This window comes from Bacteroidota bacterium (assembly GCA_016714535.1).
Taxonomy (GTDB): Bacteria; Bacteroidota; Bacteroidia; order AKYH767-A; family OLB10; genus JADKFV01.
In genome coordinates this window covers 1-115343 of sequence record JADKDR010000014.1, presented here as the reverse complement: position 1 = coordinate 115343, position 115343 = coordinate 1, and the positions used below count along the sequence as shown (strand labels likewise).

At 39.3% G+C, this 115343-nt stretch carries 84 protein-coding genes and 1 tRNA gene (1 of these 85 running past the window's edge); 40 read left to right on the top strand and 45 right to left on the bottom strand.

Annotation, left to right across the window (positions count from 1 at the left end):
- Positions 1-175 carry the beginning of an ABC transporter ATP-binding protein gene (locus IPO27_16765; GenBank protein ID MBK8848092.1) on the bottom strand. Its footprint begins 1622 nt before the window's first position, so only the first 175 of its 1797 coding nucleotides appear in the window; it begins with the start codon at positions 173-175; its stop codon lies off the left edge, out of view.
- Positions 176-367: 192 nt separating this feature from the next.
- On the opposite strand from IPO27_16765, the gene IPO27_16760 reads away from it, so the two are divergent.
- Both IPO27_16760 and IPO27_16755 read left to right on the top strand, forming a co-directional pair.
- Entirely contained in the window at positions 368-2869 is a 2502-nt protein-coding gene (locus tag IPO27_16760) for a T9SS type A sorting domain-containing protein (protein ID MBK8848091.1), read from the top strand.
- Between the two features lie 193 nt (positions 2870-3062).
- Positions 3063-4202, top strand: a complete 1140-nt coding sequence (locus tag IPO27_16755; protein MBK8848090.1) for a DegT/DnrJ/EryC1/StrS family aminotransferase — start codon at positions 3063-3065, stop codon at positions 4200-4202.
- Between the two features lie 4 nt (positions 4203-4206).
- Here IPO27_16755 and IPO27_16750 read toward each other — a convergent pair whose 3' ends face one another.
- The 5 genes from IPO27_16750 to IPO27_16730 all read right to left on the bottom strand — a co-directional run bounded on the left by IPO27_16750 (position 4207) and on the right by IPO27_16730 (position 13498).
- The gene (locus tag IPO27_16750; protein MBK8848089.1) at positions 4207-4866 is read right to left on the bottom strand and encodes a hypothetical protein; all 660 of its coding nucleotides are present in this window, start codon (positions 4864-4866) and stop codon (positions 4207-4209) included.
- A 186-nt stretch (positions 4867-5052) separates the two neighbouring features.
- Entirely contained in the window at positions 5053-6411 is a 1359-nt protein-coding gene (locus tag IPO27_16745; GenBank protein ID MBK8848088.1) for a cysteine desulfurase, read from the bottom strand.
- A 506-nt stretch (positions 6412-6917) separates the two neighbouring features.
- The gene (locus tag IPO27_16740) at positions 6918-8174 is read right to left on the bottom strand and encodes a T9SS type A sorting domain-containing protein (protein MBK8848087.1); all 1257 of its coding nucleotides are present in this window, start codon (positions 8172-8174) and stop codon (positions 6918-6920) included.
- A gap of 11 nt (positions 8175-8185) precedes the next feature.
- A complete protein-coding gene (locus IPO27_16735) occupies positions 8186-8923 on the bottom strand; it encodes a hypothetical protein (protein MBK8848086.1) in 738 nt (245 codons plus the stop codon).
- 201 nt (positions 8924-9124) lie between these two features.
- Positions 9125-13498: a T9SS type A sorting domain-containing protein gene (locus IPO27_16730; protein MBK8848085.1), complete on the bottom strand. Its 4374-nt coding sequence runs from the start codon at positions 13496-13498 to the stop codon at positions 9125-9127.
- 223 nt (positions 13499-13721) lie between these two features.
- On the opposite strand from IPO27_16730, the gene IPO27_16725 reads away from it, so the two are divergent.
- The 7 genes from IPO27_16725 (at position 13722) to IPO27_16695 (ending at position 22209) form a co-directional block, all read left to right on the top strand.
- Positions 13722-14309, top strand: coding sequence for a transferase hexapeptide repeat family protein (locus IPO27_16725; GenBank protein ID MBK8848084.1), 588 nt, complete (start codon positions 13722-13724; stop codon positions 14307-14309).
- Positions 14310-14427: 118 nt separating this feature from the next.
- Positions 14428-14937 carry a DinB family protein gene (locus IPO27_16720; GenBank protein MBK8848083.1) on the top strand — a complete coding sequence of 170 codons (510 nt, stop codon included), beginning with the start codon at positions 14428-14430 and terminating at the stop codon, positions 14935-14937.
- A 549-nt stretch (positions 14938-15486) separates the two neighbouring features.
- Positions 15487-16800, top strand: coding sequence for a UDP-glucose/GDP-mannose dehydrogenase family protein (locus tag IPO27_16715; GenBank protein MBK8848082.1), 1314 nt, complete (start codon positions 15487-15489; stop codon positions 16798-16800).
- Positions 16801-16846: 46 nt separating this feature from the next.
- The gene (locus tag IPO27_16710) at positions 16847-17092 is read left to right on the top strand and encodes a hypothetical protein (protein MBK8848081.1); all 246 of its coding nucleotides are present in this window, start codon (positions 16847-16849) and stop codon (positions 17090-17092) included.
- A 6-nt stretch (positions 17093-17098) separates the two neighbouring features.
- On the top strand, positions 17099-18133 hold the full coding sequence (locus IPO27_16705) for a DUF4270 family protein (GenBank protein ID MBK8848080.1): 1035 nt from the start codon (positions 17099-17101) through the stop codon (positions 18131-18133).
- A gap of 64 nt (positions 18134-18197) precedes the next feature.
- The gene (locus IPO27_16700; GenBank protein MBK8848079.1) at positions 18198-20549 is read left to right on the top strand and encodes a hypothetical protein; all 2352 of its coding nucleotides are present in this window, start codon (positions 18198-18200) and stop codon (positions 20547-20549) included.
- Positions 20550-20781: 232 nt separating this feature from the next.
- Positions 20782-22209, top strand: coding sequence for a peptidylprolyl isomerase (locus tag IPO27_16695; GenBank protein ID MBK8848078.1), 1428 nt, complete (start codon positions 20782-20784; stop codon positions 22207-22209).
- Between the two features lie 59 nt (positions 22210-22268).
- Here IPO27_16695 and IPO27_16690 read toward each other — a convergent pair whose 3' ends face one another.
- From IPO27_16690 to IPO27_16650, 9 genes are all read right to left on the bottom strand, one after another.
- Positions 22269-24569 carry a bifunctional UDP-N-acetylmuramoyl-tripeptide:D-alanyl-D-alanine ligase/alanine racemase gene (locus IPO27_16690; GenBank protein MBK8848077.1) on the bottom strand — a complete coding sequence of 767 codons (2301 nt, stop codon included), beginning with the start codon at positions 24567-24569 and terminating at the stop codon, positions 22269-22271.
- A gap of 26 nt (positions 24570-24595) precedes the next feature.
- Positions 24596-24739, bottom strand: coding sequence for a hypothetical protein (locus IPO27_16685; protein ID MBK8848076.1), 144 nt, complete (start codon positions 24737-24739; stop codon positions 24596-24598).
- On the bottom strand, positions 24736-25095 hold the full coding sequence (locus tag IPO27_16680; protein ID MBK8848075.1) for an MmcQ/YjbR family DNA-binding protein: 360 nt from the start codon (positions 25093-25095) through the stop codon (positions 24736-24738). The genes IPO27_16685 and IPO27_16680 overlap by 4 nt, the downstream gene beginning before the upstream one ends.
- A complete protein-coding gene (locus IPO27_16675; protein MBK8848074.1) occupies positions 25082-26326 on the bottom strand; it encodes a M28 family peptidase in 1245 nt (414 codons plus the stop codon). The genes IPO27_16680 and IPO27_16675 overlap by 14 nt, the downstream gene beginning before the upstream one ends.
- Before the next feature lie 66 nt (positions 26327-26392).
- Positions 26393-28636, bottom strand: a complete 2244-nt coding sequence (locus tag IPO27_16670) for a T9SS type A sorting domain-containing protein (protein MBK8848073.1) — start codon at positions 28634-28636, stop codon at positions 26393-26395.
- Positions 28637-28769: 133 nt separating this feature from the next.
- Positions 28770-29051 carry a SprB repeat-containing protein gene (locus tag IPO27_16665; GenBank protein ID MBK8848072.1) on the bottom strand — a complete coding sequence of 94 codons (282 nt, stop codon included), beginning with the start codon at positions 29049-29051 and terminating at the stop codon, positions 28770-28772.
- A 252-nt stretch (positions 29052-29303) separates the two neighbouring features.
- Complete coding sequence (locus tag IPO27_16660) at positions 29304-40808, bottom strand: SprB repeat-containing protein (GenBank protein ID MBK8848071.1); 11505 nt, start codon at positions 40806-40808, stop codon at positions 29304-29306.
- Positions 40809-40893: 85 nt separating this feature from the next.
- Positions 40894-41097, bottom strand: a complete 204-nt coding sequence (locus IPO27_16655) for a hypothetical protein (GenBank protein ID MBK8848070.1) — start codon at positions 41095-41097, stop codon at positions 40894-40896.
- An 89-nt stretch (positions 41098-41186) separates the two neighbouring features.
- Positions 41187-41813, bottom strand: coding sequence for a hypothetical protein (locus IPO27_16650; GenBank protein ID MBK8848069.1), 627 nt, complete (start codon positions 41811-41813; stop codon positions 41187-41189).
- A 35-nt stretch (positions 41814-41848) separates the two neighbouring features.
- On the opposite strand from IPO27_16650, the gene IPO27_16645 reads away from it, so the two are divergent.
- The 4 genes from IPO27_16645 to IPO27_16630 all read left to right on the top strand — a co-directional run bounded on the left by IPO27_16645 (position 41849) and on the right by IPO27_16630 (position 42649).
- Positions 41849-41989, top strand: coding sequence for a hypothetical protein (locus IPO27_16645; GenBank protein ID MBK8848068.1), 141 nt, complete (start codon positions 41849-41851; stop codon positions 41987-41989).
- 90 nt (positions 41990-42079) lie between these two features.
- Positions 42080-42268: a hypothetical protein gene (locus IPO27_16640; protein MBK8848067.1), complete on the top strand. Its 189-nt coding sequence runs from the start codon at positions 42080-42082 to the stop codon at positions 42266-42268.
- Between the two features lie 6 nt (positions 42269-42274).
- Positions 42275-42487 carry a hypothetical protein gene (locus tag IPO27_16635; GenBank protein MBK8848066.1) on the top strand — a complete coding sequence of 71 codons (213 nt, stop codon included), beginning with the start codon at positions 42275-42277 and terminating at the stop codon, positions 42485-42487.
- A gap of 21 nt (positions 42488-42508) precedes the next feature.
- Positions 42509-42649: a hypothetical protein gene (locus tag IPO27_16630; GenBank protein ID MBK8848065.1), complete on the top strand. Its 141-nt coding sequence runs from the start codon at positions 42509-42511 to the stop codon at positions 42647-42649.
- A gap of 152 nt (positions 42650-42801) precedes the next feature.
- Here the strand turns inward: IPO27_16630 and IPO27_16625 are convergent, their stop codons facing one another.
- Together IPO27_16625 and IPO27_16620 are read right to left on the bottom strand one after the other, a co-directional pair.
- Positions 42802-46347, bottom strand: a complete 3546-nt coding sequence (locus IPO27_16625; protein ID MBK8848064.1) for a hypothetical protein — start codon at positions 46345-46347, stop codon at positions 42802-42804.
- A gap of 50 nt (positions 46348-46397) precedes the next feature.
- Positions 46398-46742: a hypothetical protein gene (locus tag IPO27_16620; GenBank protein MBK8848063.1), complete on the bottom strand. Its 345-nt coding sequence runs from the start codon at positions 46740-46742 to the stop codon at positions 46398-46400.
- 445 nt (positions 46743-47187) lie between these two features.
- Here IPO27_16620 and rplM point away from each other — a divergent pair, with 445 nt between their 5' ends.
- From rplM to IPO27_16580, 8 genes are all read left to right on the top strand, one after another.
- On the top strand, positions 47188-47631 hold the full coding sequence (rplM, locus tag IPO27_16615; protein ID MBK8848062.1) for a 50S ribosomal protein L13: 444 nt from the start codon (positions 47188-47190) through the stop codon (positions 47629-47631).
- A gap of 6 nt (positions 47632-47637) precedes the next feature.
- Positions 47638-48024 (top strand): 30S ribosomal protein S9, encoded by a 387-nt coding sequence (rpsI, locus tag IPO27_16610; protein ID MBK8848061.1) that lies wholly within the window; start codon positions 47638-47640, stop codon positions 48022-48024.
- Between the two features lie 42 nt (positions 48025-48066).
- A complete protein-coding gene (gene rpsB / locus IPO27_16605; GenBank protein MBK8848060.1) occupies positions 48067-48885 on the top strand; it encodes a 30S ribosomal protein S2 in 819 nt (272 codons plus the stop codon).
- A 128-nt stretch (positions 48886-49013) separates the two neighbouring features.
- Positions 49014-49853, top strand: a complete 840-nt coding sequence (locus IPO27_16600) for an elongation factor Ts (protein MBK8848059.1) — start codon at positions 49014-49016, stop codon at positions 49851-49853.
- Positions 49854-50323: 470 nt separating this feature from the next.
- Positions 50324-50578 carry a hypothetical protein gene (locus IPO27_16595; protein MBK8848058.1) on the top strand — a complete coding sequence of 85 codons (255 nt, stop codon included), beginning with the start codon at positions 50324-50326 and terminating at the stop codon, positions 50576-50578.
- Positions 50579-50850: 272 nt separating this feature from the next.
- The gene (locus tag IPO27_16590) at positions 50851-52635 is read left to right on the top strand and encodes a tetratricopeptide repeat protein (protein MBK8848057.1); all 1785 of its coding nucleotides are present in this window, start codon (positions 50851-50853) and stop codon (positions 52633-52635) included.
- Positions 52636-52751: 116 nt separating this feature from the next.
- Positions 52752-53393, top strand: coding sequence for a response regulator transcription factor (locus IPO27_16585; protein ID MBK8848056.1), 642 nt, complete (start codon positions 52752-52754; stop codon positions 53391-53393).
- Positions 53394-53600: 207 nt separating this feature from the next.
- Entirely contained in the window at positions 53601-55241 is a 1641-nt protein-coding gene (locus tag IPO27_16580; protein MBK8848055.1) for a tail fiber domain-containing protein, read from the top strand.
- A gap of 195 nt (positions 55242-55436) precedes the next feature.
- Here the strand turns inward: IPO27_16580 and IPO27_16575 are convergent, their stop codons facing one another.
- The 8 genes from IPO27_16575 to IPO27_16540 form a co-directional block, all read right to left on the bottom strand.
- A complete protein-coding gene (locus tag IPO27_16575) occupies positions 55437-57074 on the bottom strand; it encodes a T9SS type A sorting domain-containing protein (protein MBK8848054.1) in 1638 nt (545 codons plus the stop codon).
- Positions 57075-57084: 10 nt separating this feature from the next.
- Positions 57085-58197, bottom strand: a complete 1113-nt coding sequence (locus IPO27_16570; protein MBK8848053.1) for a T9SS type A sorting domain-containing protein — start codon at positions 58195-58197, stop codon at positions 57085-57087.
- A complete protein-coding gene (locus tag IPO27_16565; GenBank protein ID MBK8848052.1) occupies positions 58187-59359 on the bottom strand; it encodes a hypothetical protein in 1173 nt (390 codons plus the stop codon). The genes IPO27_16570 and IPO27_16565 overlap by 11 nt, the downstream gene beginning before the upstream one ends.
- A 16-nt stretch (positions 59360-59375) precedes the next feature.
- A complete protein-coding gene (locus tag IPO27_16560) occupies positions 59376-59894 on the bottom strand; it encodes a SprB repeat-containing protein (protein MBK8848051.1) in 519 nt (172 codons plus the stop codon).
- A 334-nt stretch (positions 59895-60228) separates the two neighbouring features.
- Positions 60229-61281 carry a rhodanese-related sulfurtransferase gene (locus IPO27_16555; GenBank protein ID MBK8848050.1) on the bottom strand — a complete coding sequence of 351 codons (1053 nt, stop codon included), beginning with the start codon at positions 61279-61281 and terminating at the stop codon, positions 60229-60231.
- Between the two features lie 227 nt (positions 61282-61508).
- The gene (locus tag IPO27_16550; GenBank protein MBK8848049.1) at positions 61509-62741 is read right to left on the bottom strand and encodes a hypothetical protein; all 1233 of its coding nucleotides are present in this window, start codon (positions 62739-62741) and stop codon (positions 61509-61511) included.
- Positions 62742-62766: 25 nt separating this feature from the next.
- Positions 62767-64836, bottom strand: a complete 2070-nt coding sequence (locus tag IPO27_16545) for a hypothetical protein (protein ID MBK8848048.1) — start codon at positions 64834-64836, stop codon at positions 62767-62769.
- A gap of 116 nt (positions 64837-64952) precedes the next feature.
- Positions 64953-66626, bottom strand: coding sequence for a M28 family peptidase (locus IPO27_16540; GenBank protein ID MBK8848047.1), 1674 nt, complete (start codon positions 66624-66626; stop codon positions 64953-64955).
- A 644-nt stretch (positions 66627-67270) separates the two neighbouring features.
- On the opposite strand from IPO27_16540, the gene IPO27_16535 reads away from it, so the two are divergent.
- The 3 genes from IPO27_16535 to purD all read left to right on the top strand — a co-directional run bounded on the left by IPO27_16535 (position 67271) and on the right by purD (position 71651).
- Positions 67271-69163 carry a choice-of-anchor J domain-containing protein gene (locus IPO27_16535; GenBank protein ID MBK8848046.1) on the top strand — a complete coding sequence of 631 codons (1893 nt, stop codon included), beginning with the start codon at positions 67271-67273 and terminating at the stop codon, positions 69161-69163.
- Positions 69164-69410: 247 nt separating this feature from the next.
- On the top strand, positions 69411-70325 hold the full coding sequence (locus IPO27_16530) for an aldehyde dehydrogenase family protein (GenBank protein ID MBK8848045.1): 915 nt from the start codon (positions 69411-69413) through the stop codon (positions 70323-70325).
- A gap of 54 nt (positions 70326-70379) precedes the next feature.
- The gene (gene purD, locus IPO27_16525) at positions 70380-71651 is read left to right on the top strand and encodes a phosphoribosylamine--glycine ligase (protein ID MBK8848044.1); all 1272 of its coding nucleotides are present in this window, start codon (positions 70380-70382) and stop codon (positions 71649-71651) included.
- Between the two features lie 9 nt (positions 71652-71660).
- Here the strand turns inward: purD and IPO27_16520 are convergent, their stop codons facing one another.
- The 3 genes from IPO27_16520 to IPO27_16510 are packed head-to-tail and all read right to left on the bottom strand — an operon-like array spanning position 71661 to position 74498.
- Positions 71661-72287, bottom strand: coding sequence for an ABC transporter ATP-binding protein (locus tag IPO27_16520; GenBank protein MBK8848043.1), 627 nt, complete (start codon positions 72285-72287; stop codon positions 71661-71663).
- 12 nt (positions 72288-72299) lie between these two features.
- Positions 72300-73100, bottom strand: a complete 801-nt coding sequence (lpxA, locus tag IPO27_16515) for an acyl-ACP--UDP-N-acetylglucosamine O-acyltransferase (GenBank protein MBK8848042.1) — start codon at positions 73098-73100, stop codon at positions 72300-72302.
- 12 nt (positions 73101-73112) lie between these two features.
- A complete protein-coding gene (locus IPO27_16510) occupies positions 73113-74498 on the bottom strand; it encodes a bifunctional UDP-3-O-[3-hydroxymyristoyl] N-acetylglucosamine deacetylase/3-hydroxyacyl-ACP dehydratase (GenBank protein ID MBK8848041.1) in 1386 nt (461 codons plus the stop codon).
- A gap of 254 nt (positions 74499-74752) precedes the next feature.
- Between IPO27_16510 and IPO27_16505 the strand changes: the two genes are divergently transcribed.
- Complete coding sequence (locus IPO27_16505) at positions 74753-75757, top strand: hypothetical protein (GenBank protein MBK8848040.1); 1005 nt, start codon at positions 74753-74755, stop codon at positions 75755-75757.
- On the opposite strand, the gene IPO27_16500 is transcribed toward IPO27_16505, so the two are convergent.
- Positions 75755-75826: transfer RNA gene (locus IPO27_16500), tRNA-Arg, on the bottom strand. The genes IPO27_16505 and IPO27_16500 overlap by 3 nt on opposite strands.
- A 69-nt stretch (positions 75827-75895) precedes the next feature.
- On the bottom strand, positions 75896-76702 hold the full coding sequence (locus tag IPO27_16495; GenBank protein MBK8848039.1) for an alpha/beta hydrolase: 807 nt from the start codon (positions 76700-76702) through the stop codon (positions 75896-75898).
- A 137-nt stretch (positions 76703-76839) separates the two neighbouring features.
- Here IPO27_16495 and IPO27_16490 point away from each other — a divergent pair, with 137 nt between their 5' ends.
- Together IPO27_16490 and serA are read left to right on the top strand one after the other, a co-directional pair.
- Entirely contained in the window at positions 76840-77538 is a 699-nt protein-coding gene (locus IPO27_16490) for a superoxide dismutase (protein MBK8848038.1), read from the top strand.
- Between the two features lie 28 nt (positions 77539-77566).
- Positions 77567-78811 carry a phosphoglycerate dehydrogenase gene (gene serA, locus IPO27_16485; GenBank protein MBK8848037.1) on the top strand — a complete coding sequence of 415 codons (1245 nt, stop codon included), beginning with the start codon at positions 77567-77569 and terminating at the stop codon, positions 78809-78811.
- 148 nt (positions 78812-78959) lie between these two features.
- Here the strand turns inward: serA and IPO27_16480 are convergent, their stop codons facing one another.
- A complete protein-coding gene (locus IPO27_16480; GenBank protein ID MBK8848036.1) occupies positions 78960-79787 on the bottom strand; it encodes a glutathione peroxidase in 828 nt (275 codons plus the stop codon).
- A 96-nt stretch (positions 79788-79883) separates the two neighbouring features.
- Between IPO27_16480 and IPO27_16475 the strand changes: the two genes are divergently transcribed.
- Positions 79884-80468, top strand: a complete 585-nt coding sequence (locus IPO27_16475) for a Zn-dependent protease (GenBank protein MBK8848035.1) — start codon at positions 79884-79886, stop codon at positions 80466-80468.
- A 69-nt stretch (positions 80469-80537) separates the two neighbouring features.
- Complete coding sequence (locus tag IPO27_16470) at positions 80538-82079, top strand: T9SS type A sorting domain-containing protein (protein ID MBK8848034.1); 1542 nt, start codon at positions 80538-80540, stop codon at positions 82077-82079.
- Positions 82080-82158: 79 nt separating this feature from the next.
- Here IPO27_16470 and IPO27_16465 read toward each other — a convergent pair whose 3' ends face one another.
- The 4 genes from IPO27_16465 to IPO27_16450 all read right to left on the bottom strand — a co-directional run bounded on the left by IPO27_16465 (position 82159) and on the right by IPO27_16450 (position 84591).
- Entirely contained in the window at positions 82159-83091 is a 933-nt protein-coding gene (locus IPO27_16465; protein MBK8848033.1) for a hypothetical protein, read from the bottom strand.
- 76 nt (positions 83092-83167) lie between these two features.
- Positions 83168-83728 carry a YceI family protein gene (locus IPO27_16460; protein MBK8848032.1) on the bottom strand — a complete coding sequence of 187 codons (561 nt, stop codon included), beginning with the start codon at positions 83726-83728 and terminating at the stop codon, positions 83168-83170.
- A gap of 28 nt (positions 83729-83756) precedes the next feature.
- The gene (locus IPO27_16455) at positions 83757-84119 is read right to left on the bottom strand and encodes a cytochrome c (GenBank protein MBK8848031.1); all 363 of its coding nucleotides are present in this window, start codon (positions 84117-84119) and stop codon (positions 83757-83759) included.
- A 202-nt stretch (positions 84120-84321) separates the two neighbouring features.
- On the bottom strand, positions 84322-84591 hold the full coding sequence (locus tag IPO27_16450; protein ID MBK8848030.1) for a helix-turn-helix transcriptional regulator: 270 nt from the start codon (positions 84589-84591) through the stop codon (positions 84322-84324).
- Between the two features lie 159 nt (positions 84592-84750).
- Here IPO27_16450 and IPO27_16445 point away from each other — a divergent pair, with 159 nt between their 5' ends.
- Complete coding sequence (locus IPO27_16445) at positions 84751-85710, top strand: hypothetical protein (protein MBK8848029.1); 960 nt, start codon at positions 84751-84753, stop codon at positions 85708-85710.
- A gap of 22 nt (positions 85711-85732) precedes the next feature.
- Positions 85733-87148 (top strand): T9SS type A sorting domain-containing protein, encoded by a 1416-nt coding sequence (locus IPO27_16440; GenBank protein ID MBK8848028.1) that lies wholly within the window; start codon positions 85733-85735, stop codon positions 87146-87148.
- A 15-nt stretch (positions 87149-87163) separates the two neighbouring features.
- Here IPO27_16440 and IPO27_16435 read toward each other — a convergent pair whose 3' ends face one another.
- The gene (locus IPO27_16435) at positions 87164-87478 is read right to left on the bottom strand and encodes a YbaB/EbfC family nucleoid-associated protein (GenBank protein MBK8848027.1); all 315 of its coding nucleotides are present in this window, start codon (positions 87476-87478) and stop codon (positions 87164-87166) included.
- 197 nt (positions 87479-87675) lie between these two features.
- Here IPO27_16435 and IPO27_16430 point away from each other — a divergent pair, with 197 nt between their 5' ends.
- The 4 genes from IPO27_16430 to IPO27_16415 all read left to right on the top strand — a co-directional run bounded on the left by IPO27_16430 (position 87676) and on the right by IPO27_16415 (position 95072).
- Positions 87676-89871 carry a fibronectin type III domain-containing protein gene (locus IPO27_16430; GenBank protein MBK8848026.1) on the top strand — a complete coding sequence of 732 codons (2196 nt, stop codon included), beginning with the start codon at positions 87676-87678 and terminating at the stop codon, positions 89869-89871.
- A gap of 363 nt (positions 89872-90234) precedes the next feature.
- On the top strand, positions 90235-92163 hold the full coding sequence (locus tag IPO27_16425; protein MBK8848025.1) for a fibronectin type III domain-containing protein: 1929 nt from the start codon (positions 90235-90237) through the stop codon (positions 92161-92163).
- A gap of 249 nt (positions 92164-92412) precedes the next feature.
- A complete protein-coding gene (locus IPO27_16420; GenBank protein MBK8848024.1) occupies positions 92413-93513 on the top strand; it encodes an SBBP repeat-containing protein in 1101 nt (366 codons plus the stop codon).
- Entirely contained in the window at positions 93435-95072 is a 1638-nt protein-coding gene (locus IPO27_16415) for a T9SS type A sorting domain-containing protein (GenBank protein ID MBK8848023.1), read from the top strand. The genes IPO27_16420 and IPO27_16415 overlap by 79 nt, the downstream gene beginning before the upstream one ends.
- A 105-nt stretch (positions 95073-95177) precedes the next feature.
- Here the strand turns inward: IPO27_16415 and IPO27_16410 are convergent, their stop codons facing one another.
- The 4 genes from IPO27_16410 to IPO27_16395 form a co-directional block, all read right to left on the bottom strand.
- The gene (locus IPO27_16410) at positions 95178-95615 is read right to left on the bottom strand and encodes a transposase (protein MBK8848022.1); all 438 of its coding nucleotides are present in this window, start codon (positions 95613-95615) and stop codon (positions 95178-95180) included.
- Between the two features lie 8 nt (positions 95616-95623).
- On the bottom strand, positions 95624-96370 hold the full coding sequence (locus IPO27_16405; GenBank protein MBK8848021.1) for a transposase: 747 nt from the start codon (positions 96368-96370) through the stop codon (positions 95624-95626).
- A gap of 669 nt (positions 96371-97039) precedes the next feature.
- Positions 97040-97723, bottom strand: a complete 684-nt coding sequence (locus IPO27_16400) for a hypothetical protein (GenBank protein ID MBK8848020.1) — start codon at positions 97721-97723, stop codon at positions 97040-97042.
- Between the two features lie 37 nt (positions 97724-97760).
- A complete protein-coding gene (locus tag IPO27_16395; protein MBK8848019.1) occupies positions 97761-98348 on the bottom strand; it encodes a hypothetical protein in 588 nt (195 codons plus the stop codon).
- A gap of 304 nt (positions 98349-98652) precedes the next feature.
- Between IPO27_16395 and IPO27_16390 the strand changes: the two genes are divergently transcribed.
- The 5 genes from IPO27_16390 (at position 98653) to IPO27_16370 (ending at position 109338) form a co-directional block, all read left to right on the top strand.
- Complete coding sequence (locus IPO27_16390; GenBank protein MBK8848018.1) at positions 98653-101502, top strand: fibronectin type III domain-containing protein; 2850 nt, start codon at positions 98653-98655, stop codon at positions 101500-101502.
- Positions 101503-102012: 510 nt separating this feature from the next.
- The gene (locus IPO27_16385) at positions 102013-103566 is read left to right on the top strand and encodes a T9SS type A sorting domain-containing protein (protein ID MBK8848017.1); all 1554 of its coding nucleotides are present in this window, start codon (positions 102013-102015) and stop codon (positions 103564-103566) included.
- A 270-nt stretch (positions 103567-103836) separates the two neighbouring features.
- On the top strand, positions 103837-106389 hold the full coding sequence (locus tag IPO27_16380) for a S8 family serine peptidase (protein MBK8848016.1): 2553 nt from the start codon (positions 103837-103839) through the stop codon (positions 106387-106389).
- A gap of 80 nt (positions 106390-106469) precedes the next feature.
- Entirely contained in the window at positions 106470-107582 is a 1113-nt protein-coding gene (locus IPO27_16375; protein MBK8848015.1) for a tetratricopeptide repeat protein, read from the top strand.
- Positions 107569-109338 carry a CHAT domain-containing protein gene (locus tag IPO27_16370; GenBank protein ID MBK8848014.1) on the top strand — a complete coding sequence of 590 codons (1770 nt, stop codon included), beginning with the start codon at positions 107569-107571 and terminating at the stop codon, positions 109336-109338. Before IPO27_16375 ends, IPO27_16370 begins: the two co-directional genes overlap by 14 nt.
- 81 nt (positions 109339-109419) lie before the next feature.
- On the opposite strand, the gene IPO27_16365 is transcribed toward IPO27_16370, so the two are convergent.
- The 5 genes from IPO27_16365 to IPO27_16345 all read right to left on the bottom strand — a co-directional run.
- Positions 109420-109911 (bottom strand): transposase, encoded by a 492-nt coding sequence (locus IPO27_16365; GenBank protein ID MBK8848013.1) that lies wholly within the window; start codon positions 109909-109911, stop codon positions 109420-109422.
- 9 nt (positions 109912-109920) lie between these two features.
- Complete coding sequence (locus IPO27_16360; GenBank protein MBK8848012.1) at positions 109921-110490, bottom strand: transposase; 570 nt, start codon at positions 110488-110490, stop codon at positions 109921-109923.
- Positions 110418-110735 (bottom strand): hypothetical protein, encoded by a 318-nt coding sequence (locus IPO27_16355; GenBank protein MBK8848011.1) that lies wholly within the window; start codon positions 110733-110735, stop codon positions 110418-110420. The genes IPO27_16360 and IPO27_16355 overlap by 73 nt, the downstream gene beginning before the upstream one ends.
- A 336-nt stretch (positions 110736-111071) precedes the next feature.
- Positions 111072-113036, bottom strand: a complete 1965-nt coding sequence (locus tag IPO27_16350) for a tail fiber domain-containing protein (protein MBK8848010.1) — start codon at positions 113034-113036, stop codon at positions 111072-111074.
- Between the two features lie 575 nt (positions 113037-113611).
- Positions 113612-115343 (bottom strand): tail fiber domain-containing protein (locus tag IPO27_16345; protein MBK8848009.1); only part of this gene is annotated, 1732 nt, incomplete at its 5' end.

The window sequence follows — 115343 nt, the reverse complement described above, 5'->3', positions numbered from 1 at the left end:
TGCTAATGATAGGCAAAATTAATCCGAGACTGACTACATCGCAAAAAGCAGAAATAACAATGAGTACAGCAAGCAATGCCATCCTACGCTTGTGCCATGAACTTAAATGCTCACGAATACTTTGCACTGTATTGGCAAAAGTGCTTTTAATTTGTTGTTGTTCGGTATTACTCATATTAAGTGGACAAATATAGAATATACCCACCAATTGTTTTTAATTAATGCATAAAGAATGGGGTGTTTTACTGTCACTATTAAACAACCCATCACCGCTTGCATGTGGCTTGATTTTTACATTTAATAGCACCATATAACGCCTGGAAAATTATAATTCCTTATTATTGCATTTCAAAAATTCTTAATTAAAATGATTAAAAATACGATCTGCAAAGTTTGCTTTGCTTTGTTTACTTTTCTATGCAGTTACACGGTTGCAGTAGCTCAATCAAATCAATATCTCGATTTTGATGGAACTGATGATTTTGTTACATCACCCAATGCTTCGGCACTCATTGCCGGTAGTAATGCCTTTAGTATAACTGGCTGGTTTTGGGATAATCAACTGGCCTACGGTCAGGGACTGATGGGAATACGCAGTACCAATGCAGGGTTCTATTTAATACAATTAAACAACGGACAGCTCGAATGCAGAATGCAAAATTCAAGTGGCGTGCTGTATGATTATAAATCACCCAACTTTACCATTGTACCGCAAACATGGCAACATATAGCATGGGTATATGGCAGCAACCTGTTATCATTATATGTAAACGGAAACCTGGTAGGAACCAAGGCTGCAGCAGGCACTATTACAAACACCACTGTTCCCTTTGCAATTGGTAAAAGTATATTGAATGGCTTTAACTTTGTATACAGTGGCCGTATAGATGAAGTAACGATGTGGAATAAAGCTCTTTCCCAAACCGAAATTCAAGACATGATGGCTAATGAACTAACCGGCTCTGAGCCTGGATTGCAATTGTATTTTAAATGCAATCAGGGAGTACCGGGTGGCAATAATACCGGTATTGCCAGCCTTACAACCAGTTTAAACTCTCCTACTTACGATGGTGCATTTAATAATTTTGCGCTCACTGGTGCCACTTCAAACTTTAACGGAACGCTTAATAATTCGTTTCAGGCAATTTCGTTTCCACAAGTTCCACCTCAGTTAACTACGTTGCCTTCCTATTATTTAAATGCAACTGCAACATCCGGCTTGCCGTGCACGTACACGGTGTTAGCAGGGCCATGCTCTATAAGCAACGATACAGCTTACTTTAGCGGGCCGGGCACGGTTACTATTCAAGCTGATCAGTTTGGTAATGGAACATACGACACCGCTGTGGCGGTAGTAAATACATTTGATGTAGTTGACCCGTACGCCAACTTAGCAGTAATAGACCCACGAAATCCGGTTAACAATACTGATATATATATGCCAACTTTAGGAGCATTGCAACTGGCGGCTATTGCTAATATGCCCTATCCTACCTTATTTAACATTACCGATTTGGAATTTGTAATTAACGGCACGTCCTATCCCGCACATGATTATGGCAATGGACACTATACCGCCTGGTGGACACCCACGGCTTACGGCACCCAAACCATTGACATAAAAGCCACCAGTAATTATGGTGTGATAAGTACTAATACGGTAACCGTTAATGTGGTGCAGTCGGTATCCACATTGCCAAGTGTTCCGGCATTTTCGGGGCTTTGGCTTAATAGCACAACAGGCTCGCTTACTGCAGATGGAATATTGCCATCTTATGTAGGTGCGTTTGATACCATTCTTACTACGCTTTCTGTTACATGCCCTCCGAATGGCGGATGCGATCCTTGGGATCGCGTATCAAGTGTAGATGTGCTTGGCATGAATGGGCAATGGTACGAAGTGATACGATATATTACTCCTTATGGAGTGGCATGTAATCATACCATCAACCTTGGCGATTACATGAGCATGTTACAAGGAAAGGTTACTTTCCGTGTCAACCTGGGTACACTGACCAATGGATTTTTATACGCTATGAATTTGAATTATCATGCCGGCACCCCTCCGCATCGTTACAGTAAAGTTGATAAAGTTTGGAAAGCCATTTATCCTTTTGGCGATATGGCCAACTTACAACCCGTGCCTGCTGCCCCGCACACCTTTGAAGCAACAGCAGTTGCAGCAAAATTAAAACTTGTAAGTACCGGACATGGCTGGGGAAATCTTAATACCGCAAATGCGGCCGAATTTTATAATGCCACGCATCATGTTTGGGTAAATGGAAATCAAACCTTTACACAAAATAACTGGACGGTATGTAATCCGAATCCGGATGCATGTATGCCCCAAAATGGTACCTGGACCTATAACCGGGCCGGCTGGTGCCCTGGCAGTATAGCTAAACCTTTTGATTATGATATGTCGGCATATGTTGGCAATCCTTCTGTTAATCTTGAGTACAAGTTTCAGTCTAGTTACATTGATCAATGTCATCCTAATAATCCAAATTGTCAAACAGGAATTACCTGCAGCGACTGCAACGATGGATTTAATCCAACGCTAGATGTAAACTGCAATCTGGTTACCTGGTTTGATGATGCTACTGTTCTTTCAACTCCCGAAATTAATACAATGCGTGTTTTGGTTTATCCAAATCCATCAAACGGAATATTCACTTTGCACTCAATTAATGCCATCGAAACAGAACACGATGTACTAATAAATGATGTACTCGGAAGTTCAGTAAAGCAATTCACCTGGAATGGAGATAAAACCAATGTTGACCTTACATCGCTGGCAAAAGGGGTATATGTGATAAAGGTTGTTGGTAGTAAAGAATCGTATCAGCATAAAGTAGTTATAAAGTAACGTAGGCAAAAAAATTACAGGCGAGGCGCACCTAAGGTGCGCCTCGTTTTTTTTTTGGTAACAGGTATGCCTTTAAATTTTTATAAAACCAAGCTAACAAGCACAATCATTTTTAATTTGAAAATCAACACAATTATGCAAGCTAAATCGCGCATTATTTTGTCTACTTTCGCAATTCTAAAATACAAATTCGATGCAAAAACTTCACATGGTTGACCTTGCCGGTCAGTATCAGAAAATAAAACCTGAGATAGATGCAGCCATACAAAACGTTATAAACAATACGGCTTTTATAAATGGGCCCGATGTAAAATCATTTGCTGCAGAGTTGCAATCGTATTTAAATGTTGCCAAAGTAGTTCCCTGCGCAAATGGAACTGATGCTTTGCAAATAGCCATGATGGCACTGGGGTTGCAGCAGGGCGATGAGGTAATTTCTGCTTCGTTTACCTACATTGCCACCGTTGAGGTAATAGCCCTATTAAAGTTAACTCCTGTATTGGTAGAAGTAGACCCGAATACATTTTGCATTGATCCTGCTGCTATAGAAAAAGCCATTACCCCAAAAACAAAGGCTATTGTACCGGTACATTTATTTGGTCAGTGTGCCGATATGGAATCTATTTTGAACATTGCCCATAAGCACAAACTTTATGTGATAGAAGATGTGGCGCAGGCTATTGGCGCAACATATACCTTTAGTGATGGTACCAAACACAAGTCAGGAACAATGGGCGATATTGGCACAACCAGTTTTTTTCCTTCCAAAAATCTTGGCTGCTATGGCGATGGCGGAGCCATATTTACGAATAGCGCAGAATTGGGCAACCGCATACAAATGATTGCTAATCATGGCCAAAGTGTGCAATATGTTTTTGATGAGGTTGGGTGTAACTCGCGCCTCGATACGTTGCAGGCAGCCATTTTACGAACCAAACTCAAACATCTGGATGCATATGCCGCAGCACGCAACCATGCTGCATCGTATTACGACAAAGCCTTTGCGAAACATCCATTAATAAAAATTCCGGTTCGAAATCCCAAATCAACCCATGTATTTCACCAATACACTCTGTGCTTAAACGGTGTTAACCGTGACGCTATACGTTCGGCACTTGCCGAACGGAATATTCCGGCTATGATTTATTATCCCATTCCGGTGCATCAGCAAAAAGCATATCGAAGTAGTCGCTATCACAGTGGCGATTTTCCGATAAGCGAACAACTGTGCAAAGAAGTAATTTCATTACCCATGCATACCGAATTATCGGAAGATCAATTAAAATATATTACTGAAAATTTTCTGGAAGTGGTTTCGAGCCATCAGCAATAATGCCTTACACATTGAGGTAGCGCATCAGTGCATCGTAGCGATCTTGCATGTTGTTGCCACTATCAACCGAGTGATGGGTAGCAGTAACATGATACCCGATGCGATAAAAAGCCTGCTCGATACGCGAGATATCCTCATTAGAAAGTTTTAAGGTAACCGTAACTGGAGTATTGTCCCTTTTATCATTTACATCCATACTTTGTATATGTCCATTGTTGCTTGCAACAATATCAACGAGTTTCGATAGTAAGAAATCATGACTGCTAATTTCAAGTTCTATAATACTACCATCATTGTTCATGGAGCGAACTGAAGCATAAGCACCCATGAGATTGTCGCGGGTTATTAACCCTTCGTAATCGCCATCATTATTTATTACAGGCAAGATTTCGATACGGTGTTGTATTGCATACCCCAATGCATTATACAGGTGTTGATTGGAATAAATGAATTGACGATCGAATATAATTTGAGTAGCCGATAATGGCAATGTTTCGTTTTCCTTTTGTAGTTGTTCGTTATGGATGATGCCAATGTAACGCTTGCCTTTTAGCACCGGCAATGATTGTAATCCTGCTGCCTGCATCCATCGTTTTGCATGCGCCACACTGTCACTCGTTTTAAGTGGTGGGATTTTACTATCAGTTAATTGTACCAGATTCATGGCTTTTTAGTTTTGCGTTACATCTATATGATGCAATGATATACGTTTATGCATATCAAAAAGTTTGCACACCAAATTATTTTACACAATTATTATTATCAATAGTGTTTATTTCTGTGTGTAACAGAATTATTCGATGGTGAACCCAACATTATTAATTGTTGACGCTGACCGGCCGGTAATATATTACTTGCCTAATAACCGAATTGCCTTACTCACCCCTTCAATAAAAGTATCGCAATCTTCTTTGTTATTATAAAAATAGAATGAAGCTCGAATGGTTCCCGGAATATCAAAAAAATGCATAACAGGTTCAGTGCAATGCTGGCCTGTGCGCACTGCAATACCAAGTGTGTCAAGGTACATGCCTGCATCAAGAGCATTTACATTTTGTATGGTAAAAGAAATTACCGAAGCCTTGTTGGCAGCAGTACCATACAAGCGCACTTGCGGTATTTGACTTAGTGCTTTTGTACAATAGTCTACCAATTCCTGCTCATATGCTGCAACCGCCTTACGATTTAATTGATTCCAATATTCAATAGCAGCCCCAAAACCAATTACTCCTTCTACATTAGGCGTTCCTGCTTCAAATCTAAATGGGATATCGTTATAGGTAGTTTTTTCAAAACTTACATTGCGTATCATATCGCCACCACCCATATAAGGGGGCATCTGCTCAAGTATTTCTCTTTTTGCATATAAAAATCCGGTACCGGTTGGTCCAAGCATTTTATGGGCACTACAAACAAAAAAATCGCAATCCAGTTGTTGTACATCTATTTCGAAATGCGAAATAGCTTGCGCCCCATCCAACATTACCGGTATTTGTCTTGCATGGGCCATTTCAATTATTTCCCTTACAGGATTAATGGTTCCAAGCGAATTACTCATATACACGCAAGCTATTAACTTGGTCTTATCATTTATTAAAGAAGGAAGTTGCTCAACCAGGAGTTCACCCTTGTCATTCATGGGAATGATTTGTAGACGAGCTCCCTTTTCTTCACATAACATTTGCCAGGGAACAATATTGCTGTGATGTTCCATTGCGCTTAAAATTATTTCATCTCCGGCTTGTACATTTTTTCTTCCCCATGTAAAAGCTACCAGATTAATACTATGCGTAGTGCCGCTCGTAAATACTATTTCCTCCTCGCCACGTGCATTAATAAATTGAGATAGTGATTTACGTACATCATCATAGGCTTGCGAGGCTTGCTGACTAAGATAATGCACACCACGGTGCACATTTGCATTATACAATTGATAATATTTAGAAATGGCATCAATAACCGCTTGCGGTTTTTGGGAGGTGGCAGCATTGTCTAAGTAAACTAATTTACGCTTGTTGTATATGGTTTGATTTAGAATAGGAAAATCGTTGCGCAATTGAGCAATGTTGGCAGGTGCCGGTTTGGTAGATGTTGATGGTTCCAAAATATATTTTTTGCAAAGGTAAAAACTAAAGCAATATGTGTACTTGATGCGAGTAATAACGTGCTCAAAACTACGGCAACCCAATTTGCTCACATTGCAACGCATATCAACTCAAAACAAACAATGGAATAATGAATATGTTTTAGCTGCTTCATTAATTAAGGTATTATTAATTCATAAAGGCACTTGCCCTAATTTGATCTTGCGCTATTCAATTCTTTTACGGCACGATTGCTAATTTATTTTTTAGAGCAATTGAAATATGCTTGTGTCGTTAGTTAAGACAGCTGCACAAAATGAAAAAAATGGATTGCTGCCTTCTTCTGCAATTTATTGGAATTGATTTGTTATGACAACCATATATTGCTAAACAACAACCACCATATACATTGGTGCTAAGTTTTTGTTTACGAGACATGCACAAGTATTATGGTTTAAGTTAAACCGACTGAAGGAACAGTTGTAATGATGCTTCGTGCTGTCTAAATAATTTTTTTGTTACCAAGATAATATCCATTGCGTAACGCCAATCTTATGCTAAAAAAAATCACCAGCCTAACTTGGATAGGCTGGTGACAATTTGATTTTATTAGTTAATCTGAAACTCTCTTTTACTTTACAATCAGTGGGTAGGCATAACGCTTTTCGGTGGTATCAATAAGTATGCGATAGTAGCCGCTTGAGTATTTGCTTAAATCGAAATATAACTTGTTACCGGATTTCAATGCTGTTGCATTGTAAGATTTTACAACCGCACCGGCACTATTCAATATGCGTATTTCTGCATTTTTTAAATCAACTCCTTTGTTTTCTATCCAAACTATTTTGCTACTTGTTGGATTGGGATATATCGTAAAATCTTTTGAAGTATTTAATTCATTAATAGCTGCATAGGTAAATGTAGCAGATGAAGCGGTGCAGCCATTGGAATCGGTAATAACCACATTATATGCTCCAAAGGCAATAGGTATAAATGTTTGGTTGGTATCCCCTACCATCACGTTTCCATTAAGATACCATTGATAATGATTAGCAATACTAGAGGTAAAAGTACCGTTGCTTCCGTTTATCAACGGAATAGGTGGCAACGAAAATTCGGTAACCTGCACAGCATTGGAGTAGCCAACACAAGCACTGTCGAAACTTGTCACTATTACTGTATATGAACTTGTTGTGTCAACCACAATACTTGGTGTGGTTGCACCATTACTCCACAAATAAGATTGCGACACCGGTGCTGTAAGGGTTACCTGGCCTCCATCGCAAAACGAGGTAGCACCGGATATGGCAATGTCAGGTACAGTATCGCAATTGATAAAGCGTACCATCCACGAATCAAAGCTACCAAAATTGGTATCTGTCATGCTCTTAGGACCCTTGTCGCTGCTCGAAAAACCAACAGCAGCATAACTCCCATCGGTTAATTCAACCAAATCATTTAAGTGATCCCAACTGCCACCTCCCCAATTTACACTCCATTCAATATTTAGAAGCGAATCAGTTTTAAAAACCCAGTAGTCGCTAAGACCTCTATTGCCAGGTACATCAAAATCATCTGATTGTGAAGTTGCTCCAACCAAGTATCCATGATCGGGAGTTGGTATGGTGCGGAAACCTTCGTCATCCATGGTACCACCAAAAGATTTTTCCCAAATTAATTGCCCGGTATTAAAATCAAGCTTCATCAGCCATACATCACTCGATCCATGATTGTCATCCACACAACCGCTGTTGAGCGAATCTTTGCCGGTTACCAGCACGTGGCCATCCCAGTCGCGAGTAACATTATACGCGCGGTCTTTACCAAGTGAGCCACATAGGTAACTCCATAAGACGTTGCCATCCGAATCTATTTTGCAAGTCCACATATCTTCGCCACCTACAAGGGTAGCATTGGCAAGGTCATAATCATCAGAGTTTGAATTTCCTGTAAAACATAATCGCCATTAGGCCATTGATAAATACTGCGAACACGTTCAACATCGCTGCCTCCAAAACTTTTTTCCCAAACAATGTTGCCACTGTCAGGGTCTACTTCTACCAACCACACATCATAAGCACCATATTTGTTGCTTACTTGAAGATCGCTCGAATGTGTATACCCTGCACATATATAGTTTCCATTAAGGCAATGGATTGCGCTGCGTCCGCCCTCCTCTTTGGTACCACCATAACACTTTGCCCATATACGGTCACCATTTTTATCAAGCTTTAGCAGCCAATAGTCATTTTCGCCATGACTTCCGCTAACATCAATATCGTTAGATCTCACACTGCCAAAAGCAATAATTGTGCTGTCGGGATTTTCAGCTGCATAGCGTGCTTTATCGTATAGTGAGCCGCCATAAGATTTGCTCCACAGCTTGTTTCCATCCTTATCCAATTTTAATATCCACCAATCATAATCGCCATAGTTGGATGTAATATCAATATCGCTTGACAAGGCATGCCCTCCGCTAATTAAACCTCCCGACATAGTTTGCTCGGTGCCAAAGGGTTGATCAAACAAAGAGCCGCCATAATTTTTTTTCCATAAAATAACAGGCTTTTGTGCGTTTGCCACTATAAAGCCGGTTAAGACAAATAAAGTGACTAGTTTTAGATAAAGAGATTTCATTTATTTTGATTTTCTTTTGATTAAATTTTTTAGTTTAGTAAGTAACATTGGCTAATAAATCCTCATGTCCAAACGTGGCTTTTTCAATTATGCAAATTAAAGCATTTCTTGGTGTTGAAAAACCCAGCACGAAGATAATTAGTCTATCTGTTTAATGGAACTATTCGTCAATTTTTATAAACAAACCCAATGCGCTTTTGTTTATTTTAACACTGTAAACGTGCGCTGTAGAGCCCTTTGATCAGGAAGGACCAATATGGCTCTATAAACTCCGTTTGATAGTTGTTGAGTCGAAATGGGCAAACTTGAAACATTTTTCATAATGGTAGCATAAACAACTTTTCCGTAAGCATCCAAAATTCTAACCGTTATTTCTTCATCAATCAAACCATCAAGTGACAATATAATGTGGTCGCTTGCAGGATTTGGATAAACCGTAAACTCTGTAATCAAACTTATAGCATTTGTTTTATCGCATGCATTTTCAAAATCGATAATCGTTTGATAGTGATTACTAAGCAAGGTGCGAGCTTCAAACACTGCATTTCCAGCATCATCGGGGCATTGACTTGCCAATTGCCACAGGGCATCTAAATCGGAATCATTTATATTAACAACTGATGCAGGTATTTCATTACGTATTGATGCTTGATCATTATCATTATTAAGCATAAGAATACAATTAACTCCTGTTCCCGTAATTACCTTACCGTTAATTTTACTTCCAGCACCTTGTATACCGCTAGTGAGAATTTTATAAGGATATGTTGCTAGCGTAAAGAAGGTTGATTGTGCCCCGGGTGCATTATTCATATAAACCGAAAAATTTCCTTGAGCATTTGCTGAATCGCAAAAACCGGCAGGCTCCCATCTGTTTTGCCAGGTCTTGGCTCCAGCACTATCACCCTGCGCGCCTATTACGGCCTGCGACTCTAGCACTAGTCCTTTACTGCAAGCAAAGAATTTATTACATCTTAGCGAATTGGGATTGCAACTTGTGCCGGTAAATAATATTCCATTCTCGAAACCACGAATAAGGTTATCACTAAATGTATTTAATTTTACATTTTGATTAAACAAACCGCGTGTATTGGTATTAATAGCTTGCGTGGTATCGTAGTAAAAATTATTTTGAGAAATAGTAAGTGAGTCTGTATTATAATTTTTGATGCAAAAAGTTTTTGATTGCCCTACGGGCTTGGCAACTACTATCGTATTGTTTCTGATAGTGCCTTTGCGTGCCGCCTGATTCATAAATATACCCTGCTTACAATTGGTTATCGTGTTATCTTCAATATCAAGAATGCTGGTGCTAAGCGCTTTTATATCCTGAATAGAAATTCCAAATGCGCTATCTCCCGATGTGCTTATCGTATTATTTATTATATCTATGGTCGAATTAGAATTTAAGTAGAGTTCCATTGCGCTGCCGGTGTTGGTAAAGGTGTTGCCCGAAATTTCGAGGGGATTTGTGTACAAAGAATCGGAACATTTGGAAGCATAAATTGATTTTCCACAATTGGTAAACGTGTTATTTCGAACTCGAAGTACCAGGTAATCGGCTCCTTCTATAGCGCGCGAACAATTATTGAATACTAATTTTGAGTTTCCGGTATTGCCTAGCAATGCCGGATCGAAACGCTGATTAAATCCTGTAACTTTTAATGCAATACCATTGGTTGAATTGGTAGCAATAATATTTTCAAATAATGAGTTGTATACGCCCACTTCACAATGTTCAATAGTAACACCATTATATGCATTACGAAAAATATTTTGCCCACCTGCAGCCGAGCCAATATTTGCTTTTGCAATTCCATTTATTTTAAGGTGCACATCGGTGCGCCTGTTGGTATAGGGAGGAAGCATGGTTGCACTATCGCATGTAAATGTTGAACCAACGATAGAGCCTGTGCTGTTTTTCAAGAAATCATGCATATAGATACTTATTCCATTGTTTTCGAAAACCGCATCTTCTATATCCAATTTCGTATCAATGGTGGCATCCACACCAATGAGTGCATTTTTAATTTTCCCTTTATAAACAGTAACAATATTATTTGCATCGTAACTGTATATTCCTTTCCACATTTTTCCATTGCAGTCGGCCAGGGTGGTGTTACTGTCAACGGTAAAGTCTGCTGCCTGATTTAATTCTATTTGTCCACCATCATTCAAGGTTATGTTGGGGCAATTCAATATTTTCAATGATTCGTCCACATACAATTTTCCATTAATTACCACTTTGCCTGTATAGTTTCTGATAACAAACACGCCCTGATTTTTGGTAACACATGAACCACACTGGGCTTGCACGGCAGCATACAACGAGGCGGTGGTAGGGTTTTTTAAGGTGATGGTGCCTGTGCAGCAATTCATAGTATTAATAACAATGGTGTCGCGGTAAATACAAAAACCATTTTGAACACGCATATAATAAGCCGTTGTATCTGTTGGCGCAACAATGGGTTTAAACAGTGTAGACGTAAACGTGCTGTTGCTTGCAGTCCATTGAAAATTAAAAAAATGTGGCTTTGTTCCCGATGTAAGCGAATCTTGTTCCCCGCTGCAATTCAAACGGTCGGTTCCTAATTTATATTCACCTTTTACATTTAGTGTAAAAGGTTTTTCGCCACACCAACAGGTACCATTAGTAGCATATACCGTATACGTTGTGCTATTAGACACTCTCAATCTAGCTCTGTTTTGCGAAGCGTTAAGTATTTGTTCCGGTTTTGGCGACCAATGATAATAGGTGCCTCCGCTTGCGGTAATAGTTGGTAGTGATCCCTGACACATTTTACCCTTTGGCACTCCGGTAACGTGAATGGTTGGGTTAGCACCTACAACAATTGAAATTGTTTTGGCGGAACCAAAATTATCGGTTACTGTATACGTTGTGTTGGCGGTTGGAGCTGCAACAATGTCACTGCCATTGGTTGCGCTTAAGCCTGCTGCCGGAGCCCATGTATAGGTTGATGCACCACGTGCATGCAACGAAGTACTTTGCCCGTTGCAAATGGTATCTTCTATGGTCCATGCTTTAAGGGCGCTGGTATTATCAGCCCTCAATCGTGTGATGGAGTATGGTGGTAAGGTAACTTTATTGCTCACAATATTTCCTGAGGTAACCGGCAGATTGTCTTGTACCGGAGTAAATGGCGATTGTGTAATCTGATCAAACTTATTTACATTGCCAAGAGCGAGCGAAGCAAGATCTACCTCGCACGTATTATTAGCCATATTGAGTACGATATATTGATCGCTGTTGATGGCATTACTATTCCAGAATTTGAAGCCATACACGCTGCGATTGCTGGAGTTGCCAATAAAAGGAGCCCCTGTAAAAGTCAGTTTGCGCGCTTTATTGCAATTCATCATGGCATGGCCCATTAAGCCAAGCGTATTGCCTTGTGCCGACTTGCCGAGATACGTGGTTGGATAATTGGCGCAAGTACTTCCCAAAGGGATTGGCGACTGAAAACCTCCTTCGCCACCAAGACATAGTGCATCGTTACTTTCAAATAAAGATGAATATACAGCATCGCCAACAATGTTGTGAATTAATCCTTTTGAAATTTTTGGTTCTTCAAGAAGACGCATAGCTACCAAAACAGTAAACATGCCATGTCCCCAGGTACCATGAACTCCCGTACCGGTATCCATCAGGTTTATTTCCGAAATCCATATTTCGGGAAACTGATTGAACCGAGGAACTTCAACCTGCTGTATATGATCAAGAATTAAAAATCCCTGGTTCATCATATTATTTACTTGATTGTATGTACTGATAGGAAGACCCGTATTTCCATTACCGCTTCCATAAAAAATATACATGCTTGGTGCAGAATTAGCATAGGGGAAATTTCCTTTTGCATTAAGTACATCAATAATTTTTTTATTCCATGATATTCTTCGGTGATGTGGCGAGGGAAAACGATCGTATTCAAACGAGGCATTAAATCCAACACGTGCATTTGGAAAATGTTTGACAATCTCACGAGTCCAGGTGTACATTGTTTCAGCAAACGATTCGGCAGTTGGAAATACTGCCAACACCGATGGGTCATCATCATAAAATTCTTTGCCTAGTTCTACATACTTAATTGGAAGGCCTATGCACTTGGCATGATATAATAAGGCTATTTGATCATCGAGGGTTGATGATACCATGTTGAGCAAAAAAATGGGAGTTGCTCCCGTAGCATCAAGGCTTTGTTTAAATTTCTCGAGCGTATTATCATACTGATAGTTGAGCATATATTTTCCAGGCAAAACAACCTTGGGAGGCATTTGGTCGGCTTTTTTTACCCAACCTGTGCGCCAGTCCCACCAGTTGCTGTAAGCGCCTGCAGGAAAACGGTATATTTCGGCATGCAGGGTTTTTAAAGCATCTGGAAATTGTGGTGTATCCCAACTAACGTAACGTATGGTACTACCGCTATTGTAGCCATAAAATTCTTCCATATCACGTTGAAGGCCACCAAGCGATGCAGTAACTGGTACAATTTGCGACTGGGCAATTTGAAAGAAAAAAGAAAAAATAATAATCAGGTTAATGTTTTTACGAATCATGAAAGTGTTTTTTTTGAAGATCCAAATAGGACGATTGCGAAGGTACAAATATAGCAAATACCACATGACATAAGCATAATGAACCGAACACGAACTTACAAACAGCAAGGAGTGTGTAAATGTTGAAGAATGTATCTGACAAGCTTTTCAACAAAACATAATGCTACCGTAATTTGTACTTTAAATTAAATTCGCATTGCTTTGATACCCAAATAATGACAATATGATATACTCTTTCAATGGCTATATACCGGTGGTTCACGAAAGTTCGTTTGTGCATCCGCAAGCTGCAGTTACAGGCAATGTAGTGATAGGCGCCAATGTTTACATAGGTCCGGGAGCAGCCATCCGTGGCGACTGGGGCGAAATTATTATTGAAGACGGATGCAATGTTCAGGAAAACTGCACCATACATATGTTTCCTGGTGTAACCGTGCTGCTTAAACAAAACGCGCATATTGGCCATGGTGCTGTAATACATGGTGCCACTATTGGTGCTAATTGTTTAATAGGCATGAATGCCGTAATTATGGATAATGTGATTATTGAAGATGAGTGCATAATTGGTGCTTTAAGTTTTGTAAGTGATGGCATGCATATTCCACTCAGAAAAATTGCAGTAGGCAATCCGGCAAAAATTATCAAAGATGTAACAGTTGATATGATTGCATGGAAATCCAAAGGAACTCAACTATATCAGCAACTTCCGGCCGAATTGTATGCCAGCCTAAAACCTTGTGAGCCCTTGCGTGAGGTGCCAGCTCACCGTCCAAAACAGCAAGATATTTATAAAACCTGGAAAAAAAATTAATAAAGAATCTGTTGGCCGGATATGTCATTACAATGACTTATCCGTTATAAAGAGCTCATGTATTTTTGAAGAAAAAATTTAGGAATCAATAAAAATGAAAAAAAGCGATTTAAAAGAAATGCCTGAATACTTTGACAGGTATATTAATCTGGCTGAAGATGCAGCGCTTATATCCTCATTACAAATAAGTTTGAGCGAAATAAATAACTGGCCCCTTGATGTATGGGAAAAAATTGGCGACCGCATCTATGCTCCTGATAAGTGGACCATTAAAGATATTGTACAACATGTAATAGATACCGAACGAATTTTTAGCTACAGGGCGTTAGCATTTAGTCGTAACGAAACACAGCCACTACCTTCGTATGATGAAGATACCTATGCTCGCGCAGGACGTGCTGTTAATCGCAAACTCAGTAATATAATTGATGAACTCAAAATAGTGCGTCTGGGTACGATTGCACTTTTTAATTCTTTCGATAATGAAATGCTTGAAAAAACCGGCATGGGATTTAAAGGCCCTTACAGTGTTGCAAGTTTAGGTTTTATGCTTGCAGGGCATCAGCGGTGGCACATGCATATAATTGATGAACGATACCTGCCCTTGCTTAAAGCATTGTCAAAGTAGCATAGGGGTTGCACACCGGTAATAATATTGAAGCAATGTAGCCTTGGTAATTCACTCTAACAATTACTATTTTCTGATTTGTTTAATGGTTAAAACAAGCTGTCAGTTGCAAATCCTTTTTTTACTGCGACTTAGTTCATTCTCTTTTATCTCAAAGAGATAAAATAATACGAATACCAAATTTTACTCGCTGTTAAATGTATGGACTACATTAATTAGTCATAACATGGTTGTTTTGCTAAGAAAATATTCCCAGTAAAAAAACGAATCTTGTTTTTACATTATCTCGCTAAGTATAAGAATTGTGTTTATGAGTTATACTAAAGTGACACTAATGAAATGTTTTGAGCTTTATGCGATGCTCACGTATTGACAAAAAGGAGACCTTTTTTTACAAACCACAGAAAACCACACCATTCATTCGCCCAAACTCAAAGGTTTATTGTTATTCAACTTTTCGATAAAAAGCTACATTTGCACCCGCAAAAAAACTGAATCGAACTGCCATGTGTTGCCAAGCGCATGGCTATTAGCACTAAAATTAAAATTATGAATATAGCAGTAGTAGGCACCGGATATGTTGGTTTGGTAACCGGCACATGTTTTAGCGAAATGGGTAACCATGTTATTTGCGTAGATATAGACAAAGAGAAAGTAGAAAAAATGCGAAATGGGAAAATCCCAATTTACGAACCGCATTTAGATTCATTGTTTGAGCGCAACATCAAACAAGGCCGTCTTAAATTTACAACGGATTTAGAAGATGCTATTGCCCAATGTCCCATTATATTTCTGGCATTGCCAACCCCTCCAGGTGAAGATGGTAGTGCCGATTTGAGTTATGTTTTGGGAGTAGCTTCAAAATTGGGAACAATTATTAAGGATTATAAAATAGTTATTAATAAGAGTACGGTACCTGTAGGCACTGCCGAAAAAGTAAGAGATGCCATTGCAAAGAATTGCACAACAGAGTTTGATGTTATTTCGAATCCCGAATTTTTGCGCGAAGGATTTGCTGTTGACGACTTTATGAAACCCGACCGCGTGGTAATAGGCACCCGTTCAGAAAAAGCAAAGAAGGTAATGAGCGACTTATACGCTCCTTTTGTACGCCAAGGAAATCCAATTTATTTTATGGATGAGCGTAGTGCAGAACTTACCAAGTATGCTGCCAATGCCTTCCTTGCAACCAAAATTACTTTTATGAATGAAATAGCAAACCTATGCGAAAAGGTAGGCGCTAATGTAGATAGCGTTCGCATTGGTATAGGCAGCGATGATCGCATAGGCAAGCGCTTCTTATTTGCCGGTATTGGATATGGAGGAAGTTGTTTCCCAAAAGATGTGCAGGCACTAGCAAAAACTTCAAGCGATTATCAATATGATTTTAAAGTATTAAAATCGGTAATGGATGTAAATACAAAACAGAAAACCATTATCGTTGATAAAATAAAAAGTTATTATAATGGCAATATAAATGGCAAGCATATAGCACTATGGGGCCTTGCCTTTAAACCAGATACCGATGACATACGCGAAGCTCCGGCATTATTTATTATTGATGAGTTGATAGCTGCAGGTGCTACCGTTACTGCCTTTGACCCGGAAGCTATGAATAATGTAAAAAAAGTGATTGGTGATAAAATCACGTATGCCAATGATGAGTATAGCGCCTTGCAAAATGCCGATTGCCTGCTTATAGCTACCGAGTGGGGCATTTTCCGCACACCCGAATTTGAAAAGATAGGAAAGTTGCTTAAGGCAAAAGTTATTTTTGATGGACGCAACCTATACGAACCAGCACGTATGCGCGAGATCGGATTCTATTACAGTAGCATAGGCCGCGAAGAGGTTGCTTTATAATAAATGTGCAACCTGCACGTTTGGTAATTTCATTACCTTCGCGCGCATGAATTCAAGGGTTATACTGATTTTTATTTTAACAGTTGCATTGCTTGGTGCCTGTAACAAAGCTGATGAGATAGGTTCGGGCATTTTGCCCGATAGCGATTTTGCAAACCTTATTTATTCCGACACTTCTTCGTATTTTATCTACAGCAAAACGGAAGACTCCCTATTTGCAGGCGGTAAAATCAATGTTTCAGATGCATTAAATCAACCTTTTAACACAGTAGGTTCGCGCAACGATGCCTAATTTGGTATTGGTCGTGCATCTTACTATGCACAACTCGACCTTGGCAAAACTTCGTTTGACTTTGGCACCAATCCGGTTATAGATAGCATGGTACTTACATTAGGATATAACGAACACTATGGCGATACCAATACATCAATGACTTACCGTGTGTTCAGGTTGGACGATAAATTATATGCCGATAGCACCTACTACACCTTCACCACCTTTAATGCTGCCACCGAAATTGGAAATGTAACTGTATCACTAAATCCCAAAGACAGTATAAGCGAGCATAATGTAAAGTTAGGGGCGCACATTCGCATTCCTATCAATCCGGCCGTAGTAGCTGAATTTGCTGCCAAACTCAATACCAGCGAAATGAAAGTGAACGATGAGTTCATTAATTTTTTTAAAGGCATTTATGTAACAGTTGATAAGCCAATGGGTGTAAATGAAGGCAACTATATTATTACCAATTACAAAGCAAACAATACGCGCCTTGCCATGTATTATTACAACGCTGATGCAGACTCGCTCACGTTTACTTTCCCTGCTAATGTGCGCAATCGTGTGGCACATTTCGATCATGATTATACAGGCACCCAGCTTGGCGCACAACTAATTGATAGCACCCTTGGAGGCGATTATGCTTATCTTAATTCGCTTGGCAGTACTGAGTTGTTTTTAAAATTTAATGACTTAAAAAAAATAGCCGAAGGTCGTACGCTGGCAGTTGTAAAAGCAAAAATTATTTTGCCTTCAGAAAATGTGACTAATAAAAGTCTTGCGCACAAAACCATTCGTGTTCTGATTGCCGATTCACTTGGTAGGGGAACTTCAAAATACAACATTACCTCGCCCACCTATGATTCTGTAAAACAGGAATTTTCTATTGACATCACTTTTATTCTTCAAAATATTTTCAATGGAAAACATACAGACTTTGGTTTTATACTTAAAGCACCTGCTACCTACTTTACGCCATTTCAAACCAGGTTTTACAGGCAAACCAACCCGCTCAGGCGTGCACGCCTGCAAATGCAATTGGTGCAATACTAAATGTGACTAAAGTTGCGTTAACCGTGTTTCCCTTTATAATTAATACTTTTAGTAAATTTGTTCAATGACTAAACTAAAAACTATTTTCTTATTCATAGTTGTAATCTTGTTTACATGCAACATAACACCGCTGCTTGCGCAACAGAAAATAGGGCAATGGCGTGTGCATTTATCATACAACCAAACCAAGGCAGTAAGTGTAAGCAATGACAAAATTTATGTAGCTGCTAACGATGCAGTTTTTTATTTTAATAAAAGTGATAATAACATAAGCGCGCTGTCAAAAGTAGAAGGCCTGTCATCCATTGGTGTAAATACATTGCGCTACAACGAACCAACACAAACGCTGGTAATTGCTTATTCCGATGCTAATATTGATATAATTAAAGGTGCCATTATTCAAAACAATTCTGACATTAAGCGTGCAAATGTGGTTGGCGGAAAATCGATAAGGCACATCCTTTTCAGAAACGAACTGGCTTATCTATCGTGCAGTTTCGGAATTGCAGTGCTAAATACTGAGCGTAACGAAATTAAAGAAACCTACAAACTTGGTTCAGGCACCGGAGTGGAAGTTAACAGTTGCACTACTGATGATACGTATATATATGCCGCAACTGACAGTGGTATCTATCGTGCAGAACTGTCCGACCCATTCATTTTTAATCCTGCAGCATGGTCTAAAATTATTGACCGTCCCGCCAGCACAGGCACCTTCGATTTTATTCAATCCTTTAACAGCAAGATAATTATTAATCATGTGCTTACATCGGGACCCTACAAAGATTCGCTAACTATTTACGATCCTATATCACAAAGCCTCACACCTTTGTTTCAATCAGGTTCAAAAATTTTATCCATGCAATCGTCAGGCGATTATCTTACCCTTACCGATAACAACACACTTATGGTGTTTGATAATAACTTTTCGAAAACAAATTATCTCCAGGCAGTTGGCGCCTTTACTGTGCCGATGGAGGCGCAAGCCGATGGAAATGTGTTTTGGATAGCTGATAAGAATAAAGGGCTACTGAAATTTATTCCCGGACAAGGCAGCGAAGTAATTGTGCCTTCGGGGCCAAAGTCTAACCGGACCGCCTTACTCGATGGCAGCAGCGATTATACATGGGTAAGTCACGGAGTTCGTTTTAATAACTGGACACCCGTGTTTGTAAATGATGGCTTTGCACGTTTTGATAATAAAGAATGGAAACAATTTTCGGGGAAAGCGCCCGATGGAAAATTTACACTCGATACCATTTTCGATTTAGTATGCATTGCAGCCGACAAGTCGGATAAGGAGCATGTTTACTTTGGTTCGTTTGGTGGAGGACTGGTAGAATATAACAATGGTGCCATTACATTGTATAACGGAAGCAACAGCATTATTAAGAATCAAAGCATTATTGCAAATTACAACAATGTGCGTGTAGGAGGCCTTGCATTTGACAATGACAATAATTTGTGGATATGCAATACCATTGCCGATACGGGGCTTATAGTAAAAAAAGGAGATGGTAAATGGAAAAAATATTATACCAAAAGCTTAGCAGGTGGCGATTATGTAACTGATATAGTTGCGGATGATAATGATCAGCTATGGATAAACATTCCGGTGAGTGGTGCAAACAAAGTAGGCTTGTATGTTTATAATCACAATGGCACATTGGACGATGTGAGCGATGATCAGGCAAAATTACTTACCGATGAAGAAGGAAAAGGGAAACTACCAAGCAAGGCAGTACGATGTATGGCCAAAGATCGCGATGGATTAATATGGATAGGTACCGAAAAAGGAGTTGGCGTATTTTATAGTCCCGGTGCAGTGTTTAGCAATGGTAACTTTGATGCACAACAAATTCTGATTCAGCAGGAAACTTATAATCTCTATTTGTTGGATAAAGAAGTAGTGCAAGCCATTACCGTTGATGGCGCTAACCGTAAATGGTTTGGCACACAAAGTGGCGGAGTGTATCTGACTTCGTCTGATGGCGTTGAACAAATTCTTAATTTTAGCGAGGCCAATAGTCCATTATTATCTAATAACATTAACAGCATAAAAGTCAACGAAGCTACAGGCGAAGTTTTTTTTAGCACCGACCGTGGTATGATTTCATATCAGGGCGATGCCACCTTAGGTAGCGAAGCATGCGAAGATGTGCTTGTATTTCCAAACCCTGTGCGCGAAACTTACAGCGGGCCAATTGCCATACGCGGGTTGGTAAATAATGGATATATAAAAATTACAGATATTGCCGGAGGCCTTGTTACCGAAATGCGTGCTAATGGGGGACAAGCTATTTGGGATGGCAACAATTTGAAAGGGGAACGTGTAAGCACCGGTATATACCTTGCCATGTGCAGCGATGAACAAGGAACCAATACCTGCATAGCTAAAATTGCAGTAGTGAGGTAGCAGTAATAAAACTTCTTCTTGTTTTTTCGACAGGTAGTTTGCATCGTAATTTTCTTTTACAAAAAATATTCTATTTGACATCTACGTATTTAGGCTTTCATTATTACAACCATACAAGTAGCATACTGCGATAAACTAACAATTTTTTTATTCGCTTCTGTTTTCATAAAAACCATTTTGTGTGAATCAGCTTTTATAAAATTATTTACCTTTGAATAAAATAATTAATCTGATGAAAAAAATCATTACGTCCTTAGTCTTATTGCTTGCTGCAGTTATATGCTATAGTCAGGGCTTTGATAAGCCGCGCTATATAATCGAAACACACCGGGCTGGCACTTATTTAGGAACCTTTGAAATAGAATTATTCCCGCTGATAGCGCCATTGGCAACTAATTATTATGACAGCCTTGTTAATGTTCAGTTTTATGACAGCACTGCTTTTCATAGAGTGGTTCCGGGGTTTGTAATACAAGGTGGCGATCCTAATTCTATTAACGGGCCTATAAGCACGTGGGGGCAAGGGAATCCTAATCAGCCAAATGTAAATGCAGAGTTTAGTGTGGTTCGACATCTTCGCGGCCGCCTTGGGGCGGCACGCGATGTAGATACCAATAGTGCCAATTCGCAATTTTATATTTGTGTTGCTCCGGCATTGTTTTTAGATGGTGACTATACCGTATATGGTCAGGTAACTTCGGGCATGGAAGTGGTTGATACCATTGTTAATTCTCCACGCGATCAGAATGATGTGCCCTTGCAAAAAATTGAAATGTTCGTAACCAAGAATGGAGTGAATGATAGTATTCCCGATGCACCATTGTTGCTAAGTCCAGCCAACAATGCAGTCGATGTTTATGATGGACAAATGTTTGTATGGTCGCATATCGACCAGGCAGTTATGTACTCACTTGAATTTAGTACCGATTCGCTATTTACTAATTTAGTATATGGAATTAACTCGGCAATCGATTCTATCGCCTCCAAAAATTTTTTAGGAAGTACGAAGTACTATTGGCGTGTTAAATCTAACAACGGTGGTCATTATAATACTTCGGCTGTGTATTCATTTACCAGCGCCATGCCCGGGCCACAATTAGTTGCCCCACCCGATACCAGTACAAATAATGTCCTCAATCCTATTATGGTGTGGGACTCGTTGCCTGGTGCGGTGTCATACACGTTGCAAGTAGCTAAACTTCCAGTATTTGCAGGGCCTTCATTTGTATACAATCAGAGCGGGCTCATTGCTCCATCGCAGCAGGTCACTGGCTTGCTAATCAATAAAAAATATTATTGGCGTGTACGCGGATTTAATGGAAGCAACGATGGCAACTGGTCAAAGGTTTTTACCTTTAATACCGGAACTAATACGAGTATAGTTAACAACATAGGCTATGGCCAGACACTGAACATAGATAAGCTATTCCCAAACCCGGCTGAAGAAAACCTAAATATATTATTGTCTTGTACCCGCAATGCACTTATCACGGTAGATATTGTGGACCTAACCGGAAAAACTGTATTTACCAAAGTAGAAAATATTATTTTAGGGAAGTTCAGCTTATCCATTGATACCAAATTGTTTAGCAAAGGAATTTATATACTGCATGTGCATGATGACATAGATGAGTCATCAGAATTATTTGAAGTCAAGTAGTCGTTATATTTATCTGGAAAGGTGCTTTGGCTAATGTCAGGCAACAATTACAAACACATTTATTCATACAAATACACACGCTTAACGCGTTGCGATATGCCTGTAAGCACTTCGTAAGGTATAGTTCGCATGGCTTTAGCCATGCCATGAATTGAATGAGTCCTTCCAAAAATGATAACTTCATCGCCTTCGTTACAAGTAACATTAGTAACGTCAATCATACACATATCCATGCAAATGTTGCCTATCGTAGAACAAGGCACATTGTTAACCAATACAGTATATGCTCCATTGCCGCATTCACGGCTAAGGCCATCAGCATATCCAACTGCTATTACTGCAATACGAATATCGGATGTGGCAACTGTCTTACAACCATAACCAACAACCTCTCCTTTATTAACCTTTTTGATTTGCGAGATACGCGTTTTAAAAGTTGATACAGGCAATAGATTAGCGGTTTCTTCAGCAGTATTAGCAGCACCATGTAATCCTATTCCCAAGCGCACCATATCATACTGCGCATGTGTAAATCGAATAGCAGCACTTGAATTACAAATATGCCGAAGCGGTTGATAACCCAATGCATCCGAAATCTGGCTCGACATTTTCACAAACTTATCCATTTGCATAAGTGTAAAGTTATCATACTCTACCTGCTCGCTCGCTGCAAGGTGCGACATTACACTTATAACTTTTAACTTTGGATTGCTTGCCAAAAGCACTATTGCCTTTTCAATCTCATCTGGCAACAAACCAAGTCGATGCATACCGGTGTCAAACTTAAGATGAATGCCATACGTTTTATTATCCTGGCGCATACGTACAAAGTCGCTATACAATTGTATCATTCTTATTGAATATAACTCAGGCTCCAGGTTATAGTCAGCTAAGGTTCGAAAACTTTGTACTTCGCTATTCATTACCATTAACGGTAAGGTTATACCACGGTTTCGCAATTCAACTCCTTCATCTGTATAGGCCACAGCCAGGTAATCGGCTTTATGGAAGGCCAGGATATTGGCTATTTCGAAACTACCTCCACCATATGCAAATGCCTTTACCATACACATAGTCTTTACTTCCGGATTCAGTTTCGCTTTATAAAAATTAAAATTGTAGACCAACGCAGTAAGGTTAACTTCTAACACTGTATCATGGTTTTTTTCCTGAAGTAAATAGCTTATGCGCTCAAACTCAAAAACACGTGCTCCTTTAATTAAAATTATTTCATTATTAAAATCATTAGTATTTACAGTGCTTAGAAAACTCTCTGTGTTATCATAGCACTCCGATTTTATACCATTCTCATTAGCTGCTCTACTAAGCTCGCTGCCAATAAATATTTTTCTGTCAATTTTATTTTCTTTAAGCAGGCTGAAAATTTCTCCATAGAGGTTGTCCTTGTGCTTAGCCGATTCCATCATATCGCTAAGTATAATGCATGATCGTGTGCCATGCTGATGCTGCTTCATATAATTAAGAGCTATTCGCAGCGAGTTAATGTCGCTGTTGTATGAATCATTTATGACAATACAATTGTTTACTCCACTAAGCATTTGCAAACGCATTTCAATGGGGTGCAATTGCTTCATTAGTTCTGCAATCAGATCAAAGTCAAGTTTCAGCAATAACAAAGTAGCCCAGCATAATATGCAATTGCTAATAGATGCATCGTCAATAAATGGAATTGCAATTTGCACCGGCAAGGTATGATACATAGCACTGATGATAGTTTGCGTGCTATCCTTTCTTATCGAAATATGCTGGAGTATGCCCATCTTGCCAGCGCTACACCCAAACAGTTTTACCGTTTTATTTTCTTTACACAATGCATCAAGAATCTCATCCACATCCTTGTCACCGTGATGGTATACTATCCATTCACAATTCCTGAACAAATTCAGCTTCTCGGATATCTTTTGCAACCGATTGGCAAAACCTTCATCATGCGCATTGCCAATGCCTGTTAGAATTCCTATTTGTGGTTGAATTATTTTTTCGAGGTGTTCCATCTCACCGGGTTGCGAAATCCCGGCTTCAAACAACGCAAGGTTATGTACTTCGCTAATTAAACTTACAGATAAGGGAACTCCAATCTGTGAATTAAAACTTTTAGGGCTGCGAACTACATTAAAATTTTTATATAACAACTGATATAACCATTCCTTGGTCATTGTTTTTCCGTTGCTACCCGTTATTCCAATTGTCTTTATATCAAAAGCTTTGCGATGGGCTATTGCAAAGCGTTGCAGCGCTTTGCCCGTATCTTCAACTACAATATAATTGGCCCAGGTATCCAGGTAATTTCGGTTGCTAATTACAATTGTTCTTACACCCGACTTCTGTAAATCCTTCATATACTTATGTCCATCATTTCGTGCGGTTATAATCGCAAAAAAAGTGTTTCAAGGTTATTATCTGCTGAGCGTGAATCAATCGATAAATGCGTTATAGATATTTCTTCAGTAGAATTGATAATCAATTCTCCTTGCATCATAGTAGCCACTTGTTGAATCGTATACTTCATAACAGTTGTTCTAGTTCCCTTTGTGTTTTAAGAGGTAATGAACTTACAACTAAGCTATAAGAGTCATCTATCCATTGCAAAATCAATTTATCTGGAATGCCACTATTAAGGTCAATGGTATTCCAATGCTTTTTACTCATGTGGTAGCCTGGCTGCACCCCTTCGTATTTTTCGCGTAGCTCAATTGCATACTCCGGTTCGCACTTTATATTAATGCTACTCGGTTCACTAATACTTGTAAGGCAAAACATCTTGCCCAAAACCTTAAATACCAAGGTATCCTGATCGAAAGGAAATTCCTCAGTTACTCCACGTTTTTTAATGCAATGGATGCGAATATTTTCAATATGTAGCATGTGTTACTTCAGAAATAAAATCAATTAATAATCTCCTGATGTCTTCAAATTCGGTGAGAGGCAGTGTTGCTGCAACATCGTCTACGTCATGATATGCTTTGATTCCGCCCAAGGTATAAATAAAGAATGAAGGAACACCGCTTTCGCTAAACCAATAATGATCGCTATTGGCAGCCTTTCCTCGTTTTTTTATGGCTGACAATAATTTTTTCTGCTCATTATTTTTTTCCAACAAATCAAATGCTTTGGGATACTCGGTAGCATTAACAACCATAATACCTTCGTCACCGGTACCCATCAAATCAAGATTGATTAAGAATTTTATCTGCTTTAAAGGAAAAACCGGATTCAGTGTATAAAAACGCGAACCTAATAACCCCGCTTCCTCGCCTGCAAATGCAATGAAAACAATGCTGTATTCCGGCTTATGTAGAATGTAATAATCAATTAATGAAAGCAACATACTCACTCCGCTCGCATTATCATTTGCACCGGGAAAGATTGCTTTTTTACCCATCATTCCAAGATGATCGTAATGCGCAGTAATTACAATAAACGAATCCTTACTTTGGCTGCCTTCAATATATCCTATTACATTATTTGACTTGTGTTTTTCGATGAGGCAAGTTTGTAACTCAATGGTGATTTTTTTTCCCTTGATGAATTTATTCTTCAAAATATAAATGACAGGTTTACGTATTTGCTTCGTTGCAACACTCCAAGTCAGTTTATCGTTAAGAATAACTAATCCCCCGCATGAAAAATCTGAGGCATTAATAAGTTCATTGATATATTTCTTTACAGAATCATTTTGCGATGTAATATCGATGCATATAATCTTTGATGAAACTTCTGTTCTCAACTGATCGAGTGATACAAATGGTTCAAGCGCATATGTTTCTTTTATAGAAGTGCTAGCATGGTGAAAAATATAATCTACGCCCGGAACTAAAGGGTGCTTATCAATTGATATGGCCGTCTTACCCGGAAAAGTATTTACCGGAAATTCAAAAGGTTGGAAGTAGTCATTACCAAAAGCCTTTACATTATTCTTCCTAAAATAATTAGCAATATAATTTGCTGCCTTCTGATCTCCGTGTTTTACATATCCTCTTCCACTATACTTTTTCGAAGTTAATTGAATAATGTGTTTACGGGCATTATCAACTTCTTCTTGTCCATAGGAGATGAAGCATAACAGTAAATAAACAGTCAATAAATAACAGCGCATGTGGCAATATTAAAAAAAAACCGCAAGCAATGCTTACGGTTTAATAAATCGTTCAATTAATTAATATTACCGTTTAACAATCTTCACATTCCTGATTATTCCATCTACGTTAACCTTTACATTATACATTCCGGCTGAAAATGCCTCAATAGAATACGTAAAGGTGTTGGTTCCTTCATTAGATTGCTGCCTGTCAGTATATACAAGTCGTCCGGCCATATCATACAACATAATTGAATATTCGCCTTCACTTAATCCAACATAACTAATATTTAGAACATCATTCGTTGGATTAGGATAAGCATTAAACATAAGTTCAGTATCATTTGCAGCCCAGGTAACCGATTTGCTGCATGTATTAGGCGGACACGTAACTGCTGTATTAACCTTGGTTCCAAGATTCCATGATGAATTAACATAAGCAATATATGTTCTTAAGATATTATTTGAATACACCGAACCACAACCAGTGAGCGCATTTATACCCTCTTGATATAATTGCCATACTGTTAATCCTGCAACCGGACCAGTATCAACCACCATATCTTTAAAATTAACAGTACTTGGAGCAAAATTAGGATTCATTAAATCAAAGAAAATATTTAGTGCTAAGGTAGTTGTCTGTGCCGCCAATCCATTGTTCAATTGTGCCAACGATGGGTTTACTAAATTGGCCGTTAAAGCATTTGTATTTAACTGCCCTTGCATAACCGTCTTGACTGCAGCAGCCGAAGTCATTGTTAGGCTAAATGCTCCCTGACAACTTCCTTTCAAAACTAGTCCATTAGGGAAAACTGTATTAAAGTTAGCATCTAGATACTTAACCAAGGTATCCTGTCCATTTTGACCCTTGTACCAGGAGATTGCATGCCCTGTATAGAAAGTACTACATATATATATTGGCTGCGTTATCTCTAAAGTAGCTGTTTTTGTGCATCCTTTAGCATCAGTAACCGTAACCGTATATATACCAGCAACTAAACTACTCTGATTGGCATTCGTATTTCCATTACTCCAGCTAAATGAATACGGTGCTGTGCCACCGGTTACGGTAGTTGTTATAGCACCATCATTATTATTACAAGAACTAACATTCTTTCCGGCCAAGATAACGCTGATTGCCTGAGGTTGTGTAACTTGTTTAGAACAAGTTGTTGTACATCCGCCAGCATCTGTTACTGTTGCGGTATAAATTCCTGCTGCAAGATTACTTATAGTCTTAGTGGTCTTACCGTTGCTCCACAAGTACGAATACGAGGCCACTCCTCCGGTTTGATTTACAGTAAGAGACCCATTACTCGCTCCATTGCAAGTTACATTTGAATTTGTAATAATGCTGCAAGCCAACGTAGAAGAGGAACTAGAAATAACTACTGTGCAAGTCGAGGAACAACCATTGCCATCTGTAACAGTAACGGTATATGTTCCTGCACAAAGGCCGCTCACGCTAGAAGTGGTTTTTACAGGAACCGTATTCCAACTGTAAGTATATGTACCTGTTCCACCATTTGCCGTAACCGTAGCCATACCATTGCATTGGCCACAGGTTGCATTTGTTCTTATTGTAGAGCAAGTAACCAAGTTTGGCTTGATAATAACCGTTGAACATGTTGTGGTGCAACCTTGCGAAGAGGTAACCGTAACCGTAAAGGTTCCAGCATCAAGGCCTGTTATTGTTTTAGTAGTTTTGCCATTGCTCCACAAATAAGTGTATCCACTTCCACCCGTTGGATTTACTGTTGCTGTTCCATTAATGGTAAAGTAACAACTCAAATCCGTTTTGCTCACAGAACAAGATATTGAATTGGTTCCTGCCACAACAACCAAACAAGATGTAGTACATCCATTAGCATCAGTAACTGTAACAGTATACGTTCCAGAACAAACATTACTAACATTCGCTGTTGTTGCACTATTGCTCCAAAGATAGGTCTTAGAACCTGTGCCTCCTGATGCAACTACAGACATAGTGCCATTGCATTGGCTGCATCCTGCAGCTGTAGAAGATGTGCTGCAAGTTAACGAAGCTGGCTGGGTAATAACTGCCGTGCATGTTGTGCTGCAACCATTGCTTGCTGTTACCGTTACCGTATAGGTACCAGCTATAAGGCCGGTAGCTGTTTGGTTGGTTTGAGCATTACTCCATAGATAAGTATATCCTGAACCTCCGGTTGCATTTACGGTTGCAGTGCCATTGTTTCCACCATTACAACTTACATTCGTTTTGGTGGTGGTGCATGTAATTGATGATGTTGCTGTTATCACGATGCTGCAAGTTGATGTACATCCGTTGGCATCAGTTACGGGCAATTAGGCCCCACATAAACTTGAAATTGTTGCCGTGGTTGATCCATTGCTCCATACAAGTCTTGGTGCCGGTACCGCCTGTTGCACTTACGCGCTGCCGTTGCATGCTCCACAAGTGGCATTGCTGCCGCTTATGCTACAACTTAATACGGTAGGTTGTGTAATACTGCCGTGCATGTTGTGTGCAACCATTGCTTGCTGTTACCGTTACCGTATAGGTACCAGCTATGAGGCCGGTAGCTGTTTGGTTGGTTTGTGCATTACTCCATAGATAAGTATATCCTGAACCTCCGGTTGAATTTACGGTTGCAGTGCCATTGTTTCCACCATTACAACTTACATTCGTTCTTGTAGTGGTGCATGTAATTGATGATGTTGCTGTTATCACATGCTGCAAGTTGATGACATCCGTTGGCATCGGTTACGGCAATATATGACCTGCACAAAACTGAATGTGCCGTGGCGATCCGCCCAGCTGCCACCGCCGGCACCGCTGCGACTGCCAGGGCAGCTTCCGCAAAAAGTGGTAATACGCGGCGGGGCAACCTGTACGACAGGTACCAGCTATGGCTGAGCGTGTAGCATTACCCAGATAGACTAACCCTTGCATCGGTGCAGTGCCTGTTTCCACCATACAACTACATGTTTGGTGTGTGCAATGTGATGGCTGTTATCCGATGCGCAAGTTGATGTACATCCGTTGGCATCGGTCACGGTAGCAATATAGGTACCGCAAAAACTTGAAATTGTTGCCGTGGTTGATCCATGCTCCATACAAAGTCTTGGTGCCGGTACCGCCTGTTGCACTTACTGTGGCGCTGCCGTTGCATGCTCCACAAGTGGCATTGCTGCCGCTTATGCTACAACTTAATGCGGTAGGCTGTGTGATTACTGCCGTGCATGTTGTGGTGCAACCATTGCTTGCTGTTACCGTTACCGTATAGGTACCAGCTATGAGGCCGGTAGCTGTTTGGTTGGTTTGTGCATTACTCCATAGATAAGTATATCCTGAACCTCCGGTTGCATTTACGGTTGCAGTGCCATTGTTTCCACCATTACAACTTACATTCGTTTTGGTGGTGGTGCATGTAATTGATGATGTTGCTGTTATCACGATGCTGCAAGTTGATGTACATCCGTTGGCATCGGTCACGGTAGCAATATATGTACCTGCACATAAACTTGAAATTGTTGCCGTGGTCGATCCATTGCTCCATACAAAAGTCTTGGTGCCGGTACCGCCTGTTGCACTTACTGTGGCGCTGCCGTTGCATGCTCCACAAGTGGCATTGCTGCCGCTTATGCTACAACTTAATGCGGTAGGCTGGGTGATTACTGCCGTGCATGTTGTGGTGCAACCATTGCTTGCTGTTACCGTTACCGTATAGGTACCAGCTATGAGGCCGGTAGCTGTTTGGTTGGTTTGTGCATTACTCCATAGATAAGTATATCCTGAACCTCCGGTTGCATTTACGGTTGCAGTGCCATTGTTTCCACCATTACAACTTACATTCGTTTTGGTGGTGGTGCATGCAATTGATGATGTGGCTGTTATCACGATGCTGCAAGTAGATGTACATCCCCTAATATCGGTTACGGTGGCAATATAAGTACCTGCACATAAACTTGAAATTGTTGCCGTGGTCGATCCATTGCTCCATACAAAAGTCTTGGTGCCGGTACCGCCTGTTGCACTTACTGTGGCGCTGCCGTTACATGCTCCACAAGTGGCATTGCTGCCGCTTATACTACAACTTAATACGGTAGGTTGTGTAATAACTGCCGTGCATGTTGTGCTGCAACCATTGCTTGCTGTTACCGTTACCGTATAGGTACCAGCTATAAGGCTGGTAGCCGTTTGGTTGGTTTGAGCATTACTCCATAGATAAGTATATCCTGAACCTCCGGTTGCATTTACGGTTGCAGTGCCATTGTTTCCACCATTACAACTTACATTCGTCTTGGCGGTGGTGCATGAAATACCCGTGCCTCCCGAAACTGTTCCTGAACATGAAGTTGTGCAACCTCTGCTATCGGTAATTACAACTGTATAGGTGGCCGCACATACATTGTTTAAACTGCTAGTTGTTGCACCATTGTTCCATTGATAGGTATATGGAGCAACTCCTCCGTTAACAGTTGCCGAAACAGTTCCTGTGCAATTGGAACCACAACTTGTAGCGGTGACAAAAACATTACATGTAAGTAAGTTTGGATTGTTTAAAACAACTGAACATGTCGATGTACAATTTCCTGCAGAAATTGTAACCGTATAAGTGCCAGCGGCTAAGTTTGCTATTGACTGCGATGAAGCTCCAGTGCTCCATAAGTAAGTATAATTAATGCCTCCGCTGCCATTTGCTGTTGCGGTGCCATTGCTTCCATTATGGCATGTGATTGGGGTGCTGATTATTGAGCAACCTATTGTACCTGCACCACTCACTACAGTTATGCAACTTGAAGTACATCCATTTGCGTCTGTTACAGTTACAGTATACGTTCCTGCACATAGGTTGGATATAGATGCAGTTGTTGCACTGTTGCTCCATAAGAATGAATATGGAGCCACACCATCTGCACCGGAGGCCACAGCCGTGCCTATGCATTGGCCACATGGCGATGAGGTAGAAGTGGCCTGACAAGAAAGTGGCAATGGAGAGAAGATGTTTACAGAACATGTGGTAGTGCATCCCGCTCCAGAAGTTACGGTTACTTCATATGTTCCAGTTACTAATCCGGTGGCAGTTTGGCTTGTTTGCCCATTGCTCCACAAATAAGTATATGCTGAGCCGCCTGTTGCATTTACTGTAGCGGTTCCATTATTTCCTCCAAAACAAGATACGTTCGTCTTACTAATTGTACAAGTTATGCCATTGCTTGAATTTACTACAGCACTGCATGTCCTTGTGCAACCATTTGCATCAGTAATAGTTATAGTGTATGTGCCGGCACAAACAGCAGTTAGGTCTTTAGTTGTAGCTCCATTACTCCATATATATGTATATGGCGCTTTTCCTCCACTTGCACTAACTATAACTGCACCATTACAAAGTCCGCAACTAGCGTCCGTTGGTGTTATAGTGCAACTAAGTGCCTGAGGTTGTGTAATATTTACAGTACAGGTTGTAGTACAACCTGAAGAAGATGTAACCGTAGCAGTATATACTCCAGCGCTTAATCCTGTAGCAGTCTTGGTTGTTTGTCCATTACTCCATAAATACGTATAACCACTTCCGCCAGTTGGATTAACGGTAGCTGTACCATTATTACCTCCATTACACTTTACATTTGTTTTGGTAATAATGCAAGAAATGTTGTTTGATGTGCCAACATTAATATTGCAAATAGTTGTACAGCCGTTCGAATCGGTAACAGTTACTGTATACGAACCTGCACACAAAGAAGCGGTTGAAGATGTAGTAGCACCATTATTCCATAAGTATGTATAACCGGGAGTTCCGCCATTGGCAACTACTGAAGCTGTTCCATTACATTGTCCGCATGAGGAAGTTGTAGAGGTTATATTGCACATTAACTGTGCAGGTTGTGTTACTAATACAGAACAAGTTGTTGAACATCCAATTCCAGCAGACACAGTTACAGTATATGTACCTGCAGCTAAACCAGTTGCGGTAACTGTGGTTTGTCCGTTACTCCATAAATATACATAGCTTCCGGCACCAACGGCTGCGACAGTTGCCGTACCATTGGTTCCACCATTACACAGCACATTAGTAGCACTTGCATTGCATGAAATGCTTCCTACAGAATTGATGGTAACGCTACATGCGGTAGAGCATCCATTTGCATCGGTTACTAATGCTGAATAGCTTCCGCTACATAAGCCTGTTGCAATGGATGTGGTAATTCCATTGCTCCATTGATACGTATAAGGAGGGGTGCCCCCAGTAACATTTAGTATTCCACTGCCATTACATTGCCCACAACTTGCATCTGAAGGAGTTATATCGCAAAGAAGTGGACCTGGCTTGGTTAATACAATTGAGCAAGTAGTCGAACAATTTCCTCCTGATGTTACTGTTACAGTATATGTTCCTGCCGTTAATCCGGTCACCAGCTGCGTAGTAGCACCGGTAGTCCATAAGTAGGTATACGTTCCATTGCCTCCAACCGCTGAAACCGATGCAAAACCATTGCTTCCACCATTACATTGAATATTACTTCCACTTACTGTACAACTTAAATTGTTATTCGTAACAATTACTGCCTGACATGTTTTAGTACAATTAAACTGGTCTGAAACGGTTACAATGTACGTTCCAGCGCAAAGATTTTTAATGGTCTTGGTAGTTTTTCCATTGCTCCATAAATATTTGAAAATGAGCCCTCCGCCAGAAGCAAGTACTGTAGCTTGTCCGTTGCATCCTCCGCAAGTTGAAGGAATAGTTGTAACGAAACAATCAACAGGACCATGATTCTTAAGATCATAATAACAAGAAGTAGTACATCCATTCGCGTCTGTTATAGTAACTGTATAAGTGCCTCCTAATATGTTATTAAGATTTTTGGTAGTGGTTCCTGTGTTCCACAAGTAAGTGTATGGTGAAGTTCCTCCAATTGCCACTGCTTGCAACTTTCCTGTTGGTAATCCACATTTTACAAATTGTAATTTTGCAATAGAACATGTGAGCAAAGGTGAGCCACCAACCGTAACACTACATGTACTTGAACATCCATTTGCATCAGTTACTATCACTTGATATATTCCAGCACAAAGGCCGGTTGCAATAGCGGTAGTTTGTGTTGGAATTGTATTCCAGTTATATGAATAGCTTCCGGTTCCTCCTGTAGCAACAACTGCAGCGGTTGCATCGCATGCACCATTGCAGCTTGCTTTAGTTGAGGAGGTAGTACATTCTACTGGTAATGGCTCGGTAATAGTAACACTTGCCGAGCCGGTACATCCATTATTGTCATCAACAAAAACGGTATAGGTTCCAGCCTCAATTCCAATTGCAAAAGCAGTAGTTTGAGCCGGATTTGTATTCCATAAATAGGTATACGTTCCACTTCCGCCAGTTACATTGGCTACTGCCATTCCGGTAGATGCCCCATAACATAATATATCTGTAGGAGTGATGGTAATTTGCAAGCTTGCTGTACTTCCTATTGTTACGCTAGTCGAAACAGTACAACCATTAGCATCAGTAACTGTTACGGTATATGTTCCTGCTATTAATCCACCTATTGCACTTCCATTTTGTCCATTTGACCATATAAATGTATAACCAGGAGTTCCACCACTTGCAACAGCTATTGCACTGCCATTCGAATTTCCACAAGTTGAATTGCCCGAATTGGTAATCACGCTTAAAATTGTCGGTTCTGTAATTACTGCTATTGCTGAGGCTTCGCAACCATTAGCATCCGTTGCAGCAACTGTATAGGTGCCAGGTGCTAATCCCGATATGGTTTGTGTAGTTTGGCCATTGCTCCATAAATAAGTATATGGAGATGAGCCTCCGGAAGCCTGCGCAGTTGCTGTGCCATTAGTTAATCCATTACATGTTACCGGATTTACTCCTGTAGACACGCTTAATCCAGCAGGATTTGACAATATTGTCTGACAGGTAGTGCTACATCCATTTGCATCGGTAACAGCAACAGTGTATGCTCCAGCTCCGAGACCCGAAATACTACTTGTTGTAGCTCCTGTATTCCATAAATATGTGTATGATCCAGTGCCACCAGTAACAATAACAGTAGCAGATCCAGAATTTGCATTATTACAACCTGGATTAACCGGAGTTATTCCACAAATTAAAGCCGGTGGTTGTGTTATTATAACCGAAGCCGTTGAAGTACATCCATTGCTATCTGTAACTGTTACAAAATAGGTGCCTGCAGGTAACGCTGAAGCGGTAGCGGTAGTTTGAACAGGCGAGGTGGTCCATTGATATGTATAAGGTGTAACTCCTCCTGATGCAGTTACTGTTGCACTACCAGTTGCGCTTCCATTGCAAGCTGCATTCGCTGAGGAAACTGAAGAAGTTAAAAGTGTTGGCTGGGTAAATGTTACTGAAGCCGTTCCAGAACAACCTTTATTATCTGTAACAGTAACCGTATAGGTTCCTGCTGCAAAATTTAAAACTGCTTGAGTAGTTGCTCCATTTGACCACAAGAACTGGAAAGGTGAATTACCACCAGATACCGTAGCAACAGCACTTCCACTAGTGCCTCCGTTACAATAAACATCGTTTAATTTGATAATATCTACATTTAATGGTGGAGGTTGTGAAATTGTTACGCTCGCAGTGCTTTCACATCCTGTGGCGTCAGTTACTGTAACCATAGCAATTCCAGCACATAAACTGCTGGCGGTTTTGGTTGTTTGTCCGTTACTCCATAAGTAAGTATAAGGAGCAACTCCGCCAGCAACACTTACAACGGTTGCTGTTCCTGTGCAGGTTCCATTACAATTCGTGTTCGACTTATTAATAATAAGTATTAAAGAAGAGGAAGCATTAATACCGGTATTACAACTGGTTGTACAACCATTTTGATCGGTTACGGTTACTGTATAATTACCTGAAGGCAAATTACTAATAGTCGAGGTAGTTTCACCATTTGACCACAAATAGGTATAGCCGCCTGTTCCACCCGAAACATTTACAGTAGCGGAGCCATTATCCTGCCCACATGTAGTATTAGTGCCTAAGGCAACGCATGTCAATGGCGAACCTTGGCCAAGTGTAACGGTGCACGAAGTAGTGCATCCATTAGCATCCGTCACAATTACGATATAATTTCCCGATGACAGACCTGTTGCTATTGCTGTTGTTTGAACCGGAGATGTACTCCATATATAAGTATATCCGGGTGTGCCTCCGCTTGCAACAACTTCAGCTTCGCCATCATTGCCACCAAAACAAGAAATATTATTGGTTACCCCGGCATTACACTCTAACAGTACCGGCTCATTAATTTGTATGGTACATGTAGATGAACATCCATTGGCATCAGTAACTGTAACTGAATAGGTACCGGCTGACAGCCCTGTGGCTGTTGCAGCATTCTGAACAGGAACTGTACTCCAAGTAAATAATAATGTTCCACTTCCCCCAGAAGCACTTACAGTAGCTGTTCCATCTGAGCCTCCATTACAAGAAACGTCTGTTCCTACTATTTGGCATACAATTGGTGTAACTGTAATAATTGTTGTTGAACAAGAAGTAGAGCAGTTATTAACATCTGTTACAGTAACGCTGTATGTTCCGGCTGACAACGCGGTTATTGCGTTGGTTGTATTACCATTACTCCACAAATAGGTATATGGACCAACTCCTCCACTCACATTTACAGTAGCAGAACCATTATTCCCTCCATTACAATCAATTGGGAATCCTGTGACTGTGCATGATAATAATCCTGGTTCAACAATAACAATGAGGCATGAAGTAGTACATCCAGTATTGTCTGTAACTGTAACCGTGTATGTTCCAGCCGACAAACCACTTACTGATGATGTAGTGGAAGCACTGGAAGTATTCCACACATAAGTATAAGGGGAAGACCCACCATTTACAGTAACAGTAGCAGTTCCATCTGCCAATCCATTACAAGATACATTTGTGCCGAATACCCCGCAACTTAATGCATTGGATGATGGTATTGTAACAGAGCATGAAGTAGTACATCCCTTATTATCAGTTACAATAACAAAGTACACTCCGGAGCCTAGCCCGGATGCAATAGCGTTTGTCTGTATTGGCGATGTTGACCATAAATATGTATAAGGGGCTGTGCCTCCTGTTGCTACTACCTGCGCTTTGCCATTATTATTGTTACAACCTGCATTAGTTATTACATTTACATTACATGTTAAAATAGCTGGTTGCGTAATGGTTACAAAACATTGTTTGGCACATCCATTAGCATCTGTAATCGTTACAGTATATGTCCCAGCAGGAATGCCAGGATTGCTTGCTATGGTTTTGCCATTTGACCATAAATAAGCATAAGGAGGAGTTCCTCCTGATGCGGTTACGGTTGCAGACCCAGTAGATGCTCCCCCGCACTTAACATTTGTTTTGGTCATGCTGCAATTAAGTACGTTGGGTTGGCCAACAAAAATGTTCGCTGTAAGATTACATCCATTTGCATCTGTAATAGTTAATGTATAAGCACCAGCATTAAGGCCATTAACATCCTGTGTGGTTGCACCGGTTGACCAAAGATAAGAATATGGTGCTACCCCTCCGGTTACAGTAACATCAACGGAACCATTATTGCCTCCATTACATGATGGCTTAGTAACAATATATAATGTTGCCAATGCTGGGGGCTGAATTATTGTTACACTGCATGAAGAAGAACAGCCGTTATTGTCACTTATAGTAACCGTATAAACTCCTGAAGCAAGATTTAAGATAGTCTTAGTAGTACTGCCATTACTCCACAAATAGGAATATGGTGAAGTACCTCCGCTTGGCACCGCCTGGGCTGTACCATTGTTACTTCCAAAGCATGATATATTGGTATGGTTAATACTACAACCAACTACAGCTGTAGGCTGAGTTATGGTCACCATTGATGTGGCTGTACATCCGTTTACATCTGTAACAGTAGCAATATATGTTCCTGAACTAAGGCCGGTAGCAATACTAGTTGTCTGCCCTGGCACAGTATTCCAGCTATAGGTATATGGTGGTGTTCCACCAATTCCACTAACACAAGCCGAACCATTATTATTTCCATTACATGAAACATTTTGAACGCACCCGATTATGGCAAATAATTGGGTAGGTTGTGAAACAGTTGCAACCCCAACTTTAATACATCCATTTGCATCGGTTATGGTAACAGTATAGTTGCCGCCAACCAATCCGCCTATAGCCTGTGTTGACTGGCCATTTGACCATACATAACTGTAAGGCGGGGTTCCACCGATTGGCTGAGCCATTATAGACCCATTATTACCACCAAAACACGTTACATTTTGTACAGAAGCATTGCAAATACATGAAAGTGCAACTGGTTGAGTTATTGACACTGAACTTGATCCAGTGCATCCATTAAGATCTGTAACGGTTAATGTGTAGATGCCAGCCTGCAAATTACTTAGATTAGCATTTGTACTACTATTTGACCATAAATAAGTATAGGGAGAGATACCACCTGATACATTAGAAATAATAGATCCGTTTCCAGCACCATTACATGAAATATTAAACGCCTGTAAGGTTACTGATAAGCCACTTATCTGTAAAACAGTATAAGAGCATGAAGTAGTGCAATTTTTATCATCAGTGATTGTAACAGTATATATTCCTGGTGCTAAATTTAAATTTGAACTACTTGTTGCACCATTAGACCATAAGAAGGAGTATGGCGCTGATCCGCCTGAAGGATTTAAAACAATACTGCCGTTGTTTGAATTCAAACAAGTTGCTGGAATCATTACCCCATTGCATAATATAGGCAATGGATCGTTTACGGTATATGTTAAAGAAGTAGAACATCCCGATGCATCAAAAATAAACACGGAATAAGTTCCACCATTTACATTAATCAAGCTCGCAGTAGTTTGAGCGGGGGCTGAATTCCATAGGTAAGTAAAAGGCCCGCTACCACCCAATAAACTAGTCTGCAAAACTTTTCCATCCTTTGCACCAGGACAACTAACATCAACAACAGTATATGTTGCAACAATTTCATCCGGTTGATTTAAAGTAATGGATGAACTCACTGTACATCCGTTAAAATCTGTAACAGTAACGGTATATGTTCCGGCTAAAAGATTTGTGGCAATTTGAGTTGTTTGGCCGTTACTCCATAGATATGTATAAGGCCCAACTCCTCCAACAGGGTCAACGGTAGCATCCCCATCATCATCTCCAAAGCAAGAAATATCCGTACCAATCATTGAAACAAAAATCAGATCAGGTTCTGTTATAGTGACTACAATATATTTATTGCATCCAAGCGAATCGGTAACAGTTGCGGTATATATACCGGGACTCAACCCAGATATTGAACTTGTCGTTTGTACCGGAACAGTATTCCAGGTTACTGAATATGGACTTCCAGAGGTGAATGGAACACCTCCAAGAATTGATAAGCTGATTGATCCATCGTTACCACCGCTGCAAGTTATCTGATCTACTGTTGGAATAGCCACTAATAAATTAGGCTCTGCAACGAACACTGAAAGCGTTGTGTCGCAACCTAAAGAGTCTGTAATTGTAATTGTCCAAGTTCCTGCAGATAACCCCGTAGCAAGAGCAGTAGTTTGTATAGGATTAGTATTCCATTGATATATATATCCGTAACTGAAAGGTGTTGCACCTTGAACATCTACATAGGCGGTTCCATCGGAAGCACCAAAACAAGAAACCGAAGTACAACAGTTTTGCAACCCAATCAAATAGCTTGGACTTTCAAAGACATCATAAGCACTTATAAACTCACAATTGTTATTGTCAGTAATGGTAACCGTATAAAGTGATGCAACCAGATTTGATAAATCTTCGGTGGTCATGCCATTACTCCATAAAAATGTATAAGGCGGAGTGCCTCCACCCGGAGTGATATTAATAGATCCGGTGGCATCGTTATAACATTCAATATTTATAACATCACTGATTAATATCTCAAGTGGATTGGGTTCATAAATATCAACCACAATAGTGCTTGCACATCCGTTTGATGAATCATACACCCCAACGGTATATGTCCCGGCAAATAGTCCGTTAAATGATCCTGACGCTTGATAATTAAGCCCATCGATTGTATAAGAATAAGGCCCCACGTTGCTTCCATTGGTAAGGCCCTCTACCTCAAAAGCGCCATCAGGATTACCAAAGCAAATAACACTATCAGTGTTGATTAAACTAATTGTAACATTATCATAATTTGCAAATATTTCAGCACTGCATGTTTGTGTGCAGCCTGAAGCAATATCAGTTACAGTAACCGTGTAGACCCCTGCGCTCAATCCTGAAACCCCTGAAGTGGTTTCACCATTACTCCAGAAATAAGTAGCCGCATTTGAATTATCAGTTACTTGTACCGTTCCGTTCGGGGCATTACAATTTACTTCATCAGTTGCCGAGCATGTAGCTGTGAGGTTAAATATATTATCTGCAATTACTGAAACACAAGAACCAATGCAACCATTTGTAGTATCTGTTACTGTAACCGTATATGATCCTGCAAGCAATCCGGAAAGTTGATTGGTAGTTGCGCCATTACTCCATAAATATGTAACGCTTATTGAACTTGAGCTCACTTGAGCAGTCCCATTGGGGTTTCCACAAGCTGAATTATTTGTTGAACTGCAATTTACAATCGGTGCGCCTGAAACAGAACCTACTGTGGCTTCGCACGATGCGGTGCATCCGTTGGCCTGGTCAGTAACCGTAACGGTATATGTACCAGCAGATAAATTCGAAATGGAATTGTTTGTGTCTCCATTATTCCATAAATAGGTAGGATTAACTGCTGAGGTAGTAACTGAAGCGGTGCCATTTGGTGTTGTACATGAATTATTGTCTGTCGCTGAACAATTAGCCGTAGGAACTGGAAGAGGTGTATTTAATATTTCAACGCTGCAAGAAGCAGAACAACTGCTATTCAAATCGGTTACTGTCACTGTATAAATGCCTGGCGCTAAACCAACAGCAATCGAAGTTGCTTGGCCATCGCTCCATAAATATGCAGGATTGCCTGCATTGGTAGCAACCGAACATTGCCCGTTAAAAACTATACATTGATTATTATTCTGAATTAATTGACAAGTTGCACTTGGAGTTGAATTTGCAGCACCTACTACTGCCTCACAGGTTGATGTACATCCGGTTGTGTTATCTGTTACTGTTACTGTATAAGTTCCGGCTGATAAACCGCTGATACTTGATGTAGTCTCTCCACCACTCCATTGATAGCTTACGCCCGAAGCAGTAGCTGCGGCCGTTCCATTGCCGGCTCCACTGCAATTGGTATTATCGGTTGCGCTGCAGGTTACTAGTGGGTTGCTTGTATTACTTGCAACATTGCTTGTGCATGTTGCGGTGCATCCTGTGCTCAGGTCAGTTACTGTTACCGTATATACTCCGGCACTTAAGCCGCTGATGCTTGCACTGGTTTCTCCATTGCTCCATAAGTAACTTACATTGGTTGCGGTAGCAGTCGCAGTTCCATTTGGGTTGTGCAACTTGTATTATCGGTTGATGAACAACTTACGGTTGGGCTTGACTTGTGTCCACAACTGCTCGCAGGTTGATGTGCATCCGGTTGTGCTATCTGTTACTGTTACTGTATAAGTCCGGCTGATAAACCGCTGATACTTGATTGGTTTCTCCATTGCTCCATTGATAACTTACGGGCGGTAGCTGTGGCGTTCCATTGCCGGCTCCACTGCAATTGGTATTATCGGTTGCTGAACAGGTTACTGGTTGGGCTTGATGCTTACTTGCAACATTGCCTGCAGCGTTGCGGTGCATCCTGTGTTCAGTCTGTTACTGTTACTGTATAAGTTCCGGCTGATAAACCGCTGATGCTTGCATGGTTTCTCCATTGCTCCATTGGTAACTTACATTGGTGCAGTGGCGGATGCAGTTCCATTAGCGTTGGTGCAACTTGTATTATCGGTCGATGAACAACTTACCGCTGGATTACTTGTGTTGTCACTTACGGTGGAAGCGCAGGTAGCAGTGCAACCTGTGCTCAGGTCAGTTACTGTTACCGTGTATGCTCCGGCACTTAAGCCGCTGATGCTTGCATTGGTTTCTCCATTGCTCCATAAGTAACTTACATTGGTTGCGGTGGCAGTGGCGGTTCCATTTGGCGTTGTACAATTTGTATTATCCGTTGATGAACAACTTACGGTTGGGCTTGATGCACTTGATCCTACAACTGCCTCACAGGTTGATGTACATCCGGTTGTGTTATCTGTTACTGTTACTGTATAAGTTCCGGCTGATAAACCGCTGATACTTGATGTAGTCTCTCCACCGCTCCATTGATAGCTTACGCCCGAAGCAGTAGCTGCGGCCGTTCCATTGCCGGCTCCACTGCAATTGGTATTATCGGTTGCGCTGCAGGTTACTAGTGGGTTGCTTGTATTACTTGCAACATTGCTTGTGCATGTTGCGGTGCATCCTGTGCTCAGGTCGGTTACTGTTACCGTATATACTCCGGCACTTATTGGTTTCTCCATTGCTCCATAAGTAACTTACATTGGTTGCGGTGGCAGTGGCGGTTCCATTTGGCGTTGTACAATTCGTATTATCCGTTGATGAACAACTTACGGTTGGGCTTGATGCACTTGATCCTACAACTGCCTCACAGGTTGATGTACATCCGGTTGTGTTATCTGTTACTGTTACTGTATAAGTTCCGGCTGATAAACCGCTGATACTTGATGTAGTCTCTCCACCGCTCCATTGATAGCTTACGCCCGAAGCAGTAGCTGCGGCCGTTCCATTGCCGGCTCCACTGCAATTGGTATTATCGGTTGCGCTGCAGGTTACTAGTGGGTTGCTTGTATTAATTGCAACATTGTTTGTGCATGTTGCGGTGCATCCTGTGCTCAGGTCGGTTACTGTTACCGTATATACTCCGGCACTTAAGCCGCTGATGCTTGCACTGGTTTCTCCATTGCTCCATAAGTAACTTACATTGGTTGCAGTGGCGGATGCAGTGCCGTTAGCGTTGGTGCAACTACTATTATCAGTCGATGAACAACTTACCGCTGGATTACTTGTGTTGTCACTTACGGTGGAAGCGCAGGTAGCAGTGCATCCTGTGCTCAGGTCAGTTACTGTTACCGTATATACTCCGGCACTTAAGCCGCTGATGCTTGCACTGGTTTCTCCATTGCTCCATAAGTAACTTACATTGGTTGCGGTGGCAGTGGCGGTTCCATTTGGGGCAGTACAATTTGTATTATCGGTTGATGAACAACTTACGGTTGGGCTTGATGCACTTGATCCTACAACTGCCTCACAGGTTGATGTACATCCGGTTGTGTTATCTGTTACTGTTACTGTATAAGTTCCGGCTGATAAACCGCTGATACTTGATGTAGTCTCTCCACCGCTCCATTGATAGCTTACGCCCGAAGCAGTAGCTGCGGCCGTTCCATTGCCGGCTCCACTGCAATTGGTATTATGGTTGCGCTGCAGGTTACTAGTGGGTTGCTTGTATTACTTGCAACATTGCTTGTGCATGTTGCGGTGCATCCTGTGCTCGGTGTACCCGTTAGTTACCGTATATACTCCGGCACTTAAGCCGCTGATGCTTGCACTGGTTTCTCCATTGCTCCATAAGTAACTTACATTGGTTGCGGTGGCAGTGGTTCCTGGTGGGCAGCAATTTGTATTATCGGTTGATGAACAACTTACGGTTGGGCTTGATGCACTTGATCCTACAACTGCCTCACAGGTTGATGTACATCCGGTTGTGTTATCTGTTACTGTTACTGTATAAGTTCCGGCTGATAAACCGCTGATACTTGATGTAGTCTCTCCACCGCTCCATTGATAGCTTACGCCCGAAGCAGTAGCTGCGGCCGTTCCATTGCCGGCTCCACTGCAATTGGTATTATTGGTTGCGCTGCAGGTTACTAGTGGGTTGCTTGTATTACTTGCAACATTGCTTGTGCATGTTGCGGTGCATCCTGTGCTCAGGTCGGTTACTGTTACCGTATATACTCCGGCACTTAAGCCGCTGATGCTTGCACTGGTTTCTCCATTGCTCCATAAGTAACTTACATTGGTTGCGGTGGCAGTGGCGGTTCCATTTGGCGTTGTACAATTCGTATTATCCGTTGATGAACAACTTACGGTTGGGCTTGATGCACTTGATCCTACAACTGCCTCACAGGTTGATGTACATCCGGTTGTGTTATCTGTTACTGTTACTGTATAAGTTCCGGCTGATAAACCGCTGATACTTGATGTAGTCTCTCCACCGCTCCATTGATAGCTTACGCCCGAAGCAGTAGCTGCGGCCGTTCCATTGCCGGCTCCACTGCAATTGGTATTATCGGTTGCGCTGCAGGTTACTAGTGGGTTGCTTGTATTAATTGCAACATTGCTTGTGCATGTTGCAGTGCATCCTGTGCTCAGGTCGGTTACTGTTACCGTATATACTCCGGCACTTAAGCCGCTGATGCTTGCACTGGTTTCTCCATTGCTCCATAAGTAACTTACATTGGTTGCGGTGGCGGATGCAGTGCCGTTAGCGTTGGTGCAACTACTATTATCAGTCGATGAACAACTTACCGCTGGATTACTTGTGTTGTCACTTACGGTGGAAGCGCAGGTAGCAGTGCAACCTGTGCTCAGGTCAGTTACTGTTACCGTATATACTCCGGCACTTAAGCCGCTGATGTTTGCACTGGTTTCTCCATTGCTCCATAAGTAACTTACATTGGTTGCGGTGGCGGTCGCAGTTCCATTCGGTGCGGTACAATTTGTATTATCGGTTGATGAACAACTTACGGTTGGGCTTGATGCACTTGATCCTACAACTGCCTCACAGGTTGATGTACATCCGGTTGTGTTATCTGTTACTGTTACTGTATAAGTTCCGGCTGATAAACCGCTGATACTTGATGTAGTCTCTCCACCGCTCCATTGATAGCTTACGCCCGAAGCAGTAGCTGCGGCCGTTCCATTGCCGGCTCCACTGCAATTGGTATTATCGGTTGCGCTGCAGGTTACTAGTGGGTTGCTTGTATTACTTGCAACATTGCTTGTGCATGTTGCGGTGCATCCTGTGCTCAGGTCGGTTACTGTTACCGTATATACTCCGGCACTTAAGCCGCTGATGCTTGCACTGGTTTCTCCATTGCTCCATAAGTAACTTACATTGGTTGCGGTGGCGGATGCAGTGCCGTTAGCGTTGATGCAACTACTATTATCAGTCGATGAACAACTTACCGCTGGATTACTTGTGTTGTCACTTACGGTGGAAGCGCAGGTAGCAGTACATCCTGTGCTCAGGTCGGTTACTGTTACCGTGTATACTCCGGCACTTAAGCCGCTGATGCTTGCACTGGTTTCTCCATTGCTCCATAAGTAACTTACATTGGTTGCGGTGGCAGTGGCGGTTCCATTTGGCGTTGTACAATTCGTATTATCCGTTGATGAACAACTTACGGTTGGGCTTGATGCACTTGATCCTACAACTGCCTCACAGGTTGATGTACATCCGGTTGTGTTATCTGTTACTGTTACTGTATAAGTTCCGGCTGATAAATTAGCGACAGTTGAGGTAATTGCACCAGTGTTCCAAAAATAGGAAACTCCTGAAGCATTGGCTGAAGCTGTTCCATTACTATTTACACAATTTGTGTTTGGGGTAGCCGAACAAGTAACAGTTGGGGTGCTTGTTGCATTTGCAACCACCGAAGAGCAAGTGTTTGTGCATCCAGAAATGCCGTCTGTAATAGTAACAGTATATGTTCCACCTGCCAAACCAGTTACTGTTGAAGTTGAGGCTCCGTTACTCCAGAGGTAAGTAGGATTAGTCATGTCGGTTGAAACTAAGGCTGATCCATTAAAGGGAGCTACACAACGGCTATTGCTAGTTGACATGCAACTGTTATTGAAAATACAACCAAAATAAACCGTAAAAATCTGATTACATTCAGAAAAATTATTGCAAATATCCGTAGCTCTATAAGTTCTTTGAACAATATACTGACATCCATTGGTATTAATTGGATTGGCATCGCCCACGTGTGTTTTTACAACTGGTCCGTTAAGGTCGGAAGCTGTAACAAGACTGGTGTCTGGAGCCGGAAGTGCATTAACTGCATCAGCCTGAGTTGCAAAACATCCTGAGATAGTAGCATTGGAAGGGCATGAAATAGTTGGTCCTGTATTATCAGGAGGACATTGAGCTGCAGCTGTAATTGTAGTAACCGGGCTAATAATCGAATTATCAGCATCACAAACACAACGTGCATGATACGATTGGCCTGCAGCGTAGGTAGGCGTTGTGGTAACACCTCCAGTTGTGGTGCTAGCAGAAGTAAACCAGCGCAAGGTTGAACCTGAAGGACACCCTGCATTAGAAATATTAATGGTTCCTGTTCTTATTGGGGCACAGCCTAAGCCACATGAGTTATTAGTAATTGTAACATTGGGTGCAATTGTAAGTGTTGGACAAGAAACTGTAGCGCCAAAAAATATTTGTGAACCAACATTAACAGCCGGGTCATCACAACCAGCATCAGTCCAACTGCCAGTTGTTCCATCGCCCGTAGTTTTAACCATAAGTTGCGAGTTTCCGGGTGTTATTGGCAAAGTAATGTTAAAGCAAAATTGTCGGCCACAAGGACCAGCAGGGTCATCCCCACAAGGGTCATCCCCAAAGTTATTGCATGGGTCGCCATCCGCATCCTCATCAAAGTACCATCCCTTTGGTCTGCCATTGCAACCAGAAGCGTCCCAAATCCAAACTGAGCCTGGCACTGGCGTGCCGGGATTAACTATTGAGCCAGCTGGAACACCAATTAGATAAACTCCATGCAACCAATTCGTATTAGCTTCGAAAACCGAATCTACTGTAATGCATACAGAAATCACACTTCCGGCAGTATAAGGATTTATGGAAGTTCCACTTCCTGATCCGGAAATGAGCGTTACAGTCTTAGCGCCAAGAATTGCGCACTGTGATTGTATCTTTCCAGCTGAAATTATTCCTGAAAAAATTAATAAGAGTAAAAATTTTCTAACCATAATCTTCTTTTTTAAAAGGATTCGTTGTTTTCTATTTCGTGTAATTGGGGTTATTTAGGAAGTGCTGCAATTTGCAGCGGTGTCAAAGCAAAATACTTTTGTAAAATCAATGGCGCATTTTGTTTATCAATTTTTATTTCAAAAACATCTTGCTTAGGTCTGGCAATCATAGTGAACCCGTCAATTTGCGAAAACTTCTTTTGCAAAGTTGCGGGAGAAACAGCTTCGAACTTTTGAAATAAGGTATGCGAGGTAATTTGCAAATGGTATTCGGCAGCATTATGACTGATAACAGAAACCGTTGCTACATTCTGTTGCGCTTGTGATGGAATAGACAATACCATGGAAGCCAACATAAGGCAAGTGAATAAGAAAAAGCGTAAAATTTTAATCATTTCGTAAAAAATTAATTATTTAAATAATTTCGACAGGGGCTTAAACTGATTGAAAGCCAATACCCAAAGACACTAGGCTACAATTGGGCACAATTTAAAGAAAATCAATTTAATCTTCGCATACTCCCAAAAATAATACCATAAATATTTCGGCTCCTTTCACAAGTAATTGTAAATTAATAGTTTAAATAATTAACAATTAGAATTAACACCCTGTCAATAACTTTGCATTTAAGGGTCAAATTACAAGCCCACTGATGAGTAAATGGGTGCGGATTCAGTTAGCATTCTCTTACGTCTAGAAATTTAATTCCGAGATTCCGAAAGCGTGAGCAATCTCAAACACGTACAATACGAAACACGTCTTAAAAGTTTTTTTTATAACTATTGCATACTTGAATATAATAACATACTTTTGCGCTCCTTTTTATAAAAATAAACTATTGTGGATACATTAAGTTATAAGACCAAATCAGTAAATAAAGAAAACGCTCAAAAAGGGTGGGTTCTGGTAGATGCCGAGAATATGGTTGTAGGTAGATTAAGCTCAGAAGTAGCGAAAATACTGAGAGGCAAGCATAAGCCCTCGTTTACTCCAAATAGCGATACCGGTGATTATGTAATAATAATTAATGCCGAGAAAGTTCGTTTTACCGGAGCCAAAACAGAAGACAAAGAATATGTAAGACATACCGGTTATCCGGGAGGTCAACGCTTTGCTTCACCAAAGATGTTGTTGAAAACTCATCCCACACGGATATTAGAATATGCCATTCATGGTATGCTTCCGAAAACCAAATTGGGTGATGCTATTAAGCGCAACCTATACATTTATGCTGGTTCAGAGCATCCACATGCAGCCCAGCAACCTAAAACAGTAACTTTTTAACAGAATATGGAAATCACACATAAAATAGGAAGACGTAAAACCGCTGTTGCCCGTATTTATTTGAAACCGGGAACAGGAGTGATACACGTTAATAATCAAGACTATAAAGCTTATTTTAAGACCGATGTTTTACATCATAAAATAACTCAGGCTTTTGAAGTTTCACAAACCAAGGATCAGTTTGATGCAGTGGTAAATGTGCATGGTGGCGGAATTACTGGACAAGCAGAAGCTATCAGACAAGCGATGGCCCGTGCTTTATGTCAGGTTAATCCTGAGTTTCGACCAGCATTAAAATCAAATGGCTTACTAACACGGGATCCTCGCATGGTTGAACGTAAGAAGCCGGGACAAAAGAAAGCCCGTAAGCGCTTCCAATTCTCTAAGCGTTAATCTTGTCACTATATTAATAACAAAAAAACAAGAAATTATCCAATGTTGAATATCAAACATGACCAATTATTAGATGCCGGGGTACACTTTGGGCATTTGAAAAGAAAATGGAACCCAAAAATGGCGCCCTATATTTTTATAGAGCGTAACGGTATCCATATAATAGACCTTAATAAAACAATGGCTAAGTTGGAAGAAGCTGCTTCGGCCATCAAGCAAATTGCGAAATCAGGCAAGAAAATTCTATTTGTTGCAACCAAAAAGCAAGCTAAAGATTTAGTTGCTAATGGAGCCAAGTCGGTAAATATGCCTTTTATTGTTGAACGCTGGCCTGGAGGAATGCTAACTAATTTTGCTACACAGAGAAAATCTGTTAAGAAATTAGGCAATTTTGATAAGATGGTAACTGATGGAACTTTTGATGTAATCTCTAAAAAAGAAAAACTTCAGATTTCACGTCAAAAAGCTAAGATGGAAAAATTTATCGGAAGCATAAGCGATATGAGCCGTTTGCCAGCTGCCTTATTTGTGGTGGATATTGTTAAAGAACACATTGCAATAAGTGAAGCTCGCAGACTAAACATACCTACTATTGCTATATGCGATACCAATACTGATCCTACGCTTATCGACTTTCCAATTCCGGCCAATGATGATGCATCAAAATCAATTGCATTAATTATTGACGTAATGATTAAAGCGATAGAAGAAGGATTGGCAGAGCGCAAGGTTGACCGCGATGCGGATAAAGAACGTGAACTAGCAGAACAGGAAGCAGCAGGAAATGAAAGTGGCGAAATGGCTGTTGCCGGAGATGAAGAAGGTGGCAAAAAAAGTGGCCGTCCACGCAGAAAAAAATAAGCCGCAGAGGCAATATCCGGCTTAAAATTATTCAATCCGGAAATCGAATAACACATATCGAAAGACGGAATTCCCTCCGTCTTTTGTTTTATAAGGGAATAAATTAAACATATAAAAAAAATCAAAAGATGTCGACAGTAACAATAAGCGCAGCAGATGTAAACAAATTGCGCCAACAAACAGGGGCAGGAATGATGGATTGCAAAAAGGCCCTAACCGAAGCCAATGGTGATTTTGAACAAGCCATTGATTATTTGAGAAAAAAAGGACAAAAGGTAGCCGCCAATCGCAGCGACCGCGAAGCTAAAGAGGGTTATGTAATTGCTAAAACCAGCGAAGACAATACTAAGGGCTATGTGATAGCCCTAAATAGCGAAACAGACTTTGTGGCCAAAAATCAGGAGTTTGTAAATTTTGCCGAAGAAATTTTAACCCTGGCAATGCAGAACGACTGTAACTCAGCAGATGAAGTGAAAGCTCTAAAACTTGGTGACGCAACGGTTAACGACCGCTTGTTTGATATGATAGGAAAAATTGGCGAGAAGCTTGAAATATCTTCTTACGAAAGAATATCAGCCCCAAGGGTTATTGTTTATAATCATCCTGGAAACAAATTAGCTGCTATGATTGGAGTAAGTAAAGCTGATGTAGCCAATATAGATGATATAGCACGAAATGTTGCCATGCAAACTGCAGCAATGAACCCTGTGGCCATTGACAAAGGCGATGTAGATACCAAAATGCTTGAGCGTGAATTAGAAATAGGACGCGATGTAGCCCGTAATGAAGGTAAGCCCGAAGAAATGGTTGAAAAAATTGCGCAAGGCAAGTTAAATAAATTTTATCAGGAGTCAACATTGCTCAATCAAGCATATATTAAGGAAGATAAGCAAACGGTGCGTCAATACTTAACCTCCATTGACAAAGATCTTACAATAAGCGCTATGAAGCGTGTTCAGATTGGATAATAATACCTACGTTTATTATTTAGAATAAATAAGGTCCAAAGAATTTTCTTTGGGCTTTTGTTTTTGACAGGAATGTTGATTGACCCCAATATTTTTTTGGCAAGTAAGAGTTTCTTCTTTGCTATTGATGCTTATTTTCTATTTAGGTAGCATAAGCAATCCATTTTAAAATACTCAGTTGAGTAAAGTGGAAATGTGCACTAGCATTGAAAAGCTATGTACTTCTGGTTAGCCAATTGCAAATCGTGCGGAAGCTATGCGGCATTAAGGCAACTGAGCGTATTCTATGTTGCCGATTATTTTGCAATGTTTGTAAAGTTCATTCCATACTAAGTCATTTTGTTCTCTTTAATAAAATATGAACTGTTCTATTTGTTTCACTGGTTTCAATTACCTTTTTGATTGCGTTAGAAAAAAGTTGAGGGCGTAACATAGGCCTTCTTTATTATTGAGTTTTTTATAAATTAATAATGCAGCAACTCGCTAATAGCTTCTTATGCCCTAAGAGGATTTACAGCAAAACCCTATTTAAAAAGATTAATCAAATTTTCTTTCTTGGTTATGGTCTTTTGAAAGGCAATGCTTCCATGCTTATTCATCGTGCGGCAACACCGGTTCAAATGCCTAAATACTTTACCGTTTTCATTGAGCAGTTGCTTGTTATCACTATACATAAAGTGACCTTAACGAGAAAAACAAAAAATATAGCTAACACGATTTGGTAATGCAACCCCAATAAACTTATATTTGCTTTTGAAACAACACATGTAATTAGGTTATTGGTCATTTTTACTGAATAGGTTACTTTCTGCACTTTTCAGCTATCCATAAATTTTTAATTTTTCTTAAAACAAAATTACCATCAAGAAATTAGTTCCTTTTATTACTACAGCCAAATTTGCAACCGCTGTGCTATCAAATGCGATAACAAACTCAATCACAAAAAGGCATAATTTGAAAACCAAAATTAACTTAGTTGTAACTTAAAAACCAAAACATGAGATTAGCTTTTGCAATTATACTTTTTCTCTTTTCGGTTTCAGTAAAATCGCAAGACAAAATAATTGACTCCTTGCTTAACGTTTTATCAATTTCAAAAGATGATACCACAGGATCCAAAATATTACTAGAAATTGCACGCAAGTATTATGAAACTACGGATTATAAAAATTCGGAATTCTATTTAGGGCAATCCTATTTGTTGGCTAAAAGGTTGAATTATCAAGAGGGAATAATTGATTACTATTTTGTAGATGGAAGGCTGTTAAAAAATAACGGCAAATACTTTGAAGCAAAACTCCAATATGAACAAGCATTAGCTCTCAGCGAAAAAATTAATGATAGTGGTAGGATTGCAAGCAGCTACAACCATATAGGAAACTTATATGTAACCATACATGAAAACAAACTTGCCTTTGAGAACTTGCAAAAATCTGCCAATATTTTTAAGGCGATAAAGGACTATAAAAAATTAGCCTACCCACTAAGTAACATAGGTAAGGTATATATGGATATGGAGCAATATGATAGTGCCATGTATTACTACAATCAAACTATTGAACTTGCTAAACGCTATTCAGACAATTACGAACTAGCGCAATCGTATAAACGAATAGCATCCATTTATGCAGCATTAGGAAACTATGCTACAGCATTTAGATTTTGTGATACTACATTGCGTCTAAGCGCATTACACCAGTATAGATACATCATAGCAGATGTGTACGAAATTCAGGCTAAAATATTTCTTGAGAAAAAAGACTATAAAAACTCGAAAATTAATTTAAAAAAAAGTCTTGATATGTACCAGGACCTAAAGGTTAAACCTTCTATTCGGTACAGTTATTTACAGCTAAGCAAATTAGATAGTCTTGAAGGAAATTATAAAGATGCATATCACCATTTTAAACTTTATCATGCATATAACGATAGTGTTGTAGATATTGAATACAGAATTAATATTGAAAAGAATCAAATGCAATACGACTTTGTTAAAAAGGAAGCAGTAACCAAAGCTGAACAGGATAAAAAGCAAGCTTTGGCATCAGCCGAAATTCAAAAACAAAAAATCATTCGCAATTTTTCGTTAGCAGGAATTTTTGTTGTGTTACTTATTGGAGGATATGGCTTTTACCGTTACCGCAAAAATAAAGAAATAGAAAATCAGCAATTGTTATTAAATGAGCGCTTACGAATAAGTCGCGAGTTACATGATGATATGGGCAGCACACTCAGCAGTATTTCTGTATACAGCGAAGTGGCAAAAAACCGTGCCGCAAAAAATGGAAACGAAACAGAAGTACTGCAAAAAATTGGAGCAGCATCGCGCGAGTTGATTGAAAAAATGAGCGACATTGTGTGGAGCTTAAACCCCAACAACGAAAACTTTGAACAACTTAAAAACCGCATGATGGCATTTGCAGCCATGATGCTTACACCAAAAGGAATTCTATTTGAGTTTGATATTGATAATGAAGAAAAAAGCACAACCATTGCACCCGTGCATCGAAAAAACATTTTTCTGATATATAAAGAAGCAATTAACAATATAGTGAAATACTCTGAAGCTTCAACAGTGCAAGTTATAGCTAAGGTGAAAGAAAATAAATTGTGCTTGGAAATATTAGATAATGGAATCGGATTCGACACCGATAATGTTGTGGCTTACAACGGCAACGGTTTAAAAAACATGAAAGCAAGGGCAGAAGAAATTAAAGCACGTTTTTACGTTACGTCCTCGCTGAACGAAGGCGTTAAAATTGAATTGACTGTTAGTATTTGATTATAAAAGCAATACCGAGTGAAGGCGAGTTATCTGACTAAGAAAAAACTACCATATTTGGTAATATTACTTTTAATGAAGTTAGTACAATTTTGCGTCAATCTATATTCTAAACCATGAGCGGAATAAAAGTTGTTCTTTTTGATGATAACGAAATGCTACGAGATTCCATTGCAATGTTGCTGGAAGATGCCGGAGATTTCGACCTTTTAGCATCGTATGCAAACTGCATTGATGTAATTACTAACATTCAACAAACAAAACCCGATGTAGTGATTATGGATATTGACATGCCTGGTATGAATGGAATAGAAGGCGTAAAACTTATACGTAAAACATTCCCTACTGTTCAGATATTAATGCAAACTGTATTTGATGATGATGAAAAAGTTTTTGCTGCTATAAAAGCGGGAGCAGCAGGATATATTTTAAAAAATACAGATCCTAAAAATATACTACAGGCCATACGCGAAGTATATACCGGTGGTGCCCCCATGACACCCAGCATTGCACGCAAAGTATTATTACAGTTTCAAGAACCGCAAAAAGAAGATTTTAATTTAAGCTTGCGCGAAAAAGAAGTACTATCACTTTTAGTAGATGGTCTATCATACAAAATGATTTCGGACAAGTTAAATATTACGTACGATACGGTGCGTGCTCACATGAAAAAGATTTACGAAAAATTACATGTAAGCTCAATGACAGAAGCAGTTGCAAAAGCAATAACTCAGAAACTTTTTTTTAGCTTGCTTTAGGTATTGCACTAAATCTATTGTGGTAGTATCCTAATTGTTTATAGTCCTTATAATTTATGTCAGGCATGGAATTGCCATAAAAATGCTAATATTCCAAGGGGCCATCACCTAAAATACTACCACGTTTGGTAATTGCTAAGAGCCTTTTCTCACCTTTTCTTTGTCGAACAAATTCCAATCAATTAACAATTTTAAAAAAAATCACTTATGAGAAAAAAAATCTTCACACTCGCAATTGCTTCTGTTGCAACAATTGCATCGCAAGCACAAAACACGTTTCCGTCAACCGGTAATGTAGGAATTGGAACTGTAACACCAACAGTAAGGCTCGATGTGTTTAACGCTACAGGTGGCGTGGCCGTGCAGGTAAAAAGTAACACGGCAAGCGCCTTTATCTTTATGGATAAAAAAAATCCAGGCAATTCAAACACCGTAAGTTATCGTACTAACGGGGTAGCGATTTGGCAAACCGGAGGTCTAGGCAATGATGATTACACTATCCGTAATTTAAACATTGGTACAAGTCCAATTACCTGTCTGGTAGCCAATAATTTTGTCGGCATTAATAATCCGGCCCCAACGTCACAGCTACATGTAATAGGCACAGGAAGAATTGATGGAAATTTACAAGTATCCAACAATTCAACTTTCGGTGCCTCTATGAATGTAAGTGGAAATATTACTGCCTCCGGAACCCTTACCGCTGGAGGCAATGTGTTTTTTGGCGATACCATAAACTTTGGTAGTGCCGAAAATTTTATTGATGCAGGTGGTAATTCAATTGCAACAAATGATAAACTCACTGTAGGTAGTTTTACAGAAGGAACAAACACATTTAATGTAGTAGGAACAGCTGGTATATCTAGTAATGCAACCATAGGAGGTACCTTAGCGGTTACGGGAGCAACAACATGTGGAAATAAACTTACTATTACTTCTGGTGGTGTTAATGTTATAGCAGGTGATATATTCTCTGGAGCTGACTTATATACCTCTTCTGGAAATGGCGTTATCAACTGCGGTGGCGACAGCATGAGTTCATTTATAAATGTAATGTCCGATGTTTTTACACCGGGAACAAGTAATTTAAATGCCAATGGCGATGAAGATTTATTTATCGGTGGCGATTTAGAAGTTGTAGGAAAAGGCTTTCAAACTGGTGGCGGAGCTTGGGGTGTACGCAGCGACCGAAGATTGAAAAAAGATATTACTCCATTTAAAGATGGTCTTGAACAATTATTAAAAATTAATCCTGTTACATTTAAGTACAACGATAAATTTCCACATGCTGATGGCCGCGAGTTTGTTGGTATCATAGCTCAGGATATGCAAGAAATAGCACCTTATATGGTGGAAGAAAAACCAATGGGACAAATAGTTGAAGAAGACGCCAATGGAAATGAAGTAATTGTAAAGCAAGGAACCAATTATCTGACCTTTGATCCAAACGCCTTATGGTACATCACGATTAACGCTATTAAGGAACAACAAAAAATAATCAATGAGCAGCAACAAAAAATTGAAGCACTTGAAGCTATGATTAACAACTCAGCAGGAAATGCAAAATCTGCGAATGAATCAGCTGCTATACGTGCAGATTATTCGTTAGAGCAAAACACGCCAAACCCTTTCAATCAAACTACTATCATCCGTTTCAACTGTGGTGATGCGGCACAAGCTTCAATTATTATTCGTGATTTAAATGGTAACCTTGTTAAATCATTAAACGCAGCCGGCAAAACACAAGTTATTGTGAATGCAAACGAATTAGCACAAGGTACATACACCTACACACTTGAAATAGGCAGCCGTAGTGCAGATACCAAGCTGATGGTGGTAACGAAATAATTAATGTAATCTGGCAACTAGTTAAAAAAAACACTTAGCCGCAGTTACGATTATTAGATAGTTTGCCCTTGCAAACAATATTCTAAAAGCCACCCTGATGGGTGGCTTTTTAGTTTTATTTTAGTAGGATAATCTTGCAAAAATATACCGGCCTCGCAACTGCTATAAAGTAGCCGATTAATATGTTACCAACTTTCACTCAAACACAATTTTACCATGGTAAAATTTTACTCCGTTTGTAACTGTTACTGTATACACTCCCTTGGCTTGTGCTTCTAAGTTTACCTTTACTTTTCCATTGGTTAACGCTACCGATTTTTGTTGAATCATTTTGCCTGTGTTATCGTATATGCTCAATGTTAATTCTTTTTCATTTACTAAATCATCGGGTATGGTTATGTTGCACTTACCGGCATTGGGGTTGGCGTATATGTGGAGTTGACTGTTAGGGGTTTTTTCATTGCCTCCAATGCCTGTGAATATATCACACTTGGCAAGGTAAACATCCCAGGGCCCGTTGGTTGTAAAGGTATTGTTACCTATGGTTACCGTGTTGGCAATACCTCCAGCCACTACCGGATTGCCCATTTGGTCCACTACTATACTTGAAGCATCTGCTTTGCCAAAATGTTTAACACCAAGGCAATCACCATTGCTATTAAAGCGTGCTAAAAACGCAGCAATTTGATTAGTAGTTGAGATACTATAGTTTCCGAATGTAACAGAACCAGTAAAATCTCCTGCAACATAAGTATTACCATCATTGTCTGCAACCATTTGGCCTGGGTTAATAATAGTGGTGGATGAGTTGCCTTGGTTTGCAAAAATCAAATTACCAATACTATCAAATTTCATAAAAATAAAATCTATAACAGGACTATAAAATGAATTGCCATTAAACGAAATGGAATCACCAAAACCACCTACTGCATATAAATTACCATAAGCGTCTATACCATGATCTCCAAAGAAATCTATATTTCCGTACCCGAACCGTTTTATCCATTTAATATGTCCATTGGAGTCGGCACGAGCTAGTAGCATATCATAATCGCCATTCGAAGTTACCACGGCCGTATCTATCCAAAGGGTGTTTTTAAAATTTCCTAATATTATCATATCCGACCCCACATACTTTATCGAAAATCCCCCTTCATAACTGGGAGGAGGTGCAGAAAAATCATAAAAATGGCGCGTAAAAAAGCAAGTGCCATTTCCATCTAATTTTGCCAGACAGCCCCCGGGGCCTGCGACTAACCCATCAAAATATGCTGTGTCTAGTAGGTTTGAGTAAATAACGATAATCCCATTTTTTTGAAGAACCCAACCCATCCGTTCATAATCGTTCAAGTTGGAGCTTACCCGTGTCCATATTTTTTTTGCCCAAAGTACGGTACCTGTTAAATCCATCTTTGCCAAAAAATTTCTCCCATATCCATTTGACACCAGATTACTACCTCCCAAACTCATGCTGCCCTGAAAAGTTCCTGTCAAATAAATACAATTGGAAACCGAATCATAAAGTGCACTTATATTTTCGCCCTGACTGCTGGAATTGTATCCTCCAAAAGTCTTCACCCACTGCTCATTTCCATTGTTATCGTATTTGATTATAAAAAAATCGCTTACCCCATTTGAATTAAAAGTTCCCGATTGCAACTGCATTACGCCTGAAAACGTTCCGTACAGATAAAAATTTGTACCATCTGTTTTTACATTTCCGTGATCGTACGATTGTTGGGCACTGCCTCCCACTTGCTTGGCCCATTGCCAGTTCTGCCCCATGGTAATTATAGGAAACAGGCTTATTAAAAATAGTAGAATGTTTTTCATTTTAATTGTTTTATTTAATTATTAATTTGCGTGATATGGATTTAAAACTATTTTTTACTTGCACAATATACACTCCCTTGGCAAGCGATTCAAAATTAACATCAACTTGTTTATTTACTGTGGTGTGCTGCCAAATGGTCTCGCCTAATAAATTCTGCACTAAAATTTTTACCATTTCTTTATTAGTATTATTTACCTGTATTGTAAATATTCCGTTACTGGGATTGGGGTAAATTCTAGCATCTAATTCCGAGTTTATGTTAAATTGAATTTCAATTTCATTTGAACTATTATTTATCACATCCTGGCTAGATACCGCTGGATTTGATAAACGGGCAAAGCCATTAAAGTTATCACATTCCGGATAACCAGCCGAAGTAAATATATGTGTTTCGTTATTTATGCTTGCTTGTGCATGAAGCTCATTTTTTAAATGAATTTCTTTTCGTGCTGTTAGATTTGAGTTTCCTTTAAGCGTTAAATCAAAGGCTGTAAGTGAATTATGCCCATAGTAATTTCTGCTTTCATTTATGTCAACTACTTCATTAGAGGCAACAGCATCGTATCCTGTAGTTACTCTTGCTAAAATTAATGGGCTTGTGGGATTTGCGATTTGTATTTCTCCAAAACCACCTTTGTACTGCCATCCCGGACCATAAAAATCCTTATCGGTTCCTACCCCCATGTAATTTAAGTTTACAATCCGATGCGGATCTTGAATCCCAAATTGTACGTGGTTATATGGAACTATTTCAAAATATCCATTAGACTGAGTGAACGTTAAAGCAGTGCTGTGTTCAAATTTATCATCTTCTGGCACGAATGGAGTAGAAGGTAAGCCCATTGCTAAATAAACATCTTGAATAGTATACAACCAATTAGCTCCAAAAACCACAGCATCTTTAATCGGATTTCCTTTATCATCGTATATATACCCTGTTACAGCATTGGTAGCAGCGGTATTTAATTGTGACTTTATATTATATACATCGTAATAGTTGGCAGGTTGTGTGTTTGCACCAATCTTAAATTGACGACCTTCCAGCGTTACTATTTGCGCTTTAATAAAGTTATTACCCATTAAGATGATCAATATTAATATTGCAAAATATTTATTTTTCATCTAACCCTCCCTTCTGTTTCGGGTCTTCAATTATGATTTTATTCAATCGATTAATTTGCTCTTGTAGTTGAATAATATAAAGCGTTTGCTCTTCTAACTTTTGGAGCAAAAGTACTTGCATAGCGCCTAGTTCAAACCCGTTGTTTTTTGCAATTTCTTGTGCGGATGGAATACCCGGTAAATGTTTGTTTTTTGTAATAAATGACTTAAGTGCATCGATATCCTCAAGGTGATAGTCCTTTTCAAAAACATAATCAGGCCAATTCTGCGAAGTTACTCTTACATCTTGTGTAGCAATTCCACCACCTACATATAATTTATAGTTTACTGTTGTATTCCATATAACAGGCGGTTCAGTGCCAATTGCTACCCGGCCATCTTTATCAATTATTAATCTTGTTACACCTTCTTCGGCATCCCAGATAAAAAAGTTTTGTTCATTCAGGTGGTCTCGGTCAATTCCGATAGCATACTTTTCTGTAAAGTTTTGCTGAAAACTAATTTGACTTTTCCTGTTAGAAAAAGTAGATTTATTAATGGCAATTCCACCATGATTTTCTACATGAGATACAGTAAGTTGAAATGGATGTGTAGCCCAACTTGGGATTGAAGAATTAATTAAAAACCGATTAGTTGATTGATCAATATATAGTGAAGGTTTAGTATTAGGTATATTCCAAATAAAAAATGAATGTGGTCCACTGCTTACAGGATCTAAATGACTACCAATTGACCATTGTGCCAAATTATTATGCATAAACTTAATTTCGCTTGGCTTAAAGTTGTTGGTTGTATTATATTGATGTAATATTAAGCCTCCCTGCGGTTCATCATGCGTTACATCAAGTTTGGCCAAAGGGCTAGTTGTACCTAGCCCAACTTTAACATCAGTGCATGTCCAAATTGTAGCTGGCGAAACAATGCTTTGCCATACGGGTGGACCTTGCAGCGGGAGGCAGGGCGTTGGTTTATTGCCTGCCTGTAATATTCCATTTGCATCAACATATAGCATTCCAACAGTGGAGCCTAACCCAGCTAGTTTGAAATCACCATTTGATTTTACTCTAAATCGCTCTGTATTATTCGTTCTAAAAACAAAATCCTTATTATCACTCATGCCAATAAATTGTGTCGCAGGATTGGAGTTTGTGTTTCCATTCATAGTCCAATCGCTTCGCTCAGGTTGGCTTATTTCGGTGCGTGCTACGTTTACAATGGCAACCGTTTAAGTCGGTAAGTTCTGCTTCAATGGCACCTGCACCAAGGTTTGTGCGGTTAATGTTGGTATTGCCATCATCCCACATGGCCGAGTATGGGGCAGTTCCTCCGTATATGGTTACCGTTACACTGCCGTTGTAACAATTGTAGCAACTTACATTGTAGCCGTTTGGATATTCATATACCTGCATTTCGTAGTTAAGTTGTTCGGGTTGGGTAAGGGTAATTTCTCTAATAACGGAATTCATTGCTGCATCAGTAACCGAAATGCGATAGTACCCGGCTGCCAAGTCCGATGCATTTTGCATTGCATAGCCATTACTCCATAGATAGGTGTAAGGTGGGCTGCCACCGGTTGCCGTTATATTTATACTGCCATCTTGCGCACCAAAGCAACTGATGTTTTTTCCATGATAATTGCTAGGAGTTAAAGTTACGGATAACTGCGCATTTCCCCTTTCGCTTATAAGAATCAGCATAAGCAATAATAGTACTACATTAGCAAATCCTAATTTGAGTTTTGAGTTTTGAACTTTGAACTTTGAACTTTGAACTTTGAACTTTGAATTGTGTGTGGTGTGCCATAGTATTTAGATTTAGAGTTTGACTAACATAAAGATATAGAATAAATACGATTATAATTACAAAGGGATGAAATTATTTTTTCCAATTCGAAATTGATAATATCCCCATATAAAAATAAGACGGAGTTGCTTTTCAACTTAGCGAATAAAAAATAATTTCTATATCCGGCTTTGCTTTTACTTTTAGCAAATCCATTTCACACATACAAACAGTTGCTAAAATCCGGCACTACTCCTGCTGCGGGTTTAGTATCTTTTTCAGATTTGGGCGTAGTCTGCTTTTGTATACAGCATGGGCATCATCTTTTTTCTTTCCCTTGCGCAAGGTGCGTTGCTCTTCTATCGGCTTTGACACTATATCCATACACGAAGGTGTACAGCAACCGTTATAAGTTGCTTTGCAATTATCACATTGTATAAAAAGCAAATGACAATCGTCATTTGCACAATTGACATGATGGTCGCATGGGGCACCACATTGATGACATTGCGAAATTATATCTTCTGTAATGCGCTCTCCCATCCGCTCATCAAAAACAAAGTTTTTGCCAATAAACCTGGATGGTAATCCCATTTGCTTAATATCGCGCGCATATTCAATTATGCCTCCGTATAATTGATTTACATCTTTGAACCCGTGGTGCTTAAAATAGGCACTTGCTTTTTCGCAACGAATGCCTCCTGTGCAGTACAATATTACTTTGCTGTCTTTTTTATCTTCTACCATTTGTACTGCCATTGGCAATGCCTGTCTAAACGTATCTGCATCCGGACAAAGGGCATTCTCAAATTTTCCAACTTCGCTTTCATAATGATTGCGCATGTCAATAATCACTGTATTCTTATCTTCGAGGTAAGTATTTAGTTCACGTGCATCAATGTGTTTTCCTATGTTATTAAGGTCATAGGCATCTTCGGGCAAGCCATCAGCAACAATTTTTTTCTTAATACGTACAATCAATTTATAAAATGATTTTCCGTCATCCTCTACCGCTATTTTAAATGGAATTCCACTTAGCAAAACATCGTTTTCAATATAGGTTTTGAAAGTCTCAAAAAATTCGGTGGGTACCGATATCTGCGCATTCACTCCTTCCTGAGCAAGGTATATTCTGCCCAGTACGTTAAGCCTTGATAACTCCAAATACAATTTATCCCGATACGCTTCAACATCCTCTATTTTTACATATCGATAAAATGATAAGGTGGTGCGGGCAAGTATATCTTCCTGTAATTTTTTCTTTAATACTCGTTTGTCTATTTTATTGTGTAGTTGTGGCATTGCTGAAACTTTTTTTTCGGGTAGCAAATTTAATTCTTTTAAACGAAAAGGGAATAAAACTGATATAAATCAGGTTATACTTTGCTATGCTAGTTGATGTAAAATTGAGGCTTAAGCACTTTTTTTTAATCTGTTAAATTATTAGTAAGGTGCTACATTTAAAATCATTTTGCTGATGCTTGTGCGCCATAAAAAAGTTACGCATGTTTAACCTGCCAACAAGATGCTTAAAACCTTAATCCGGCACGAAGCGCTATGCCCTGTGCGGTTCCATTTCCAAACTGAAATATTTCTTCGAGGAATCTTGCATTTGCGCCAAAAAACCAATTGCGTACCTGATAATTAGCAGATAAATCAATATTATATGGTTTATATCCTCCTTTGTATCCTGCTACTGCGAGCGAAAAATTATTATTAAAATGGTAGCTCACACGCAAGTGCACTTGTGGTGTAAAAACCTGATCGGCTATGTAATGAAATCCAATACCTGCCACTAACTTTTCTGACAACAACCATTTGTCAATAGACATGCCTATGCGTGCAGGCATCATAGTAGTATATCCTTTTTGATTGCGATAATTGATGAGTGATGATTTATAATTCTCGGTACCATTAACCTGAAGTGATATAGAGTCAAGCAAATTCTGAATTTCAATTCCATCGTAGTAATATGAAGTATCTATTTGAAGACTATAGGTGTTATTGTTCCACTTAACGAAACCGGCATCGGTTGCAAATACGGTAACGGTGTAATTGTTTGGCTTGCCAAACTGAAAATTAAAACTCAATCCGGCACCATGCCCATTAAAAGCATCTAACTTTTTTTTGATGCTGTCGCTGCTATAACCTTTCAAATCCATATCCAGGTTGATGTACGAAATATCAGGTGCAGTGTAAAGCGAACCGGTATTGGTAATATTATTAAGGCGCTGCCCTTTAACATACTGAGGCATTACTGCTAATCGCCAAAAATTGGTTTCTCTATTTTTTTCAAAAATTACTCCTCCATAAATGGTTTGATACGTAGTGTAGTTAAACACAAAATTTTCGAGCGAGAGGGTATCGCCTTTGTAAGGCGAATTTCCATTGAAATATAAATTAAACAAATCATCGGTAAAGTTACCGCCAGCATGCGATACAAAACGCAACCCTGCTATCCATCCTATCTTTGATTTTTTTTGGCAATAATAAAAATCGACTTCGTTATGAAAACCAATCATATTATTATCATTTTGATTTTTTACAACCTCCGCTTTTAAGGTGCTATCGATAAATTCGTTTTGCAAATATGCCTTTGCAAATTTATTTGTGATGGCATTGCCTGCCGAATAATATTCCCAGCTACTTCCTACAAATGAGTAGTTGGTATCTATCTTAACAGGTAAGATAAATTGTTGTGCCATGGTGATGTGAGCCATTGCTGCCCAACAAATTATTAGTACCGAAATCTTCTTTATCATACTTAACTTTATCGTAAAAAAATAATTACTCATTCACATAAATAAAATCAGCAGTCATGCGAATATCAATGGCATAATCCGAATAGATCTTAACATGTTGATTATCTGGCTTGGTCTTAAATGTGGTTTTAAGGATGCAAAACTTTGCATCAAATAATTTCTGCATACGGTCTTTATCAAAAGCTACATCAATGCGTGTTTTTTGTTTTTGCTGCACCACACCGTTTTGTGCAATGGGGGCTGCCATAAGCACTGCTTTTGATAATACAGAGTCAATAATGGTCATTTGATTATTTAAAAGATACAAGGTAGTAACTGCTTCGAGCGGATAGCCATTATCTGCATAGATGCTCAGGATAGCGCTTTTTATTCTGCTAATGTCATCTTGCTTAATGCTAAATGGAAGCGTATCGCAAAGTACCAGGTTGCTTGCCATAAAGTTAAGTGGCATTTCAACATTCAAGTTAAACCGTATGCCATCGCTGTAATAAATAAAATCGTTGTAGTTAGTCACATTGCCGTTTGGATTGGTATAGAGTGTTACCTTGGTATTTATTTTATCGGGAAGGTTCGAAATAAACTTTGGTGCATTGGAATTCGTTTTATTTAAAAATAAATTATTCTGTGTGTAATACACCGGTTGGGAGCCGCCATTGTCGGTTGCTCGCACTATATTTAGAGGATTGCTAAGTGCAGGTCCACCAAGAGTAACTGTATTGGCCTTAGTAGTATTTATCGATTGCATTTGATCCACCTTAACTTGTGCATCTATTCCAATTCCATTTTCTGCGTTTACACTTACCGTTACATCATCCAAATCAAAATCTGCATTGTTGAAATTTTTAAAAATATCGAGGGGCACTTCGTTGGGACCAAGATCAAACGTATCCTGCCCTAAATATCCTCGTGCGTAGTCCGGTACTAAATCAACAAATCCGATTTGGGCATAGAAGCTATCAGTAAGCGAAATGGTTTTCATAACACCTGTGCTGTCAATGCTTGCGCGCAGTGCATTCCACAAGGTGTTTACCGTATCGTGATTGATGCCGGTAAGGTCGAGTTCATAACCGGTAAAATCATAGGTGTTGCTGTATTGGGTTACATTGCCGGGCTGTGCAGGCGCCAGGGTATGATTTATTTTATACGAAACCCCGTTCAATGTTGCCAGTGGAAGAGCATATTCAAACCGTACACTGTCTTGCAAGGTGCTAAACAAATCGAGCTTTATATACCCTGACTTTATGCGTGCTTCGGTAAGTTCTACCTTTAGTACTTTGAGCACAAAGGGCTGCTGTTTGTTTACCAAATCCTGCTGTGGCCAAATGGCCGTAGCCGTTGATGGATGAAGGTCGTACACTTTCAGTTCTGCTATCAATGCATCACTGGTATCAATAAGCACTGGTTGCCCACTGGAGCCGGGAGAATTTAATATCAGGTCGGCAGTCATGTTACCCTCTATTGTTTTACCGGCAAGCGAAATGGTATTCGTTTCGGTAGTTCCTGCTGCTATCAAAGGAAAAATAGTTTGGGCAATTACTACCCCGTTCGATTTGTTTTTCAATTCAATGCTTAGGTTAGTAATATCTACCGGCAATCCGTTAGATAATGTTATATCCATAAATCCGGTAACAAGCGTTATGGTTTGAAATAAGGTATCGGCATTAATATTCTGTGTGCCCGAGCTGATATTTGTAAAAGGCGGAATAGCTAGTATGCCACCATTTTGCGCTATAATAATTTGCCCTATAAATCCTGCATTGCTGCATATCTCTCCTAGCGTTACAGGATAGGTTAACGATTGCGAATACAAACTTAATGAGTCAAGTTTATAACTGCGCGTAATGCTTGTGTCGAATAAGGTAAACAACGAATCTAAGCGGAACTCGTTTAGTGTAGATTTATACACCAGGCTAATGCTGCTATCGGCATTGGTTTGCAAGAGCGAATCACCTTTGATAATATCATCAAGAGCAAGACTTGTTTTTATTAATGGCACCGCAATACCCGATTCCCAGGTTGGGTGTCCATCCTGCTTGCGGCAACCCGCAAGCATTATCATTATGGCAATAAAAAAAATTACGATTCTATTTTTCATGTGTGTTGGTGTTTCTTTTATAGTTTACTGATGTTGTGTTTATCATCGGTTTCGCTTTGCTTTTTTCTTGACTGTATGGTAATGAATGAAATTACCATTTACCTCCATTTGCTAATTTAAAATGTAATGTTGTTCTCCACAATTGCCTCTCCACGTTTAGCCTTAACTATGGTAGTTTGTCCTTTGCTAAATTTTGATAGTGCTTTCATGTACGTCTGCATATCCGAAATTTTTTCTTCGCCCAATTGTATTACAATGTCACCTTTAACCAATCCGGCTTTTGATGCGGGCTTACCATCCGTTACACCATCTATGCGCATACCCTCTCCCTCAAAAGCATAATCGGGCACAACACCTAAGGTTACTTTAAAACGCGGAGTGTTTTCGTTAGTGGCATCATTTGTTTTTACAAATGGCAATTTGCCATCATCATTTAACTCTCCCACCGTTTTATAAATGTACTTGATAATTGCGTATTCACCGCTATAATTTATTTTATCCTCATCATCACTTGGCTTATGATAGTCGCTGTGTGTACCACTAAAAAAATGTATGGCAGGAACACCGTTCAGATAAAAACTGGTGTTGTCGCTAGGTGCCACGCCAGACTCTGTAGTTTTAACTTTTAAATGCGTTATGTTGTTCAAAGCTGGCAGCCAGTTGGGCGATGTGCCCACACCATTTATGATAAGCACCGGTTCTTCGGGTTTCAGCCTTCCTACCATATCCATGTTGAGGTTGTAATTAATTTGTGCTAACGGTGGAGTGGCATGTTCAACAAAATACTTGGAACCTAACAGTCCCATCTCTTCGCCACTGAAGGCACAGAATAAATAATTGTTAGCCTTATATTCTGATTGTTTCAACAGCCTTGCAAGTTCCATCAGTGCAGCGGTACCGCTGGCATTATCATCAGCCCCATTATGAATTTCGGTACTACCGCGATGCAATGAACCATGCTCGCCCAACCCTAAATGATCGTAGTGCGCGCTAATCACTATTGTGGTTTGTGCATTATTATTTAAAAATCCAACTACATTATTACCTATGGCTTCTATCTTAGGAAGGTCAACCCGGATGGTGGCTTCTTTACCCACAAATTTTTTCAACGCTTTTAGATTTTTCCCTTTTATCATTACCACTGGTATGAGTTGCTTGCCTCTGCGGATATTTAAATCTACGGGTAGAATGTCTTTTTCGTTAGCCTCGGTATAAAATATAATTCCTACAGCTCCCTTGCTCATAGCGGTTTCCACCTTTTTTTCCAAATTGGCATGCTCGCCAAATTTACCATGTGGATTGTTACCATCAGGCGACATCAAATCCATTAACAATATTTTTCCTTTTGCATCTATGTTTTTGTAATCGTTCAATCCCAGCGAATCGGCATCAATCCCAAAACCTGCATTTACAATGGTCCCGGTGCCTGACGTATCAAAACCAAACAAAAACGAGGTGAAATCTTTTCCAAATTCAAACCGCTCTTTATTGATAGTAAGCTCATTATTTTTTCCAAAGGTTCTACCTTTAGTAAATGGAAAAGATTGCAAAAAGTTGTTTTCGAAAACCGGTGTTAGCCCAATCGATTTATAATTTTCGATAATGTAATTGCGTGCTTTTTCTTCACCATCGGTTCCGGTTTCGCGACCCATCAATTCGTCCGAGGCAAGGTATACAATGTGCTTTTTTACGTTTGCTATAATGTAGGTGCTATCATTTACACTTTGCTGCGCCTTGGTGTGAATGGAAATTACACTGGTTAATGCAACTGCTATAAAAAATCTTTTCATAGTTAAATATAATTTTGATTATTATTTTAGGATTGTAAAAGTAGGGAAAAATCAGGTAGAAGCATTAACCCGAAACATGACTTATGAATTCTATGGCAGTATATGATTCATGAGGCGTTTAAAAGCACCTTTTGTATGCAAAAGGCAAATGCAGAAGTATACGAACGGCCACATGTAAAAAGGCTAGAAACAGGTATGTTGGCCCTCTTTGTTATCAGCATGCAAATATGCTAGCTTTATTCATAAGCAGGTATAAGCGCAGGTACACACTCTTTGGGAAAAAAATTAGTTGCCTCCTGCATACAATATCAATACGCGTTCAAAAAAACCATGTATAAACCTAAAACTTGGAATAAGCAAACCCAGGCAGAAAAACATTCATTGCAAAAAGAAAAATCGAATTGGTGATTAGCATAAATATAAGGGCAAAAAAGCTGTTACCACTAAAAAATAATACTGCAGATATATGCATTAAAATGGTTCATTAAGCCGATACTTATTACATTTGTACCCGTTATCATAATTAATGATCATCTATTAAGCTCGGCACATAATTTCGCATGTTTCTGTAGTCGATAACAAAGTAAGCCGTATAAAGTGTAGTGCCTTTATTTTGGCTAAGTCTATTCACTCAATCAATTGAAATGAAAAAAATTTTAATTACTCTTATTATTCCTTTGTTGGGATATGCAAGCATGGGGCAGGTATGCGAAGGCGTAACGTTGCTAAACGAAACATTTGAAAAAGGAATGCCATCAGGCTGGATGGCTATTGACAACGATGGTTTGCCTTTGGACTCTATTATGCATGGCCGTGGATTTGGCCCTACGTTTACTATTCAAAATCATCTGGCCCAAAGATGTGTTGGAAGCAGCACGTATGTTACCGGTACTATGTGCGATGACTTTCTGATTACACCAAAAGTAAATGTACTTCCGGGCAAAAATTATTGCCTGGGCTTTCAGGCTGCCAATTACAGGGCCTTTGGCGAAGATTCTTTTGATGTATACATTTCAACTACCGGTAATTCGGCTAGCGATTTCATAACTACAACACCCATTTCATCTTTTCAATTAGGAGCTAACGCTGCCTGGATTAATTACAGCATTGACCTTACTCCATATGCAAGCAAACCCTTTTGGCTAGCATTCAGGCATCATACCAAAGCCTGTTATTCGGCTATCTTTTTTGATAATATAAAAATTTCCAGAGTGGCCACCAAAGATCTTGCCCTGCAAAGCGCCAATACAGCAAAGATGATAGCTCCGGGGAGTATCAATCCCCCCATTCTGGTGTGCAATGGTGGCAAGGTAACTATCACCTCCTTTACGTTGCGCAGGCAACTCAATAATAATTCGGTGCAATCGCAAACGTATAACATGACCGTTACACCTGGTTCATGCAAAACAGTTTATTTTAATTCGAGCCTTGCCTTAACCACCAAAGGCAACTACACACTCAAGCATTGGATTCACAAAGCAAATGGCACCGTTGAAATAAATAAGAACAACGACTCGCTGGTAGCGCAAGTATATGTTGACAACCTAAGTCGTAAAATACTTGCCGAAGAATTTACCCAACCAAGTTGCGGCCCATGTCTGGATTATAATCCTCCTTACGATTCGCTATGCAGCATCTATCGGCAAAACCACAAATTGATTCAATTAAAATATCACTCCAAATGGCCAGGATATGACCCGATGTATAATGAAAACCCTGTACAAAATGATGCACGCATATTTTACTATGGCATACCATTTATTCCTTCGGTGCGCACCAACGGTCAGTTTTTAAATAAATACGATACCATTTTGGGTAGCTATTTTGCCGGACATCCGGTTGGTATTGCTGCTTCTTATTTCGATAGTTTGTCAACACTATCATCCGTTTTTATTTTGGGAGCAACTGCCCAGATTTCAGGCAACAACATAAATTTTGAAGTGAAGGTGAAACCTTCAACCAATATTAACAACGAGCAATGGGTATTACATGCAGTGGTTATGGAAGATACTATTGACTTTAACGGCATCTCTCCGGGCACAAATGGTGAAACCATTTTTTATCAAACCATGCGCAAAATGCTGCCAGACGAAAATGGAACGCTGTTGCCAAACATGAATGCCGGACAAGCACTTACTTACAACTTTTCGTACGATTATACGACCTGTTCATCCTGTGTGATTGACGAACTAAAGTTGGTCACTTTTGTTCAAGACCTTAGAACAAACGAGGTGTATCAATGTAACCTGAGCCAGCCTGTAAGTGTAATTGCAAGCCGTACATCGCGCCAGCAATTTGCCTTGTTTCCAAATCCTACTCGTGGACAAGTGCGGCTTAAGAAATTAGATGAAGAAAATATATTGCAAAAAATAGTGGTAACCGATGCTTCGGGACGTCAGGTGCAGGTACTTGAAAACGTGACCGATCAGGGTAACCTGTACCTATTAGATCTCAGTGGTATGGCAGACGGTATTTACTTTATTGATGCAGTGGGCAACAAATCAACTTGGCAAGGCCGGGTAACCTTGCAGCAATAAATCGTTTTACTGCTGCTTATTGAAAACGGGAATTCAAAAAATATTACTATAATTTTTTTTGACAAATAGTGCCATTAGTTATGGTGCCGTTTTATAGCTGCCTAAAATTTTATGCTTTTCAATAAATCTCTTCGTAAAACAAATTTTGCTAAATTTGCCTATCACAAATGCCGGCAACAAATACTTTTCCTTTTTTCATATAAATAAAAAAGTATAGTCGTCATTCTGAATTTAGTAAAGTAAAAATATGGAAAATACCAAGACTGCCACAAAAGAAAATAGAGTTTCCAAGAATGCCATTTCGCTAAATGGCAATGGGCAAACAACAAGCAGATTGGCCGTAAACAAAACATACAAGATGTATGTTGATGGCAAATTTATTCGTAGCGAATCGGGACGATATTTCACCTTGCCTGCCGATGCCTCCATAAATATTTGCCGCGCCTCGCGCAAAGACATACGCGATGCGGTAGTAGTTGCTCGTAAAGCGCAACCTGAATGGGGCAAGCGTTCGGCTTACAACAAAGGTCAGATTCTTTACCGCATTGCCGAAATGTTGGAAGCACGTAAGGCACAAATAATTTCTTCGCTCATAGCTGAAGGTATTAAACCACAAGCTGCCGAGAGCGAAGTACATGCTGCCATTGACACCTTCATACATTATGCGGGCTGGAGCGATAAGTACATACAACTATTCAGCACGGTTAATCCGGTTGAGAGTTCACACTTTAATTTCTCGTATCCTGAACCACAAGGTATAACAGCATGTATTGCGCCTGAGGCGGGTGGCGCATTGGGTCTGGCACAAAGTATTGCACCTGCCATAGTTGGCGGCAATACGATAATCGTGCTATCATCATATACACACTCCGTTACAGCCTGTATTATGGCCGAAATATTTCATTCATCGGATGTGCCTGGCGGAGTCATCAACATCTTAAATGGTCAGCGCAAAGAACTAATGCAGCACTTTGCCACACACAAGGACATTAATGCAATCGTGTTTAGTGATGTAACGGCTGAGGAGTATAAAGCCATCGAAACCAATGCATGCAGCAACCTAAAGCGTGTGGTAAATCTTGCCAAACGCAACGAGCAAAGTCCATATCGCATTATGGAATTGCAAGAAATTAAAACTACCTGGCATCCGGTTGGATTGTAACAGGTATTACTAATCCCACTATTCCTAATTTTTTTTAAAACTCTCAATTTCTACATGAACGTTCTTCTTCTTGGCAGTGGTGGCCGCGAGCATGCGTTGGCTTTAAAAATTACACAAAGCAAATTACTTACCCAACTATACATTGCCCCCGGCAATGCAGGCACTTTGCAATGTGGAAGTAACGTACCTATCGGAGTAAATGATTTTGGTGCCATCGAAACATTTTGCCTTGAAAATAATATTAACATGATCGTTGTTGGCCCCGAAGACCCTTTGGTGAACGGCATATTCGATTACTTCCAGGCAGCACATTTATCCCACATAAAAATTATTGGCCCTTCCAAATATGGCGCACAACTCGAAGGCAGTAAAGAATTTGCCAAACAATTTATGCAGCGTCATCATATACCTACTGCACGTTACAAGAGTTTTACGAATGAAAACTTCGATGAGGCATTACCATTCTTGCAATCGCTTACTGCGCCTTTTGTGCTCAAGGCCGATGGCCTTGCGGCAGGAAAAGGGGTACTAATAATTGATTCGATGGAGGAGGCACTGCAAGAGCTTGATCAGATGATTAATCAAAAAAAGTTTGGACAAGCAAGTGCAACCGTTGTAATTGAAGAGTTTTTAGAAGGCATTGAAGTTTCATTTTTTGCCTATACCAATGGCAGCGATTATGTACTGCTTCCCGAAGCTAAAGATTACAAACGTATTGGCGAAAGCGATACCGGCCTAAACACAGGCGGCATGGGTGCAGTATCTCCGGTAACTTTTATTACTGATAGCTTGCGAAATAAAATTGAAACGCAAATTATTGCTCCAACCATTAATGGACTTAAACAAGAAAAAATAATTTATACCGGCTTTGTATTTTTTGGATTAATGATTTGCAACCAGAAACCCTATGTGATAGAATACAATTGCCGCATGGGTGATCCCGAAACCGAAGTAGTGGTACCGCGCATTCAATCAGACTTGCTGGCGTTATTTGCATCAAGTAGTTTGAAAGATTATAAAATAGAAAGCAATCCATCGTATACAGTAACCGTAATGTGTGTAGCAGGCGGCTACCCCGGCCATTATGAAAAAGGCAAAATTATTTCGGGAGTTTACCAGTCTTGCGAAAGCGTTATCATGCATGCAGGCACAATGATAAAAGATAATACTTTGGTAACGAATGGCGGGCGCGTATTGGCAATAACTTCTAAGGATGCAGATTTGCAGCTGGCGCTACAAAAATCTTACAACACCATCAACCAGCTTTGTTGGGATGGCATTTATTATCGTAAAGATATTGGGAAAGACCTGCTAGCGTTTATATAAAAACGTAGCTTATTGATAATCGCTAATCCTTATAGTTTTATTGCAAACAAAAATCTCTTCGGCTACACTGTTCGAGCTAATAATTACCGTGCGGTTATCAGAATAATTTTGCATCAGCATCTTATACCATTCATAACCCTGCGCATCGAGGTTGGTAAGGGGCTCATCAAGCAGTAAAAAAGGCGTATCAGACAAAAATGCCAGAGCAAGCTTCAATCGCTGTTTCATCCCTGAGCTGAAGTTTTTAATTGGCTTATCAAGTGACTGGGCAAGGTTGGTAATGGCAACAAAAGCTTCCTGGTCTGCAACCTTTGGTTGTAGCCTCTTAAACTTAAAATAAAATTTTATTAGTTGCTTCATAGTCATATCCTCAGGCACTTCGAGGTAGGGTGCAGCATAAGCCATGTAATTGTATTGCAGCATGGCATCCACAGTACTATCGTTTATAGTAACCGTTACACTTCCTTTATTCGGCATCACATGGCCGGCAATTATCTTGAGTAAGGTACTTTTTCCACAGCCATTAATGCCGGTAATAGCCCAACGCTCGCCATGGTATATGGTGGTGGTAACATTCTTAAATAAAAAAAGGCTTCCGTATTTTTTGGCCACTCCTTGCAGGGCAATGCTGTTCACGGCAAAATATTATTAGTCGTTATCCTCGCCTGCATAACCTTTCATAATGCCACGTTGCGAATCGGAAATAAATTTTACGATTTCGGAGCGAAACTTGCTTTCAGGCAAATTCGTATTGATAAGTTCAATCGCTTTTTTTGATGTATGCTTTTCTTCAAACACAATGCGATAGATGTTGTGAATAGAGGTAATGTCATCGTTGGTATATCCGCGTCTGCGCAATCCAACAGCGTTTATTCCAATGTAAGAAAGTGGCTCATGGGCGCTCATGGTATAAGGTGGTACATCTTTGCGCACTAAAGATCCTCCACTAATCATTACATGCGAACCAATATGAACAAACTGATGTACAGCACTAATGCCACCAATGATTGCATAATCATCAATGGTTATGTGTCCGGCAAGGGTAACCAGGTTGGCAAGTATGCAATGATTACCTACTATACAATCGTGAGCAACATGTACATAAGCCATAAGTAAATTATTGCTGCCTACAACGGTTTTGCCCAACGCCTTGGTGCCACGGTTTATAGTTACACACTCGCGTATGGTTGTATGGTCTCCAATTTGAGCAATGGTAACTTCATTTTCAAATTTTAAATCCTGAGGCACAGCAGAAATTACAGAACCCGGAAACAATTTGCAATGCTTACCAATACGGGCACCATCATAAATGGTAACGTTATTGTGCAATTCGCATCCATCTCCAATTTCTACATCACCGTGTATCACGCAAAAAGGGCCTATGGTAACATCATTGCCAATGCGTGCATTTGGGTTTATTACTGCAAGGTTAGAAATGGAGTTAGCCATAAAAAAATATGCTTAGCTCTTTTTAATTATTTGGGCCATCATCTCCGCTTCAAGAGCTACTTTGTCGCCAGCATAAGCCACACCACGCATAAGCACGATGCCTCTGCGTATGGGCTGTACCAATTCAAGGTCAAACACAAGGGTGTCGCCTGGTAATACTTTATTCTTAAACTTGGCATATTCTATTTTCATAAAATAAGTCCAATAATTACTGGGATCGGGTACTGAATTCAGAGCAAGTATACCTCCAGTTTGTGCCATCGCTTCTATTTGTATCACTCCTGGCATTACAGGGTTATTAGGAAAATGGCCTTCGAAAAACCATTCGTTCATGGTTACATTTTTTACTCCAACCACTTTGGTTTCGCTTAGCTCAATTATTTTATCAATTAATAAAAATGGAAAACGATGTGGAAGGTAAGAGGCAATGCGATTGATGTCGAAAACAGGTGGCTTATTTAAATCAAATTTAGGAACTACTGACTTAAGACGCTTGCTCTTAATCATTGATTTAATTTTTTGCGCAAACTCTATATTCGCTTTGTGCCCTGGGCGGGCGGCAAGTATGTGCGCTTTGAGCGGTACGCCTATGGTTGCAAAATCTCCAACAATATCTAACAACTTATGACGTGCAGGCTCGTTGCTAAAATGCAACTGAATGTGATTGAGCACTCCTTTGCCTTCAACTTTGATATCGGGTTTATTAAATATTTTTTGAAGTTCAGCAATTTCACTATCCGGAATAGGCTGGTCAACCAATACAATTGCATTACTTATATCTCCCCCTTTAATCAAATTCTTTTTTAAGAGGGGCATAATCTCGTGTAAAAAAACAAATGTGCGGCAAGCTGATATTTCGCTTTCAAACTGATTCATTGAGTGTATCTGAGCGTGCTGTGTTCCCAATACATCGCTGTTATAGTCAACCATAACGGTAACACGAAACTCTTCGCTTGGTACTGCAAGCATTTCTACTTTGCGCGATGGGTCTTCGTAGGTGATGTTTTCGTCAAGCACATAATACTTACGTTCAGCTTTTTGCTGCTGCACACCGGCACGTTTTATTGCTTCTACAAATGCACGCGAACTGCCATCCATAATTGGAATTTCGGGGCCAGATATTTCTATCAGGGCATTATCAATTTCCATTCCGGCTAGCGCAGCAAGCAGGTGTTCAGTTGTATTTACACTTACTCCGTTTTGCGTGATGGTTGTACCACGGGCTGTATCGCTAACAAGATCGCAGTCAGCAATAACTTCTGGGTTACCTTGGAGGTCAATTCTTCGAAAACGAAATCCTGAATTTTCAGCTCCCGGTAATATGGTAATGGTCGATTTTTGACCGGTATGCAATCCCACTCCTTCTACCGAAACGGCCGTTTGTATTGTAGTTTGCATGTTTGATTTTAGTTGCTGCGGCATAGCCGCAACAGGCACTGTCTCCACTTCTGTCAATTGCATTGAGGAATTTTTTACATGGGCAAATATAGGGTTTTAGTTTACATACTCACATAGATTATATCGTACGCATAATTTTGCTTGAATAGTGGCGCCTCTGTCTTAGAAATGATGATTGCATATGGGTTGCAGCATTTAAAGACTGTTTCTTGTTAAAATCGAGTATCTTTGTTTTTTATCAACTCAATTAGAATTTGAATGTTGAAAATTCCATAGCGACACAGAAAGTATTGATTGCACCATTAAACTGGGGCCTTGGCCATGCAGCCCGCTGTGTGCCTATTATTAAGCAACATATAGAGGCAGGAAACGAAGTGATAATTGCCAGTGATGGTGATGCATTAGATTTTCTTAAAAAAGAATTTCCGCAATTGCGCTGTTTTCAACTACCTTCTTATCGTGTAATCTATCATCTCAATTGGTTTTGGGTTCGCTTTTTATACCATTTGCTGTATCTAAAAAAAGCAATAAAGTCCGAACATAAGGCTACCTGCGAAATTGTGAATACACTAAAACCCGATATAATCATTTCCGACAATCGTTATGGAGTTTACCATCCACATAGTAAAAGTTTATTAATCACACATCAATTGTCCTTTGTTTTTAAAGGATGGAAAAAAATATTTACTACTCCGGCAAGGAAAATCCTTGCCGGCTTAATCAATAAATTTGATGAATGCCGGGTTCCTGTGCCCGATATCAATAATAACCTGATCCCAGAACTGGTGAAGAACGAGTTTATTAATATTGACATCGTGCCAGTGGGCTACTTAAGCCGGTTTAGGTATACATCAGGTGCAGAAAAAACCATTGATGTATTAGTCCTGATAACGGGCCCTGAGAATTACCGCACCGAGTTTGAAAACGAAATGATTGAGCAATTAAATGAAAGCGATTGCAATGGAATTTTAATACGGAGCAGTAACAAAAGCATGATAAAAAACCTAACCAACCATCGAGTTACCGTGGTAGACTTTGCTACAACTGAGCAATTACAACATTGGCTGGCTCACACCAAAACATTGATAAGCCGCAGTGGCTATAGTACGGTGATGGATGCCTTGCAGTTTGATTGTGAATGCCTTTTTATACCTACCCCAAATCAACCGGAGCAGGAATACATAGCACAACAATGGGCAAATAGAAAATACAGGCAATTGCCAATAGGAAAAGTAAAAGCAGGAGAAAAAATTTTGTAGTCTCACCGGGAATCGAACCCAGATCTAGAGTTTAGGAAACTCCTATTCTATCCGTTGAACTATGAGACCAAATATGAGCGTACAAACATAGGTAATTTTCCTAAAAATTTCTGTCCAGTTGATACCACAAGACACCTATTATCTTAAAAACGCAATCAATGCATTGGTATAAGCATCAAATTCGCGAAGGTTATTATGAGCCCCGTTGGATATAGTTATGAGGGTCTTGGGACCTAAGTAAAGCCCATGCAGGGTGGTGACGTGATGATAAGGAACAACCTCATCCTGAGTGCCATGAACTAAAAGTAACGGTACCCTTATATGTTTCATATACCGGATGCATGAAAATCGATTGCGCAAGGTAAATTGAGGAATAAAGTATGGATAGTTTTTCTTGGCAATATCCATGATAGAGGTATACGGAGTTTCGAGAATTAAGCGGCCTTTGTTATGCATTGCCATTAGATGACAGGCCACACCACTGCCAAGTGAGCGTCCATAAATAATGATAGAATCACTATCAAAACCTTGTTGCAACAAGTAATTGTAAGCTGCCTGCGCATCAGCATAGAGGCCCTTTTCGGATGGAGTGCCTGTACTTTTGCCATAACCGCGATAGTCTATAATAAGCAACCCGTATCCTGTATTTTTAAAATTATCATAGGTTAATTGCCAACTATCCATAACACCGGCATTGCCATGAAAATATAAAATAATTTTTTTTGAACCCTTATTGATATGCAAAGCATTAATACGCTCGTTATCGCTCGTTTCAAGAAATAACTCTTCAGCATTGGGGCCTGCATTAAATTCATAATCGGAAGGAAGCTTCGAAGGGTAAAACAACAACCGCTCCTGAAAGATATATGCCGCAAGCAATACCAGTCCGTATAGAATAATTAATATGAAAATTATTTTTGCCACCGCATCATCAATATCATACAAAGGTAGAAGAATGTTTGTTACACAAGACTGCGCATAAGCGCTTTATGCTTGAATTATGCATGAACAAAAAATATTCTCTGCACAACTACCACCTTGTGTGAAAGAAAATCATCTACTTTTACAGAAAATAATTTGTTATGAAAAAGCAATCCCGAAGAACCTTTATAAAGCAAACTGCATTTGCTGCTACCGCATTGCCACTGATAAATTCAGGTGTATTTGCTGCGAATTCCGAACCGCTAACTTTTTCACTTGCTCCGCTTCCTTATAAATATGATGCCCTTGAGCCATACATAGATGCACTCACCATGCAAATCCATCACGGCAAACATCATCAGGCATATGTTGACAAATTGAATGCAGCCATTAAAGACGAAAATATAAATTCGGCAAGTATCGAAGAGTTATTGGCCCATGTGTCGAAGTATAAACCAGCAGTACGTAACAATGGCGGTGGTCATTACAATCATACCATGTTTTGGGAATTAATGACACCAACAACCGAAAAAAACATTCCCTCTAAACTTTCCGATGCCATAAATGCCTCTTTTGGAAATGTAGACGAAATGAAAAAGCAATTTACTGAAGCCGCATTGAAGCGGTTTGGCAGTGGTTGGGCATGGTTGGTAGACGCTGGCAATAGCCTGTTAATATGTTCAACCCCAAATCAGGACAATCCGTTGATGGACATTGCCGAAGTAAAAGGCAAACCACTTATGTGTCTTGATGTATGGGAACATGCCTATTATCTTAAGTATCAAAACAAAAGGGCCGACTATATTACAGCATGGTGGAATACGATGAACTGGAACATGGTTGCCGGTCGAATGAAATAAAAGCCTTAAAGAGGCAACCAAAATTTTTATGGTTAAAAAAATCAAATCCGCTACCTCCTTTCCAAAAGAAAAAATTAAAATTCTGCTTGCCGAAAATGTACATCAATCGGCCATAGAAGTATTTAAGCGAAACGGTTATACCAACATCGAGTCGCATAAAGGAGCCATGAACGAAGCTGAGTTATTACAAGCAGCGGTGCATTTTCATATTGTCGGAATTCGCTCAAAAACAAAATTGAGTAAAGCGTTTTTCGAAAAAGCAAACTCACTAATTGCGGTTGGAGCCTTTTGCATAGGCACAAATCAGGTTGACATGAATGCTGCCACCAACAAGGGCGTATCCTTATTCAATTCGCCATACAGCAACACCCGTTCGGTAGCAGAACTTACCATAGCAGAAGCAATTATGCTGATGCGCAGGGCTATTGAAAAAAATGCACAACTACATCAGGGTGTATGGAATAAAGAAAGTAAAAACAGTTTTGAAATACGCGGAAAAACGCTGGGGATAATCGGTTATGGACATATCGGTTCGCAAGTATCCATATTGGCCGAAGCGGTTGGCATGCGTGTATTGTTTTATGATGTGGTACCACGTATGGTATTGGGCAACGCGCATGCATGCAAATCGCTTAGCGAGTTGCTTGCTGCCAGCGATGTAGTAACGCTGCATGTGCCCTCGTTACCATCAACCAAAAATCTAATTGATGCATCATCCATTAAACAAATGAAACAAGGTGCTAAATTAATTAATAATGCACGGGGCGATGTTGCCGATTTAGAAGCGGTAGCAAAGGCTTTGCAATCGGGCAGGTTGGGAGGATATGCTACTGATGTGTTCCCTTATGAACCCGAAAGTAACAATGAAAAATTTAGCAGTCCCTTGCAACAATTGCCCAATGTTATATTAACCCCTCATATAGGAGGGAGCACCGAAGAAGCGCAATTTAATATAGGCGAAGATGTGGCTATGAAACTGGTAGATTTTATGGACAGTGGCAGTAGTATGGGGTCGCTGACTATACCCGAATTAAGTTTACCATTAATGCAGGGGACACACCGCTTGTTGCATATACATCGCAATGTGCCAGGTGTGTTAAGAGATATAAATGGTATACTGTCATCGTTAAAGGTTAATATACTTGGTCAATATCTCAAAACAAATAATAACGTGGGCTATGTGGTACTTGATGTGGACAAGAAAACATCGCCTAAACTTATTAGTGAGTTAAAAACTGTTAGCAATACGATAAAAGTGAGAAATCTATTTTAAGCAAGTAACCGCTTGAAATACAATTGCCACTAATACAGGTATGGGTACGAATTTTTTGCAAGAAAAAGTAATTGAATTATTCGAATGTGGAATTTGTTTGCTTAATCCTGGAAATTAGTTCATTCGTAGTAAAAAAAATCAGCTACTACTAGAACCTTACTGCCTTAAGCACCTTTGCATTTTGATTGGTAGTTACCATAATAAGAAACAACCTGCTCTTAATGCTCGCATTTATTTTAATGGTAGATACGCCCCGGCTAATAAAATAATCATCTGTATTCAAAACCCTTCCCGACATATCTATCAAAGAAATTTTTGCTTCATGGTTATTTGCAGAATTTATATCAAGTATTATTTGGCCTGCATTATCAATCGAATTAATTTTCACATCAAAAAAAGGATTTAACTCTTGTAAACTGAGGTTTACAGGTGGGGTCAAAATCCAATTTACAATAGCGGTGTCAAAAGGTAAAGTAGTTGAAGGATGATGAGCCACCCAATTACCAACCTCATCAATGCAAAACTTATGAAAATTCCACGATACCTGAGCATCAGCTACGCCATTAAGGTACTGCCATTGCAACCATTTATACCAAGGAGCAGTATCCGGTAAGGCAATTCCTGCCTTACTCATCATCTGAAATTTTACACCAAATACCCCGGTGCAAAAATTTAAAATAGTGCTATCCTCACCCGGGTCTTGTGCGCCAAAATCGTTACAAGGAAAACCGATTACCTCAAAATTGTTGGCATCATACGTTGAATCTAATGCCTGAAGGGCTGCAAACTGCGGAGTAAACCCACAAAAAGAGGCGGTGTTTACTACTAATAGTTTTTTGCCATACCACTGCGAAAAAGAAATGGTATCACCCAAAATTGTAACCCCGCTAAAGCTGTGGAAATTTTGTTGGCCTTGCGCATTTCCATTATTAGAAATCAGAAACAAGATTAAAATGAAAGAGGTAATTCTTAGCATGGTTGATGATTTATTGTAATTGTAAAGATAGGAAAAATCAACAGCTATCACATTTAAATTTAAAAGTGCCTTATCTTTGAATTCAATTCATTGCTGATGAAAATTCTATTTGCAACACTTTGCGTTTGTTTTTGTTGCTTCAGTTGTGATGTAACTAAAAACACTTCGACATGTATCATACTGCAACCTTATGATCAATTTAGTAAGGCAGAATTAAAATATGTACAAAAACAATTTCAGCAGTTTTTTCCATGTGTTACTATTGGCGAATCAATCCCCTTACCAACACAAGCTTACCTGGCGGCCCGCAACCGATATCGTGCCGATAGTTTAATAAGCTTGTTAGCTAAGAAATATTTTAGAGATACGGTTGTAATTGGCTTTACCAATTACGACATAAGCACTACGAAGGGCGATGTGACTGATTGGGGTGTGATGGGCTTAGGATTTAGGCCGGGCAATGCTTGCGTTGTTTCTACTTTCAGACTAACCAAAAAAAACCGTACAGAGCAGTTGGTTAAAGTAGCCTTACACGAGTATGGCCACACCAGAGGCTTGCCACATTGTCCTGAAACTTCATGCTTAATGCGCGATGCCGAGGGCGGCAATCCATTGGACGATGAAAAAGACTTTTGCACCAACTGCAAAAAATTATTACGCATAAAACAGGATATAAATTGAAGCAAAATTCTTATTAGCTTTGTAATTAATAATGTCTTCTTAAATAAAACTTCTTAAAAAATTAAAGTCATGAAAAATTTAATTACTGCGCTATTGCTTGCATTAACCTTTTATGCCAATAGCCAATGTACGTACGTTGCTATCCCCAATTCACCTGCATGTGGCAGCACTTGCAATGGGATTGTTACTTTTAGTGCATTTGGTGGTACCCCGCCATATTTTGTAAATATCAGCGGTGGGCCGTCATTTGCATTCAACACTTCCTTTGCATGGACTACAGCATGTGCCGGCAATTACCAATTTGTTGCAAATGATGCTAATGGTGCTTGTATGTTTTTGGGAATGTTTACCGTGCCTTCGGTAACACCGTTCAATGCCTCAATTGTAAACAGTGGCAGCAACACGCTCTGTCCTGGCACCTCGGCTACACTCATGGCCTCTCCTACGGGAAATGGATACACATATCAATGGCGAAGAAACGGCAATGCAATAGGTGCTGCCAACGCTCCATCTTATACAGCTACTATAGCCGGTTCTTATGATGTTATTGTAACAAATGGGCCATGCACATCTACTGCATCACCTGTAGTACTTACGCAAAGTCTTTTACCATCCATTAACATTTTTGCGGCAGGCCCCACATCCTTTTGTAATCCCGGTTCGGTGCTATTACAATCTTCTGCTATTAACACCACTACGTATCAATGGTTGCATAATGGCTTGCCGGTAAGCAACCTCAACTCTCATTTAGCAACATTGCCGGGAGATTATCTTTGTATAGCCATCAATAGTTGTGGCTCCATGCCAAGTAATACGATAACGGTAACAGTAAACGATGTGCCTCCTCAACCCGGAACAATTGCCGGTTCGGTAAACGGGGTTTGTAATTCAACAAAAACATACAGCATTGCAGTAGTGCCAACAGCAACATCGTATACCTGGATTCCTCCAACTGGAGCTTCTATAATGAGCGGTCAAGGAACAACATCTGTTAGTGTTTTGTTTAATAATAATTATGCAACCAAGCAACTGCAGGTTGGTGCCCATAACGGCTGCGGACCAAGCACACTACGCAACAAAACAATATCAGGTGCACCGGCAACACCGGGAGCTATTTCGGGACCTAATTCGGTGTGTAAAAAACAATTGGCAATTTATTCTATTTCGAATGTGGCAGGAGCAAGTACCTATACCTGGTCGGTGCCACCGGGTGCCGTTATTAAAAACGGGCAAGGCACAAAAACTATGAAAGTTCGTTTTGGTACGGTGGGTGGAAATATTTCGGTAGTAGCCAATAACACTTGCGGCACAAGCGGTGCAAACTCGCTTGCTGTAGCTATGCCTTGCCGCCTTAGCGAAGAAGATGAATTAAATCAATCAACCATAACCGTATATCCAAACCCCGCTGCGGATTTCATAAATTTTGAAAGCACCGGTGAAAGCGAAGTTGTAACGATTACTATATATGATGTGTTTGGTAAATTTATTTTTACAGGAACCATAAATGTAACCGAGCCCTTTGACTTGAAAAGTTACAACAACGGAATGTACGTGTACCAATTGGTTGATGGACCAAGCACCACCACCGGCAGGTTTTGCATTGCACGATAATAAAACGCGGGCGCGGGGCTAAAGCCCCGCGCCCGCAATATTTTATATTCAAAACAAATTCTTCAGTATACCGTATTAATTACAATCTAAAATTTCGGCTTATGTTGAAGCTGAATTTATAGCCGCCTTGACCCCACGAATCGGTAGTGCTAGCAAACATATCAGGCTCGTTGATAGAAGAGGCGTTGGTAAACATGAGTGAAAACACATGGCCTCCGGTTTCAAATTCGATGCCGGCACCTAGTGGATCAAAAAACTGCAAATCGCCATTTGCATTTTTCACTGTGCGATGAAATTTATTGATAGTATAATAATAATCGGCAATGATGGTCATGCTACGTGTAACCTTAACGCGAAAAGCAGCACCCACAGCATACAACTGATTATCGTCACGATAATCAGGAGCATAATTACGATGTGTAACCGAACCCATAAGTTGCGCGCTTATCGAAGGAGAAAATTTACGTGCAACAATCAATTGTGTATTATATGAAAGCCTGCGTATATCACGCTTTTTGGTTTGGCCATTTTCGGTTACCGAAAATATTCCAGCATTATCTTTTTCAGGTGTAACAACCATATTACTAAAAACCGTTAATGCTACCGGAAAATGATTATCATTGGTTTGCTCCAGTATTTTATATTTCACCAGGCCTTCGAGATTCTCGCGATACTTGCTGCGCGATACTCCTGCCGTAAGGCGCTCGGTAATTCCATATTCAAAAGCTATACGGATATCTGAACTGTTATCCAAGCCATATAAGGTATGTATGCCTCCGTTGCTCGCTGTTCCCATATTGCCAAAACGGTGAGCAACACGAAAATCAAGAACACGCTTATGCACAGTTTCGTTCGATTGGGCATTAATTACCTTGGTTGTTTTAAACGTTGCTATCACTTTTTCGCGTTCTTTCTTCTCGTTTTGATCGAGCAGTTTCATCATATCATCTTGTGCGCTTAGCGAAAATGTAAAGCCAAGCAGCATTAATAAAGTAAGAAATAATTTATTCATAGGTATTAATTATTAGTAGTTTAAAAAAAATCCCGTATTCAAAAATACGGGGAACGTTCTTTATTTTTAAAACAGGTTATTGCTTTTTCTCGAATTTCTTCAACACAAAATTGTGTGTTACCTTAACCATCTCTCCAATGTTAGATGCAACCAACTTAGGTACTTCTATTTTGTGGTCGGTAAGTTTTACATTGAATGTTCCGTTAATGGTAATTTCTCCATTCTTAATAATTAACGCGCCCTTTTCGGTATACTGTTTTTCGACCCCATGTATAATGAGCGCGCCTGTGGCAGTTACCGGATACTCACCATCCTTTGTATAATCTATGGTTTCATTTATCTTGCCATTAAACGTTGCTTTGGGATATTTATCGCTCTCTACATATTTCTCATTAAAATGTTCCTGCATCAATGGCTTTTCAAATTTAAACGAAGTCATGGTTACAGAATACACCAGCTTATTGCTTTCGGTATTTAAAATACAATTGCCTGATTTGCTGATGGCATCAATATTTTCTACAGGAGTTTCGCTAAAGAATGATAGCTGCCCTGCCTGTGTCATATACATTTGCGCCTGAATGCTTTTTGAAATAACTGAACTTAAAATTAGTCCAACTACTACTGCTATTTTTTTCATTTTATAATAATTTTTACAACAATTTATATTATTCGCAACCTATAGCACCATCGTTAATCCAATTTTTAATAAGATCAACATTGGCTTGTGCCATTCCGGTATCGGGCGGCATAACATCACTATCAGTTAGTGGCAAAGCGATGCGCCTTTTTATTTCGTCCTTATTAGCCACAATGCTTGCATAACTATCGAGCTGTGGCGAGGTTCCACCTGGCCCATGGCATACTGCACAGTTATTAATGAAAACCGGCTTTACCTTGGTCTTATAATAAGTTGTATCGCAATTTACTGTAATAACGGGAACTTCCGCTTTATCGTTTGTACATGCGCTTATCAACCAAACTGCGTTGATCATTGCAATAATAATTGCTACTCGATTCTTCTTTAACATAATGAACTTGATTAAAACGTATGCAAGTTGCAAATAATTATGCAAACTACATGCAGAAAACAGCAACAACAATCTGAATGAGGTTTTTTGTCATCTGAAATACAGATTTGGTTCGTTGATGGGAGGATTATTTGGAAAAAAAGAAAGGCATGCCTTAATCCATACGGTCAGAAAGATTCAATAAACTAAAGCGAGTTGAGGTTTAAAATTTAAATAGATCAGAAATATCAACCTTCAAAGTTTTTGCAATTCGTTTAACTGTACAAATGGTTGTATTAATTCTGCCGGTTTCAATTCTTGCAATTTGTGATAAGGTTAAGTCGGCATCTGCTGCTAATTCTGCTTGACTAAGTATGTGATTCTTGCGAATGGATTTTAAATTTTTTCCAAAGGCTACCAAAAACTTTTTATCGACCACATTTATCACAAGGCAATGATTGCCATTGTGGATAAAAAATATTATAGCATACATGCTATAATATGAAATTAATTATTATATCTACACAACCTGAATTATCACCGGGGTATATGTGATAAGTAATTTAATTTTTAATATAATACAAAATGTAAGTATCTTGCAATACTGTTGTTATGCAGTTTTGCCTTAATTTTATCTTGTAAAAAAGATAAAATGGAAAATGATCAAATGGGTGTTAATACAAATGGAGCTCGTATTAATGAAAGCGAAATGGGGAATGTAATAAATACATTTATTACACAAGTCATAGAGCAGGAGGACAATACAGAGGATTTCGAATATCAAGATGCCACGATAATAATGGAAGGGTGCTTAAACTACTTATTATGCAAGCCAGATACAATAGGTAAGGAGACAGCAATGGATACAACGTACTTTCTATTTGATGTTGCTATGCAAAATGGAGAGTATATGATATCGGCAGATGATATGAATACGCTTTATAGCGAAGTTCATGTGTCTGTTGCAAGTGCAGTTAATCGTGTAGGGTTTCCTGCAAATGATGCCAAATGGCGCGAATGGTGCGATATAGAAATTATTCGAGCTGAATTAAATCTAGGTACTAATGAAGATGAAGGGGAAATAGAAATTCGAGTTGTTTCTAAAGTAACTAATGTATCATTTATTCCCGATTGTTATGTGCATTGTGGATATGGAGTTAATGATTGGTGGAGTTGCTTTAATTTCTTCATTTCATGTGGCACTAATTCCTGTCCTCAAACTTCGTATTGGGAATGTGCTCGTGTCGTTGGAGCAAGACTTAATGCGCACAATAAAATATGCAATGTTCAAAATGTTAATGGGTACTATTTTAATATACAGTCTGTTTATGTTCCAAACACATTCTTAAATCCAAATGATCCAGTGCCTGGAGATAACATTAACGATTGGATGATGTTTGCAGGACTAACCAATTTATATACATGCTATGCCCCAATAGAAATGGACATGTATCATTCAAATCTAAAGTGGGTTGCAAATAATTATTCCGGAAAACCTGCTGGCAAAGCCCCATTTAGCTATGACTACAAAATTGTAAATCCATTAAATGGTACATATAACTCTCATGCTTATATAGAGTATGGTAAATTCAATAAATACATTGCGAATTAAACTCTTAATAATTATATTGCTGATGATTGGGCAACTAAAGGCCCAATCATCTTTTATTTACAATCAATTTTCCAAAGAAGATGATTTTGCCACTGATGCTATTCAACTTGCTGACAGTTCGTACATAATACTATGTGCAACTCTCGATACAACAATTTATAAATTTAAGCCATTCGTAATTTACCTTGATAAATTTGGAAATTTTGTCAATACAAAACAATTAGAACATTCGGTATCTGGTTCTCTTTTTTTAACTAAAATTGCAAAGGATAATGCAGGTGATTTTTATATTACGGGGAATGGCAGCTATGATACCTCAATATATCGCAATTATATTTATTTATCAAAATACGATTCCAACTTCGATACCTTGTGGACGAAACTTTTTTTTCATCCTGATACAAGCCACTTTTGCGTCAATCATTATTACGATGGGACGAATTTTTATTTAGCATGTGATACTCGTTATGATTCTGGACCCTCTTTCAACTATCGTACTATTGTCAGCTTTAGTACTGCTGGCAATTTATTAAATACATATAAAATAGATTCTGCCGGGTACGGTTACTCAATTAATATAAATAAAAAGGGAGCAATTCAATATTCAGTTCTTCTTTGGCAAAATACTGGTCAAGGCTCTTTATTAGATTTTAGTTCAACATTAAACTTTGTTGATTCTTGTAGTACCAACTTCAATGCCATTGAAATGGAAGCTGTTTCAATAAACAAGAGCACCTATGTTGTGTTTGATGAACCAATATTTCAAGGAAATAATTATACTGCAATGGGTGCCGCTATTATAGATAGCAACTGCCAATCGATAAAGAATATAAAACTAGGCACTTTTAATATTGATGAACGAGTAGCGTATTTTCATGGACTTGATACCATCTCATCCAATCGCATTATCGTAGGGAGCACACTTGGCTTTTCTTATGGCGGTACATTTTATGTACCTAAGCAATCGCAATTTCATATTGCCATGCTTGATGATAGCCTCAACATTATTTGGGATAAAAAAGTGGGTGATGATGCCTATCATGTCTTAACACGCATTATGCCTACTATGGATGGTGGGGTATTGGCTATTGGTTTTAGGTACGATTATTTAAATGTTTTTCCCTCCCCAAACCGCGATGTTATTGTCATGAAATTTGATTCGCTTGGTAATATTACCGGTTATAATGAAATAGATAATTCTATTCAAAATCAAATTTCAATTTATCCGAATCCGGCAAATACAGAGGTTACAATTTATAGCAACATCAATGAAGAAGCAGAAGTAATTATTTATAGCATTAAAGGACAACTTATTGAAAAAAAGACCCTTCATGGAACTATTAAAGTGGATGTATCAAATTACAACAATGGAATTTATTATTGCACCGTTGAAACTTCAAAACAACGATATCAGAAAAAATTTGTGATTGCGCATTAGCATCAATACAAAATGTTAAAACAACCCCGGAATATTAGGTAACAAGTCTTTGCCTGCTGCTTTCATTTCTGCTTCTGACACGGCATTGGCATTTTCAAGGGCTTTGCCAAGGGCTATTTCGAGTAAGTCTATCAATTCTTCTTTGCGATCAGGATGTACTAATTCATCAGCAATACTTATTTTTTTAACCGTACGATTGGCTGATAATTCTATCATGATTTTTCCATTACCTGCTTCGCCATTTACATAAACGGTATCGAGACGTTTTTTCATCTCTTCCATTTTGGTTTTCATTTCGCCCAGCTTACCGAGCATATCAAACATTCCCATTTTTATTTTTTCTTGCAAATGTATAATTCAAAGTAAAACACAAGTAACATCTTAATCAAAATAAGGTGCGCTCAACTTTGCGAAAAATCAGATCATATATATAGTTGTCACTAATTATAGTGAAAGACATTAAATGATTTTGATATGTAAGTATTTATATCTTGCTTTGAACCTTAATCCTTAATAAAAACAATTTTATGATGAAAAAATTTCTCGCCATCGCGGTGCTTGCTATAGGCATCGGTGCGGCACAAGCACAAGTACACAATCATCAGCATTGCTCCACTATGGAGATGCTCGAAGAACAAAAAAAATCTGATCCTGGCTTACAGGCACGCATGGATGCCATTGAACAAGCTACCAATGAGTACATAAAAAATCATGGTAATCAAAAGCAAAGTTCAGTTATTACTATTCCGGTTGTGTTTCACATTTTGTGGAATGTACCTGCAGAGAACATTTCGGATTCGCGCATATTGGCGCAACTTGATGTATTAAACAAAGACTTTGCACGGTTAAATGCAGATGCTGGCAATACCCCTTCAGTTTTTCAAGGTGTAGCAGCAAATACACAAATACAATTTTGCCTTGCACAGCGCGACCCAAATGGCGCAGCATCTACAGGTATCTTGCGTATCCAGACTACTAAGACTTCTTTCAGTTCGTCAGGCAATCCTATTAAGTTTACTTCTCAAGGAGGCTCCAATGCATGGCCCGCAGCCAGCTATCTTAATTTTTGGGTAGGCAATCTTAGTGGAGGCTTACTTGGTTACGCACAGTTTCCGGGTGGTACTGCAAATACCGATGGGGTGGTATGCTTGTACACATCGGTGGGTGGTCCTTCTAATCCCGGCACCGGAACTCCATACCACTTAGGCCGCACAGCTACTCACGAAGTTGGTCACTGGCTAAACCTTTTCCATATTTGGGGAGATGCTAATTGTGGCAACGATCAGGTATCGGATACTCCTACTCAGCAAACTTCTAATTTTGGTTGTCCAACTTTTCCTAAAGTGACTTGTGGCAATGGCCCCAATGGCGATATGTTTATGAACTATATGGACTATGTTGACGATGGATGTATGAACATGTTCACAACCGGACAAAGTACACGCATGAATGCTGCTCTTGCCGGTCCTCGTGTTGGGCTTACAACCTCGCTGGGTTGCAGCCCGGTAGGTGGTTGTGGTACTCCAACAGGACTAAATTCATCTGGTGTAGGTTCATCATCAGTTTACCTTGGTTGGAATTTGGTTTCGGGCGCTGTATCTTACAATATACGTTACCGCATAGTTGGAACGACAACATGGACTACTACCACATCAACTACTACTAGCATTGGTATACCGGGATTAACTTCTGGTAGCAACTATGAGTATCAAATACAAGCTGTATGTACCAATTCAACAGGTGCCTATTCTTCTTCTGCAAATTTCACAACCCTTACGGCCGGTTGCGGCTTACCTGGTAGCTTAACTGCATTAAATGTTCAAGCTACAACTGCTTCAATCACTTGGCTATTGGTAGGTGGTGCTACCAGTTATAAAGTGCAGTATCGTGTTTTAGGTACTTCTACCTACACTACAAAAACTGCAACTACCTCACCTTATAACCTATCTGGATTAACTCCAAGTACTACTTATCAATATCGTGTTCGCGCAGTATGCGGGGCAACGCTTGGCAACTATAGCACTGTAAAAACCTTTACTACACAAGCTGGTGGTGGTGGTGGATGCACCGGAAGCGATCCTTACGAACCAAACGAATTGTCCTCAACTGCTGCTACCATAAGTCCTAATACCGATGCTTATGGAATTATTAGCACTGCAACCGATGTAGATTTTTATAAGATTACAGCTACCAATGCAGCTCCAAAAATTAAAGTAATTCTTGATGGACTTCCAGCTGACTATGATGTGAAGCTGAGCTTTGGATCTACCGGTGCCTTAATTGCAACCTCGCAACTTTCAGGCACTACTCCTGAGCAAATAATTTATAATGGAGCAACAGCGGGTGCAGTATATAAGGTTAAGGTTTATGGTTACAACGGTGCATTCGTTCCAACATCGTGCTATCGTTTAAGAGTAAGCACAAGCGCATCAAACTGGCGCGAAGGTGGCGACATGGTTCAAAACGAGAACACTAATACGATGGCTTTGTATCCTAATCCTGCAAAAGATTTAGTAACTGTCGATTTGTTCTGCAATAAAGCTCAAACCTCAACCATCGATATAGTGGATATGTTGGGACGTACAGTGTTGAGCATACAACAAGATTTAAATGATGGCAATAATCAAGTTAATCTTGATCTAACTAAAATTCAAAAAGGTATGTACACGGTGCGCGCTAGTATGAATGGTCAGGCACTTATTAAGTCGCTGGTTGTTCAGTAGTAAACCATAAGTTAAGATACTCGTTTAAGAAAGGTTGCCTTGTTCCAGGCAACCTTTTTTTTATTTCAACGAACAACTATTTGCAATACGGTTGCATAATCAGTTTAATCAATAAGATTACTAGAGCATTTACCAGTGGTGCTAGATTATTTAGTGTTCATCTATTTCATTCGTTTTGCGCTTACCATTCTACAATTTGATGAATTTTATTTTTTCTTCTTAGCAGAGGGATTAATTTTTTAAAAAAACATTATAAATGGATTCTAACGCAAACTAATTATACCTAAAAAGTTGCCAAATAAAAGTTGCACCTGTCAAATTAATAATACATTAGCCTCCCAATCCCAATTAAATTTAAAAAATATGATTAAAAAAATTTTCGCGGCAGCGGTACTATTAATTAGCACCTACGCAGCACAAGCGCAAACCAACTATCAACATTGTGCAACCATGCAAATGTTAGACGAGCAAAAAATGGCAGACCCAAACTTGCAATCGCGTATGGATGCTATTGAAGAAGAGACCAATGTATTTATTGCCAATTACAATCAATCGCAAAACAAAACGAGTGCAGTAATTACCATTCCTACTGTGTTTCATGTTTTGTATAATACTTCATCACAAAATATTTCGGATGCACGTATACTGGCACAGTTAGATGTATTGAACAAAGATTTTGCCCGTTTGAATGCGGATGCAGGCAACACACCCTCGGTATTTCAAGGAGTGGCTGTGCCTACCAACATTCAATTTTGCCTTGCTCAACGCGATCCTAATGGCAATGCGACTAACGGTATTAACCGTGTGTCAACTACCAAAACAAGTTTTGGCTCTTCAGGAGATCCTATGAAGTTTTCTTCGTCTGGCGGAGTAAACGCATGGCCTACCGGTAGCTATTTAAATATTTGGGTATGTAATCTTAGCGGTGGCTTATTAGGCTATGCGCAGTTTCCAGGAGGTTCTGCCAGTACCGATGGCGTTGTAGTTTTATTTGGTAGTGTGGGTGGTCCTGGCACTCCGGGTACATCAACACCTTATCATCTTGGCCGCACGGCTACCCACGAAGTTGGCCACTGGCTTAACTTGCGACATATATGGGGAGATGCAACCTGCGGTAACGATTTAGTAAGCGATACGCCTACACAACAGACCAGTAATTTTGGATGTCCGTCTTTTCCTAAAGTTACATGCAGCAATGGCCCTAATGGCGATATGTTTATGAACTACATGGATTATACTGACGATGCATGTATGAATATGTTTACAGCCGGACAAAGCACACGCATGGATGCTGTACTTGCCGGTAGTCGCGCCTCATTGACAACTTCGCTTGGATGTACTCCCCCTAATGGTGGTGGTTGTGGCACTGCAGCAGGTCTTGCGTCAAGCGGTGTTACACAAACAGGAGCAACACTTAGCTGGGGAGCAGTAAGCGGTGCAACTTCGTACAATGTGCAATACCGAGTGGTGGGTGCAACCTCATGGACAAGCATCACAAGTGCAACAACCTCTGTAGCTATAAGTGGTTTATCAGCAGGAACTAATTACCAATTCCAGGTACAGGCTGTATGCTCTGGCACCACAGGCGCGTGGTCAGGCGCTGCTACTTTCACCACACAAAGTGCCGGGGGTGGCTGTAATGGCGATCCTTATGAATCTAATAATTCAAGTTCTACCTTTAAGCAGATAGCTGTAAACACGGATATTTACGCGTTGATAGGTTCAAGTACCGATAAGGACTGGTTCCGTATTACTACCGTTTCTCCAGCAACTCGTGTAAAGGTAACACTAACTAATTTACCTTTCGATTATGATTTGCGATTATATAATAACTCCAATAGCCTGCTTGCCTCTTCTGAATTAGGAGGAACTGCGAATGAGCAAATAATTTATAATGCAACTACGGCCACGTCTTATAAAATCCGTGTGGTTGGTTATAGCGGAGCTTTCAGCACTTCGCAATGTTATGTATTGCGTGCTAACACAAGTTCGACTAACTTTAAGGTGATGGGCAGCATGGACCATACTGGCAAAGCTGCTTACAATGATTTGTCGGCTTATCCTAATCCAAGCCGTAACGAAATTAACCTGATGTTTAATAGCGATATAGCTTCAAGCGGAGCCATCACTGTAAGCGATATTTATGGCAAGCAACTGTTTGCAACTAATATTACCATTGAGGAAGGAACTAATACCCCTACCGTTAACATCAGCCATCTTAATACCGGAATTTATTTTGTAACTGTAACTGATGGGGTTGATACGTATAAGATTAAAGTTGTTAAAGAATAATTTGTACGCATCAATTAATAATTAAGCGTCTGTTTAATATTTATTTTAAACTCATGCTTTAAAAAAAAGGTCGCCCTGTGGTGGCCTTTTTTTTTGAGCGAGAAGCAACAACCCTTACGAGTACGATTACATAATGAATCGCTAAATATTATCCCTTGATTTTAATATTCGCTAACAACAGGCGAAAAAAAATTACTGATTAAGAACTTTTATATTTTTACTGTTTCTAATCCAATAAACATTTCATTTATGAAAAAACAAATAGCAAGTCTGGTTTCTCTATGTTTAATATTTTGTTCAAGTATAAATGCACAAACCTATTTGTATGCCAAAAAAGGAGGTGCTGCAGGGTATGATGCCGGCACGGCCATGGTTAGCGATGGCAATAACAACGTATACATAACAGGTTATTTTGTTGACAGCATTCGCTTTGGCAGCATGAAAGTTACGGGCCTCGGGCTACAAGATATATTTGTAGTAAAGCTTGATCCCGAAGGAAACCCCCTTTGGCTTAAGCGATTTGGAGGTAACAAGACCGACCAGGCGCAGGCTATGGCTATAGACCATACGGGCAACCTGTATATTACTGGATTTTCATCCAGCGACACCGCATATTTTGATACCGTGAAAGTACCCTGCGTATCAAGACAAATAATTGTTGCCAAACTAAATAGTAACGGTAATTGTATATGGAGTAAACAAGCAGGCGCTACCAACTACAGTGAAGATATCGGAAACAGTGTTGGTGTAGATACAATGGGCAATGTTTTTATAACCGGAAACTTTAGAGGTACTGCAAATTTTGGCAATGGCAATACAGTAGCTAGTGTATTAAATCCTGGTTTCGGCTCGCCAAGTGTTGATGCCTTTACTGCAAAATATAATAGCATTGGTTTGTGCGAATGGGTAAAAACCGGAGGTAGTTATCAGGATGAATATGGCAATGGGATAGCAGTTGACAAGGCCGGCAAAGCCTATGTGGTAGGTTTGTTCATGAATAATGCTGTATTTAGTGGTGTCACCATTTCGGCACCAGCCGGACTACCCGATGGGTTTATTGCCGTGTATAATACGACCGGCACGCTGGAACAACTTAAAAAAATTACCAGTAACAATTACGAAGCTTGCTACGGAATAACGCTTGATGGACAAGGAAATTTTTGCATAACCGGTATTGCTGATGGCACTACCGCATTTGACTCCATACAGGTGCCAAACAATGGTAGCTACGATATGTTTGTTGCCAAATATACTACTAGCGGCACCGTTCGTTGGGTGCGCACCACACAGGCAGTCAGTGGGAAGAAGGCAGACAAGTGCGTTGCGATGCTGCAGGCAATGTGTATGTAGCCGGAGGTTTTTATGCGTTTGGTACTGCGCCATTTCCGCCATACCCATTTGCAGGTGTGGGCTCTTATGATCCTTTTGTTGCCAAGTACAACAGGCATGGCGAGTTTCAATGGGCGCAATGGGGTGGTAGCCCGCAGCAAGATTATGCACTGGGGCTGGCAACAACCGATTCTGGCAAAGTTTATTTTACAGGAAGTTATGCAGATAACCTTACCCTTGGCAATACCTACTTACCAAATGTTACCGGACCTGGTGGTTGGACCGATATGTACTATGCTGAGATTCGCACCGATATTACAACAGGTAATCCAAATGCAGTTAGCTATTGCGCAGGTGCAAGTTTTTCATTACCCTTTATTGCACATCAATCTTTTAAATCAAACAATGTATTTACAGCACAGCTTAGTGATGCGACAGGAAGATTTGCCAGCGCAATAAATATTGGAACATTAAACTCAACAACTTCGGGGAGCATTAATTGCACACTACATACTAATGTGGCGTATGGCATAGGGTACCGGCTGCGTGTTATTGCCAGCGATACCGTTTCGTTTGGTAATGATAATGGCACCGACATTACCATTAACACAGCGCCTGTTGTTTCATTAACTGCAAACGACAATGCCATTTGCACCGGTGATAGTGCAACACTTACTACACCGCACAACAATGGAAATACCTATAAATGGTATTTTAACAATGCACTGATTAATGGTGCTGTTACAAATGTGTTCTATGCCAAGCAAACTGGAAATTATAAAGTACGAGTTACCAATGCAGGAGGCTGCTCGGTGGTATCTCCCAATAAATTAATAACGGTTAATAATTATCCATCAGCAGTTATAACTGCTACGGGGCCGCTCACCTATTGTTCAACCGATAGTGTTATACTCTCAGCACCAAGCGGTGTGGGCTATACCTATCAATGGCGAAAGGGAACAGTTGCGATTTCAAATGCTACCAACATTAAGTTTAAGCCGACTACATCTGGAACGTATAGGGTGTTAGTTACAAATGCTGTCGGCTGCAGCACGCTCAGCAATTCAAAAAAGCTGACCATACGGAAACCTGTTGCGCAAATAACTGCTGACTCCACTTCTTTTTGCATGGGCGATAGTCTTGACCTAAGGGCGTTAGTAAATAACAGCTACATCTATCAGTGGATAAAGGGACTGAATAATATTGCCAATGCTACACTGCCAACTTATTTTGCAAAAACTACTGGCACCTATAAAGTTCAAGTTACTGACACTAACGGTTGCAGCCTTACCAGCAATAAAATTACCATCTATGCTGTGAGTTGCCGTAAGGCAGAAAGTTTTATTGGCCAACAAGCTATGCATGTATTTCCTGTGCCTGCGCAGCAGTATTTTGAAATTAAAACTAGCAACAGCGAAAAGGTACTGGCAGCTATACTTACCTCAGCAGCAGGGCAGGTGGTGGAACAATGGCAATACCAAACCAAAATAAAATGCGAACATATTCCATCTGGTATGTATACTCTTACTGTTGTTACAGAGAGTGCGGTGTATAAAAAATCACTCGTAATTATACATTAACTGTCATTATTGTCCGACTAAAATAGACAATAAAATCTATCTGGCCTAATCAGGCTCTATGTTTGAGTTAAAAAATTTGATATTCTAAAATAGGGGGTAGTAAACCTATTTGGCAAAGAGATTGGGAGGCGCATTAGCTTTTTGCCAAGTCATGTAGGTGTCTTTTATAAAATCAAACAGACTTACATAACTCATAAGATGTAGCCTAATAAGAGTGATGACATTAGCAAAAGATTTTTTTGTTTCTGATTTCTTTCTAATCACCACCATCAGAAGCTGAGCGATGAGTACCATATAGACTTGCATCTTCACAGCGTTCTCGCTTTCACCCCAAAAATATCGGATCGGAAAGTTCTGTTTGATTTGCCTAAACAGAAGTTCAATCATCCAACGGTATTTGTAAATAGTCGCTATTTCAGTGGCTTTGAGCTTCATGTTATTCGTAATGAAAACATACTGTTTCCTGTCTTCTGCCTTGAAAATAATTCGCCCCAACTTTACTCTATACTCCTTATTGTTCTCTTTGTACCCTACCGCTACCAATTGTTCTTTTAGGATACCCTTAGGGTTTTTCTTCTTCGTTTATCTTGTAATACTTTGGTTACATGGAATTTTGCATTCGTTTTCATTCGTGTAACAAACCATATATGCTCAGTTGTCCATTTGTCAAACTGTTTGTAATGATTGTAGGCTTTATCAAAAACTAGAAAACTATTCTTAGGAGGAGTAAAATGATAAAGAAACTTTCGGTCATGTACTTTAGCGGCTGTAATATGCACGTAGTCTACGATGCCGCTAAAGGCATCCATCATCGAATGCCCCTTGATGCCTCCCTTCTTTCGTGAACCATTCGTTGGATTTCGCCCTACGCCACACAGTATATCACTGAAGAGTCTAATGGTAGTGCTATCTATGATCTTTAAATTCCGAATACTCAAACCCTTCAATCGGCTGTCCGAGATAAAACTTTGATAACGTCCAACAAGATTAAAATACAAGTCCTCGAAAATTAGATAACTTCTATTTCTGTTTGCATCTGATAGTGTACTTCGAGCTGGTGCCGTGTCCAATCGCAGGTGTGTTAGTTTGCCTTCACAGCCCATAAGGCCCTCACAGAGCTCTCTTAGGCCATTACAGTAACTGAACACTCCGTAGAATAAGCATGCCAAATGTTTGCGTACAGGAAGCCGTTTATAATACCGGTCACTCTTGTGCTTTCTGCGCAAGGTTGATAAATCTGAAGAATCTATTATCTGAGATAGTATCGGCTGTCCGACAAATTTTCTATTTTCGCCCATGACTATGTTTTTGTGTTGTACTCTAACATAATCAAATAAAGGATAGCTGAAATATGCTATCCTTTATTTATTTTAGTCGGACAATAGTGATAAATAATTATTTAACGAGCAATAATTTCAAGATAATCGAAAATAAATTGGCTAATAGAAGATATAATAATTGTTGTTTACATTAAAACGTATATACTCACTGTTACACACACCCCCGCCACGTCCCGCAAACCCCATAGCAAAAACTTTTCCACGCCACTTGCGAAAACTACCAAAGGTTCAGTGCATTATGTCGTTTAATATTTTAGCACTTTTGTTATGCAACCTCTTCATTTCTTGGTTATACCCTAAACTAATTTTTCCGTTTTGTAGCAATTTATTCCTTAATGCTAAATCCAGTTTTTTTAAGTTGATTATTTCTCTTGCTATCCTTTTATAGTCCATTTTAAAATGTCATTATTTTTTTTACAGCATATTCTTAAAATAGGCCCTGCATTAAGTTTCTCGATTACAAAAGGACAAGAATGATAAAAAATATTGTACGAATATATGTGGTCACAAAATTTTTGCAGTTTCAAATTTCATCAGTTTTCAATATTGCATATACCACTCAAAGCGGCTGAGGCAATATGTGAACTATAAAAAATGATGTGCATTTAATATCCATTCCTCATAAGATTAATTATCATCACCCAATGCATGTAAAATCTTTACTGCTTCATCAGCTTTCTTCCAGCCAGTATATTGTGCGGTTGATTTTAAATCAATTTTAGCTGCGGCAAAATCATTATTTTTAGTGTGTGCCAATGCGCGCAACCATACTGCATCTTTTTGAAAAGCACCATTGTTGAAATTTGCCACCGGTGTAAAAATTAAGATTGCTGATTTATATTCATGTTGCTCTAAGTGGATAATGCCTTTATAAAAATAAATATTCATAATGGCATTAGAATCTGTGTTAGAAGTTTTTAAAAGGGCGGCATCAAGTTGCCTTGTTGCCACCTCCCATTGTGCATTGTTTATGGAATTTTGAATATCTGATAATTGTTGCGATGATCCCGAACTCCTATAACTTGAATTATAATCTGCAACCAAGGTTGATAATGAATTATCGGCCAGTTGTTGTGGGTCAGGCAAAGTAATATTTACGTAGATGAAAAATGATGCAGCAGCAATTAATATAACTGCAGCAGCCATCCACCATTTGGCTGATTGGTTTCTAAAATCATGCTTAATCACTTTTGTTTCTCGGTGAATACCATTTTGGCGCAACATGGCCTCAACCTTTTCGGTTTCTATTAATTCAAATGCTTTATAAAGGTGGCGCTCTTCGCGCTTTCCATCAGGGAATTGTGTTTCCATGTGTTTCTTATTTTAAATAATCAGCTTAATAAACTTTTTAACTTTTTCTGCACTCTGCAACCTTTGTTTTGACAGATGATTCATTGATAAATTTTTCTTCCCCTCGTTGAAACCTGCTGTCGGCTATTGTTCTTAAGGCTAGTCCTAAATAGTAATGACCGTTTAATAATTCAAAACAGTCATTTCCTAAATTTAACAATGCACGTTTAAGGTTTTGAACCATTTCCATATCCAGGTTTTGAGAATCTGTATCATCAATTAAATCGTGTTCGTGACTTTCTATCGGAACGTGATCATATTTATTTTCCTTTTTACTCTGTCTCAAATAATTATTACGCGCATCAATAGTGAAGAGTGCTACCATGTTGCCGTATTTTATTTTTCCTGCCATCAGGTTCTTCCTGAATTTAATAAGCGTTTCCAGCGTTATGTCATAAGCAACATCATCATAAGCACCCAGCTTTCGAACTAAAAAAGACCGGCATTTTTCAAAATGCGTTTTGAAAATAATTTCAAACAACAATTCATTTCCACTAAGCAACTCTTTCAGGTGTTCATTAAACTCATCAGGAGTTAAACCAAAATTCTGCCCTTTGTTAGGTGTCTGTTCTGTAACAGCATTCATAATGCATATTATTAAATAAAGTAAGCCAAAGGTTCAAAATTTATTTTACTCGTTAATAATATCAATAGAAGTATACTTCAGACCTACTACTAACTATAATACATGGAAGCCAATAAAGTAAGCACTAAAAAATAAAAATAATTAAACTTATATTTTAAAACATTGATAAACAGGGCTTTAATAAGAAATAAATAAATAATTTTTCCTAGGAGGCTTACTTTAAAGCAATTCTTGAATTATATGTTCAGTTGGTAATAAGCCAATACAAACAATTCAATTTTAAATAATTTAAAAATCGAAAAAAATGAAAAAAGTAACAAGTTTCTTCGCATCATCAATTCGCACTGTATTACTATTTACAGTTATCGCATGCCTGTCAGTCTTAAACACTGCATCGGCACAATGTTCACAGCCATCAAACCTTAATGCCAACAATTTAACACCTGCAAGTGTTGAGTTAAGTTGGTCTGCAAGTTCGGGAGCTAACAACTATCGTTTGCAATACAGAGCCAACGGTGCTACTACATGGACTAATGTAACAGGTATTCAAGGTACTTCTTACACCGTTACCGGTTTAAATCAAAGCACTGTTTACCGTTGGAGAGTAAAAGCAAATTGTTCTTCTTATTCCAGCATAGCAGTTTTCAATTCAGGTGGCGGAGGCAATAATACCGCTTGCTCACAGCCTTCTAACTTAAATGCTACCATTACCTCTAATACGAGTGCAGATTTAAGTTGGTCAGCAAGTCCCGGTGCATTCAGTTACACAGTGCAGTACAGAGTTCAGGGCGTAGGAGCTTTCACCACTATATCTTTGGTTCAGGGCCTTAGCGTTTCTGTAACAGGATTACAACAAGGCGCGACTTATGAGTTCAAGGTAAAATCAAGCTGCTCAGTTTATTCAAGTATCGCATTATTTACAGCAGGCTCAACCAGTGGAGGCGGAGGAACAACTTGTTCAGCACCATCCAATACCAATACCATTTCGGTAACAGCTACATCAGCTATGGTAGAGTGGGAAGCAGTAAATTTAGCAGCTGATTATCTTGTTGAATACCGCTTAGAAAATGCATTAACTTACACTACTGTAGGTACATTTACAACAGCATTTGCAACTATTAGCGGTTTAATGCCAGGTCAGCAATATGTGTGGAGAGTAAAAGCAAATTGTTCGCCTAACGGTTCAGATGTTCAGTTTACAACGCCTGCAAATAAATTGGCACAATGCTCACAGCCATCAAATCTTAATGCCAACAATTTAACACCTACAAGCGTTGAGTTAAGCTGGTCTGCCAGTTCAGGAGCTAACAACTATCGTTTGCAATACAGAGCCAACGGTACTACTACATGGACTAATGTAACAGGTATTCAAGGTACTTCTTACACCGTTACCGGTTTAAATCAAAGCACTGTTTACCGTTGGAGAGTAAAAGCAAATTGTTCTTCTTATTCCAGCATAGCAGTTTTCAATTCAGGTGGTGGTGGCAACAATACCGCTTGCTCACAGCCATCAAATTTAAATGCAGTTAGCACTTCAAATACGAGTGCAGATTTAAGTTGGTCAGCAAGTCCCGGTGCATTCAGTTACACAGTGCAGTACAGAGTTCAGGGCGTAGGAGCTTTCACCACTATATCTTTGGTTCAGGGCCTTAGCGTTTCTGTAACAGGATTACAACAAGGTGCGACTTATGAGTTCAAGGTAAAATCAAGCTGCTCAGTTTATTCAAGTATCGCATTATTTACAGCAGGCTCAAACAGTGGTGGCGGAGGAACAACTTGTTCAGCACCATCCAATACCAATACCATTTCGGTAACAGCTACTTCAGCTATGGTAGAGTGGGAAGCAGTAAATGTAGCAGCTGATTATCTTGTTGAATACCGCTTAGAAAATGCATTAACTTACACTACTGTAGGTACTTTTACAACAGCATTTGCAACTATTAGCGGTTTAATGCCAGGTCAGCAATATGTGTGGAGAGTAAAAGCAAATTGTTCGCCTAACGGTTCAGATGTTCAGTTTACAACGCCATCAAATAAAATTGCACAATGCTCACAGCCATCAAATCTTAATGCCAACAATTTAACACCAACTAGCGTTGAGTTAAGCTGGTCTGCAAGTTCGGGAGCTAATAATTATCGTTTGCAGTACAGAGCTAATGGCACTACCACCTGGACTAATGTAACAGGTATATCAGGCACTTCTTACACCGTTACCGGTTTAAATCAAAGCACTGTTTACCGTTGGAGAGTAAAAGCAAATTGTTCTTCTTATTCCAGCATAGCAGTTTTCAATTCAGGTGGTGGTGGCAACAATACCGCTTGCTCACAGCCATCAAATTTAAATGCAGTTAGCACTTCAAATACGAGTGCAGATTTAAGTTGGTCAGCAAGTCCTGGTGCATTCAGTTACACAGTGCAGTACAGAGTTCAGGGCGTAGGAGCTTTTACAACTATATCTTTGGTTCAGGGCCTTAGCGTTTCTGTAACAGGATTACAACAAGGCGCGACTTATGAGTTCAAGGTAAAATCAAGCTGCTCAGTTTATTCAAGTATCGCATTATTTACAGCAGGCTCAAACAGTGGTGGCGGAGGAACAACTTGTTCAGCACCATCCAATACCAATACCATTTCGGTAACAGCTACTTCAGCTATGGTAGAGTGGGAAGCAGTTAATGTTGCAGCTAATTATTTAGTTGAATACCGTTTAGAGAATGCATTAACTTACACTACTGTAGGTACTTTTACAACAGCATTTGCAACTATTAACGGCTTAACACCTGGTCAGCAATATGTTTGGAGAGTAAAAGCAAATTGTTCGCCTTATGGTTCAGATGTTCAGTTTACAACGCCTGCAAATAAAAAGGCAAATGATAATGCTGCTTTGGCGAATAAACTTGGCGCTGCTGATCAAAGTTCAATTAAGTTTACAGCTACTCCAAATCCTGCAAACAATGGATTTATTGAAATTAACACCGACAAATCTACAGGCATCATCAATATAAAAGATATAACTGGAAAAACCATATTAGAAAAAGTGTTTTCGTTGCAATCCAATAGAATTGATGTAACCTCATTAAAAAATGGCATTTACTTTATTTACTTATCGTATGCAAATGAAGTTAGTGCTGTTCAAAAAATTGCAATCGCTAACTAATCTTTTGTATAGCATCCGCTTGTTTAATAAAACACCAAATTACCGGAAGTCATTTCCGGTAATTTGGTGTTTTTGTTTTATAAGAAAATCGATGATTATTTGGCTGGATACATAGTGCTGACCATGGAAGAAACCTAATTCAATAACAACCCCTTGATCAAACAAAAAGTGTGAATTATGCGATTCAATATTTAGATTATATAACACATTCACCTTTCACAAAAACGTTCTTGCGTGTGTTTATTTGAAGTCTTCTACAAATTTTTCCTATCCGGTAATTTAAAAAATAAAGCCTATTAGGTTTAATGTGTCAATTAATAATTTGTCATTATTAGATTATGGAAATTAATTCATTGATAAACAATATTTTAACCATAAAATGAAAATCTATTTTTCAAATGATCCTTACCAAATAACAAATTCATGATTATAAAGATGACGTCAACAATATTCGAATACAAAATTTATAATTCAATTAATGTTTCAAACAATTAAAAAATTCAAAGCAAAATGAAAAAAATGATCTATTCGCTGGCACTTATGCTAAGCATTCAAATTGGTACACAGGCACAGCCAAACGTACAGTGGCAAAAAAACTATGGTGGTAACAATGCAGAACGTGCTACTGCAACAAAACAAACATCGGATGGCGGTTACATCGTTGCCGGTTACACATTATCTGACAATGGTGATGTGGTGGGTCACAAAAACGGTGAAGATTATTGGGTGTTAAAACTCAACAATTCAGGAAACGTAGTGTGGAAGAAGATTTATGGTGGTAATAATGATGATCGTTGTTATGATGTACAGCAAACATCAGATGGTGGTTACATTCTTGCAGGTACTTCAAATTCTACAGATGGAAACATCTCTAATAACAAAGGTGGATTTGATATGTGGATTGTTAAGTTAAATGCAAGTGGAAACATTACCTGGAAAAAAAATCTTGGCGGCTCAGATGATGATGCAGCCTATTCAATTGACGAGTTAGCAGGCGGAGGCTATGTGGTAGCCGGTGAGTCAAAATCCGAAACGGGCGACCTTGATAATAACAAAGGGGGCTATGATTTCTGGATCGTTAAACTTACAGCAACCGGTAACCTGGTATGGGAAATGAACTATGGTGGTTCATCAGATGAAAGCGCTAAAAGCGTTCAGCAGTGTTCGGATGGCAGTTTTATTGTAGCCGGTGAAACTACTTCGAATGACTACGATGTATCAAACAACAAAGGTGCTTATGATTTTTGGGTGCTTCGCCTAAGACCTAACGGAACCATTCGCTGGAAAAATACTTACGGTGGCACTTCGCAAGACAATGCCTATTCTGTTACACAAATTGCAAACGGTAATTTCATTGTAGTAGGTGAAACAGAATCCAACAATGGAAATGTGCCCAACAACAGCGGTGGTGATGATTTCTTAGTGATGAATTTAAAAGGCAGTGGTGCTATCCTTTGGTCAAAAACGTTTGGTGGCGAATCGCATGAGAATGCTCGCTTTGTAAGAGAAACAACTGATGGTGCTGTAGTGGTTGCAGGAAAAACAGAATCCAACTCCGGTGATGTTACGAATCCAAAAGGCGGACATGATTTCTGGGTAATAAAAGTTACAAAATCATCCGGCAATCTGGAGTGGCAAAAAACCCTTGGCGGATTTGATAACGATTTCGCTTATGGAATTGATGTTACTGCTGATGGCGCGCAAGTGGTGGTTGGTGCTTCTGAATCGGATGATGGCGATTTGAATAACAACAAAGGCAATGCAGATTTCTGGATTGTAAAACTTGGTGTATCCGGTCAACGTGTGCTTGCCGCTGAGGCAGCAACATCAAGAGAAATGATTGTTTATCCAAATCCTGCTTCAACCTTTGTAAATGTAGCTGCTGATGGATTAAATATTGAGCAAATCAATGTGGTATCTATAGAAGGCAAAATGGTTTCAACGGTAATGCCAAATGCAGCCAGTTATCAGTTAGACGTTTCTAATTTACCTAAGGGTGCTTACTTCTTAAAATTAACATTAGAAGACGGAATGGAAAAATTTGCAAGACTAATGGTGGATTAAATTTTTGAATATTCTGAAAAGGCTGTTTCAAATTAATTTTGAAACAGCCTTTTTCTTATCAAAATCAGAATCTGTTATGGCTCAAAACTGAATTTAGTCGAATGAAATGTGAGAAATATAATCCGAACTTAAATTTATATCTCCAACATAATATCATTTTTGAAAATCGTAACCAGAGCAAACTTTTTTATCGGTTCGGTGTTTCTTTGTTTTACAATAATATTCAATTTAACTAATTTCGCTTCAAACAAATTTCAATAGATTCGCACTATGAAAACAAAATTATATACCCTGACATTTATTCTTTTTCAAATAGTAATTGGCTTTAAAACATTACAGGCCCAATCCGGCTTTTTGGAATATGCCGACAGCACTCAAATTTTATTGGTGTTTGATGATGAGCAGGATACCGCTGCTATCAATGAATTAAAACATGAGTTGCAGGCAATTGAGTTGGCAACCACACCATTCACACGAATTCACCTCTGGCAAATTCCGCTTGATACCATTGCTGCATATGGAGGCGTTTCTGGAATTTTGAATCATGCCATTGGTAAACCGCGCATTAAAGGCGGTTCTATGAATTATTCAGCTCCATTATTGTTAAATATAGATGACAATGATGATGATCCTGGTGTTCCGCAGGCACCATTGTGTTACAACGATTCCTTGTTTGATTGTGCAGCGGGAACAACAGCTGTAAATATGGCTTTTATGGATACCGGTTTCGATGGCGAACCAACAGGAACGCGTGCAGTTTGGTTGCCCAATCATCCGATTTTTATAAACCGGCCTTTTCAAAATGCAGGGGAGTCTGGCAAATCCTTAAATATCGATAACGATAAAAACGGTTTTACAGATGATGTTAGGGGTTGGGATTTTCATAACAATGATAATATGCCTTTAGATGATAACGGCCACGGTTCGCATACTGCAGGATTGGCTGCATTAAAACAAAGTGCCAACAATGACATGAAGCGTAATAAAATTATGATGTTGAAAACACATAATCAAGAGGGCGTAGGTTCAATTTGGCAAGTGGTGCAGGCAATTGATTATGCATTACGCTCCGATATCAAAATTGTAAATATGAGTTTTGCTTATTTGTCTCCGGTTAATGCAAATGGTAAGCCCACCATTGTTGAATACATGATGGATTTTGGTAAAACCTATAAAGGGACGCTATTTATAGCAGCAGCAGGTAACGACTCTATCAATATTGACCTACCAATAATTTTAAATAATGGTATGGCAGTGAAATACTGTCCTGCTGCACTGCCCAATCCTAATTTAATAGTGGTAGCAGCAGGCACCTGCGAAAATGAGCTTGCATCCTTTTCTAATCATGGCTCCGTAAATGTTGACATAGCAGCACCGGGAATTGAAATATACAGCGCATTGCTTGATGGAACTTACGGATATTTAACCGGTACTTCTATGGCCGCGCCTCACGTCACTGCAGCCGCTGCATTAGCAGCATCTAAGGATAGTGTATTTAACTGGAAGAAAATAAAATATGATTTGTTGAACAGAAGCACACCTTCAGTTGATCTTGTAAATTATGTTTCATCAGGACGGATGCTTACTTTTTGTGATAATTATTTGCCGTCTGCCAATCCACTTATGGTGATTGCTAAAGCTAACAAAGTTTTATGTGTTGGCAGCACTGTTACTTTAAACGCCAATGCAACAGGTGGCCAGGCTCCTTATACATTTTCATGGAGCAATGGCAGTCTTGGTCAACTTATTACCGCTTCGGTTGCCGGAGTATATACAGTAACTGTTACTGATGGTGCAGGCAACACGGCATCAGAAACATTAAACCTATTTAGTGCATCAGCGCCTCTTGCTCAAACCGCATTGCAACCGGTAAGTTGCAGTGATGATTGTACCACTCTTGGAATAACAAATGCGGTTGCAGGTGCAAGTTATTTATGGAATAACGGTTTAAAAACGACATCAGTTTATGTGTGTCCAAATGTTTCAAATACGTATTCAGTAATTACTACCACACCAAATGGATGTAGCAGTACTACTCAAATAACATTGGCAAGTTTAATTATCGAAGTAGTACCACTAAAAGATACTGCCATTTGCCCATGTACAGCTACACCGTTAAACGCCATTGCACAAGGTGGAATAGGCCCATTAAATTACTTGTGGTCGCCCGGCAATGCCACAACACCCGAAATTACGGTAACACTAAACAATGGCAGTGTGGCGTATTCGGTTTCGGTTTCGGATAGCCGAGGATGCACTGCATCAACATCTGCCATGATTTCAACATCATGTTACACTCCCACTCCAATCTCAACAACATTTAATCCTCAAAACCAAACAACCACTTTTAATTGGCTAAGAGGACCTTGTAATATTAACAGGTTGCAATTAAGATGGCGTTGCAATTCATTATCACCATGGACTACGATTACCATAAATGATACTTCTTTAAACTCAATTACACGCGTGCTTCCAACATCATGCACACCGCAATGGCAAATTAGAAACAGGTGCTGTAATAATGTTTATTCAGCTTGGAAATCGCCAACTGCTTCACGCTTACTTTCGGATGGATTAAAAAAACCGGAATTAAAAAATGCTATTACGTTATTTCCAAATCCTGCAGGTGATTTTATTCACTTAAATTTAGAAGGGAATTCAGAGGAAAACAAAATCTATATTTATAATTCGCAGGGTAAATTTATCATGCATCACGAATTTGATACAGTCCTAAAAACAACCACTATTGATATAAGTAGTTTATCGCCCGGATTGTATTTTTTAAGATTTGATGATGCTGTCAAAACCTTTTCTAAACAATAATAGCAATTCTAAAAATGGGATAAATTGTGTTATAAATATTGAGAGAATTGACTTAACTTGCAGCAATTAATTGTAACAAGGTGAAGGTTTTCAAAGCAGATATTTGTGCTATTTCGTTTTTATTGATTGTCATTTCTGATCAGGGTACTGGCCAAAAAAATCATCAAGAAACAAAAACTGTTTCTGCAGATGCAGCGCTATGTCGAACAGAAATTGAGCGGATTATTGATAAAGCGATGGCATTTGGCGACCAACGGGGCATTGCGTTAATCACTAATTCAATTAATAATTATAATACCTGCTTATCACCTAATGATAGTTCGATAGGTAACTTGTATCATAAAGCAGGTGTGCTTTACTACATTAATAACTCTTACAGCGATGCTATACTTTGGTTTAACAAGGCGCTGCCGATCAGAGAAAAAAACGCAGGGAATTCATTAGAACCACTTCTGAATACTTTAAATGGTCTTGCACAATCGCATTTGCAATTATTTCATTACGATACTGCCGAACAATTAATCGAGCGTCAACTTGTATTGATTGAAGAAGGCACGAACACCTATGATGAAACAAAAGCAGATTTATATCTTGCTGATGCACAATTGGCATTTGTGATTGAGGACTATACAAGATGCATTGAAAAATTAATCATTGCATCAGGTCTTTATGAAAGTGTAAACACAAACACCTATAATCACGGTGTGGTACTTAACATGTTAGGCGCAACATCAGACCTTTTAGATCAACCTGCTAAAGCCATTTCATATTACCAGCGTGCAATTCAAGTTTTTGATTTGAATCAGGAGTTGTACTTTAAAGCACTTGCCTTCCACAATATGGGCATGGCTTATGCCAAGCTAAACAGCACAGATTCAGCAATTGGGTATCTGAACAAATCGCTTACTATTCATATTGGTAACAGCGATACCATAGAAATGGCGCGGCATTATATAGAGATGGCAAAAATTGAAGAATCCAAAAATCAATTTGAAAAAGCGAAACAGTTAGCGGAGACAAGCCTTACAATGCGTGAAAAAATGTTGCCTGAATGGCATGACGATGTAATTGAATCGCAACTTGTATTGGGTGGAATTTTTATAAAAGAAGCGAAACAGAACAAGCTCAAACAAAAGAAGCTTAATGCTTCGGCCATGGCATTGTTTGATAATGCACTTTTTGGCTGCCCTTAAATCACCGCGTAGTGAAAGAGCTATAGAACCACTTGCAAATAAGGCAATGTTGTATGCAAATCAAGGTAAAGAAGATTTAGAAATGGCAATCAAGGCGCATAGTTTATTTCAACAAACCGATTCAATGATTCAACTTTCACGATTGTATTACAGACATCAGGAATCCAAAATTGAGTTTACCCGAAAAATACGCAACACCTATGAGTTAGCCATTAATAATGCTTTGCGGATATACCACGTTACTCAGCATAAAGAATACTTTGAAGATGCTCTTACTTTTTGTGAAAAAAGCAAAGCTACTGCCATAAGAGATAAATTTCACAAACAAGCTGTACAGGCATTTGCCGGCATTCCCGATTCGATGTTGGAAAAAGAGCTTCAGCTGAATCTACAATTGGGAGCTGCAACACAAGCACTGCTTTCTATAAATGATAATTCAGATACACTTTATTACGCAACTTTAAAAACACTTGAAGATGTAAAACATAAAATGGAGGAGTTTGACGAAAGCCTTGAAGAAGATTTTCCACGTTATTACAATTGGCTAAAAGAACCTGAAAAAAAGGCTTCATTAATCGATATTCAGAAAGCACTTAAGCCCGGCAGTATTCTTATTGAGTATTTTTTAGGGAGTGAACAGATTTATGTTTTTGGTGTATCAGATAAGCAGTATCAGAATTGGGTTTTTGCTAATAACGAAACAGTGGATGCTACTTTAAATAATTATAAAACAAATATTGAAGCGGGTTCAAATTTTAAATCTTCTGCTTTTTGCGAAAGTGCTTTCAAAGCTTATCAACTTTTACTGGAACAACCACTTAATTACTTTACAGAAAAAAATGAAGTCAGCAATCTTAAAATTGTACCTGATGGCATTATTGGAAACATTCCATTTGATGCTTTAATGACTCGCGCATGTCAAAACATTAATGCTGATGCGCCTTACCTGGTAAAAAAATACAGCCATAGTTTTTTGTATAGTAACCGTTTGCTGCTTGATAAAACTGTGAAAAGGCAATGGTTCGGAAACAAAGCCTGTGCCATTTTCGGCATCAACTATTTGAGCAACAAACAGCTTTATGGCGATTCGGTTTACAGTAGTTTACCGTTTATTGAAGAAGAAGTATTGAGTGTGCAACAATTGAATGGCGGAGATTTATACTTTAATGATGCTGCAACCGTAACTCATTTAGAAAAAAAATTAAGCGACTCAGATATTTTGCATATTGCTGTGCATGGATCTTTTAACGAGGATAATCCCGGTGCTTCCGGATTGGTTTTTTCAAAACAAAACGTGAGCGATAAACGCAACAATACATTATCACTTGCAGCTATTTATGGCTTGCATACAAGTGCCCAATTTATTTATCTCTCAGCTTGTTTTAGTGGCAAGGGTATGCTTGCTGCCAGCGAAGGTGTTATGAGTTTATCACGTGCATTTACTTATGCAGGTGCCAAAAGCCAGGTGATTACTTTATGGGAAGTTTCCGATCGTGCCTCGGCCATCATTGCCAAAAGTTTTTACGAACATTTAAAAAATGGCAAAACAAAAGATGATGCCCTTAGGCTTGCCAAACTCAAATACATTGATGAGTCCTCTACAGCTATCGGACAAAACCCATTCTTTTGGGCAGGTTCAGTAGTGGTTGGTAATGCCGACCCGCTTTATGCCAATCCTATAATTACTTGGTTGGTTGGAGCAATTTTTCTACTGATTTTTGTTGCTCTTTGGTATTGGAGAAACAAATCAAATTGAAACAAACCTATACGACTGTCTGGGTTACACAAACAATTTTTTAAAACAAGAAAGTCTTTAACCGCAAATAGACATTTGGATTTACGTGACCAGTGATATTGGGAATGAGCAGATGTCCACTTTGGCAAAAATTCCATCCATCCATTTTCGTTTTTTTATAGGAACAGCCAATTTTAATATTCTACTATTTCCTTTTTTTGTCATCCAAGCTCCAACTGCATAGCAGTTGAGTCTTAATGTCTGTATGCGCTGATGATTAGGCTTTTCGGAGCTAACCTGTCTGAACAAACTTATAATATTGTAAGCTAAATTTACCATACGCAATGCTGCTTCTGTTGCAAAAAAATCTTTCATATTAAAACCTTCTAATGCAAAATCATCTTTAAGTTCTTTAATCCTATTTTCGCAATCGCCCCTTCCTTTGTATTGCTCCCAAATTTGTGTTGCAGGTAGCGTTTGATTTGTATAAAAAGTATGATACCGATATTGCTCATAATATTCCTTATCATCAAACAGCTTTAGTTTTTTACCTGTTGCTTTGGGCCTTAAATCAAAGCTTTGTCTTATAACAATAACCCTGCGTTATGTTTCCCATTTTGATGCCTTATACCTTGTTTCGCTAATCCAAATTCCTAATCCGATAGCTGTCCAGGTTTTTTGTTGCTTAATCTTATCTTGTAATGGATAATGCATTCTCCCCGCTATCACGTATTGTATTTGTTCTTGCTCTAAATGTCTAAAAATTAAATCGCTTGCAAAACCAGAATCGGCACGTAGCAAACCAATTGTTTTGTTTTTGAGTATTGATAATGTTTCGTTTAAAAACTCATTACACTGATGTGCGCTTGAGGTATCGCCACTTCTAAGCCAACTGTTTACAACCATGCGCTCGTTGCCTAAAAAAGCAAATAATGGATGATGGGCGGCTCTACCTCTTTTGGTTGGATTATAGCCTTTATGATTACCTTCTTGAAAATCACCATACCGAGTAATAACGGTAGAATCCAAGTCTAATACGTAACTATCAAACTGCAATTGATTAAAAAACCATTCTTGCAAAACTGGAAGCACCTCATTATTTATGCCTTGACTAAACTTTTGAAAAAATCGCTTGTAGGTTGTATCACTTGGTATTTGTTTCCATCCAAATATTTTTTTAGCGTATCATCTAATCGTAGAATATGTGTTTGTGAAAATTTGTAACAGCCTAACCATACTGACAATAGGAAACTTTCAATGACTTCCTGATTCTCAAACCTGTTATTGCTCTTGCTTTCGGGAATGGGTAGATTTTGCAAAACACTTTTTAAACCAATTTTATCATTGAATTTTTTCATTAACGAAAAACCTCCCCATGCACTTACTTTATCATCAGAATATTCAATTTTATAACACATATTATTTGTAAGTTTTGGTTACAAGGTCAAAATCCTTAGGTGTATTGTCAATAAAGAATATGCAAAGTTTTTAACATGTGGATTGTCTATTTGCGGTTAAATACGCTTTAAAAAAGCAAAAAAAATCCCACTCTTGCGAGCGGGATTTTTTTGGATTAGGAATGAGTTATATTCGTAGTTCATTAGGTAGTAGTTCGATAAAGTTTTTGTACAAATTCCGTTCACCAAACCAATTTCTTTAATCAATGAGTGACAGAGATGCTTCGTTTCTCAGCATTTCAATTCCGTTGCCATAACAACTTTCTAAACTATCACAACTATCACAACTTTCCAAACTTATCGAGTAACCACCATCAACTTAGTATCAACACTCTTGCCATTAACTATAAGTGTATACGTATAAGTGCCTTGTGCTAGTTGGTTGGCATTTATTGTTATTTGTCCTTTGCCGGTATTACTAAGCATAACTGTTTTCAATTCATCTCCATTTAAGCCGCGTATTATTATCGAGGCGCTCTTTACATCGCTCAACAATTGGTAAGAAATTACTGTAGATTGATTAAATGGATTTGGCTGGTTTTGGAATAATGCATCTTGCTCCGTTGCAATCTTTATTTCTTTGTTACCGGATAATGGAGAAGATAACACATTTAAAGAAATTTTCATTTCATTAATTTGTAATTGCAAATCAGCATTCATTCTTTTTAGCTCTTCATTTTGTTTCGATAATTCTTGCACCGATTTTACCAAAGGCACTACAAACTCCGCATACCGTAATCCATACAAATCGTTGCTGTTGCTTGATGCATCTACTCCACTAAAATTGTAACTGATTTCGTGTGCAGCTTTTGCAACATCCTGGGCTATAAAACCTGAATAAACAATTTGTTGTTTCAATTCACGTGCATCAATTTCTGCTTGTGTAGTTTTTATTGGTAATCCTTTTTCATCCAAATTAGCTTGCATTTCCAAAATATTATCTATCGCATCTAAATCGAGATTGTAGGTTAATGGTTGAAGTTTATTAATAAATTCTAAACCAGGTACATTTTGTTTAATATTCTTTTTAATTCTTCCGTCACTCACATTAGTCCAGTTCACATAGCCACCAATACTCGTAATGCTGGCATTGCCAACACGAACTTTATTACTGCCTGCAACATAAGCGCCATTTCCTATAGCTGTAGAATTGGTAATTGCCACACCCGACACATCGGCATTGTAACCCAATGCAGTATTGTTGGCACCTGTAGTAATTGTATGAAGTGTGTGATATCCAATTGCAGTATTACCACTTCCGGTGTTACATTGATTCAATGCCCAGGCCCCAATACCAGTGTTATGATTACTTTGACAATTGCTGAGAGCATAAATGCCATTGGCAGTGTTGTATTCACTGGCGCTTCCATACACCAATGTCCAAAAACCCGTAGCAGTATTACCACTTCCTGCTATATTATTGGCCAAAGCAGTTGAACCAACAGCGGTATTGCCGCTACCTCCTGTATTTGAAAACAAAGCTGTAGCGCCCATTGCTGTATTATTATCGCTTAAATTTGCTTCTAAGGCCCTGGCCCCAACAGCTGTATTATACTGTGTGCCTGCACAATTAGCAAGTGCGCTGCTACCTATAGCTGTATTATATACGCCTCCGCCATTTAATGCAAGTGTATTGAAACCAAATGCTGTATTGTCCCATCCGGTACTATTGCCTTCTAACGCATGAAATCCTGTACTGGTATTGGTAGAATCATTGCCGGCACCACGACCTACTGTTATTCCATTAACAAGGGCATCACCTGCAACATCCAATTTTGCAGCAGGTGCAGTTGTTCCAATACCCACAAAGCCGGTGTTGGTATTTATCATAAGATCAGGTGAGAAATGATACTGCCCGCCAAAACCTATATTACCTGCTGGCATATTATATCCCCCGTTGGTAAGGTAGGTGCTTATTCCGCCATATTTTAGGTTAATAGTAGCCTTGTTAGAGCCTGTAAGTCCTTCAAACGTAGCCAAAACAGCGGTTGTGTTTGTTGTTATATGCAATGGTGTAACAGGCGCTATAATTCCAATACCTACATTACCCGCAGATGTAACTGTTAAGCGAGTTACGTTTTTGGTTTTAATTTGCAAACTTTTACTATCGGTAGTGCCGATAAAATTAGTGCCGGGAGTAGTGCCTGCATTACCTGTAAGCGACCATTGCGCTTGTGCTTGCATTGCAACTACTGTAGCTACAACTGCTAAAATCATTATTGTTTTTCTTCCCGGATTGTGGGATTTTACTTCGTTCAACATTTTTTAAAATTTTTTAAGTGTTATTAATTATTTTATTTAGAAGCCTTTTTTACGCACCAATACCCATATGGCAAAACTTTCTCAAATGCAATCTCTTATTATCGCAACTAAAATTTCGATTTGATTAAATTATTGATCTCAATAAAATATACAACTGCGGCTTATTATTTTTGGTGCATTAATGAGCGAAGGATGCAACTTTTTTTAAAGAAATTAAAATTTTACTATTAGGTGTCACAAATATTTAAAACGAAAATCGATTCCACAATCCCTAATTATAGGGATGCTTTTTTTGTTGTAGTTTGAAAAATAATGATACCGTTTTTTATTTCAAAACAGATTTAAAAGCACTGCACAAAAAAAATCCCACTCTTGCGAGTGGGAAGTTTTTGGATTAGGAATGAGTTATATTCGTAGTTCATTAGGTAGTAGTTCGATAAAGTTTTTGTACAAATTCCGTTCACCAAACCAATTTCTTTAATCAATGAGTGACAGAGATGCTTCGTTTCTCAGCATTTCAATTCCGTTGCCATAACAACTTTCTAAACTATCACAACTATCACAACTTTCCAAACTTATCGAGTAACCACCATCAACTTAGTATCAACACTCTTGCCATTAACTATAAGTGTATACGTATAAGTGCCTTGTGCAAGTTCGTTAGCATTAATAGTTACCTGACCTTTGCCGGTATTGCTTAAAGATACAGACTTCAGCTCTTCTCCATTTAAGCCGCGTATTACTATAGAAGCATTTTTAGCATCGCTCAGCAATTGATACGAAATAACTGTAGTTTGATTGAATGGATTTGGTTGGTTTTGGAAAAGATAGTTTTCAGTTTTGAGTTCGGAGTTTTGAGTTTTTGATTCGTTGTTGGCACAAAGCGATTCAACACATTGTTTCATATCATTAAGTTCAGCATGCATTGCTGCATTTTCATTTTGTAATTCTGCAATCTTTGCATCTTTAACTTCGTTTTGTGCGCCCAATTCTTTAATAGCATTTACCTGCGCTATTATTATTGAATGGATATTCAGATTCAGATAGCCATCAGCATCAGTACCAACAGCTTCAGGAAATACTTTCTGAACATCCTGTGCTGTAAAACCAACTGCCTGTGTATTTAACACTTCGTTTTCAAATTTACGTTCGCCTACATTTTTATAGTGATAAGCAATTGGATTCAACTGCATTATTTCTTTTAAGCCTTTTGAGTAAGCACCATCAATGTTTTTCAATCGTGCATCAGAAACAATTGTCCATGTGTTGGTTAAAGGTTTGCGACCCTGATCTAAGCTCAATTCAAACTGACCACCTGGTCCTGTTGTTCCAATACCTACTCTGCCAGATGAGGTTATTCGCATTCTCTCTACATCAGCACCAGAAGAAAAACTGGTTGATCCATCATTACCAGCAATGCCACGATGAAAACGAATGAAGGAGCCATCGACTGAAGCACCATTATCACCGTAAGCCAAACCCAGTCTAGTCATGATATCGCCAGGATTATTGGTTGTTGCTCCTTTAGTTGCTACTAAGTGAAAATTAGCATCTCCAATTCCATTTGCCAACTCTGAAACCTGACTATTGAGTGTATTGTCTGCACTTCTAACTACCAATGGGCGATCAGGTGTAGTTGTTCCAAAACCCACATTACCTGCAGTGTCAATTAACATGCGATGTAAACCTTTGCTGTTTTGATACAGTGAAAAGTCTTTAGAAACTCCACTACCAAAATAATCTTGCAAAAGACTCCAGTCACCAACTGCTACGTTAACCCTAGCGCTGCCCGGTACCGGGAGGACATTTACTGCCGGGATATTTGCAGGTGTTGAGACAACGGTTAATCGACTTGTTGGTGCAGTTGTTCCCATACCCACGTTACCATTTCCTTTTACAGTCATAACAGAAACTGTGTCAGAAGCGCTAAGGTCTAATACGGTACCTTGGCTTCCTTGTATCTTAACAGTAACTCCGTTTGAAGCAATACCTGTTCCGGCATTATAGAAGCCTGCGGCATATCCAAACCCATCAGTTGAACCCCATCCAAAAGCAGAAGAGCTTAATCCGTAGCCATCTGTACCATAAATATTAGTGGTAGAGTTTGATAATTGTGCAAAAGGGGTAGTTGTTCCAATACCAACACTTGTTGGAGTAATAGCAAGAGTAACCGGAGCACCTCCACCACCGGAGGCAAATAGAAAATTATTAGCACCACTGTTAGTGCGGAAAACTGCATCGCCAGCAACACTGCCAGTTACAAAACTGCCAGGCCCATCAGCAATGCCCAACGAAAGTTCGGCTGTA

Coding starts and splice junctions, on each gene's coding strand:
- IPO27_16385 (MBK8848017.1), top strand. CDS start 102,013: ATGAAAAAAATGATCTATTCGCTGGCACTTATGCTAAGCATTCAAATT.
- IPO27_16655 (MBK8848070.1), bottom strand. CDS start 41,097: ATGCACCGCAACGCTGCAGGCAATGTTGCAAGTAAGCATCAAGCCCAA.
- IPO27_16665 (MBK8848072.1), bottom strand. CDS start 29,051: ATGCCAACGGATGTCATCAACTTGCAGCATGTGATAACAGCAACATCA.
- IPO27_16695 (MBK8848078.1), top strand. CDS start 20,782: ATGAAAAAAATCATTACGTCCTTAGTCTTATTGCTTGCTGCAGTTATA.
- IPO27_16720 (MBK8848083.1), top strand. CDS start 14,428: ATGCCTGAATACTTTGACAGGTATATTAATCTGGCTGAAGATGCAGCG.
- IPO27_16725 (MBK8848084.1), top strand. CDS start 13,722: ATGATATACTCTTTCAATGGCTATATACCGGTGGTTCACGAAAGTTCG.
- IPO27_16755 (MBK8848090.1), top strand. CDS start 3,063: ATGCAAAAACTTCACATGGTTGACCTTGCCGGTCAGTATCAGAAAATA.
- IPO27_16620 (MBK8848063.1), bottom strand. CDS start 46,742: ATGATTAAAATTTTACGCTTTTTCTTATTCACTTGCCTTATGTTGGCT.
- IPO27_16535 (MBK8848046.1), top strand. CDS start 67,271: ATGAAAAAAATTTTAATTACTCTTATTATTCCTTTGTTGGGATATGCA.
- IPO27_16545 (MBK8848048.1), bottom strand. CDS start 64,836: ATGAAAAATAGAATCGTAATTTTTTTTATTGCCATAATGATAATGCTT.
- IPO27_16570 (MBK8848053.1), bottom strand. CDS start 58,197: ATGAAAAATAAATATTTTGCAATATTAATATTGATCATCTTAATGGGT.
- IPO27_16745 (MBK8848088.1), bottom strand. CDS start 6,411: ATGCGTTGCAATGTGAGCAAATTGGGTTGCCGTAGTTTTGAGCACGTT.
- IPO27_16405 (MBK8848021.1), bottom strand. CDS start 96,370: ATGGGCGAAAATAGAAAATTTGTCGGACAGCCGATACTATCTCAGATA.
- IPO27_16730 (MBK8848085.1), bottom strand. CDS start 13,498: ATGATTCGTAAAAACATTAACCTGATTATTATTTTTTCTTTTTTCTTT.
- IPO27_16700 (MBK8848079.1), top strand. CDS start 18,198: ATGACTAAACTAAAAACTATTTTCTTATTCATAGTTGTAATCTTGTTT.
- IPO27_16680 (MBK8848075.1), bottom strand. CDS start 25,095: ATGCTACATATTGAAAATATTCGCATCCATTGCATTAAAAAACGTGGA.
- IPO27_16475 (MBK8848035.1), top strand. CDS start 79,884: ATGAAAATTCTATTTGCAACACTTTGCGTTTGTTTTTGTTGCTTCAGT.
- IPO27_16580 (MBK8848055.1), top strand. CDS start 53,601: ATGAGAAAAAAAATCTTCACACTCGCAATTGCTTCTGTTGCAACAATT.
- IPO27_16465 (MBK8848033.1), bottom strand. CDS start 83,091: ATGAATAAATTATTTCTTACTTTATTAATGCTGCTTGGCTTTACATTT.
- IPO27_16740 (MBK8848087.1), bottom strand. CDS start 8,174: ATGTGGACTTGCAAAATAGATTCGGATGGCAACGTCTTATGGAGTTAC.
- IPO27_16585 (MBK8848056.1), top strand. CDS start 52,752: ATGAGCGGAATAAAAGTTGTTCTTTTTGATGATAACGAAATGCTACGA.
- purD (MBK8848044.1), top strand. CDS start 70,380: ATGAACGTTCTTCTTCTTGGCAGTGGTGGCCGCGAGCATGCGTTGGCT.
- IPO27_16420 (MBK8848024.1), top strand. CDS start 92,413: ATGAAAAAACAAATAGCAAGTCTGGTTTCTCTATGTTTAATATTTTGT.
- IPO27_16440 (MBK8848028.1), top strand. CDS start 85,733: ATGATTGGGCAACTAAAGGCCCAATCATCTTTTATTTACAATCAATTT.
- IPO27_16600 (MBK8848059.1), top strand. CDS start 49,014: ATGTCGACAGTAACAATAAGCGCAGCAGATGTAAACAAATTGCGCCAA.
- IPO27_16435 (MBK8848027.1), bottom strand. CDS start 87,478: ATGGGAATGTTTGATATGCTCGGTAAGCTGGGCGAAATGAAAACCAAA.
- lpxA (MBK8848042.1), bottom strand. CDS start 73,100: ATGGCTAACTCCATTTCTAACCTTGCAGTAATAAACCCAAATGCACGC.
- IPO27_16425 (MBK8848025.1), top strand. CDS start 90,235: ATGATTAAAAAAATTTTCGCGGCAGCGGTACTATTAATTAGCACCTAC.
- IPO27_16455 (MBK8848031.1), bottom strand. CDS start 84,119: ATGTTAAAGAAGAATCGAGTAGCAATTATTATTGCAATGATCAACGCA.
- IPO27_16735 (MBK8848086.1), bottom strand. CDS start 8,923: ATGAAATCTCTTTATCTAAAACTAGTCACTTTATTTGTCTTAACCGGC.
- IPO27_16690 (MBK8848077.1), bottom strand. CDS start 24,569: ATGAAGGATTTACAGAAGTCGGGTGTAAGAACAATTGTAATTAGCAAC.
- IPO27_16760 (MBK8848091.1), top strand. CDS start 368: ATGATTAAAAATACGATCTGCAAAGTTTGCTTTGCTTTGTTTACTTTT.
- IPO27_16350 (MBK8848010.1), bottom strand. CDS start 113,036: ATGTTGAACGAAGTAAAATCCCACAATCCGGGAAGAAAAACAATAATG.
- IPO27_16470 (MBK8848034.1), top strand. CDS start 80,538: ATGAAAAATTTAATTACTGCGCTATTGCTTGCATTAACCTTTTATGCC.
- IPO27_16710 (MBK8848081.1), top strand. CDS start 16,847: ATGAATTCAAGGGTTATACTGATTTTTATTTTAACAGTTGCATTGCTT.
- IPO27_16685 (MBK8848076.1), bottom strand. CDS start 24,739: ATGAAGTATACGATTCAACAAGTGGCTACTATGATGCAAGGAGAATTG.
- IPO27_16625 (MBK8848064.1), bottom strand. CDS start 46,347: ATGGTTAGAAAATTTTTACTCTTATTAATTTTTTCAGGAATAATTTCA.
- IPO27_16390 (MBK8848018.1), top strand. CDS start 98,653: ATGAAAAAAGTAACAAGTTTCTTCGCATCATCAATTCGCACTGTATTA.
- IPO27_16510 (MBK8848041.1), bottom strand. CDS start 74,498: ATGCAAACTACAATACAAACGGCCGTTTCGGTAGAAGGAGTGGGATTG.
- IPO27_16355 (MBK8848011.1), bottom strand. CDS start 110,735: ATGTGTTATAAAATTGAATATTCTGATGATAAAGTAAGTGCATGGGGA.
- serA (MBK8848037.1), top strand. CDS start 77,567: ATGGTTAAAAAAATCAAATCCGCTACCTCCTTTCCAAAAGAAAAAATT.
- IPO27_16445 (MBK8848029.1), top strand. CDS start 84,751: ATGGAAAATGATCAAATGGGTGTTAATACAAATGGAGCTCGTATTAAT.
- IPO27_16590 (MBK8848057.1), top strand. CDS start 50,851: ATGAGATTAGCTTTTGCAATTATACTTTTTCTCTTTTCGGTTTCAGTA.
- IPO27_16460 (MBK8848032.1), bottom strand. CDS start 83,728: ATGAAAAAAATAGCAGTAGTAGTTGGACTAATTTTAAGTTCAGTTATT.
- IPO27_16430 (MBK8848026.1), top strand. CDS start 87,676: ATGATGAAAAAATTTCTCGCCATCGCGGTGCTTGCTATAGGCATCGGT.
- IPO27_16675 (MBK8848074.1), bottom strand. CDS start 26,326: ATGCGCTGTTATTTATTGACTGTTTATTTACTGTTATGCTTCATCTCC.
- rpsB (MBK8848060.1), top strand. CDS start 48,067: ATGTTGAATATCAAACATGACCAATTATTAGATGCCGGGGTACACTTT.
- IPO27_16480 (MBK8848036.1), bottom strand. CDS start 79,787: ATGCTAAGAATTACCTCTTTCATTTTAATCTTGTTTCTGATTTCTAAT.
- IPO27_16595 (MBK8848058.1), top strand. CDS start 50,324: ATGCAGCAACTCGCTAATAGCTTCTTATGCCCTAAGAGGATTTACAGC.
- IPO27_16650 (MBK8848069.1), bottom strand. CDS start 41,813: ATGGAGAAACCAATAAGTGCCGGAGTATATACGGTAACAGTAACCGAC.
- IPO27_16490 (MBK8848038.1), top strand. CDS start 76,840: ATGAAAAAGCAATCCCGAAGAACCTTTATAAAGCAAACTGCATTTGCT.
- rpsI (MBK8848061.1), top strand. CDS start 47,638: ATGGAAATCACACATAAAATAGGAAGACGTAAAACCGCTGTTGCCCGT.
- IPO27_16575 (MBK8848054.1), bottom strand. CDS start 57,074: ATGAAAAACATTCTACTATTTTTAATAAGCCTGTTTCCTATAATTACC.
- IPO27_16565 (MBK8848052.1), bottom strand. CDS start 59,359: ATGAATGGAAACACAAACTCCAATCCTGCGACACAATTTATTGGCATG.
- IPO27_16530 (MBK8848045.1), top strand. CDS start 69,411: ATGGAAAATACCAAGACTGCCACAAAAGAAAATAGAGTTTCCAAGAAT.
- IPO27_16395 (MBK8848019.1), bottom strand. CDS start 98,348: ATGAATGCTGTTACAGAACAGACACCTAACAAAGGGCAGAATTTTGGT.
- IPO27_16380 (MBK8848016.1), top strand. CDS start 103,837: ATGAAAACAAAATTATATACCCTGACATTTATTCTTTTTCAAATAGTA.
- IPO27_16450 (MBK8848030.1), bottom strand. CDS start 84,591: ATGTATGCTATAATATTTTTTATCCACAATGGCAATCATTGCCTTGTG.
- IPO27_16715 (MBK8848082.1), top strand. CDS start 15,487: ATGAATATAGCAGTAGTAGGCACCGGATATGTTGGTTTGGTAACCGGC.
- IPO27_16750 (MBK8848089.1), bottom strand. CDS start 4,866: ATGAATCTGGTACAATTAACTGATAGTAAAATCCCACCACTTAAAACG.
- IPO27_16400 (MBK8848020.1), bottom strand. CDS start 97,723: ATGGAAACACAATTCCCTGATGGAAAGCGCGAAGAGCGCCACCTTTAT.
- IPO27_16560 (MBK8848051.1), bottom strand. CDS start 59,894: ATGCTGATTCTTATAAGCGAAAGGGGAAATGCGCAGTTATCCGTAACT.
- IPO27_16550 (MBK8848049.1), bottom strand. CDS start 62,741: ATGATAAAGAAGATTTCGGTACTAATAATTTGTTGGGCAGCAATGGCT.
- IPO27_16555 (MBK8848050.1), bottom strand. CDS start 61,281: ATGCCACAACTACACAATAAAATAGACAAACGAGTATTAAAGAAAAAA.
- IPO27_16540 (MBK8848047.1), bottom strand. CDS start 66,626: ATGAAAAGATTTTTTATAGCAGTTGCATTAACCAGTGTAATTTCCATT.